Origin of the sequence: Collibacillus ludicampi, from assembly GCF_023705585.1 — a bacterium.
Taxonomy (GTDB): Bacteria; Bacillota; Bacilli; order Tumebacillales; family BOQE01; genus Collibacillus; species Collibacillus ludicampi.
In genome coordinates, this window is record NZ_BOQE01000001.1 from 3,685,296 (window position 1) to 3,800,638 (window position 115,343).

Below are 115,343 nucleotides of genomic sequence, written 5' to 3' on the forward strand. Positions count from 1 at the left end.
CCGCGGAGATATGTCTATACCAATAGGATCCTGGTTTTAAAGGAAGATAAGAGCATTTTCCTGTTCCGCCACCCATTTGAATCATTTGACCATTCCCCATATAAATGCCGACATGTCCTCCATTGTTGAAGCAAACCAAATCGCCTTCTTGCATTTGACTTACTGGGACCGGCACCCCAACCCGTTGATACTGCATCCGACTGGACGTTGTAAACAGATACCCAAGAGCATGGTGATACACATATTCCACATAGTTTGAACAGTCGAACCCTACTTGTCCTCTATCCTCGTTATGTCCCCATACATATCTTTCTCCTAGCTTCGATTCTCCGACTTGACGCAATGCGGCTACTTTGTCTGCGTGACTGGCGTTTATAGGTGCTAGAGGTGTAATGTTTGGATCGATTCGAACGCCCCTTGGCGGTATCTGAATACCAGATGTTTGCATTGTGTTAGGACTAGGTACAGTGTTCTCCGTAATAGGACTCGGTGTGCCTTCATTTCGATCCGTTTGAGCTGGGACGGACAGCAAGGTGTTGTCTCCGCTCTTTACCGTAATTTTTTCGGCTCTTGTATTGGGATGAATATACTGCAGAAAATCGCGAAGTGCGTCAGTGTCTCTCATGTTGATTACATACTCGTTGCCAGCTCTTTTCACATCAGACTCTGAGATCGGCTTTGTACGCAAAATAATCTCGTTTCCATTTACCACATACTCTGTGCTCTCCACTTTGACGAGGTTTGTTCCCTTTTGCATTTCCTGACTCTGTGTTTTCGGTGGCGTCTGCTGTTTCGGTTCTCCCAACCGAACCCCTTGACAACCCGTGACTGTAAATAAACATAAGAAAATAATGGGCCATTTACGCATACATATCCTCCTTCTACGGCTTCTAGGTATACATTGGCCCATTACTCCAATTTTATACACCACAGTTTAAACCAACATCATATGAAGAATATGAATGAGATTGTATGATAGTCAGATTCTATAGTAGATACATTCAATTGATACATATGAGATGAGTATCCCTCTACGTTTGTTCTACTAATTTGTGAAATTTTTGTGTAATACAAATTATATCATTTTTCAACAAATTTCTTGAGTATAATTGTATATAGGAGTCTCAATTTGTCATATGGAAGGTGATCGTGATGATGTATAAAGTCGGACAGTGGAGACGCCTCACGATGCAAGAGCGATACCTCATTTTGTGCGGTATTGTTGCCCTTCAACAAAAGAAGAAACAAATGGCGCTGAAATATTAATCATCTTGCTTTCAGTTGATCCCTTTGATGGTGTCATATATAGATGTGTGAGTCCATAACAAAAGGGGTTCCTTGTTACAAGGAGCCCCTTTTTGATTGATTTAACATAAGCAGGTATCTTTAGTAAAATAAAAGATAACGATCATTTCATTCCGAGCTCCAATGAGCTCTCCATGATCACCTCATCACTTTGAAGGAAGGATGTTTTCGCTTGTTTTACTTCACCACTGCTTTATACAGTGAAGCGAAACCATTGATCGACTACTTTCAACTAAAGAAACTCCATTCATCGACACGCTTTCAAATCTTTGCTAACGAGAAGATCACACTTATCATCACAGGTGTAGGGATATTTTCTGCTTCGATTGCAACCGCGCATCTACTTACTTTAAACCGTGTGAAAGATGAGGATATTTTCATCAATATAGGGATTTGCGGAACGGCACACGACCATTTCCAAATCGGTCAACCCCTTCTTTGTCATACGATCATTCATCACGATACGAATCAAACTTTTTATCCTGACATTCTCATCAAACATAATCTGAAGGAATGCGCGCTGGAAACATTTTCACAACCTGTTCACCTCGATATGAAAACATGTATCACAGGTGATGTTGTTGATATGGAAGGAGCCGCATGCTTCGCTGCAGCCTCGACCTTCCTTGCTCCCCATCAAATCTATGTTTTAAAAATCGTTTCCGATTTTTTAGATGAAGCGCAGATAACACCACAATCGGTTTCTTCTTTAATAAAAGACAACATACCGGCACTCGAACGACTGATGCGAGCAAGTCACGGGATCGTAGCGGGAAACAAGGAAATCTTGATGGAAGAGGATTATCTCCTGTTGCAACAGATTCGCGATCAATTACACTTGTCTGTAACGTTATACCACCAACTGATGCAACTGGCTATACAGTATAAAATCCGCACGAGGCAGGATCTCTCCTGTCTACGGGCTTTTTTGTCCGTTCATGCAGAATCCAAGCACGAGGGGAAGATGGCTTTTGCAAAAATCAAAAGACAGCTTCTTTACGAATGATTTTTCACACATCTACATCGAAAAAGAAGCCTGGAAGTATCCATTGACACAAACGATCCTCCAACGATTCCCGCATGCGAACCGGATTGAAATCGATCGATACCAAGATGTTTTTAACCGTTCCAAGCAGAATTTCTTCTTACAAAAGCACGCTCCGAAATTGATTTTGGCAGTCAAAAAAGCTCCCTTTCTGTATCGCGGGGCGGAAGTCTGTCATGATTTTGGCAACACCTATTTCTATTACACTTCATCCGCGTTAAATTGTCTGTACAACTGCGAATACTGCTTCTTACAGGGCATGTTTCCTTCGGCAAACATCGTCCTGTTCGTGAATATCGACGATTACTTTACGGAAGTTTCCCATACGTTGCAGAAACATCCGGTTTATTTGGCGATCTCTTACGAAACAGACCTCCTGGCCTTCGAAAGAATCGCTCCGTATGTATCCAAGTGGATCGATTATGCGAGAGAACAAGAAGATCTGCTGCTTGAAGTCCGCAGTAAAAGCGCCAATTACACAGCCATCCAACATCTCGAACCGGCTTCGCAAGTGATCTTGGCATGGACTCTTTCGCCGGATGCAGTCATCCAACAATTCGAAGCGGGAACGCCAAACCTTACAGCGAGATTGAAAAGTTTACGCCAAGCAATCGATGATGGTTGGAAGGTTCGCATCTGTTTCGATCCTGTCCTGCATATTGAAAATTGGCAAGAACATTACCGCGAATGTATCGAACGTACGTTCTCGGTCGTGCCAGCAGAAAAAATCCAGGACATCAGCATCGGGGTTTTTCGCATTCCCCGCGATTATCTCAAAAAAATACGGAAGCATCGCACTGATTCTGCTCTGCTTCACTACCCTTTCGAAAGTCATGACGGCGTTTTCAGTTATCCGCATGAGATCGCTAAACAGCTCATCGATCACGTGTACCAACATGTGAACACGTACGTTCCAAAAGAGAAGATCTACATTTGATAAAGAATGGAGAGGTTAAAACATGCGAGCAGCTGTGGTTACTGGGGCTTCTTCAGGAATCGGACTGCAGATCGCCAAAAAACTGATCGCGTTACACTTTAAAGTATACGGGATTGCGCGGGATTTCTCGAAAACTTCTTTTACCCATGAACAGTTTGTTCGGATCACCTGTGATATCACGAACACAAAACAATTATGTAAAACGATCGAAGAGATCAAACAAAATAACGATGAGATCTATCTTTTAATCAATAACGCTGGGGTCGGTTATTTTGGCCCACATGAACAATTGAAACCGTCACAAATCGAAGCGATGGTGGCGACCAATTTGCAGGCACCCCTCATCGCAACCCAACTCTTATTACGGAATATCAAGCAGTCACAAGGGTATATCATCAACATCTCTTCCATTACCGCCAAAAAGTCCAGCACGCACGGTTGCGCATATGCGGCAACCAAAGCTGGTTTAACCCATTTCGCTACCAGTCTGTTTGACGAAATTCGAAAAACCGGGGCTAAAGTGATAACGATTCATCCGGATATGACGCGTACTCCGTTTTATGATCATCTTGATTTTCGGGAAGGAGATCTTCCTGAGAGCTACATCACCGCCGAATGTATTGCGGAAGCAGTGGAAACGATTTTAAATCAGAGGGAAGGAACTGTCATCACCGAAATGACGATACGTCCGCAAAAACATATGATCACGCGAAAGGAAAAGAAAAAATTGAAAGCACATGACGATTTACTTTTGTAAGGGGAATTCCCCTTTACAAAAGTAAATCAGACAAATATTTTTTGACCTCACGTAATGTATCCCCAATCGGACGATGAATCACCAGATCGAACAGCTCATCCATCTCGGTTTTTTCTTTATTAATGAGAACACTTTTTGTACGATGATTCATTTGTGCGATTCGCGGCAAATAATTGACCGGTGAAACTTGTAAGGATGAGCCTGCGACAACAAACAAATCGGCACAGGCGACTTCTTCCGCCGCGAGTTCCATATGTCTCACCATATCGCCGAACAACACCACGGAAGGTTTTAATATCGTGTGGCAAATCGTTTCGTTATCAATTCTCTTTTGGCAACGAGGGACATCTTGCTGATTGATATCCTGTAACTGATATTGGCTTTGACACTTCGGGCAATAAGATGTCCGCAAGGTTCCATGCAACTCATATACGCGAGTGCTCCCTGCCGATTGATGCAGACCATCCACATTTTGTGTCAAAATGGTTACATCTTTCCCGCCTTTTTCAAGTTCCGCAAAAAACAAATGACCGAAATTGGGAGAAAAGTTTCCCATTAACTTGAGTTGAAAGATCTCTTTAAATGCCGACCAGAAACGTTCGGGATCGCGTTTAAAAAAGTCTCTGGAAATCACCTGTTCCATCGACTGGTATTTTGTCCATCTTCCATCTTGCGAACGAAAATCAGGAATCCCCGATTCCGTGCTGATGCCCGCTCCTGTCAGAACGACGATTTTTTTCGCATGTTCGATCCATTCCGCAAGTTGTTGAAAAGAAACGTCGATGCTCATGATCTCCCCCGCTTATCCCTTGATGACCTTGATGTAGACCGTCCGATGTCTCGGCCCGTCAAATTCACAGAAATAGATCCCCTGCCACCTTCCAAGAATCAAACGACCCTTTTCGATCAGAACCGTTTGCGAAGCTCCCATCGTGCTTGCTTTTAGGTGAGAAGCAGAGTTCCCTTCCGAATGGCGGTATTTTTCGTGTTCCCAGGGATAGACTTCATCCAATCTCATCAACATGTCGCGTACTACATCAGGATCCGCATTTTCATTGATCGTAATGCCAGCGGTCGTGTGCGGGCAGTAAACGATAGCAATCCCTTCATCGATGTTCTCTTTTCTTACCACTTCCGCAACATTCGCCGTAATCTCGATGAACTCATCCCTTTTTGATGATTGGAGGGTCATTTTATGCACCATACGAACGTTCCTTTCCGATAATTATTCTGACGCTGGAGAGGTGAGATCAATCCTTAAACAGAGGGATTACATCCGCATCTCCCGTAATAATTGATTGATATACGAAGGCACCTTCATCATGCGCACGCCGTACCAGCTAAAGATTTCTCCATCGACTAAAATCACTTTCATCTCAGGGAATAACTGTTGCAACTCATCCTTATGCGAATCCGTAAAAGGGAAAGGTTCGGATGGTAAAAACAGAAAATCAGGAGCTGCTTGTTTCAAATCATCCTCTGTGACAGATGGGTACCTTCCTTCATAGTCCCTAAACACATTCGTGAAACCGCATGTTTCAAGAATGGAATGGATGTATGTGTGATTGCCCGCAACCATAAACGGTTTTTTCCATATGAGATAAGCGACTTTGCAATCTCGAACTTTCGGCATGTTTTTAAACTGTTCTTCAATCTCTTCGACGTAATGGCGCGCCTTCTCTTCCCTGTTCGTCAAAAAGCCTAGATCCCGAATCAAGCGGAGCGCACCCGCGTAATTTTCTACATCTGCGACAAAAACGGGAAAATCGCGTGAAAGAGATTCGACCATTTCTTTTGTATTTTCTTCTTTTTCCGCAATGATGAGATCGGGATTCAGCGTTCTGATGAGATCTTCTTGTATTTTTTTCGTCCCGCCTACATTCGTCACCTGCTTTACTTTGTCTTCAGGATGAATACAATACCGCGTTTTCCCTACAATTTGTTCCTCAAGATCCAAAGCAAATAACGTTTCAGTAATCGACGGGCACAAGGATACAATCCTTCGAGGCGGAAATTCAAACTCAATGGTTCTTTGCAAATGATCTTTGAATATTTTTTTCATGGATGCACCCCACTGATCGTATTCAATAACCTGCCTCCATCAAATCGTTTTCACTAAGAGTTTACGCAACACGGGTGTCAAATGATGGGGCAACTCTTCCACCTGTGGCACCAAGAGACTATAAGGGCCGTATATGTTATGCATCGTTTGCCGTTCACTCTCACTGATCTCCCCGTTCGCCAAAAAAATACCGATCACATCCATACCGAGGCGACGTGCCTGCAAAACCGCCTGATACGTATCGAGAATTCCGTCATCGCTGTAATTTGTGGCAGCGGGTTCACCATCTGTGAAAACCAACAGGATCTTGTGCTTTTCGCTCCGTTGCTGCAACAAGCGAGTCATGACGCGGATCGCGTAACCGTCCCGATTATCTTGTTCCGGAGATAATTGCAGCAAATTCGGTCCACTCTTCCGCGATAAAGAAGATGGAAAATCGATAACGACCTGAAACATATTCGGATAGTCTGCATCGGACGCATGATCGGAATCTTCCCAGTAACCCACAATCGCATGAGGAATTCGTAAAGAGCGCAACACTTCATGAAAGAGTGTGATTCCCAATTTCGTTTCATACATTTTATTCGCCATGGAAGCGGAACAATCGACTAACATCAGAAAAGCAGCATCGATTTGATGGATCGGGTTCCTTTTTTTATAAAAGAGACGCAATTGTTGATCTGTGAACATGTGTGTGAGTTTTTTGCTCAACCGCCCAAATGGCAATTTTTCTTCACTCGCCGTTTTTTTCTGCTCGAGTGTCATTTGAATGCTGCGCATCAGCTTTCGTTGAAAAGGGGTGATCTGTTCCACCATTTGAGCATATGCATACATATCTTCCGAAGAAGGAAGATCGGGATCTAGAAACACAGACCTCGCTAAACGATTGATTTCTCCGTAATCCTCTGATTCTCCTGCCATTCGATCGGCTAACTGTTGCATGAGTGGCTCATTATCCGAATAATCATTTTGTTGCGAGAAACGTGTGGAACCTTGTACCAGTGCCATCGCTTGATCCCCTGGATCGGATTCGCGAACCGTCTCGCTCATACGATCGCTTGGTACTCCTTGCTCCAGTTCAAATTGCAGAAATCCCTGCGTTTGTTCCTTCGTTTCCCGATGCCAAGTCGGAAGTTTTTCCTTCGCTTTAAAGCTATCTTCCTGGTGGGATACGTTTGTCTTGTCGTCGTTTTTCAGTCTCTTACGACGTCTGATTTCTTCCATAAATTCACTTGGTTGTATCGCTTGATGGAACGGCTTTTCCGTTCCGTTATATGCATGTGTGGAAAAATAGGAAGTAACCATATCCTTCGAGATGGCCGAGCAAACGATATCGACGATCTCGTGACACACGCTGGCAACCTCTTGGGTTGATTTTGTTTCGTTGACGCGTTCCAACCAGGGGTGCGTCTGTTGTAAAACGTTTAAAAGAGAGTCAGGCAATTCAGGGTCGATCCTTGCGGTTGCATGCCACAAATAAATCGACGCAAATAGAGCATCCGCTTCTTCCCTTCTCATGAGATGCACGCGGGTCTGTTTCTTAAAATAGTCCGAATAGAGTCTTCTACGTTTCGAAAACACGCGAACAGTTCCCGGACGAACACGTTTACAGATTTTTTCGAGACGAAGATCCTCACAGAGTGCGAATAAGTTTTTCGCAAAGCGCGGTAAAGGACATGCAGACACTCGCTCCAGGAAAATGCGAATATCAAGCGTATTGGAAAACCAGGCGCTTCCAATGCAGCGCAAATACACATCGCTTTTCATCCCCGAACATTGGTCGTCCGCCGGATAATCGCTCCAAAATTGACTGATATACAATGTGTCCCACTCCGCATGAAGCGAAGAATGATAAGATACGTCCAAATGTAAATCGTCACTTTGCATGAGCGTTCGTGCCAAATCCAATAGTTGCATGCGCAAGAATGAATCCACCGAAGTCACTCCCAGAATAATGTTTCGGCAAGATTGCGTACGGCGGCTTGTTCCCGTTCGTCCTCGAGCTTATCGATAATCGCCCGTTGAATGGCACGAAGGGGAGGCAGGAATACAGACAGATCACATGCATCGATCAAAGCTCGAACGGAAGCAACATCATCCGAAAGCTGTCCCATCTTTGTGAGTACAAGCAGATCTGCGGAAAAACGGACAAAAAGTTCGAGCAAATTCTCATCTTTCAATAGAGAACGATTGCGCAATAATTGTTTTAACGAGTCCCCTTGCAGATACGGAACATCGATAACAACAAAACGATTTTTCAACGCTTCATTCAACGGAACCGTTCCGATGTAACCGACATTAATCGCGGCGATCACGCCGAAACCTTCTTTTGCGCGTACAACTTCTCCTGTGAACGGGTTTGTGATCATTCGCCGATGATCGAGAACCCCGTTAAGGATCGGCAATGCTTCCGGCTTTGCCATATTGATTTCGTCGATATAAAGGAAATGCCCTTGTTTCATCGCCTTGATGATTGGACCAGGAACAAATTCTACCAGAGGCTGGTTATTTCGATGAACGATGGTTTTAAAGCCTAGCAAAGCTTCCACATCCAAATCGATCGAGCAATTGACCGAATGTAACGGTTGACAGAAAAGGTATGATAGAAATTCTGCCAGCTTTGTTTTCCCCGACCCTGTCGGCCCTTTCAGCAAGACATTTTTGCCAAGATAAAGCGCGAGAACGGCATCCAATAACACCGTTTCGTGCGGAGTCCGATAACCAGGTGTACCCACAAGCAGACGCTCTTCTTCAGATAAAAGACTTTTTCGCTCCGTGTGCCAGTGCTCGATTTTAGCGCGTACATGATCAGGAATCTTCAATTCGTATAATTCTTCTGGAAATAATTCTGCAGGCATGAATCCGTTCCTTTCCATTTCAATCTCGTTGCGTTCAAATGACCGTATAAAAGAAAAGCCCGTCAAATCAAGGGCTTTTTCATGCTTCAATCATATCATAAATGAAATTCGAGTCACTCATATTCTTTGGTGTGCGAAATTTCATTCAAATTATATCTGATATTTTGTTTTTGATGTAAAATAAAAGGGAGTCGAAATACATAAGATTCGTTCAGTGTGATTCCATCCCATCAAGTGCAAGGAGGTATCCGTTATGGAACATCGTCTGTATATCAACGGCCAGTGGCGCGAGGCTGCCGACAAAAAGCGTTTCCCCGTAACAAACCCGGCTACCGGCGAAATCATCGGTGAAGTGGCTGACGCTTCCGCAGATGATGCCAAGCTGGCGGTGGAAGCGGCCTATCAGGCATTCAAATCCTGGTCGCAAGAAACCGCCCGCACACGCTCCATTTTGTTGTATAAATGGTATCAGCTCATCGTACAACACGCGAACGAATTGGCTAATCTTATGACAACAGAACAAGGAAAACCGTTGAAAGAAGCCGAAGGGGAAGTTCTCTACGCGGCGGATTTCGTCCTCTGGTATGCGGAGGAGGCGAAACGAATCTACGGGGATCTCATTCCGGCTTCCTCCTCGAGCAAACGCTTACAAGTCATTCATCAGCCAGTAGGTCCTGTTTTTGCCATCACGCCTTGGAATTTTCCTGCCGCAATGATCACGCGTAAAATCGCGCCCGCACTTGCCGCCGGTTGTACTGTCATTGTTAAACCGTCGGAAGAAACTCCACTCACTGCTATTCGTTTGGTTCAATTGGCGGAAGAAGCGGGGTTCCCTGCAGGAGTCATCAATCTGGTGACGGTAAGCGATCCCCGGGAAGTGAGCGACCTGCTCCTTTCTCATCCGCTTGTACGCAAGGTTACGTTTACAGGTTCTACAGAGGTAGGAAAATTGCTGATGCGCAAATCGGCGGACACGGTGAAGCGCGTCTCGCTCGAATTGGGAGGACATGCACCTTTCATCGTTTTCTCTGATGCCGACCTCGATCAAGCGGTTGACGGTGTGATCGCTTCCAAATTCCGCAATGCCGGGCAAACGTGTGTCTGTGCAAACCGAATTTTCGTAGAAGAGTCCATCCTTGAATCGTTCCTGCAAAAGTTTCGAACCAAAGTAGAACAATTACAAGTAGGTCAAGGTCAGCAACAAGGTGTGGAGATCGGACCATTGATCAATCGGGACGCGGTCGAGAAGGTTGAACGTCATGTGCAAGACGCTTTAGAAAAAGGTGCGCGGCTTGTATGTGGAGGACAGAGATTACTGGATGACAAATATAAACATGGTCATTTCTATCAGCCGACGATTTTGGCTGACGTGACTCGCGATATGTTGATTTCGAAAGAAGAAACGTTCGGCCCGGTCGCACCTGTTTATTCCTTCCGTACGGAAGAAGAGGTTTTGGAACTGGCAAACCATCCGGAATATGGGCTTGCCGCTTACGTATATACTTCAGACCTTGGAAGATCGGTACGCATGTCGGAAAAGCTGGAATATGGGATTGTCGGAATCAATGACCCGATTCCTTCCGTTGCACAAGCACCGTTCGGCGGCTTCAAGCAAAGCGGTTTAGGACGTGAAGGCGGCAAATACGGCTTGGAAGAGTTTCTTGAAATAAAATATGTATCGGTTCAGATTTAGAAACGAATCGTTTGCGGTTTCGGCTCGATTTCGAAACATCCTCATGACTCACTGGGGAGCTGAAACGACAAGGCGAGATCCAAAGCGTGATTGGTTTCATCATACGAAACGAGATCCCATTTCCCGTTTCCGTCAAAATCGGCAGTGAAAGCAGTTCGTCTTCCGCGTGCCCATGGTCCAAACACCACAGGATGCGATGAAAAGCGGAATCTGGTGTCGATTTGGTGGATTGCCCATGATCCTTCTTCCGGATGATACAAAATCATCTCGGCTTTCCCGTCGCCATTCGTATCGCCGATCATCACTTGCCTCTCCCTCTCTGCGCGGGAGAACCATAGGCATGACGGGAGCAATCGTATTTGTCCACCGTCGTTTGGATATACGAAGATCGTCTTCTCCATCGGGGAACATGCGATCACTTCATCAAATCGGTCCCCGTTGAGGTCACCCACGAACATGATAGATGCGGAGGGAATGCGCAGATGGGTAGCGATCGTCCTGAAACGCATTCCTTCCTTTTTTGCGATGATCACTTCTTCCCCATTGTTCACCCCGATGAGATCGGTTCTACCGTTTTGTTTGAAAGGTTGCAGAAAGTCAAGACCAGACGGTAATTTTCCGAACGAAACAGGCGCATGAAAATTCATCCCGTTCGAGTAAAACACACGCACTTCACCCATTTTACGGTTATAAGTCACCAAGTCTTGTTTCTTGTCATTGTTGATATCCATGAGGAACATCTTTTCGTCCGGCAAAAACGAATGTTTCAGCCATACTTGTGCAGCCTCTTGCGGGCGGTTCCTTGGCCATTGATAGACTCCAGGAATAACCAAGACACCGTTTTTTGCACAAACGACGACATCAGCATGTCCCACACCGCGCACATCGCCAAAAAGAAGAGCAGACGCTTTTGTACCAACAGGAAGATCAATACGGTGTGCCGGAGAGAAAGGAACGACTCGATCGAGTGATACCCATTGAAACCCACGCGTACGAAACCCACTGACCAGCCGATGTAAAGGGGAGTCCTCCCCTTTATACATGTAGACAGGGATCCCCTCCCGTTTCTCCGGATTCCCTTGCGTATCCTTTACTTCGTGCAAATACGGGAATTCGAGGAATGGATGAAAAAACATCGAAGCCAGGCCTTCAAGCGTTGGTAGTTTATCGATCACCTTTTCTACCGTGTTCTCCTCGTTTATGTAGTCGAGAGGTGTGGGAATAAAAACGGAACCGAGCGTTTTTCGCCCATAATGATTTTCCCCCTCGTCAAAGAAGACTCCTTTTTGAGCGCGCGCTTCCACATCCGCTTGATAGATCACACCGATTAACGATTGAAAAACCTTCTCCTGTTCCCGCAGGTGGTGATAGTGAGGGGATTCCCAGAAACCTGGGCGTAAACCCGCTCTTTTAAAGGCAGCCAGGCTCTTGGTGAAACGTTCCCAAGCAAATGCAGGAGTGTCTGTTTCCGGGGCGTTCTTCACATTGAATTCGAAGCCGATTCCGCTGTCTTGGTTATTGTCTTCACTTCGAGTCTCGCCGTATTGGTGTGTATACCCGTGCATCCCGAGTACAGCTCCACAGCGTTCCGCATCTTTTAATAGATGAATATATTTCACCATGTAATCATCCGGCTGGGAATCATCAATTCCTTTATTGTACCAAGTCCCGTCAGGCTGTATGTTTTTCCATCTCGGGATCACCGCGACTTGAAAAGGAACATTCTCTTCCTTGAGATAGGTGAAAATCGCACGCAACTTCCCTAGATCCTCGAGCGTACGGTATGACCCGCCCGGTCCCACATCTTCCAAGCGAATGAGAGCATAACGCTTTTCGTTCACCGGTTGGGATTTCATAACGTCTATTTGCTGACATGGCAATTCATGTCGCGAAGGTTGAAAACCGACACGAATGTGGTTGGTGATATGAAGAGTGGGAATCTGGAAAGCGTAGAGCAGGAAAGGGGTTGGATAGCAACATTCCCTAATAGGTATCCATTGAGTGGCATATGGAGGAAAAACAGGCGGAACGCAGGTATACAAACCCCATGGCAACAAGAAACATGTTCTGTCATACAAGGCAAGTTCCCTCCCTGTTCACATGTGCACTATAGATTATGCCGCGAACGAAAAAGAGACACTCGCCCCCTGAGAAAAACAAACCACGGCATGGAGCCGTGGTTTTGTCCGTTTGATCATTTGATTAGGATACAACCGTTTCTTCTTGTGCCAATTGACGAAGGACTTTTTGCAAGATGCCTCCGTTGCGGTAGTAGTCGATATCAACGACGCTGTCGAGACGGACGATGACATCGAATTCGAACGTGGACCCGTCTTCGCGGGTTGCACGTACTTTAACGGTTTGACCCGGTTGTAAATCATCAGAAAGACCAAGGATATCAAATGTTTCGTGACCCGTGATACCAAGGGATTTCCAGCTTTGGCCTTCGACGAATTGAAGTGGCAATACACCCCTACCTACGAGGTTGCTGCGGTGGATGCGCTCAAAGCTTTCCGCGATGACCGCCTTAACCCCTAAAAGATATGTTCCTTTTGCCGCCCAGTCACGCGAGCTTCCCGTACCGTATTCTTTACCTGCGATGACAACCAGCGGGATATTTTGTTCTTGATACTTCATCGAAGCATCATAGATCGTCATCACTTTACCGGTCGGGAAGTATGTGGTGAATCCACCCTCCGTGCCCGGTGCCACCTGGTTACGAATGCGGATGTTCGCAAATGTCCCGCGCATCATCACCTCATGGTTACCGCGACGAGATCCGTAGGAGTTGAAATCTTTCGGTTCGACTCCGCGGCTTTGGAGGTAGAGTCCGGCAGGCGTATCTGGCTTGAAGGAACCTGCAGGAGAGATATGGTCTGTCGTTACCGAATCCCCAAGAAGAGCCAGTGTTTTTGCACCCTTGATTTCCGAAAGGGAGCCTACTTCTTCAGACAGGTTGGTAAAGAACGGCGGCTCTTGAATATAAGTCGAATTCTCATCCCACTGATAGAGCGTTCCCGTCGGCACGTCGATTTGGTTCCACATTTCGTTGCCTGTGAATACGTTCGCGTAACGTTTGCGGAACAATTCCGGATCCAATGCCGCATTCATCGCTTCCTTCACTTCTTGTGCAGTCGGGAAGATATCTTTCAGGTACACAGGCTCATTGTTATGTCCATAACCGATCGGTTCGTTGGCCATGTCGATATCGACTGTACCCGCCAGCGCATAAGCGACGACAAGCGGCGGTGAAGCCAGGTAGTTCGCTTTCACTTGCGGATGAACGCGTCCTTCGAAGTTCCGGTTACCGGAAAGTACAGCCGCAACAGTGAGATCATTCTCCGCGATCGCTTTGCTTACCTCTTCAGGCAGCGGGCCGGAGTTCCCGATACATGTGGTACAACCGTAACCGGTCACATGGAAACCGAGAGCTTCAAGCGCATCCATCAGCCCTGCTTTGATGAGGTAATCGGTGACGACGCGGGATCCGGGTGCCAGGCTGCTCTTCACATAAGCGGGTTTTTTCAAACCTTTTTCGACAGCCTTTTTCGCGAGCAATCCGGCACTGATGAGAACACTCGGGTTTGATGTGTTCGTACAGCTTGTGATCGCCGCAATGACAACAGAACCATTGCGCAGTTTCGTTGTTTCACCATTCGGATGGTTGACGACAACTTCTTTCTTCATGTCGTCTTCCGTGAGTCCAAATCCGCCTTTTTCAACCGGTGTCCGAACAATCTCATTGAAGCTTTGCTTCATGTTCGTCAATTCGATGCGGTCTTGCGGACGTTTCGGACCTGCGAGAGAAGGAACGACGGTGGAGAGATCCAGTTCAACAATATCGGAGTATACCGGTTGTTCCATGTCATCCGTACGGAACAAGCCTTGCGCTTTATAATAGGCTTCCACCAACGCGATTTGCTCATCGCTGCGGCCGGTTAAACGCAGATAATTAAGCGTTTCCTCGTCAACCGGGAAGAAGCCCATGGTCGCACCGTATTCAGGAGCCATATTGGCAACAGTAGCGCGATCGGCCAAGCTCATAGCGCTTACCCCAGGCCCGAAGAATTCGACGAACTTGCCGACAACGCCTTTTTTGCGCAGAATATTCGTTACCGTCAATGCCAAATCGGTCGCTGTAGCACCTTCGGGGAGAGTACCGATCAATTTGAAGCCGACAACCTCTGGAGTTACGAAGTAAAGGGGTTGACCCAACATTCCCGCTTCCGCTTCGATACCGCCGACACCCCAGCCGAGGATACCGAGACCGTTGATCATTGTCGTATGAGAGTCCGTACCTACGAGAGAATCAGGGAACACTTGCAATTCGCCGTCTACATCTTTGGTTGCAGCGACAGATGCCAGGTATTCGAGGTTCACCTGATGGACGATCCCGGTAGCCGGAGGAACCGCACGGAAATTATCGAACGCCGTTTGCGCCCAACGCAAGAAACGATAACGTTCCGCATTGCGTTCGAATTCAATTTTCATATTTTCTTCAAGCGCTTCTTTCGTGCCGAAAACATCAACCATGACGGAATGGTCGATGACGAGATCCACCGGAATGAGCGGATTGATTTTTTTCGGATCTTTGCCCATCCGTTGCATCGCTGCACGCATCGCTGCCAAGTCTGCAACAGCGGGCACGCCTGTAAAGTCCTGCAGCACGATACGCGCAGGTTTGAATGGAATTTCCTGATTCAGGTCGCGCTCTTCACTCCAGTTTGCCAGCTTTTTGATATGCTCTTCCGTAATGGCAACACCGTCAAATTGGCGAACAGCCGCTTCCAAAAGGACTTTAATGGAAAATGGAAGCTTCGAAATGGCTGCAAATTTTTCTGCAAGCGCCGGTAATGAATAATACACGTAAGTTTTGTCGCCAACGCGAAGTTCACGACGTACAGAATAGATATCCTTGGTCGACACGTCATTAACCTCCCTTTTTTACGAAACAGAGAAACGACCCGTCAATCGTTTCATCTGTCGGAACATTGTTTTATCGAATGATACCGTGCACACATATTATAATTCATTTCTCTACCAAATTCGATAGTCTTCGAGAAAAAAATCGAAAACCGGTACAAGCATGCTAGATTTTTGCTACACTGCCCTAAAAACTAGTGCTACCATGAAAATGTGTAGTTTGGTGGGCGTATGCTTTGCGTTCGCGCTCCGTGGAGGTCGTTTCAGCGGGTATATGCATTGCGCTTATGCTCCGTGAAGGTCGTCTCGCATGGAATCATAATCAAGTGTTGCGAGACGACCTCCAAAGTCGCTGTTTCAAACAAAGCATTACGCCCACCTAAAGACACTTTTCATTATCTGATGACGCCGCTTACGGCATGGAAGGCTATCATGATAATTAGTGCTTGGGTGGATGTATCGCTTTGCGCTTGGGTTCGATGAAGGTCGTCATTGAGGCATATGCTTTGCGCTCATGCTCCGTGGAGGTCGTCTTGCATGGAATCATAAACAAATGTTGCAAGACGACCTCCAAGGTCGCTATTACGCGCAAAGCATATGCCTCTCACCGGTATAAAGGAAGCGGAACGACCTTCAACTCACCTCTGCGCTGCAAAGCGATATCATCCACCCAAAAGTCACTCCGTTGCATTTGGCAGCTATAATTCTCTCTTCTCTCACAAGACACTTTCATCCTCTGATGGCGCAGCCCATTCAGAATGGATTACTAACTATAAAATTACAAGTGGAAAAGGGGGAGCATCATGATCGATACGCACATTCATCTTGCACAATATGCACGTGAGAACATAGACCGCTTGATCGATCACTGGTGGCAACGGGGGATTCAACGTGTCGTAGCGGTTTCCACCGACCTCTCTTCTTCCTACCATACATTGGAATTGAAACTAAGGTACCCGGACTTTATTGATGCCGCGGTTGGCTTTCATCCGGAATATCCCACGCCGGCCCAAAATGAATTGGAGGAACTGATTAGACTTATCAAACAGGAACGGCAGCTGATTGCAGCCATTGGAGAGGTCGGACTTCCGCATTATTCATTGCCAACAGCGGAAGAAAACAAGCTTTCGCCTTATCTGGAGTATCTTGAGATATTTGCGAAAATTGCCTGTGAAGAAGACCTACCTATCGTCTTGCACGCGGTTCACGACAAAGCGGCCAAAGCGCTCCAAATGATGCTAGAACAAAAAGTAAGTCGAGTACACTTCCATTGGTTGAAAGCTCCCCATAAAGTGGTAAAGCAAATGATTCAAGCGGGATATTTCATCTCGGTGACTCCCGAAGTCTGTTACCGGGAACGTGATCAACAACTTGTTTGTCAAGTGCCTTTACAAAACCTCATGCTGGAAACGGATGGCCCGTGGCCATACAGCCATCTCTTTGAGGACCAATTGACTACACCCCTGTTTTTATATGATGTTGCAAGGAAGGTAGCCGATCTGAAGGGGATGTCATTTGAAACCGTATCAGAAACCTGCAATGCAAATGCTAAGAGGTTTTACGGGAATCAATAAAAACCATCCTCTTTGAAGAGCAGCTTCAAAAAGGATGGTTCCAAGCGGTTATTCCTTATCCGGGGCAGTCTCGAAGACTTGCAAAAAGAAACGAACCGCCCCGGGATTCAGCAAATCATAATACTTGCGGAAGAGCTCGTCCGCTTCTCTCCCCATCCAGAAATCCGGCAAGAGTTCTTCCGGAAGGCTTGGATCAATAAACAGAAACTTACGATATTCATGCACCAATTGGGTCTTCGCTACGAAACAATCGCTATCCGAGATTGCTTCTTTGTTTTCAATCTTCTGTTTCAGATTCTCATAGTGAGTTTGAAATTGTTTGATAAACTCCTGATATGCGGCATTGATCTCATCAAGATTCCAACACTTCTCAACCAACTGTTTCGGGCTGCTCCATCCGAGATGTTCGGACGTGAAAATTTCAACGTAATCATTGACTTCATACGATTCGGTGATCTCTTTCACCCGATCCGCCAAGTCATTCGGACTGATCCAAGTACTGTTTGCCAGCATGCCAAATCCCATCCAGGCCAACTCTTTTCGCAACTGATCCCTCAATGCTCTTTTTGTTTCCGGGATATTATAGCTGATGATGCACCACTTCCCGTTCCATGCATTCGGGTGCTGTTTATAAATCCGTTGTGCCGCTTCATTCAAACGCTTTTTTCCTCGCTCCGTCAAGGAATAATACGAGCGGTTGCCAATTTTACGCGAAACCAGCCATCCTTGACGTACCATCCTGGATATCGCAACACGCACGGCTTGTTCCGACAATCCGAACTCTCCGATCAGGCGTGTTAGACTTCCCACCCAAATTTCTCCACCATAATGGCGTACATATTCCCCATAAATTGTGAAAAGCATCGATTGAGGTTTCATGCAGTTTCTCCCCGTATGTCAATGTCAAAAGACATATAACGTTTTTTTTACGCATTAATAGTTTAAGTTTATATTTTTAGCATCATTCGGTCAATACAACTACAATTACAATACGTTTTGCGCGAACTTGACAAACAGCAAAATTCTACATGTATAGAGTGAAAAGAGGAATTTGCCTTTGTACTCCGAAATAATTAAAAAGATAAAAAAATCTATCAAAAATCAGATTGACGCACGGAAACGGTACCATAATCGTTTCTTGCGTAGTGTTGAGTTAAGGAGAGGATTCGATGAGCATCGTACGTGTGACCGACAAAGGTGTATTTGGCGAAGGGGAGCTAACATTTGGAGGCAGTTTTGTGCCGGAGCCTCTGCAAAAGGCTTTAGACCGCGTGGAGGAAGCATTTCTGCGTTACAAAGACGACCCAGAATTTGAAAAGGAGTTTACGTATTATTTGCGGGAATACGTGGGTCGGCCGAATCCCCTTTATTTTGCAGAACGCTTAACAAACCATCTGGGTGGAGCAAAGATTTATCTCAAACGGGAAGATCTGAACCATACAGGTGCCCATAAAATCAACAATACGATTGGGCAAGTACTTCTCGCCAAACGCATGGGAGCAAAGCGCATCATCGCAGAAACGGGTGCCGGTCAACATGGTGTGGCTACGGCTACCGTATGCGCTTTATTTGGTATTCCCTGCACAATCTATATGGGCGAAGTCGACACTAAGCGCCAGGCACTGAATGTCTTCCGTATGGAAATGCTTGGAGCTACCGTTGTGGCTGCCAAATCCGGAAACCGTACGTTAAAGGAAGCGGTCGATGAAGCATTGCAAGATTTCGCGGAAAATCATGAAGATACTTTTTATTTACTCGGTTCTGCTGTCGGCCCACATCCGTATCCGTTAATGGTACGCCACTTCCAGTCAGTGATCGGACGTGAAGCTCGCGAACAAATCCTCGAAAAGGAAGGACGACTGCCGGATGTGATCGTCGCCTGTGTGGGCGGAGGTTCGAATGCAATCGGTTTGTTCTATCCTTTTGTTGACGATCCGAATGTTCGAATCATTGGCGTCGAACCTGCCGGCAAAGGACTTGAAACGGGCATTCATGCAGCTCCTCTGAATGTCGGCAAACCGGACATCATTCACGGATTTAAATGTTACGTCATGGATGATGCAGACCAATGCCATTCAATCGCCGCCGGACTGGATTACCCTGGCGTAGGTCCCGAGCATAGCTACTATAAAGCGATCGGTCGCGCCGAGTATATTGCGGTAACCGATGATGAAGCATTGCAAGCGTTTTTGCAACTGTCCAAAACGGAGGGGATCATCCCCGCGCTGGAAAGCGCCCATGCAGTCGCTTATGCCACGAAATTAGCTCCGGTTTTAGGAGAAGGCAAGGTCATCATCGTCAACCTGTCAGGCCGCGGAGACAAGGATGTCGCCCAAGTGTACGAAATGTTGAGAAGTGAACCGTAAAGGAAGAAGGATTGATTCTGGATGCAAGTCATCGAACTCAAAAATGTCACATGGAAACGGGAAAACAAAACCATTCTCAATCAGATCAATTGGCTCGTGAAATCAAATGAACATTGGGCGATCGTCGGATTGAACGGCTCCGGAAAAACATCCCTGCTTAAAATCATCACCGGATATCAATGGCCGACCACGGGGACCGTTCGCGTCCTCGGACAGACATACGGATCTTGTGAAATCCAAGAAATCAGAAAATCAATTGGTTGGGTCAGTTCCGCACTCCGTGAAGAGATTCATCCCGGAGAACGGGTCGTGGATGTGGTCATCAGCGGAAAGTACGCTTCCATCGGGTTATGGTATCGCGTGGATCCGTCGGAACATCTTCGTGCCCTAGAAATCTTGGATCGGGTAGATTGCCTACACCTCGCGGAGGAGAGATACGGTACTCTATCACAGGGGGAAAAGCAAAAAGTGCTGCTCGCTCGTGCATTAATAACTTCCCCCAAGCTCCTCATTCTCGATGAACCTTGTTTCGGAATGGATGTCCGCACACGCGAACAGGTTTTGCACTCGCTACAAGAGATGGGGAACCATGAAGATGCGCCCACATTGATACTCGTTACACACCATATCGAGGAAATCCTTCCTATTTTTACACATGTGCTCTTATTATCGGATGGAAAGGTCGCACAAAGCGGTTCCAAACAGGAAGTACTCACGAGCGAAAACCTTGGAGCCATTTTCGATTTGGATGTAACGATCGAGTGGTTAGATGGACGTCCGTGGTTACGAACGCACGCTCATCGTTTTAAAAAAACACTCATTTAAAAAAGCGGGGGCTAAAGCCCCGCTTTTTACATAGAATTCCATTCCTATAATGAAACTCGTGCTGGGTGATTGAAGATGAGTACTTAGGTGGATGTATCGCTTTGCGCTTGGGTTCGATGAAGGTCGTTCCGCCAAGATTCAGAACAGAAGTTGCGGAACGACCTCCAACTCACCTCTGCGCTGCAAAGCGATACCATCCACCCAAAAATCACTTCGTGTCTGGTGACTGCCTTGAACTTCTCTTACAGGCAAGACACTTTTCATCTCTGATGGCGCCGCCGCTTACGGTATGAGGCAGCTTTGGAAGCGTTTCATGAAAGTACATCCTCACTCGCAAGAGGAAGTTTTTTGTACATATGTATGGACTGTACGTCACAAGCCGTAGTAAATCAGTAGTTGTGCACGCGTGACCGATTCCGTCCCATTATAGTAAGTGTGGGGTTTATCCGCCAAAAAACGGATCGCGCTTTCCTGACGAATCGTATAAGTTTTTTGCTCGTAGATGATATCTAATGCACCTTGTGATACGTGCACATACTCTTCAACCCCGGCACCGTGTGCTTCCGATTCGTGACGACACCCTGGCTCAAGTTCGAGAGTATACATTTCAAACCGTTTCTTCTGATCAAAGGGAAACATCGGATACACGCGAAATTTTCCATCCTCTTCAAGAAGTGGACGAATATTTGCAAGGGATATGACAGAAACAGCAGGACTCTCTTCTTCGATCAAGGAAGAAAAGGATATATTCAGTCCACTGGCTATCTTCCACAATGTCGTGACCGTTGGACTCGTTGCCCCTCGCTCGATCTGTCCCAACATTCCTTTGCTAACCCCAGTGAGTTCAGCTACTTTGTCAAGAGTATATCCCCGGTTTTTGCGTATACGATGCAGGTTTTTCCCGATCTTGATATGAATGTGCTCCAAAGCGCCCCCATCCTCCCCCTCTTGTTTAATATAACGTACCTAAAGTATAATATATTATACTTTATGCGGGAGGGTACGTCTATGCAAGCGGAAACAAAAGAAACGATCGATCTACAAGGGAGAAACATACGATTTTACCATCGGCAACAGTTTTTCCAAGGCGTGAAAACAGGGATGCCGATCGCCGTCGGTTATATACCTATCGCAATTACATTCGGTCTCGTTGCGAAATCTGCAGGAGTCCCCACGTATGCGACCATGATGATGTCATTTCTCATCTATGCCGGGGCAAGCCAATTTGTTGGCGTACAATTACTCTCACTTGGCGCCACACCTTGGGAAATCCTTTTGACTACTTTTATTCTGAATTTACGACATTTTCTCATGACTGCATCGATTTCTCAAAGGATATATAAAGGGACTTCAAAAAACTGGATGGCACTTTTAGCATTTGGGATCACCGATGAAACATTCACCGTCGCCTCTTTGCAGAAGGAACAACGTTTACATCCTGTATTTCTATTGGGTCTCAACCTGACAGCTTTTAGCGCATGGAATCTTGGTACTTGGACGGGATTGTTCGTTGCTGCTGGCCTACCCGAGTCGATTCAATCCAGTATGGGAATCGCTTTGTATGCCATGTTTATTGGCTTATTAATCCCTTCATTGCGAAAATCACTGCCCATCTTCGTGGTCACTCTCTGTGCCATGACAATGCAAACGATCCTTCATTGGGTACCACTCTTCTCCGGTATCTCTGGCGGATGGGAGATCATCATTTCAACGATTATCTCCGCTATCATCGGTTCCCTACTATTTCCAAAAGGGGTAGATGAGTCATGAAACATCTTTGGTTACTCGTGATTGGAATGGGACTCGTAACATATTTGCCTCGCATGCTTCCTATGGTTTTATTACAGCATGTACGATTCCCTCCTTTTCTAAACCGATTTTTTCAATTGATTCCTTTCGCAGCATTGGGTGCACTCATTTTTCCCGGAATACTCAGTTCGACAGGAAGCATAGCATCGTCGATTGCTGGCGGTGTCCTTTCGGTCGTATTGGCGTTTTTCCGGGCAAATGTTATGGCAGTTGTACTTGTGGGCATCATGGGGGCATTCTTCTGGAAAATGGTCATCGGGTAAGTTGCGCAACCTAAGTAACAGAAAAGCGGCCACCTGCCAGGTGAGCCGCCTGCTTCGTAGGAGTCCATGGATGAAAACGTGACTACTCCTACCCCCACGTCATTGAATCATTGAAAACCAATCCGCACACGCAACTGTGAATTTCATGAAATCACATCACTCGCTTCGCCCCAATATAACGAGGTCCCCAGTATTGGTTGCTAAAACTATCGATTTTCACACCGCTGGAACTCGTTGCAGAGATAAATTGGTTATCACCTATGTAAATCCCTACGTGTGAAGGACCCGGTTCATATGTAGAGAAGAATACCAGATCGCCAGGCTTTAAATCGGAAACCGTTGTTCCCGTGTTATACATCTCTTGGGAAGTACGCGGCAAATCGACACCTCGTTGTGCATATACATATTTTACGAAACCGGAACAGTCAAATCCGGATGGGCTCATACCCGCATATTGATAGGGGGTACCCAGGTATTTTTTAGCGATTTCAACAACATTCGCTTTCTGGATAGAATTTGTATCCAGGCCTCTTGCTTTCAGTTCCTTTTCGATATATGTCCCGGTTGTTTTCCCGACCATCCCGTTGACTTGAATACCATGATCCCTTTGAAACGCTTTGACCGCCTCTTCTGTAACTTCGCCATAGTATCCTGTATTTGTTGGATATGTAAAATAGTTTAACAAGCGTAAGTCTTGTTGTAATTCGATGACCTTCTCTCCCTGGGAACCTTTCTTCAGCAGGACGTTCCAGTCAGTTTCCGCAGCCATGGCTGTCGATGCGGTGAGAAAAGATACTCCAATCGTACCTGCGAATAGTAGAGCTCTGACACCTTTCTTCACTTCCATTCCTCCTGTGCCTCCGAGGTTAGTTGTCGGGTTCGGGTAGAGGTCCCCTACGCATGCAAGCGATTCACCCCAATAAATCGTCCCCCGTACTGACCGTCTGTCAGATTCGGCAAATTTTCTATCTGGTTTGAAATCACATTTCTCTGCTCTACTAAAATTCGCGAAAAAATGCCAAATTCCTTCTTTTCTCGCCACTTTTTTTCAAATGAAACAAAAAAAGCTCCCTTTTGCCAGGAGCCTTATGTCTATCGCTGTTGAACACTGTCGTTTACCGCTTTTCTCATTTTATTCTTGAGACGGTTATGCCGATGAAACAGTTCTTTCAATTCGTGATCGATGTACAGAGAACGAACGAGCGAGCGTTTTTCTTGCAGCAATGCGATCGTTTCTTCTGTGAATCGCAAGGCGCGCTGATAGTCGCGCATCTTGTGCTCATAATACTTGGCCAGTTCTATCCGCGGTGCGGTTTGCCACATTCCATGTCCATCCAACAACTCATGCCAGAGCAAGACCGCTTTTTCATATTGACCGAGCCGTTTATAAAAAAGGGAAAGCTTCCACATGGCTTCCCTCGCATATTCATTCGTCTCATCCATCTCGGCGATTTTCACCAGACAAGCCTCACTCGTCTTACCTTGCAGCCATTCATCGTACCAGCGTGCTAAACCGAACAATTCCTCAGGATGTGTCGCCATATGTAACGGATGTTCCACCATCATTCCGATATGTGCAGATAACGTTACAAGTGTCAGAATGTCATGGACATTATGTGTAAATACCCCTACAAGAGGACGGGCATCTCCGTCCGACAAGTACGCGAAAAATATCTCGGGTGCCTTCTTACCCGGAATGTCATCGTTGCGTGAAAATCCTAGGACTTCCTGTTCTATAGTCGTCAATTTACAGTTACCAAGAATCTTTTTCCACAACCGCCTGGAAGGAGGAAGGAGATCCAGATGAATCACAGACGGTACTTGCAGACGTGCCATCGAAAATCTAGTTTCTAGTAATTTCCAATCAAATCCCTTTCCGTTAAAGGAAACGATGACCCGAAACCTTTTCAGCAGTTCGGCTAGTGACCAGAGAAGCGCTCGCTCTTCCGTATAGGAACGCAAAAAATACTGACGAATGACGAATTCATCTTCTTCATAAAAGCCGATTCCGAACAGAAAAATGAAAGTTCCTGCACCCGATCCAAGTCCTGTTGTCTCTGTATCAAAAAAGCAAACCTCATCCCACTCATGCGGCCCGTCCTTCACCTTGCACACTTTATAGAAAACATCTAAGGGCAGGTGGAGCGTGCGGGCTAACGGGTAATGTCCATGAGCTGTCAGTACGTCGAAGCGAACATCGCGGTAATAACAAGGGCCATACGGCGTCATCTCCTCGCATCCCGGAAGCACAGACTCGAGCGCGGATTCGGGAAAAACGGATGTTTGCTCTTCGAATTCCTCTGCCAATGATTCGATGGCGGGCGCAGCCTCGTGATGGATCATATCCTTCTTATAACTTTTTAACCGTTCACGTAAGCTTCTCATTCCGCTTCATCCTTACTTAAAAGGAGTTGCCCTCCCTTTTGTACAGGTTTTTCAAAAGTCAATCACATGGAGTTTGAGAAAATCCAGACCATATTGCGCATAGGTTCCCTCTTCAATAAAATCATCTTGCGGCAATTTGCGCAATTGCTCCGTAAAATCATGACGAAGTTTCACCATGTCAATCCCCTGATACACCGGAGGCAGTTCACGTAAAACATCAGAACAATAGCTGTACAATTTACGAAAACCGTTCAAATATCCCTGCCTTATTTTAAACTGTGCGGTCGCCACTTGTACCATCGCTTTGTAAAAAGACTTCAAGGGTTCTTCCGTTTCCGCCTTCCATGCGAGCTCAAACAGTTCATGACACTCGTAAAAATCCTGTTCTTCATTGAATAAGCGCACGAATTCGCGCACCTGGTCATTCATACCATCACCCCCTCATGCGCAACGATTTGCAATAATTCCCGGGTGATCTCCTTTCCGCTTTCCCCTACCAACTCCTTCGGGCCCACGCAGGAAGGGCATCCCGATTCACACGGGCAGTCTTTCACCATCTCCAGCGCGGTCTGAAAGATCTGCTGCCGTAATCTATAGAACGTATCTGCAAGCCCGATTCCGCCTGGATAGGAATCATAAAGAAACACCGTTGGTGCTTTCGTATGCGGCGCTTTGACTTGCGGATGCACGTATATGTCGCCAGGCGCGCACATCAAGTATAAGGGAGCCACGCCTTTTAACAAGTTTGCCAAACCAATCAATCCGCTTTCGACCTCTTCTTTGCTCCATTCACGCTTGGGCAATTCCGTGAAGGCGATCCAGTAGGAAAGCGTATGGATCTCTGTTTCCGGCAGATGAATCTGCCCCCAGCCGAGATTCTCATGAGTATCAAACTTGATTTTTTTATAGATTGTGGGCAACGCGTTGACCATCACTTCACCGAACCCATGCCGAATGCAACCTTCCTGCTCTCCGCGAAACTCATCGAGCACCCGTAGATTGACAGCCAGTTCAGCATCCGTGTAATAGTCACAATCCACTTTGCGAACGAAAGCTTTGCCATTTTCCAAATCCAATCTTTCTACCTGATACTGTACACCTTCATGGATATAGATCGCTTTTTCATGCAGCGTGGTCAGAGCGCTAAACCGGTCTGTTTCGCCAATCACCCGGTTTTTTTCCGTCATATCGATAACTAAAACATTCTCCTGTGCGGCTGAACGCAAGGAAATTTCGTGGCTTGGCAAACTGTCGCTCATCCAATAATAACGCCCATCTTTCGCTTTGTTTAAGATGCGTTCTTCTGCCAAAAAATCCAGGATTTCTTCCGTCGTGGCCACTCCGAAAGTCTCACCCGCTTCAAAAGGCAACTCATATGCCGCGCATTTCAAATGATCCACGAGAATGATGAGATTTTCCGGATGAACCCATGCGTGCTCGGGTGTACCTTTAAAAAAATATTCCGGGTGCTGAATGATATATTGATCTAAAGGCGACGATGAAGCAACGAGAACGGTCACAGACTTGCCTTGACGACGTCCCGCCCGGCCCGCTTGCTGCCATACGCTGGCGATCGCCCCCGGGTAGCCCGTGATCACACAAGCTTCCAAACTGCCGATATCGATGCCTAACTCCAACGCATTTGTACTTACGACCCCTTTGACCTCACCATTGCGAAGCCCTCGTTCGATCTCCCGGCGTTCGTTCGGCAAATATCCTCCCCGATAGCCGCGCACCGCTTGACGAGGGATGACACCCTTCGTCGTTTCCTGCAAATAAGTGAGCAAGACCTCCACTTGCGTCCTTGATTTCGTGAATACGATCGTCTGGATATCATTTGTCAGCAATTGTGTCGCGATCTTACGTGACTCTAACAAAGAACTGCGCCTGATCCCCAACTGCCGGTTCACGACGGGAGGATTATAAAAAATAAAATGCCGTTCTCCCCGTGGAGCTCCCGAACGATCCAACAAGACAAATTCTTCATCGAAAAGCTCCTGAGCCAATTCACGCGGATTCGCGATCGTTGCCGAACAACAGATAAATTGCGGTCGTGAACCGTAAAATTTGCAGATTCGTTTCAGACGGCGTATCACGTTGGCAACATGCGAGCCGAATACTCCCCTATACATATGAATCTCATCGATCACGACAAATGCTAAGTTCTCAAACAGCTTCACCCATTTCGTATGATGCGGTAAGATTCCGGAATGCAACATATCCGGGTTTGTCACCACGATATGACCGGCTTGTCTGATCGTTTGTCTTGCCGTGACGGGGGTGTCACCATCGTACGTAAATGTTTTGATGTTTTGCTCGAGATGTTCGACCGTCTCATGCAATTCCTTCATCTGATCCTGCGAGAGCGCTTTAGTCGGAAACAAATAAAGCGAACGTGCCGACGGGTCTTGCAAGATCCGGTCAAGCACCGGCAAATTGTAACACAGTGTTTTCCCCGATGCGGTCGGGGTTACAACGACCACGTTTTCTCCCCGTTTGACCCTTGTGAACGCCTCCGCCTGATGCGAATACAACTTGCGAATCCCCTTTTTCATGAGGGAATCGATAAGGCGCCGATCCATATGTGCAGGAAAATCGGCATAAACCGCTTGCTGGCCCGGAAATACCTCCCAATGGGTAACATTCTGCATAAACGATTCGCTGCGTTTCCACTCGTCCAGTAACAAATCGATATTCAAGCTTTTTCATCCCTTCACGAGAACAGATGTTCCATGAATACTTATATTCGCTGCTTGTAATACAAAATCCTTTATAAGAAAAACGCATGGCTCCTGTGAAGGCATGCGTTCAATCGATGTGTAGTTTGGTGGGCGTATGCTTTGCGTTCACGCTCCGTGGAGGCGTCTCATAGGGTATATGCTTTGCGCTCATGCTCCGTGAAGGTCGTCTCGCATGGAACCATAATCAAATGTCGCGAGACGACCTTCAAAGTCGCTATTACGCGCAAAGCATATACCCCTTACCAGCCAGAATGGAAACGAGACGACCTCCAAAGTCGCTGTCTCACGCAAAGCATTACGCCCACCTAAAGACACTTTTCATTATCTAATGGCGCCGCTTGCGGTATGGAGGGCTACTGTGAAAATGAGTGATTGGGTGGGTGTATCGCTTTGCGCTTGGGTTCGATGAAAGTTTTCATATTCTCAATGGTCACGCTTGCGGCATGTGCGGCATGGGGGACTACCTTGCTATTCATCGAAGAAGCTCATGCTTAAATATCGTTCGCCTGTATCAGGGGCCATGCAGAGCACTTTCTTGCCGGCTCCCAGACGTTTGGCCACGGCGATGGCAGCAAAGACGGAAGCGCCTGATGAAGGGCCGACAAAGATCCCTTCTTTCCGTGCCAGATGTTTGACTGTCGACAGAGCATCCTCGTCGGAAATTTGTATGATCTCATCAAACACGTTCCGGTTCAGAATAGGTGGAATAAAACCCGGACTGGTTCCCACCAATTTATGAGGACCCGGTTGCCCCCCGGATAAAACAGGAGATCCTTTCGGTTCCACGACGGCGATATGCAAATGCGGCAACTTTTCTTTCAGGGTTTCCCCTGTTCCCGTTATCGTGCCGCCCGTACCAGCCGTCGCGACGAAAGCATCCAACCGTCCATCCATCTGTTCTAAGATTTCCAGTGCGGTCGTCCTGCGATGGATATCCGGATTCGACTTGTTTTCAAATTGCATGGGTATAAAACTTCCCGGGATTCGTTTTTGCAGATCCCTCGCTTTAGCGATGGCACCCGGCATCCGCTGACCGCTTGGCGTGAGTACGACTTCCGCGCCATATGCTTTCAGAAGATTGATCCGCTCTTGTGTTGCATTATCCGGCATCACGAGAATCACGCGGTATCCTCTCGCCGCGGCGTTCATCGCCAAACCGATTCCCGTATTGCCACTGGTCGGTTCGATGATGGTATCCCCTTTGCGTATCAGGCCCATCTTTTCAGCCATCAGGATCATATTGAATGCGGCACGGTCTTTTACGCTGCGCGAAGGATTGAACATCTCCAATTTGACATACACGTCTGCCGAACGCTGCGGTACCATGCGCTGCAAACGAACCACCGGTGTTTTCCCGATCAGATCCGTAATATTTTCGTGGATCATGTATTCTCTCCTTTCATCCGTCCGTTTCAATCTGCCGCTTGCGACATGAGGGGCTATTAACAAATGAGCGGAACTACTTTCTCCACACGTCTCAACCAGACCCCTTCCTTTAATTGTGAAGCGACATATTCGATATCGCCCGTAATCGAGCGGTCCTGTATGAGAGGCTGTACATTCTCGCGTACTGCATCATACAAAACGCGGGTTGCGGGCGCGAGGCGATCACTCCCTCGATGTTCCGCTGCCTCACATGCACCGATCAGTTCGATGGCGAGTACTCGCGCCACGTTTTCGACCACGTTCGCCGCGTGGCGGGCAGCATTGGTACCCATACTGACATGGTCTTCTTGGTTCGCGGACGAAGGGATCGAATCCACGCTCGACGGGTGGCACAAAACTTTGTTTTCAGAGACGATCGATGCCGCCACGTATTGCGCGATCATCATGCCCGACTCGACACCGGGACGCCGCGATAGAAACGGCGGAAGACCTCCCGATAATTGCGCGTTCACAATCCTCTCCAAACGCCTTTCGGAGATATTCGCCAATTCGCTCATACCGATCTTTAAAAAGTCCATTGCAAACGCAATCGGTTGTCCGTGGAAATTGCCGCCGGAGATCACCTTGTTTGAATCAGCGAAAATGAGTGGATTATCGGTGGCTGCGTTCATTTCAATCGCCAATTTTTCGCCTACATACGTGAGTACCTGCCGGATGGCACCGTGAACTTGCGGAATGCAACGAAGCGAGTAAGCGTCCTGCACACGCACTTCCCCTTGTCGCGTCGTGAGTTTCGATCCATACAGGAGATCGCGCAGATTTGCTGCCACCGCAGCTTGCTCAGGGTACGGCCGGACATCTTGAACGGCTTCGTCAAACGCTTCCGGAATGCCTCGTAATACCTCGAGGGTCATCGCGGCAATCACATCTGCCATCTTGACCAATCTTTCGGCACGCGCAAACGTCAAAACCCCGATCGCGGTCATCGCTTGCGTGCCGTTGATGAGTGCCAACCCTTCTTTCGCCTGCAAGCGAATCGGTTTCAACCCTGCCTGTCTGAGCGCTTCTGCGGCAGGCATTTTCTTCCCTTTCCACACAGCCTTTCCCTCCCCCATCAGCAATAACGCCAAATGAGAAAGGAGCGCCAAGTCTCCGCTCGCACCTAATGATCCTTGTGCCGGAATTACTGGTAGGATATCCTGATTCAGACATTCGATAAGCATACTTAATGTTTCAACAGTAATCCCCGAATAACCTTTCGCCAATGCATTGGCCCGAAGAACCATCATGGCACGGACAACATCGGGCGGCAATTCTTCTCCGACCGCACAAGCGTGGCTGCGGATCAGATTCGCTTGAAGAGTCTCGACTTCATTTGCAGGAATGAGAACATCCGCAAATTTTCCGAAACCGGTCGTGACACCATAGATCGTTTCATGATTCTGAATGATCTGCTCAACACGTGCGCGGCATTGGGTTACACGTTTCAAAGCCTCATGAGATATGCCTACCCTTTTGCCTTCACAAGCTACTTGGGTTACATCTTCTACCGTCAGCGTGGAACCATCCAAAATGATCATGTTCGTTTAACTCCTTTCTTACTTTAGCAAAATAAAAGGGCTGTACGGAAGATTCACTTCCATACAGCCCTTGTTTTTTATAGACATATGTTCGGTCGTGCCGTTTCAATCGGTACATATGCCTCTCCAACCTTTACATTCCTTGTTATTAGTTATTGTATTCTAAAAAATGGATCTCCGCAACGGTCATTTGCTTCACTCGTTTTATCGCGTTTTAATTATAATTCATTGCGCAAAATTATCGAATGTTCATCATACGAATTTAGTCTCTCTTGAGGTTGAACCAATGCTATCTTGAAAATGTGTAGTTTGGCGGGCGTATGCTTTGCGTTCGAGTTCCGTGTAGGTCGTTTCAACGGGTATATGCATTGCGCTTATGCTCCGTGAAGGTCGTCTCGCATGGAATCATAATCATATGTTGCGAGACGACCTTCAAAGTCGCTATTACGCGCAATGCATATACCCTTTTACATCCGAAAGGAAGCGAGACGACCTCCAAAGTCGCTGTCTCACGCAAAGCATTACGCCAACCTAAAGGCACTTTTCATCCTCTGATGGCGCCGCTTGCGGCATGGAGAGCTATCTTGAAAACTAGTGCTTGGGTGGGTGTATCGCTTTGCGCTTGGGTTCGATGAAGCTTGTCCATGAACGGTTTCAGTGGCTAGATGTTCCGCAGAAACGACAGACGGACGAATCGAGGGTTGATTCGTACCGGAGACGCCAGGAAGTTTAATCGCCGAACCGGGATATACATTTTTGGCCCCTCAATGGAAACACGTAATCGAATTCCCAAAAAGGATATATATGTGCCATGAGAACCGATTTATGGTTTCCAGAATGTGAAGCCAATGAAATGGAAGTCTATGGATCTCAAAGTGTTTGTTCATACTCCTTTAGGACCTGCAAGAATTGGCGACGTGGTGACAATACCGGCCTTATTTGTTTCACAGTGCGTAAAGCTTTCTCGCATGAAAGATGATACATTCGCATAAAAAGTGCCGTGAGGAAAAAGCCCAAACGATTTTTTCCCGCCACATCATGAACATAGATAATATATCCATCGTTCAGCCATCGGATCGTTTCCTCAACCGCTTGTCGTAAACGGTTTACTGACGGCTTTTCTTTATTTCCGAGCGGGAAACGAAGCACTCGCAACGGAGAGATCCAGTCAGGGGGAACGTCTTCTTTCTTGCTCAGATTGACAATTCCATTCACATGAAGCTGCGCGAGGGTCATCCACCCTTTTTCGTCCACACGCTCTCCCGCATATAAGATTCCGGGAATGATTTCGCTAATGTCCATAGACTCTTCCCCTCACCATTCAATATCGCACAATACTATATGGTGTATGTAAAAAGTGCATGTCTTGTTCCTTTTCAAAAGAAAGACTCCCCGCATAATCTTGTCCTCCAAATACCAAGCTAACGTAAGAAGATCTTGATAGAAAGGAATGTGAGGGCTTGATCCGCGTTTCGATACCCCTGGAAAAATTCGATTCGTTCCCTGATGATACATCCGTGAAATGGGGATTTTCCATGCAGGGAGGTCACAAATTGGAATCATTCATGTCTGATAAAGAGTTTTCAAATTTTCTAAAAGAAAACAACCTCATCGTTTATAAACACCATATCAAAGACTATGAACACGGAACGACCTTCGGTGACTTCACCATCGAAGGGGTGAAGTAACGCTGATCAATAGTACAACAAGAGGTCTGCTTTTGCAGGCCTTTTTTCATGGTATCGCCACATATTCAAGGTTCAGATTGTGAAATGAAAGCCTGACTGTGACTCAAGAAAAAAGATTCATCCGCAGAGAATTACAAGAATTTTTCGTGATCAATATGGAAAAAGGTTGAATTCTAGTCTCTGACAACTTAATATTGATATAATATTTACTAGGAGGTGCCATGTTATGGAATATCGTCGTTTAGGGAAAAGCGGACTCAAAGTTTCTGAAATCGCGTTGGGCAGTTGGTTGACATACGGTACAGTCACCGAGCGCGAACAAGCGATCTCTTGTGTACATAAGGCATATGAGCTCGGTATAAACCACTTCGACTGTGCAAATATGTATGGTGCCACACCACATGCGGCTGAAGAAGTGTTGGGAGAAGCCCTGCGGGATTTTCCGCGGGAAAGTTATGTGCTAACAACGAAAGCTTTCTGGCCGGTGGGAGACGGACCAAATGACCGTGGGTTAAGCCGGAAACATATTATCAGTGAAGTCGAAAAAAGTCTGCGTGCTTTTAAGACGGATTATGTAGATATTTTCTACTGCCATCGCTATGACCCCGAGACCGATTTGGAAGAAACGTTGCGGGCGATCGATGATCTGATTCGCCAAGGTAAAGTGCTCTATGCCGGGATTAGTGAATGGCAACCCCATCAGATAGCCGATGCCGTTCGCCTGACGCGTGAATTGGGGTTACATAAGATCGTTGCCAGCCAGCCGATCTATAATATGTTTAATCGTTATATTGAGCATGCCGTGATTCCTCTTTGTGAAGATGCCGGGATCGGGCAAGTCGTTTTCTCTCCACTCGGCCAAGGGGTGTTGACTGGCAAATACAAACTTGGACAACCTGCTCCTGCCGGCTCTCGCGCCGCTACACCGGAAGTTCAAGACAAGATCCAGCGCTACATGAATGAAGAGGTACTGTCCAAAGTCGAACGACTGCGCAGCGTCGCACAAAAAGCGGAATTGTCTCTCGCTCAGCTCGCCCTCGCTTGGGTTCTACGCCAACCCAATGTAGCGAGTGCGTTGGTGGGCGCAACGCGTCCAGAGCAAGTTGAAGAAAACGTGAAAGCTTCAGGCATTACACTCTCGGAAGAAATTCTGGGCGAAATTGAAGAAATTCTGGCTTAAATAAGATCAACCGCTTCGCTCGAACGAGCGAAGCGGTTTATTCGTTGACAAAGCACGCAAACCGTTGATCATATTTTGTTGGAGTAAATTCTATAATCTCATATTCCGCTAACTGATTTTTAACAAACGGATCTTCACTGATCATCTGTTTCACTTCTGATTCTGTAACACCATGAGCAAGGAGAACGCCACCCACCCTCGGATTCCTGCGCCCGGAAACAATAAACTTTGATTGCTGATAGTATGTATCCAGCCACTTCTTATGAGCTTCCAAAACTGCTTCTACCTCTTCCAAAGGTTTCACATATTTGACGAGTAACAAAAACATAAACGTCCCCCATTGTCCAAGATTTTTCACTTTCCGCATAAATAGCTTATAGTATTATAGAGTTATTATTTATTGTAACTGGTTTCTAATAAATAGAAAACTCTTTTCCATAATTGTTCCGTATTTGAACGGTATATTCAAAGTACTTCAATACACTCAATAATGGTCGGTGATCCGATGCAACGCAAACGGGTACATGAATTGGACTATATGCGCGGATGGGCAATCATCTGCGTTGTGACACTTCATGTTTTAGGTTTCTTTTATACTGATGTTCCAGCGCAAAGTCCTTTGCATGTGATCGACGGCTTCACGATCTACATCTTTCGCTTTTCCAGGCAAATATTTATGTTTTTAACCGGTTTTGTGCTGGTCTACAATTATTTAAACCGGACGTTTCAGTATCGAACGTTTTTGTGGAAAAGAACTCGTGCCATCGTTATCCCGTATATACTTTGGTCATTTTTCTATGTGGCTTTTTCTATGTATTTTGGGGCGATCCCGAAGGCTGACAATTTTAAAGCGTATCTGTTAACTTCCGTGCAAGCAGTACTAACGGGTGATGCATTTTATCATCTGTACTACGTGGTTGTAACCGTTCAGTTTTATTTGATCTTCCCTCTCCTGCTTTACTTTGTGAAACGAATGAATCATCCGAAACGTTGGTTGATCTTTAGTGGAATCAGCTACACAGCACTTATGGGATGGTTCTATTGGGGGATCAATCATGGTCTCGATCCACGAACGTGGAACATTTGTCCTGACGCGTTAAAACCGATCTTAACGGACTTGATCGTGCATCGGGATCGCCTGTGGTTTTCCTATTACGGATACTATATCCTCGGAGCCTTTGCTGCTGTCTATTTACCGACGTGGAGAACGATCATCTCACGTTATCATAAATGGTTTATTGCAGGAGCATTACTTTTTATTACCTTGTTTTTTAGCGACTATGAGGTTCATGTGGTGCATGGTGTATTTGCTTTTGCAACCAAAATAGATGTTTTAAAACCAACAATGTTTATATATACACTGTTTGTCATCGCAGGATTGTACTATTGGGCGCTTCATATTCATTCATTCCACCCAACCGTCCAATTGACATTGCAAAAAATGGCTCATGAATCTTTCGGGATTTTTTTGATCCACCCCATTATGATCTTTGCCTTTGAATCGTATGGGGTTCCATTTTTGAAACTTGCGCATGTACCCCATATCACACAGGTCGTACTGACCATCATCATGGGATTAGCGGGATCGTATTTCTTATCACATTTTTTACGAACCATACCTGTTCTCTCCTGGATGGTGGGAACAGCTCGGATCAAAAGACAGTTGCCGCAATTACCATTTCATTCTTTACACACAACGAAAAATATGATGGAACAGAAATAGGAACATTAGGATATGTCTTCCTACCTTGAAAATGTGTAGTTTGGCGGGCGTATGCTTTGCGTTCGCGCTCCGTGGAGGTCGTCTCGCATGGAACAATGATCAGATGTGGCGAGACAACCTCCAAAGTCGCTGTCTCACGCAAAGCATTACGCCCATTCGAAGACACTTTTCATCATCTGATGGCGCCGCTTGCGGCATGGGGGACTACTTTGAAAACTAGTGCTTGGGTGGGTGTATCGCTTTATGCTTGGGTTCGATGAAGGTCGTCCCGCCGGGATTCTTTACAGAGGTTGCGGAACGACCTTCAACTCACCTCTGCGCTGCAAAGTGATATCATCCACCCAAAAGTACTCCATTGTTTGTGGCAGTTTTAAACTTATTTGCCGCATAAGAAACTTTCCATCCTCTGATGGCGCCCCTAGCAAATGAGTGGCTACATAGATAATCTGTACTGTTATTTCAGCAAATCACGATAGGCCGGCAAACCTCCCGCTCCTTCCGCTTCCATAACGGCCCGTACGACCGCTTCCGCCAGCACTTCCGCTGAAAGTGCCCCTACCAGATCAACCGGTGCTTCGATTCCACCGGTAGAGAGAGCAAAAACGGTATCCCCGTCATACATCGTGTGCACTGGATAAATAGAGCGAGCAAGTCCATCATGCGCCATTTGCGCTACTTTGTTCACTTGCGTTTTCGTAAGCGTTGCATTGCTAGCCACGACTGCGATTGTCGTATTCGTTCCTGGAATCAGAGTGAAAGACTGCTCCAACATCCAGCTTGTACTTTCTCTGATGTTTCCCTCATCATCCAATGCGCCCGCAAGAATCTTTCCTGTCGATGGATCACGAACTTCTCCAACTGCATTCACCGCTACGATCGCCCCCACGATTAACCCGTTGGGGTACTTACGTGCTGATGAACCCAGGCCGCTCTTCATCGCTCTGTGAAAACCGCCCGCTTTTCCGACTGTCGCTCCACAGCCAGCCCCAACATTCCCCAACTTAACCGCTCTCGTTGTCGCAGCCGCGGCAGCCTGATATCCCATCCGGGCATCCGGACGAACATTGGGATCACCTATCGCAAGATCGAATAAAACGGCCGCAGGAACGATGGGAACAACTTCAAATCCTACATCCAGACCATAACCCCGCTCCTCAAGATATTTCATCACACCGCTTGCTGCATCCAGTCCATAAGCACTCCCACCGCTTAAACAAATCGCATGGACGCGATCGACGAGATTTGTGGGACACAAAAGATCCGTTTCACGCGTCCCCGGAGCCGATCCCCGGACATCCACACCGCAAACCGCACCGTGTTCAGTCAGAACGACCGTACATCCTGTCAACGCCGCTTCATTTTGTGCATGTCCCACTTTAATACCGGGGACATCCACGATCGTATAGGTCATCTCCATTATAAAAATCACCCGATACTTTCAATTTTTTGCTTCCGACAGATCCTAGTCGCTTCCATGCAGAAACAACAGTGAGTGTAACGAAAATGGATACGATCACTAGCGGCAAACCGTTTGAAGACGACAACCTCACCCACCGTGAGATGTTCCAAAGTCATGAAGACTGCTCGTTTAAACAAACCACTCTCTGCTCATATAATCAAGAATACGTAAACCGTGGACTTCTTTTTTCTAAAAATGCTTGTACTCCTTCTTGATGATCCGATGTTTCAAACGACCGGAGGACGAGTTGAGTAATCTCTTCCGTATTTTCAGTCGTACCTTCCAAGACCTTGCCTACGATATACTTAGCTGCCCGAACGGAGTACTGGGCATTCTTGCAGATCATGCTCGCATAGGAATACGTTTTTTCAACGATTTCTTGGGAATTGTAGATCCGGTCGATCAAGCCAATCCGTAAAGCTTCTTCCGCGTCCAGCAAACGACCCGAGTAAAGAATATCCTTCGTTTTTGAAGGGCCGACCAAGTCTATTAAATTTTTGGTTGCCGGTAAGTTATAAACGAGACCGAGCTTCGCCGGCGTGACGGCAAATTTTCCATTTTCATCGGAAAAACGAAGATCACACGCAACCGCGAGTTCACAACCTCCGCCGACACAATATCCCTGGATAAGTGCGATAGTCGGCTTGGACAAACTCATGATCGCCTTTTCCGCGTCAAGTGTCGCTTGATTAAAATGTCTGATTTTATCTCTATCCGCGCTTAATGCTTGCAACTCGCTGATATCAGCGCCAGCAGCAAAAGCCGTTTCATTCACACCGCGAAAGATCACCGCTTTTACATTCTCGTCTTCCTCACATTGTTGCATGAGTTCAGGAATGGAAAGCCACATGTCAAGATTCAACGCATTTCGCTTCTCGGGACGATTAAAAAAAATCGTAGCGATTTCCCCGTGCTTTTGCAAATAGACGAAATCTCCAGCCATTTCTCAATTTCCCTTTCCTCTTCTCTCATGTATCACACCTCCATTATATCTTTATTTGGAATTTATTTCAGAAAAAAAATCAATCCCCCGATTTTGAATCAAGGGATTGATTTTATTCACGTATTTGTACACCGTTCATCTTCAAGCAGTGCCGCTTGATAGATCGTCTGAAAAGCAATTCCGTTTTCACGTGCTACCTTTGCAACGTCTTCATATTCCGGAGCCCGGTGAACAAGACGGCCTTCCATTAACGCTTGCTTAACCCTGACGGGCCCGTATGGAGTCTCAATTGTATGAAATGCCCGTTCTAATATACGGCGAGTCCATCGGCTTCTACGAATCCCAAGAGTTGTCGTTTCCAAAAGTAAGACATCTTCACATCGTTCAGCCGCTTCTGGGGAAACGAGCACCGTTATCAGAGTCCCCGGGCGGTTTTTCTTCATATATACCGGCGTGTAGAAGACGTCGAGCGCCCCCGCCTCAAAAAGCCTTTCCATCGTATACCCGAGCGATTCTCCCGTCATATCGTCAAGCTGAGTTTCGAGAACGAAAATCTGTTCACTGTGTTCGCCCGTTCCGATCTGATCCGTTCCTTCAGTCATGTCTTTCGCCTTTTTTACCAAAAATGCTCGCAGTACGTTCGGATGATTGAAGTCCTTCTCACCGGCTCCGTATCCAATGCGTTCGATTGTCATCGAGGCGAGAGGACCAAACGCTTTGACCAACGCTTTTAAAAATCCGGCACCCGTCGGGGTCGTTAACTCTCCTTGAACATGTAGGTCGGTCAACGGGATCCCTACTAAGAGTTCCGCCGTTGCTGGTGCAGGAATCGGATACAAACCGTGTGCCATAGGGGCAAACCCATATCCGGCAGACACCGGTGACGAGTAGATCTCATCGATGTTAAGACTCTCCAACGCAAGACATACACCGACAATATCGATGATGGAGTCCATGGCTCCCACTTCATGGAAATGTACGTCTCGCACATCGATCCCGTGGATCTTCGCTTCCGCTTCAGCAATTGCCTGAAAAACTGCAATGCTTCGCTGTTTCACTCGCGGAGGAAGATCACTTTCCCTGATCATCGCGAGAATGTCGGCCGCCCTTCGATGCTCATGATGATGCTCATGATGATGCTCATGATGATGCTCATGATGATGCTCATGATGATGCTCATGATGATGCTCATGATGATGCTCATGTTGGTGTTCATGTTGGTGTTCATGTTGGTGTTCATGTTGGTGCTCATACGCCCCGAATTGCAGTTGCAATTTTTTTGCAGTGATTCCCTGTTTGACGACAGTATGTACTCGCATAGAAAACGGATCGATAGGCAGGCACTTTAAATGATTCTCGATGTAATCGAGATCCGCCCCAAGGTCGATGAGGGCTGCCAGCGTCATGTCCCCGGAGATTCCGAAGTGACAATCCAAGTACAATGTATTCATTCTATCCTCGCCTCCATTACCAGTTGCTGAATCATCGCGGTCCAGCACAGAAGGGGGTCAAATCCCCTTCCCCATCCGGTTCGTCAACCGTCCCAATCGATCGATCTCAACCGTGACTTCATCGCCATCCTTCAGCCATACTTGTCGTTCTTCTGGGAAGCCCAAAATGACACCTTCGGGCGTTCCCGTTAAGATGATGTCTCCCGGAAGCAGTGTCACATACCGCGAAATATAGCTGATGATTTCATCACAATGAAAAATCATATCGGACGTGTTCGAATTTTGTCGTAGCTCACCGTTAACATAACATCGGATCCCAAGTGCATTCGGATTCCCAACTTCATCGGAGGTTACCAGATAAGGTCCGATCGGGCAGAAATTATCAATGCTTTTTCCAAGAAGCCATTGGCTTGTACGAAATTGCAAATCGCGCGCAGAGAGGTCATTCGCATTGCAGTAACCAAACACATAATCGAGTGCGTCATCTTTGGCGACCCGTTTCGCTTTTTTCCCGATGACTATTGCCAGTTCGGCTTCATAATCAAATTGTTCCGCATCAGAAGGAAGATCGATCATGTCTCCGTGTGCGGCAATCGCATTGGCGAACTTGTTAAACAGCACAGGGTGCTCTGGGATGGGCATATTGGTTTCTTCCGCATGTTTGCGGTAATTCAAACCTATACAAATGATCTTACCGGGATTCGGCACACATGGTCCAAGTTTCAATTCATTCTCATCAACAAAGATGTCATCATTTCCATCTATTTGCGCTTGTTGAACAAAAGCGGCAAATGCTTCGCGCGCTCCATCCTCACCTTCAAGCACCTGTTCAAGCGTTTGCGGAAGATTCTCATTCGCGTGAAGGGAACGTATCGCATTTGCTACATGCAAAATGCCACGATCCGTCTTGACGCCCAGTTGCAGACCGCTTTCTGAATGAAATGTCAATAATTTCACTTTATTCTCCCCTTTATGTACTCAGGTCGTTTTGCTCATATGAGAGACGCAGATAATCCCAATCCCTCTTTCTTCATCGATTTCGTGAAGTCTGCCTATTTCCGAAATGCATGCATCTAACCACTCATCGATGTTTCCGTAATGATCAAGAACTTTCTTTTTTCTTAATCTTTCACACTTCATACTATTGTTACGTTCGTAGTGAGAGAAGCAACAAATGTTCTAAATTATAAAATTCAGTTTTCATTTCTTTAATATAACATAGTTGATTTTGACGAACAACGATAGTTTGGAATTTTCAAATATATAACCAGAATCTAAGAAATGTTATACTAACATATGAACATAGATTACGTTCAATCGATGATTTGCAACATTGACACTGATGGAGGAATTTTCATGAAAAATCGCGTCTGTGAACTGTTGGGCATCAAATACCCGATCATTCAAGGGGGATTGGCCTATGTAGGGAACGGGGCACTGGCAGCCGCCGTATCTAACGGCGGAGGATTGGGACAAATCGGAACTGCCGGACGGTCGATCGATAACTTAAAAAAGCAGATACGAATCGCTTGTGAAAGTACGGATAAACCACTCGGGATCAATTTGCCGATCAGCGAACACTCGGATATGAATCCTGTCGTGGAGACGATTTTGCAAAACAAAGAGCGTTTCAAAGCGATCAGTATCTCCGCCGGCAACCCGAAACCGTACATTCCGATTTTTAAAGAAGCAGGATTGAAAGTCATGGTGCTGACAGGGTCTGTCAAGCACGCGTTAAAAGCCCAAGAATCAGGAGCCGACATCATCATCTGTGAAGGATTCGAGGCTGGGGGACATAATAGCCCGCTTGAACTTACATTGTTCAGTATGATCCCGCAAATCTCCCGCGCCGTGCAAATCCCTGTCGTTGCCGCAGGCGGCATCGTGAACGGTCAAGGCATCGTTGCAGCTTTCGCGCTGGGAGCGGAAGGCGTGCAATTAGGTACACGCTTTGTTGCCACAAAAGAATGTGAGGCCCATGAGAATTACAAGAATTTGCTGGTTCATGCTGGCGATGATGCCACAGTCGTGATGGAGCGGAGTATCGGCAGAGCCACCCGTGTATTGAAATCACCTTTTGCAGAACAAATCCTCGAATTTGAAAAAACACAACCGACCGTGGAGGAACTCCTCCCGTATATCCGGGGCGTTAATAACAGAATCGCTGCAATTGAAGGACGAGTGGATGAAGGATGGATGAACTGCGGACAAGCAGTCGGGCTTATTGAATCCATCGAGAGCGCAAGCGATGTTGTCAGAAAACTCGCACACGAAGCAAGAGAAGTCTCAGTATCCCTCGGGTTCATGCAAACGGTTTTCGCCGATAACGTCGCAGAAAATGTTTGAGTGCGTGTGAATCACACCCTTATGTGTATTCAAAAAGACAGCTCCTGCCATATACGTTGGCAGGAGCCTGGCAAAAGCCGTATGCTTTTGTATCGAGTATATTCGTGATGCCGCTCAAAATTATGCCATCGGCACCTTTAACTGACTGGAGCTCAAGCCGTGAGCTTCCGCAACAGCCGGATACACAATTTCACCATTATAAACGTTCACGCCTTTTTGCAAAGCTTTGTTTTTCTCTATCGCTTTCTCCAGTCCGTTCTCTGCGATTAATTCGATATAAGGCAGGGTTACGTTCGTTAAAGCTAATGTCGATGTACGCGCGACCGCTCCTGGAATATTGGCGACCGCATAATGAACAACTCCGTGCTTTTCGTATGTCGGCTTCTCGTGTGTGGTCACACGATCAATCGTTTCCACAGATCCCCCCTGATCAATAGCAACATCAACAATCACGGAACCTTTTTTCATACTTTTTACCATTTCCTCGGTTACCAGTTTCGGTGCCTTTGCCCCGTGAATCAAAACGGCACCGATCACCAAATCCGCTTTTGCAACGGCCTCAGCAATGGAAAACGGTGTTGACATGACCGTTTCTAGATTCGCGCCACGAAATGACGAAGTAAACCAGCGGAGTCTTTCTGCATTGATATCGAGAATGGTGACATGCGCACCGAGGCCCAAAGCGATTTGAACCGCGTTTGCTCCAACCGTCCCGCCACCGATGACCACAACTTTACCCGGTGAAACTCCTGGTACCCCTCCGAGTAAAACTCCCCGACCGCCATGGGCGTTTTCCAAAAAGTGCGCGCCGATTTGCGGAGCCATGCGACCGGCAACTTCGCTCATCGGTTCCAGTAACGGCAGAGAACCGTTGGGAAGTTCTACTGTTTCATAGCCGACTGCTTTTACACCGGATTTCATCAATGCTTCGGTTAGCGGCTGATCAGCTGCAAGATGAAGGTAAGTGAACAGAATTTGATCTTTTTTAAACATCATATATTCCGACTGTAAAGGTTCCTTAACTTTCACTATCATGTCCGCAAATTCATACACCGTTTTCGCATCCATTGCGATTTCCGCGCCAACCGCCACATATTGCTCATCTTCGAACCCGCTTCCAACGCCTGCTCCTTGTTCTACCATGACTTGGTGACCTTTTTTGATCAGATGTTCTACCCCTCTAGGGGTCATTGCCACACGATTTTCATACGCTTTGATTTCCTTTGGAATCCCGATTTTCATAAAAAAGTTTCAGCCCCCATCCCTTTTGATTTCTTACCTATTTTTCGCTTTTTCGAGACCTGGTATTCCGGACTTTTGATTCGCTTGAAATCCTAACATGAGACGGTTATGTTATCGCAAGGGAGGGAGGTCGAGCTTTCTCTCCTCAAACAATTCTTTCAGCATGTGCTTGAGAAAGCCGGCCGCTTGACCAAACGTAATTTTGGCCGGCATTGGTGCCTCATTGGCATCTACTTCCACATCAATGATGCAGGGTTTCTTTTGTGAGACGGCGTCTTCAAATGCTGGCTGCAGTTCCTCCGGTCGTTCCACTCGATATCCGATGCCACCACAGGCTTCCGCGTATTTTGCAAAGTTTGGATTCGTCAAGTCTGTACCAAATTCGACGTTCCCCATGACCTCTTGTTCGAATTTGATCATCGCAATTTTATGGTTATTGAGAACGACAACCACGATCGGCAATCGATATTTGACGGCCGTAACAAAATCGTTCATCGTCATCCCGAATCCGCCATCGCCGCAGACTGCAAACACCTGTTTATCGGGAAACGCGATTTTACCGGCAATTGCACCTGGCAATCCGCAACCGAGTGTCGCCAACCAACTGGATATAACAAATTGTTGGTTTCTCATTCGAAAATGGCGAGCCATCCAAACGGTGACATTTCCCACATCGACTGACAGAATCGCATCGTCCTTCGCAACCTTCTGCAACGCATGAATCACCCGCTGCGGTTTGATGGGAACTGAAAGATCTTTCTCCTGTCGATCAAGTGTCTCCCACCATTCCTTCATTAATTTTTGATGGTGTTCCAAGAATGTACGATCATGACGTTTGTCTAGTTGCTGCGTTAACCATTTCAGGGTTCTGTTCGCATCGCCGGCAAGACCTACATCAACTGGGTATCGTTTACCAATCTGTACTGGATCCGTATCGATTTGAATCGTTTTCGCACGTTCGGGCAAAAAAGCGGTAAACGGATAAGAGGTACCGACCATGATCAATGTGTCTGCATTTCTCATCGCTTCATATGCCGGCTTCGTGCCGATGAGACCTAACCCTCCGATACAATACGGATGCTCATCCGGAATGACGCCTTTCGCTGGAAGTGTCAAGACGATCGGAGCCGCGATATGATCGGCAAATTCGATCAAAGAATCTCTCGCCCCCTTAGCCCCCTTTCCGGTGAGAATGACCGGTCTTTCGGCTTGACGTAAGACAATTTTCGCTTTTTCCAAATCAAATTCCCTAGGAAACAATTCAGGCATCGTAAAAAAAGAGCTGGTAAAACGGGCTTCCGCTCCCACCTCAAATCGAGGAATCTCGTCCGGAAACGGTAATACCGCCACCCCCCGTTTCGTATAAGCCATCCGGATCGCCTGATTGACGACAGCCGGCAGTTGTTCTGCAGACATGATCCGTTGATTGTAAACGGCTACGTCATCAAACATCCTCTCCAAATTGACTTCCTGAAAAAAATCTGTCCCTAATAAGTCAGATTCAACCTGCCCTGTAATCGCTAAAACAGGAACCCGATCCAGTTTTGCATCATACAAACCATTGAGCAAATGAACCGCACCAGGCCCGGCGATCGCCATGCAAACACCGATTTTCCCGGTCAATTTGGCATACGAAGCAGCTGCTAAAGCACCCGCTTCCTCATGACGAACCTGGATGAATTTGATTTTGTCCTGCGCCTTCCTGAGCGGTTCGATGATGGAATTGATCGAATCCCCGGGCATTCCATAAATGTGATCAACGCCCCATTCAATTAACAAATCGATGAGTACTTCCCCCGCAGTTTTCCGAAACACCCCATTCTCCTCCTTTTTCATCAGCTAACAATATTTTGTACAAGCGAGGGAAAAGGATACAAAGTAAGACCCGTTCATTGGTTAAACTAAGCTGTATGAATCTTATCCGCCTGAGGTGAACAATGAAACCGATCATACCCATGGAGCCTGTGAGCAGCGAAATCATCCCCAATGGGGAAAACTGGATAGCACAAATAAAATGGGATGGTGTCCGCGTGTTAACCTATTTCGATGGTCGTGAAGTCCGCCTGTATAACCGGAAATTGAATGAGCGAACCATGCATTTTCCGGAAATCTTAGATGTTCGATCATACTGTCAAGCTGATTCCGTCATCTTGGATGGCGAAATCATCGCACTTGGATCGGACGGTAAGCCCTCCTTCCATGAAGTGATGCGAAGGGACGGCATTCGCCAGCTGGAAAAAGTGAAACGCATGCAAAAAGTCGTGCCTGTGACTTACATGATCTTCGATATCATTTATAAGGACGGTGATTGGTTAAACCGTCTGCCTTTGCATGAAAGGAGCGAAATCCTGTCGAAGATCATTCGCTCTCATCCTCATGTGCAATTGGTTTCGTCTCATGATCATGGGAAAGAACTGTTCGACGTGATGCGGCAACACGGAATGGAAGGAATCGTAGCTAAGAGAGCGGATTCTCCCTATGTAATCGGAGAGAAGAAAGATCTTTGGCTGAAGATCAAAAATTATCGGGATCTCCATGCGGTTATCGGCGGCTTCACGTTAAGCGGCGGAGTTGTCAATTCCGTTTTGTTAGGACTCTACGACGATGAAGAAAACCTCTGGTACATCGGCCACACGGGAACCGGGAAGATATCTCGCGAGGAATGGAGAGCTCTGACTGAAATCTTAAAACCGCTCGTCGTCAAAGAACGCCCTTTTGTCAACAAACCGGAAAGATATTCGGATGCATTCTGGGTTCAACCGGTTATTACAGTGAAAATAAAATATTCGGAATGGAAGGAAGGTCGTTCCCTACGTCAACCTTCCATCCAAGGGTTTATCGAAGTACCTGTGCGGGAATGTAAAATAAGGGGACAATTAAAATAAGATGTATTTATGTATTCGCTCGCCTTCTCCTGCGGCGCGGTTGCTTCCCTTCTTGTTCATCGCCGACCGCTTTTTGCCATTGGGATTGATCTTCAGGCTTACGTCCGCGCGTTTGTTGCAAACTTTCTTGCAACACTTTCATCAGATCGACCACGCGCCCCTGTGCGGGTTCCGGAGTCACTTCGATTTCTTGTCCTTGCACCTTCGCTTCGAGAAGGCGATTACGATAATCATCCGTATACTTTGTCGGATCGAAAGGAACGGATAATTGTTCGATCAATTGAGTCGCCATTTGCATCTCTTTTTCTTCAATCGAAACTTCAGGTAGTTGCGGAAGCAAAGCGGTAGACCGCACTTCATCCGGATAGAAAATCGATTCCAGAACCAATACGTTTTCATAACAGCGAATCACACAGAGATTCTGCTTGGTTCTCAGTGTCATGCGGGCGACCGCTATTTTGCCCGTTTCCCGCATCGCATTCCGCAGAAGCGAGTAAGCTTTATTGCCCGTTTCATCGGATACCAGATAATAACTTTTGTCAAAAAAAATAGGATCGATTTCTTTCAGATCAACAAATTCAACGATATTGATCGTTTTCTCCTTTCCGGGCGCCAATTCCTTCAGCTCTTCTTCTTCAAAAAGTATATACTGCCCAGGCTGATATTCATAACCTTTCACGATCTCATCCCATTCGACTTCTCGGTTACAATTTGGACACATGCGGACATATTTGATCGGTGTATGGCATTCTTTATGAAGATAACGGAAAGTCACATCTTTGTTCTCGGTAGCCGCATACATCTTAATCGGTACATTCACTAACCCAAAAGAGATCGATCCTTTCCACATCGTATGCATGAAAGATCCCCCGTTCTCATCAAGTAGTTTTGTACGTTTATCTTGCGCGAGAACGAGAAAAATAATAACAGGCCACTCCCAACCGATGGTGGGTGGCCTGTCTGTTAATCCACATAATACGCGAGTGATTGTAATTCAGTTGTCAAATCCGCGTTCCGTAGATGGACGTGTGAAGGTACCTTTAACGTTGCGGGAGCAAAGTTTAAGATCGCAGTAACTCCTGCAGCGATCAATTGATCGACGACTTTCTGCGCTTCGGTAGCAGGTACCGTAATAATTCCCATTTTTATATCTTTCTCTTTGACAGTCTCCTGTAACTCGGAGACCGGTTGTACTTTCAGATGACCAACCGACATCCCCCATTTGTTTGGATCCGCGTCGAAGATGGCGGCAATCGACAGCTTTTCACGGGTGAATCGGTTATAGTTTGACAATGCAATCCCAAGATGGCCCGCCCCGACGAGGCCGACATTTATATGCCGGTTAATCTTTAAAATCTCTTTGATTTTCGATATTAAATAGGATACTTCATAACCAATCCCTTTCCTCCCAAACTCGCCGAAATAAGCCAAGTCTTTGCGAATTTGGGCCGGGTTCATATCTAACTTTTGCCCTAGTTCATGAGAGGAAACTTTTTTAATATTCATATCTTGCAAATGTTGTAAGTAACGTAAATAAATAGGTAATCTACCAACGACAGCTTCAGAGATCTTGATTTTTTTTTGTTGCAGATGATTCCCCCCCTTTTTTATTATTTTATATATTTCTTTATAACAAAGGTAATTCCTGTTGATCTGTAATTAATGTTCGTGAGACTCGACCTCTTTTTTCTTCAACCAATTGTAAATCACTTTCCAGATTTCGCGCTCTGTCCCTTGATAAAACCAAGGCCCCGGAAGCGAACGGATAAAATGCCTGCCATATCTAGCATCAATGATGCGCCGATCATAGACGACGATCGCCCCGACATCTCGTTTGGAGCGAATGAGTCGGCCAAACCCTTGTTTGAATCGAACGATCGCCTGAGGAACCGAATAGCTCATAAATGCGTTCTTTCCCGCCGCTTCCAGCGCTTCCGTACGTGCGGCGACTACAGGGTGGTTCGGGGGCCAGAAAGGCAAACGCACGATGACCAAACAAGACAAATCTTCACCTGGAATATCCACCCCTTCCCAAAAGGAGTTTGCACCAAAGAGAACTGCGCGAGGATGCCTTTGGAATTCGGCCACTAAGCGATGTCTGGAAGAACTGTCGATTCCGTGCGCGTATAACTGAATCCCGTGTTCCGCAAGCTTCGGCTTGACCAACAAATACGTATCGCGTAACATGCGGTGCGATGTAAACAATACCAGCATCCTTCCCTGCGAGATCCTGGCGAGCGCAGTGATCGACTCGCTCAAAGAGGCGACAAACGATTCTTCCGGAACGTCGCGTACTGGCATCACATCGGACGGAACACACAACAATGCCTGTTTTTTATAATCAAACGGCGATTCCAGAGCAAGTGTCAAGAGCCTGCCATTCTCCTCACTCGCCGTTAAACCCAAACGATCCGCCACATACTTGAAAGTCTGATTCACTGTCAGCGTGGCGGATGTCAGAACCACCGACTCTTTTTTATTATAAAGAAACTCGTGTAACAGAGGCCCTACATGAATCGGCGCCGTATAGAGATAAGCGACGGGCCTTGTGCTTTTCTCTTCCGCCTCAATCCATAGAACCGCATTTTGTTCCTCTCCTGCACCTTTAAAAAATTTGGCCATCGTTGACCACTGGCGATCCACTTCTCTCACTTGGCCCGTAATATCGGTAACCATTCCTATAATTAAATCGTCGGTAGGCAAGTCGTCCAACTGATCTTCCAACTTTTTCATCGTGTTTCGCAAGGTGGTGACTTCGGTTTGAAAGTTCGAGAAAGCGGAAAGAATTCCTTCCCATTCCTCTTTCTCTACAAATTCTCCACGGATGCGGAGAACGAAACGACCCGCGTCTTGATTTGAGGCATGCTGTAACGTAAAGGTATGAATGAGACGAAACAATTCCTCCACATGTGTGCGCACGACCGAAACCTGCTCGCGCATCCGTTCGATCGGGCCGAGCAGGGAAGAAAACATACTTCCTTCTCCTTCAGACAAAATATATTTTTGCAGTTGTACGAGAAGTCCGTTTTTATGATCGCGCGCCAAACGATTCAACGCGCCTGTCAATTGAAAATAATTCGCCTCGTCCCCTAAATGGCGTGTGGCTTCATCTTCCAAATGATGGGCTTCATCGATGACAAGATGCGTAAAACCCGGCAAGACGTTATGTTCCGCTTTGATATCCGTAAAAATAAGCGAATGGTTCGTGATCACCACATCTGACTGTTGCGCTCGTGCCTTCGCTTTATGATAATAACAGTTTTTGAACCAGGGACACTGTTTGTTGATACAGGAATTGGCATCACTCATCACGCGATGCCAATGTTCCGCCTGCTGGCCGTATAACGTGAGTTCCTCCCGATCCCCCGCTTCCGTTTCAATCAACCACGTTAACATGCGAAGGAAGAATTTGCGCTCCTCCCTGTCGTCCATCAAGCCCAAGCTATTGATGCCCGTCGCGACTTTACGCATGCAGACATAATTATTGCGCCCTTTAAAAACGGATATTTCAAAAGGAAAATCAAGAATTTTCTTCAATAAGGGGATATCCCGCTCTTTTAATTGTTCCTGTAGATTGATTGTATGCGTTGCGACGATGACACGCTGGCCACTTGTCTTCGCATAATAGATGGCTGGAACCAGATAGGCGAGCGATTTGCCCGTCCCCGTCCCCGCTTCAATCATCCCGTGTTTTCGTTCCTGAAAGGCACGTGCGACCATGCGAATCATGGATAACTGGGCAGGACGCTCTTCATAATGATCATAAAGACGGGACAGAGGGCCTCCATTCGCAAGTATCTGTACGACTTGATCCTGATTGAATGAATCGGATGTTTCCCCTTCTTTCCTGTCATTCTCCGGGACTTCGACGACTCGATGCATCAATTGTTCAATCACACTGCAATCTTCGGGAACATCCGCGCGCTGAAGCTTTAGCGGATCTTCCATCCACTTAGCAAATAAAGGGTATAACTCCCATCCTGCCGCCTCCATCAGTGCACAGATCTGCTGCAGGACTAAGAGGGGTAACTCCTTCCCCCGATTCATCAACCTCAAAAATATCTCAGCCGTAACTTTTGCATCGGATAATGCTCGGTGAGGCCGCTCATGATGAAGTCCGTGATTTCGGCTCAAAGCCTCTAAGGCGTATGACGTCTCCCGCGGCCATAAAATCTGGGCCAACTCTGCCGTATCTATATACCATCCCGAATAGGGAAGATACCCGTTTTCTTCAAGTGTATGGTTCAAAAAACCCAAGTCAAAAGAAGCGTTGTGAGCGACCACGACAGCTCCGTCAAGAAAACGAAGCAAATCGGGTAACACGTCTTCGATTCCGGGTGCTTCGCTCAGGTCTTCGTCGCGAATGCCGGTCAAGTCGCTTATCACTTGCGGAATCTTGCATCCCGGTTGAATCAAGGTATGAAATGTATCCGTTATGATACCGTTCTCAATGCGAATAGCGCCTATCTCAATGATCTGATCACGCTTGGGAGAAAAACCCGTCGTCTCGAAATCAAGTACCACGTATGTCTCCGACATGGTCAATCACCTCGGAGTTGAAGAAATGAACGAAAATAATATTTTCGTCATATCATTTACATATTCCTGCAAGAAAAAACGGGAAATCATTTTCCCGTTTGCATCCACTGTTACTTTTTCACTTGTTGCAACAACAACCTCTTTCCTTTCATCCGGCAATTTTCAAAACATCGCTCGGCTTCCATCCGTTCGCCGATCGCCAGATGTGCAAGTCCCTTATAAAAATGTGTTTCCACACAGGAACGATCGTACAGAAGGGCTGCATTAAAATAATGGATCGCCTGTTGGTAACGTTCTTCTTCCATCGCTAAACGCCCCAGGTGTAAATTCCCGAGTTTTCTCGCTTCATGTGTTGCTCCTTGGCTCAATTCGAGAAATCTCGTTTTTGCCTCCTTATGATCGCCGAGCAACCATAACCTATGAGCCATTCCCGCGAGCGCGTAAGGATGATCGGGATTCTTACGCAAGATGTCGCGAAAACAGCGATCTGCATAAGCTAATTCTCCTGTTTTGAGACATGCCCATCCCAAATTAAACAGAGCCTGTTGGTGATTCGGACTCAGAGAGATTTGCTTCTTGAACAAAGCGATAGCGGTAGCAAAATGCCCTTCCCTCATCGCCAGCCAACCAAGCCCCCCCACCACTTCTGCGTTATGAGGAAAAAATTCATGAGCTTTTCTCAATAAGGATTGAGCCGCTTGAATATACCCAAGACTCTGATACAGATCGGCCAACTCAAGAAGAATATGTTCATTCAAAGAATTCAGGCGGTATGCTTTTTCAAAATGGGGCAATGCTTTATCCGGGTAGCCTAAGCGGATCCATGCGTAACCGATAAATCGTTCCGCCTCCCAGTCATCTTCCAGATCAGCCGCTTGTTCAAAAGCATACAACGCATTACGAAAATCTCCTACGTTATAATAGCACACGGCCAAATTAAAGTATGCGTCGCGGAAACCGGGAACATGCTCAACCACTTGCGCGAACTCTCTAGCCGCGTCAACGTACTGCCCCTGTGCCGCGTAAATGTGACCGAACGTATTATGTATGGTCGCATCGATAAAGGGATTGCTCTCACCGATGGCCGCAAGGCGTAAATGTCGTGTCGCATTTTCATAATCTTGTTTTCCCAAATAACCAAGTGCCAAATATAGGCGTGCAATCACGAAATCGGAATCCAAGCGCACGACTTGTTCAAATTCATCGATCGCTTCCCTGAACATAAGCAGATCGAAGAAGCCCATCCCGCGCCGGAATGCGCGAATTAACTGTTCTTCGTTCAGTTTGGGGAAAGAGATCTCCGGGACAATAAGAAACTTGCTCTGCACCTTCTTTGCAGCCGATTCGTCGTCTGCAACCTTGTCGATCAATTCCAATATCTCCTGTGCGAATGTTTCGGGATGAGCGGATGGATGTTCGGACAGAAATGAATGTTCTCCCTGCGTCATTGTCATTTCTGACCAAGATTTATGTAAACCTTCGATTTCTTGAGCTGACAATCCTCCGTCCAACTGCAAGCCAAATTTTTCACCAAGGAAAGCCACGCGTTCTTCAAATGCCAACCACTTTTCCACAAACGCATCGCATGCATTGCGTAACGCGATTAATTCTTCCGCAAGGATCTGCTTCTGTTCTGCGTCCGTCGCCTTTTCCAATTGTTTTTCAATCCGATGAACCGCACGAAACAATTGTTCAAACGGCTTGTCGAACATGGGTATGTCCCTCCCATACACGGGTCTTCTACCCAGTGTGCGTATTTTGGGAGGGAATATACTTCTATGGGTTTATTTATGGATCGTTCCATGAACTTCGTGGATCAATTCAGCGATCGTATTATCTTCATTCATCAGCGCGACAATCGGTTTATGATTGCGAGCCTCCTCTTCATCCATCAAGGCATAAGAGATGATGATCACCGTATCTCCAGGTTGTACGAGGCGTGCGGCGGCACCGTTCAAGCAAATCACACCCGATCCGGGAGGCCCCGGAATCACGTACGTCTCAAGTCTGGCGCCGTTATTGTTATTAACGACTTGCACCCTCTCATTTTCCAGTATATTTACAGCTTTAAGAATTTCTTCATCGATCGTGATCGAACCGACATAGTTTAAGTTTGCCTCGGTTACGATGGCTCTGTGGATCTTTGATTTCATCATCGTGCGTAACATGAAGGAATCCCCTTTTACGGTTGTAGTAATGTATTATCGATCAATCTCGTCTTTCCGAAGCGTACCGCCAGAGCGAAAAGCGCAGGCTCGTGAATCGTCTCCACATCAGTTAATGTGCGTCGATTGACGATTCGAACATAATCGATTTCCGCCAACGGTTCCGCCTTGATGCGATCGACAGACATCTGAATCAAGCGTGCCGCGTTACGCTCCCCTTCGGCAAACGCTTTTTCCACTTCCCGAATCGAAGCGTACAAAGACAAAGCCTGTTTTCTCTCCTCCGGAGAGAGATAGACGTTGCGCGAACTGAGAGCCAGCCCGTCCGGTTCGCGAACAATCGGACAAGCAACGATCTCTACCGGCATGTTGAGGTCCTCAACCATCTGTTCAATCACGCGTACCTGTTGAGCATCCTTTTGTCCAAAATACGCTTTCTGAGGTTGGACGATATGAAACAGTTTTGTCACCACGGTGGCCACACCGCGAAAATGTCCGGGGCGTGATTCCCCACATAAGCTTTGGGTCAATCCTTCGACTTCGACATACGTGTAGGATGGGCGTGGGTACATCTCCTCGACGGGTGGAGCAAAAAGCACATCGACACCCGCTTCGCGAGCAAGCCTTGCATCCCGATCCAAATCGCGCGGATAGCGTTCATAATCTTCATTCGGGCCGAATTGTAAAGGATTGACGAAGATGCTCATGACGACCAAATCGCACTCTTGCTTCGCGCGTGCAACTAAGGAAAGATGTCCTTTATGCAGAAAGCCCATCGTGGGGACGAAGCCGACTGTGCGGCCTTCCCTTTTTTGTTCACCGATATGATCGCGAACTTCCCGAATCGTATGGAAAATCTTCACTTCCAGTCCATCTCCTTCTTCACTTCCGCCAAAATTTCATCGGACATCTTAAACGAGTAATCTTCAGTGGGAAAACGTCCGCTGCGCACTTCATCGGCGTACGATTGAATGCCTTCGACCATCTGTGTGAAAAGATTCGCATAGTTTTTTGCAAACTTTGGTAAGTAACGATTATTGATTCCCAACAAGTCGTGATAGACGAGAACCTGACCATCACAGGATTCCCCTGCCCCAATTCCAATCGTAGGAATCGAGAGTTTTTCGGAAATCAATTCGGCCAATTTACTGGGAACACATTCGAGCACGACGGCGAAACAGCCTGCATCTTCAAGGAGAAAAGCATCTTCGAGAATGCGCTTAGCTCCCACGATATCTTTTCCTTGTACTTTGAAGCCTCCAAGTTGATGGACAGACTGCGGTGTCAAGCCAATATGCCCCATGACTGGAATCTGCGCCTTGACGATCCGTTTGACTTGCTCAATGACATCCCGGCCACCTTCCAGTTTCACAGCATCCGCCAATCCTTCCTGGAGCAAACGACCTGCGTTTCGCACTGCATCTTCCGGCGATGTATGATACGAAAGAAACGGCAAATCTGAAACGATCATCGTATTCGCCGCGCCGCGACGAACTGCCTTGGTGTGATGAATCATATCTTCCATCGTCACAGGTACGGTCGTTTCATAACCGAGCACGACCATGCCTAACGAATCCCCCACGAGAATCACGTCGACTCCCGCAGTTTGTGCAACCAAGGCGCTCGGGTAATCGTAAGCGGTTACCATTACAATTTTCTGTTTTTCTTTCTTCATTTCGCGCATGCGTACTGTAGTCAACTTGTCGCGCACACTTGAAGCCCCCTTCCCTGCCCCTCACCATGAGAACCTTTCTGTTTATCTTTTCCCACTGTACAAAAAAACCTTTCGAGGCCGTTAAGGTCACGAAAGGTCTGACATTCTCGTACGTTGTCCTCTGTCTCGGTCCACTTACGGCTCAGAGCAGAAATATGGATGTTGTTCATATCACGTATTGCATGAGTACAGTTCATTTCGATACCGCCTCAACCGCAAGTATACACGAGCATACATCTACTGTACAGTATTTAATTGAAAAGAATTTCTGCCGAATGGATACGTACGATCTCCCCGCTCTCCGTCATGACACATAGGGCTCCTGCTTCATCAATATCGACGGCGGTCCCTTCGATCTCGCCACGAGGTGTCACTGCGCGGACGTTTCTTCCGATCGTGATGCTCTCCAGTTTCCATTCTTCACGCAGAGAAGAGAACCCTCCTTCCCTGACATACTGCTGATATAAGGGCTCCAAGTAAGTCAATACACTTTGTATGACTTTCGAGCGTACGAGCGATTCACCCTTCACAATGCGCAGCGATACAGCGATATCACGTAACTCCTCGGGAAACTCGCTGGATTCCATATTCACATTAATCCCGATACCGAGCACGATATGGTGAATCCGATCATGATCTGCATGCATTTCCGTTAGAATGCCGCAACATTTTTTACTGCCAAAGAAGATGTCGTTCGGCCATTTGATTCCCGCTTGTTGCCCTGTTAACGAAGAAAAAGCCCGGCTCAATGCAATGGCGGCCACGAGCGTCAATTGAGACGCGTATGCGGGAGAAAGCTTAGGACGCAGGATCAGACTCATCCAGACTCCTTTGCCCGGAGGCGAAAACCATGCTCGGCCGCGCCTGCCTCTTCCTCCCGTTTGTTGATCGGCAACTACGAGAGTTCCTTCAGAAGCTCCCTGATAGGCCAGTTCAGTCGCTAACTCGTTCGTAGAAGCTACTTGATCGCGGTACACGATCTCTCGGCCCAGCACATCCGTTTTCAAACCTAAAATAATTTCCTCCGGCGTGACCACATCTGGTGAATAGAGAAGACGATAACCGCGATTGCGCACCGCATCGATCTGATATCCTCTCTCTTCCAATTCCCGTATATGTTTCCAAACAGCTGTACGGGAAACCCCGCACGCTTGACAGATCATCTCCCCTGATACATATTCATCTTGATGTTCTCTCAATATCTTTAAAATCTTGTCCCTCATTCTTGCGAACCTCGATTCTTTTCCAAGAAATCTCTTGCTTCACAAAGAAGTGCATATGGATCATTCTTGTGAGGATGGCGTAAAACCTCGCCGACGAGATGCTTTAAAATCTCGCCGATCAACCATCCTTTCCTTTCTAAGTCGGGAAATTCATTCAGCAGTCTATGTCCGTCAATCTTTAGATCACACATCGTCCAAATCGGTTGTTGACTGATTTTGGCCCTGTAAAGATTGTAAACCATGGTTGCCTGATCGTTGGGCTCATATACAGAAAGAATTTGTGCGGCATGTTCAGCCGCCTCCTTTCCAACATGATAGAGATGGTTTCTCCACGTTGTATCTTCCCAATTCAACAGGTCACATATCGATTGATCTCCAGTTGGAAGTGCGCGCAATACCGAGAGTATGTCTCTCACAAACTTTTTGCCATGTCGAAGCTTGCGAAGCCAACGATCCGCCTCCTGTTCCCTGATTCCCATCCGATCACACAAAGCGGCATAACGGATAGTCAATTTCTTTGGCAACTTTTCAATCAGCGATAGAGACGAAAGGATCTGTGGGGAGGGAACCTCTATATCAAAAAAGACATACGGGAATAATCCCGTTTTCAGCAAAAGCTGAATTCCGTAAGCCGCATTCGACAACAATATCTTGTCCCACTCCGTACGAATTCGTTCCACAGCGATACGTGACAGAAGACCAGCATGTGTGCAGATCGCCTCATAGGTTTCTTTCTCGATCCGCATACCCAACTGGGCAGCAAATCGCACGGCACGCAAGAGGCGCAGCGCGTCTTCTTGAAAGCGCTCAAAAGGTTCGCCCACTGTACGCAGCATATTCGACGCCAAATCATCCATCCCGTGAAATGGGTCATAATACCGACCGTTCAAATCCTGTGCGATCGCATTGATCGTAAAATCCCTTCTCGCCAGATCAAGGTACAAGGAATCGACAAAGTGCACATGTTCCGGGCGGCGAGAGTCCTTATACCGGCTTTCGACGCGAAACGTGGTCACTTCCACGCTCGTCTCCTCAAGCCATACGGTCACCGTTCCATGCTGGATACCCGTTGGAATCGTATGGGAAAACAGTGCCTGGACTTCTTCCGGACGGGCATTCGTGGCTACATCATAATCGGAAACCGGCCGTTTCATGAGTTGATCGCGTACGCAGCCACCCACGAAATACGCTTGAAACCCGGCTTCCTCTAATCGTTGTAATACTTTTCTGGCCGCCCGTTCAGCCCTTTTCATCCTTTTACCGTCTCGCGCCATGCGAGATCCCCGCGTTCGAACCCTTTCATGAGAAGTTCGGCCGTGGCGATGTTTGTGGCTACGGGAATATTATGCACATCACATAACCGCAAAAGGGCGATGATATCCGGTTCATGCGGTTGTGCCATCAAAGGATCACGGAAGAATAAAACGAGATCCATCTCGTTTTGCGCAATCATCGCACCGATCTGTTGATCGCCGCCCAATGGTCCGGATAAAAATCGGTGAACTGGCAAACCGGTGGCCTCCCGTACACGTGTGCCCGTGGTTCCTGTTGCAAACAGTCTGGCTTTCGCAAAAATATGTTTATACGCCAAAGCAAAGTTCACCAATTCGTCTTTCTTCCTGTCATGTGCGATCAAGGCAATATTCATTCGACTTCTCTCCCGCTTCTAATCGATCAAGTTTTCCAAGCCGTAGACAAGTCCCTCATAAGTCATCACTCTTTTCGTAGCCATTGCGACACCCGGCATGAAAGATTCACGCGTGATTGAATCATGTCGAATCGTTAAGGTTTGCCCGACCCCGCCGAAGATGACCTCCTGATGTGCCACAAAACCGGGCAAACGTACAGAATGGATGCGCATGCCTTCAAATTCTGCACCGCGTGCCCCCGCCCACTTCTCTTCCTCATTCGGGTGTCCCTGTCTCAAAGATTTGCGCTCTTTGGCAATCAATTCCGCCGTTTTGACTGCGGTTCCCGAAGGGGCGTCAAGTTTCTGATCGTGATGCAACTCGATGATCTCCACATGAGGCATGTACCGTGCGGCAATCGCTGCAAACTTCATCATCAAGATAGCCCCGATCGCAAAGTTGGGCGCGACGAGACCACCGATCTCTTGTTTGCGCAACGCTTCATCCCACTTGCGCAGATCATCTTGTGTAATACCCGTCGTCCCGACCACAGGACGGACTCCATATTCGATCGCAGCTTCAACATGGGCTCTAACCGAATTCGGATTGGTAAAATCGATCATCACATCCGGTTTGGCTTCGACAAGCGTTTCATTTAGATTGGTAGACAAGATCACCCCTGTTTCCGGCAGTCCAAGAGCTTGTCCCACTTCAACACCAGATAGAGTACGATCTACGGCACCCACGAGTTCCAGCTCAGGGTCAGAAAGAACTGTGCGTACAACTTCCCTGCCCATTTTTCCTCTCGGTCCGACAACCACGACGCGAATTTGTTCTTTCGTTTCCATTAACTCACACCCACTTCCTTTCTAGAACAATGAATCGCTTCCCTTGTGTTCTTTTGCTCCTATCTTACCAAAAATCTGCAGGGTCGGACATGATTATGTGTCGATTTTCGTCCACCGGTTGGCATCCCGTGTCGCAAACTTATGCATAACTTGTTGATGTACTTCCGCCAAATTGATCTGAAGGAAGTTGGCCAAACAAGTGAGAACAAACATCATATCACCGATCTCCTCGGCGATCGAACTTTCTGCTTCTGTACTCTTTTTTTTCTTCTCACCGAATTGATGATTGACTTCTCGCGCGAGCTCACCCAATTCTTCCGCCAAGCGCACGATCAGTGACATCGGGGGAAAATAACCTTCCTTGAACTGCGAGATATAATCATCGACTTCCTTTTGCATCTGTGCAAGCGTCATCTCCGTCATTTCTATTCCTCCTATCGAATCTTCTTTTCTGCAGCTCTCGCAAAGAATAAACAACCCTTTCCCTCATATGAATGGATAAGGGGGGTAGTCCTCGCAAGAATTGAAAAAGGAGCTGAGACACCTATGTCCGCACCGCCAAAACGTTCCACGACAACGCTCTTGGCGTTCGTCATTGTATTCCTGACATTGTCTCTCGTCTTGTATCCGGAACAAGGGTTTCAAGCGGCCATGTCAGGTTTAAAACTATTCTGGGACGCCGTTTTTCCCGCTTTGCTGCCGTTCTTTATTTTGTCGGAACTTATGCTCGGCATCGGTGTCGTTCACGCACTGGGAGTCCTTCTTGAACCGCTTATGCGGCCCTTATTCTCCGTTCCCGGTGTAGGAGCGTTTGCCCTTTCGATGGGACTGGCCGCAGGGTATCCCATGGATGCGGTGATAACGGCAAAATTCCGAAAAAATAAGATGTGCAGCAGGATTGAGGGAGAACGATTACTCGCATTCACAAACACAGCGGATCCTTTGTTTATGTTTGGCTCCGTTGCTGTCGGCATGTTTAAAAACCCGGCTCTCGGAATGCTTCTCGCTGTAGCTCATTACATTGCCGCTTTCCTGGTTGGTGTCTCTTTTAAACTATACGGACGGGGCGCGAAACATACATATGATTCGGTCCCACAGCCAAGAAGACAGGGCAATCTCTTTGTTCGATCGTATCAAGAAATGATCCGCGCTAGAGAAGAAGATGGACGACCTTTCGGCAAACTTCTCGGAGACGCTGTCAATGACTCGATAAAGACCATTTTGATGATTTGCGGGTTTATCATTTTCTTTTCTGTTTTGATTAAAGTTTTGACGCTTTCAGGTGTCATCCCTTTATTCACATGGCCAATCTCTGGATTATTTACTCTGCTAGGAATTGATCAAGACCTGGTCACCCCTTTTCTTTCCGGTTTATTCGAAATCGATATCGGTTCTGCACAGGCGGCAGCGGCATCCGCATCTCTAAATCAACAGTTGCTTATCGTTTCCGCGATCATCGCATGGTCAGGTCTATCTGTGTTTGCGCAGGTCGCTTCCGTTTTAACCGGTACAGACATCCGCTTCACCCCTTATGTAATCGCTAGAATCCTGCATGCCGTGCTCGCAGCGATCATTACGGTTATCTTATACAACATGGGTATGGGGCAAGCGGAAGCAACAGTTCTCGCTCCCTTTTCAAATGGTGCGCAGTCGACAACAGGTATTTTATCACATGTACAAATCGCTTTCGGAGCCCTTTATCATTGGATCATCATCATTGGGATCACGTTGGTGTTATCGCTTGCGATCTACATGATTCGTCGTATACGCGTGATCTTCTGGATGTCAAGAGTGAGGGATCGGTAAGAAAATGATACACATAAATGATGCCCGGCATTGGATGCCGGGCTTTACGTTTCATCCTTTGTAACTCGGTCCCCCTAAAAAAGCGGCGGAAAAAACTTATGTGTAAACACTTGATCGAACAGGATCAATCCCCCAACCATCCAGACATACAAAGAAAACAGTTTAAGCGAACGCTCCACGATCTGCTTGACCATAAAGCGAATCGCAATGTAACCCGAAATCGCGGCAACCAAAGTACCTGCGATTTCCGGAAGGCCGATGGCAAAACCCCCCGCGTTCCCCTCCCACAATTTCTTGCTTTCCATGAATGTCGCCCCTAGGATCGCGGGTACTGACAAAAGAAAGGAAAAGCGCGCAGCAAATTCACGATCAAGCCCACGAAACAATGCACCGACGATCGTGAGTCCGGATCTCGAGATCGCGGGCAAAATTGCCGCTCCTTGCAACGTACCGATGACTGCCGCGTCGATATACCCGGTCTCCTGTAACCTTTTCCGACCAATCGCGTCAGCCTCCGCCAACCAGAGAACGAAACCGGTAATCATGAACTCGATACCGATCGTAACACCTGACGCAAACAATCGTTCAAAATAATCTTCCAATGTTATCCCGATGATAGCGGTAGGTATCGTGCCGGCGATCAATAAACGGGACAACCTTCCGAATGGCTGTGATAATACAGAAAAGAGATCTTTCCAAAAAACCATCACAACCGCCAACAAAGTCCCGAAATGTAAAAAGACATTGAGTGTTAACGATGTATCTTCTTTCATACCGAATAACTTCTGAAACAAAACGAGATGCCCCGAAGAACTGACGGGTAGAAATTCGGTGAATCCCTGAACGAAACCTAACACAATTGAATGCCAGAGTGTCATTTTGTACATCCCTCCCGTACAAGTATATAAATCACCTTTCAATAAAAGAATGCTTTTCCCACTCGAAACATAGCTTGTTATAGGAGGGACAATGCCTATGAAGAAAAGGGAAATGCGTTTGGCCGCACAGATCGCCTTCACGTATATAGGTACGGTCGTTGGCGCCGGATTCGCCTCCGGACAAGAGATTTTGCAGTTTTTTACACGTTTTGGCCATAAAGGTTATTTTGGCATAGCCGTCTCAACATTTTTATTCGCTTGGGTCGGTCTCCGTATGTTGATGCTCGGGTATCAACTGCGGGCTACCTCCTACCGTCAATTAACCGCCTACCTGTTCGGACAAAAACTGGCCGGTTTGATCGATACACTCATGATGGTGATGTTATTCGGGGTCACTGTGGCTATGCTTGCGGGTGTTGGCGCATTATTCGAAGAAAATTCACGGATCCCTTTTCATATCGGTGTGTTACTAACCATGGCACTCACCTTTTTCACCATCTTGCGTGGAATGAAAGGCATCCTTGCTGCGAATTCGTTCATCGTACCAACGATGCTGCTTGTGATCAGCTTTCTATTTATTCATGCTTTTATCCATGGCGGATCCCCGCACGAATTTACGGGCAGTGAAACTACAACGACTCTGCAGTGGTTGTCATCTGCCATCTCGTACGCCGCTTTTAACATGGGACTTGCCGTTTCCGTACTCGTTCCGCTCGGAGAGGAAGTTCCCAATCCCAAGGTTCTAAAATGGGGAGCCGTTCTCGGGGCATTGGGATTAGGCATGATGTTAGTCGGCGCACAGTATACGATGAGCACGAGGCTTCCTGAAATCCTTTCATTCGAAATCCCCATGGCTTATGTCACTTCCTTATACGGTCGAACGTTTCAGCTGTTGTTTTTGTTCGTATTATGGGCTGAAATCTATTCCACGTTGATTGCGAACGTCTTCGGTCTGGGTACACAACTGGCATCTCCCCGCAGACCGGTTCATGGGGCATTGGTGACGATTCTCATCCTGACATCCGCATTTTTCGTCGCACAAGTAGGATTTTCGAATATCGTGAATTACCTTTATCCCATCTTCGGGTATGTAAGCTTCTTATTACTGCTTCTTCTTTTATGGCCGCGCAAATACCCGCAACGGCCGACCGGGGACTGATGGGCGTTGTTTGCCTTAGGAAGATATGTTAATCTAAGATCATATGCATCGCGCACTGGAAAGCCAGTGCGTATTTTTCACGCATGGGGAGTGGAGGGGTCCGAAATCAAAGAGCTTGTCCTGCAAATCGTCTCATCCTATGGTTATCTCGGGTTATTTTTTAGTTTGGTACTGGGGATCGTAGGTCTTCCAATACCCGATGAGATCCTTATGACGTATTGCGGCTTTCTCGTTTCTCGGGGAATCCTGTCTTTCAGCACGACATTGCTCGTCGCCTTTAGCGGGTCTGTCGCCGGCATGTCGATCTCATACATACTCGGAAGTAAATTCGGTTGGTCACTGGTAGAAAAGTACGGCAAGAAAATGGGACTGTCTGAACAGATTCAAAAAGTGCAACATTGGTATCTCCGCTACGGAAAATTCGTTTTGACAATCGGTTATTTCATTCCCGGTATACGCCATGTAACCGCATTTACGGCAGGAATCAGTAAAATGCCGTTTATCATATTTGCTCAATTTTCATATATCGGCGGTTTCATCTGGGCAATCACTTTTATAACGTTTGGATGGCTTCTCGGGGATCATTGGACAAAGATCATCCGCACCCTCCATCAATTTTCATTAGGAATCACCATAATACTCGCCTCGTGCATCTTTCTCTACCTTTATTTGAAATGGTATAAGAAAAAATAAAAGTAAGAACAATTTGAATCAAACTGACTGAAACAACCTCTATAAGGTGGTGTCACATGCGTTCTGTGATCAAGATCTTGGGAATTGCTGCAGGTTCCTTCATTTATTCGATCGGTATCAATTATTTTATCGTTGCAAACGGGTTAGCTGAAGGCGGATTTGTAGGAATATCCATTTTAGGTCTTTATTATTATAAAATTCCATTAGGTGTCTCATTCTTTATTTTAAACATCCCTTTGTTTTTGATCGGTTGGAAACTTTTTGGGAAACGATTTATCTTCAAAACGATTCTCGGAGTTGTCTTTGTATCCATATTTTCTGAGGTAACCAAAGGATGGCAAGCGCCGATGAGCGACAAGCTGCTGGCGGCTCTGTACGGCGGCGTGATCAATGGTATCGGACTCGGCATCATCTTCCGTTCCGGCGCGACGACGGGAGGCGCCGATATCATCGGCAGGATTGTAAATCATTATTTCGGCTATTCCATGGGGCGTACGCTCTTCGCTATCGATGTGATTGTGATCGGCGTGGTCGCTTTGATCATCGGCAAACAGACCGCGATGTACTCCCTGATCGCGCTTTTCGTAGCCTCCCGCGTCATCGATATGGTACTTGAGGGACATGCGTCAAGCAGAGCCTGTCTTATCATTTCTGACCGTTCACAAGAGATTGCGGACGCGATCAGCCAAACCCTTGAAAGAGGGACAACCCTTATGGAAGGACGCGGAGGGTACACGGGGAAAAATAAGGAAATCTTGTACTGTGTGGTTTCGCGTGAAGAGATCGGACGCATACGTCAGATCGTACGGGATATTGATCCCGCGGCTTTCTTAGTCATCTATGATGTCCATGATGTATTGGGTGAAGGATTTGCTCCTTTAAAAGCAACAAGTTAGGAGGCACACTCCTAACTTGTTCCCATCTTTATTTTTGTTTTTGTTTCGCTAACCATTCGGCCACTTTCTCCACTTGTTTCGGATCTTGTAACCCTCCGGAAGATGGCATGTTGGGCGGGAACCCTTTCTGGATGGTTTCAAGCAGCTTTTCTTTGTCATACTTATTGCCTATACCGAGCAGTTGCGGCCCCACCTTCCCCTTCAAATCTTGACCGTGACAGGCAGCACAAGTGTTCATGAAAATCTGTGCACCTTCATCTTTCGGATCGATGATAGCCGTATCTTTGATTGTCGGGAGCGAATCCTGTTTTGGCAATTTTCCAAGTGCGGCTTCGTGTTGCATATGTGCTTCATATGTAAGCCACGACATGACCACCAAAGCCAACATCATCGCACCCGTAGCGATGGGACGCTTGAACGGATGTCTCGTCTTGCGACGGTCGAGCCACGGAACCAACAACAGTGCCAAGGAAGCAAGACCGGGTATCACGAGCGTTCCGATCGTCACATACTCGCCAGGAAAATATTTAAGTAACTGGTATAAAAAGAGAAAGTACCAATCGGGTACCGGAATGAACGACGTGTCTGCCGGATTCGCCCGCTCGGTCAGTTCGGTCGGATTGAAGATCACCCATAATATGAATGCGACGAGGAATACGGAGCCTACGATCCATTCTTTCAACAAGAAATTAGGAAAGAACGGTTCAGTACCATGACGGGTTTCTTTGTCGATACGATGGCGCGGCGTACCAGGGATCCGTTCTTTGCCGTATTCACTAGCCATCCCCTCGTTACCTCCTTTCACTTCGCCTGGAATCGATTTATAGCGGACCTGCGATTCCCTGTTTGCGAATCATGATAAAATGTAAGGCCAACAAGACGAGAAGAGCTGCCGGCAAGAAGAAAACATGGATGGCAAAGAAACGGGTCAACGTAACAGCACCGACATCCTGTCCTCCCACCAGTAAGATCTGAATATATTTGCCGATAAAAGGAACCGTTGAAGCGATCTGAGTCCCCACTGATGTCGCCCAATATGCTTTCTGATCCCATGGCAAGAGATAGCCGGTAAAACCGAAGCCCAGAACTACGAAGAAGATGAGGACACCAACCACCCAGTTGAGCTCCCTTGGCGCTTTGTAAGCCCCGGTGAAAAACACGCGCAACATGTGCAGGAACATCATGATGATGACCAAAGAAGCTCCCCAGAAATGCATTCCGCGCACGATATTTCCTAGTAACACTTCATCCGAAATATATTTGACAGAGTTATAAGCATTCACGATGTCAGGTACATAATACATGGCCAAAAACATGCCGGAGAGAATCTGTGTGGAGATGATGAGGAAAGTCAAACCGCCAAAGCAGTAGACAAACGCTGACATTTTGTTGGCGGGATTCACATGCGCTGGGACGTCATGATCCGCGACGTCACGCCATATCGGAGTGATGTTGAGACGTTCATCAATCCAATCATACGTCTTTTTCAGCATGTGTCACACCTTCCTTTGTTGTATCGAAGTACCGAGCTTGACGATTCCGTTTTCTACCTTCACATCGTACACGTCCAACGGCCTGCGTGCGGGTGACTCCGGTGAATTCACACCGAATTTGTCGAACTTGGAACCGTGACAAGGGCAGAGGAAAAACCACTTCCCGTCTTTCGGAGATTCCGACTTGCCGTTAGCGTCCACCGTACCGTTGATCCCACATCCCAAATGAGTGCAAATGTTCGACATCGCAAGGATCTTTCCTTGTTGATCTTTAATGATCCATGCTGTTAACTGAACATCCGACTCCACCCAACCGTCTTTCTTTTTCACTTTGAACTCTACTTTCTTCGGAAGCTTATCGTCAAAATCTGATTCTTTTCCCACTTCGACGTAATCGGTTCCTCCTGCTCTCGTCAGCGGATCGATCGCAAACGGAATCATCGGAGAAACTATCGCCGCAGCCATGAAAGCGCCCGTTCCGCCTAACGCATACGTAAGAAATTGGCGTCGCGAGAGACTTTCCTTTTCCGCATTCTTTTTCTCGTCGCTCATATCTGTAACCCCCTTGCCGAAACGAATTTCGTCATCTGGATAATGAGTGCCTGAGCGGGTACACCCATCTTAAGAAAATTTCAACCTCTGTTGGCCACGCACTCGCGGCATGGGTGTCTATCCTGATGATTCATGGCTATTTCATAAATATGATTCATAAGATGCGATTATTTCCACAAGCTTATCACATCTTCAATCAATCTTGTGCCCAGTTCGCGCAAGTATGCTTCCCCTTTTTCTGCTGCATTTTTTGAAGACGCTCCCGAAATCCACTGTTGGAATTCAGAAAAACCCTCGGACTCATGCTCGATACGCCAATTGGACAAAAGAACCTTCCATCCTTCAGTCCTTAAACGCTCACCGGCGAGTTGCAAGGATGTAAAATTTCCTTCATGTCCATTCAAAAGAACCGCGTATTTCATCCCCCTCTGTTGAAACCCTCGTAAGAGATGATAAATAAAATCAGCGAGTACCGAGACGGGCGATTCGATGGTTTCTGTATGATCGGCGATATCAAAAAGCCCGTACGCCAATTCCGGTAGCAAACAGACACGTCCGGTTAGACTTTCTTCGATGATTTCCCCCAGCCGTCTGACGGTTAGCAAATCCACTCCCATTGGGGCATCGTCCGCTTGTACAGCGAGCGCACAGACCGGCAAGATAACCGTGTCAACATAAGGCAATCGTTCGTTCAACTGATCTCGATGTGTATGTACCAGTTTCATAGGGCTCGCACCTCCTTGATCGCGGATATAATTCTTAATAGATACGTTTGTTCTTGTTAACAAAAAGGAGCTAAGCAATTAGCTTAACTCCAACTCTTCTCTTAATTCGTTTGTGAGTTCTAGGAAGCGTCTTTTATCCCTTTTATCCAGAGCTTCGTCAATCTGCTCATACTTCTTCGACAGTTTCCACTGACGTACCACATAATCCAGAAACAATTCCGCTTGAAGCGAAATCAGAGCATCTGCCGATTCCTTGGAATCATCCATCGGGTTCGTTTCCAAAACCGCCGCATACTCCGGTGATATGCTTCTATCTTTAAAGAATAAGCCTATATAAACATCTTCCGTCGGATTATTATGAATATCGAGAAAAGCTTTCTCTACATCGGACGTTACCCTTTTATTTTTGTAAAATTTGAACGGCGTCATTTGAACACACTTTGTGGACATGAGAATCGTCTTCGGTAAATTGCGGAAGTTGTCGATAAAATGCACGTGTTCAAGGATCTGATCATTGGAACACAAATATTGGAGCAACCATTCTGCTTCCCGGTTTTGGAGCTCGTATTTTTCAAGGAACCATTTGATAAATTGTTTCTTTTCAGCAATTTTGATGACTTCTCCCACCGCCGTTCCCTCCTTTACACTTTCCGCAATTATAAAGAAAATTTAGCAAATTTTCTTGGCTATAACCTATAAGCAATGTTGTGAATATTCTTTGTATAATATATTCGGCGGAGCGTTGATGATTTCCTGTTTTTTTTGCTGAAAAATATTTGGAAACGGATGAATATTTTTAATATCTCAAGTTGTGGTGCTCTCAATATAAGGAGGATAAACAAGCTGAGAAGAGAGAGGAACTGGATCATGAGCAAATGGGGATACCACCGACGGCATCCCCCCATAATAACATTCTTAGGACGTAAAAGGGTAATGCATTGCGCGTAATAGCGACTTTGAAGGTCGTCTCGCAACATTTGATTATGATTCCATGCGAGACGACCTTCACGGAGCACGAACGCAAAGCATACGACCGCCAAACTACACATTTTTCAAGATAGCCCTCCATGCCGCAAGCGGCGTCATCAGAGGATAAAAGCTTCTTGTGCGGGAAGAAGTATAAGGCTATCTCAAGAAACGGAGTGGCTTTTGGGTGGGTTGTATCGCTTTGCGGCGCAGAGGTGAGTTGAAGGTCGTTCCGCTTCTTTCGAATCGTAAAGAGTGCATATGCATTGCGCGTAATAGCGACTTTGAAGGTCGTCTCGTAACAATTGTTTATGATTCTATGCGAGACGACCTTCACGGAGCATGAGCGCAATGCATATGCCTCAATGACCTTCATCGAACCCAAGCGCAAAGCGATACATCTACCCAAGCACTAGTTTTCAAGATAGATAGCCTATAATTGCAAATCTGGCATGTATCCCAATTGTTGCAAATGTTTCGCGATACATGCTAACTGTTCTTCTGGAACAAGGATATAACGACCTTCTAATACGCCGCGAACATGTTCCTTTATCTGCGGAATCGTCTGCATTTCAACAGCTACCTGTTGATCCCTGCACTCAAGAATCGCAGAACGATACAACACGATCTTGCCATATTCCTTCTCCCATACTTGAATTTGTTTCACAACGTTCAACGGAACTTGATCCCCTGCATGTTTTCCCAGAAATTCGAGGATGGTTTTCGCTGTCCACCCTTCCTGAAAGGCACGATAGACACTTTGTTTCGTGATGCGATGGATACGCATGACCCCTGTTTTGCTCACATCCGAAAATTGACTGAGATCCCATCCCAATCGGCCGATCTCTTCCCCAGGAAGAAGGATTTCAAAGTTCGGCTGAATAATGAGCGGCATATGCACTTGCGCAGGGGACTCTTCCACAATCGTCTCTTCCAATAGAATTTCCCGACCAAGGTCGGTAAGTCTGATCACTGCACGGCCGTCCGCTAACTGACCCTGGCACAATAATCCGAGATGTACGAGCATCGTGTAAATTCTTTTTTCCAACACCTGTTGTTTATTATCATAATAATAATCGTTCACATGCGGCAGAAGCAGTTCGTTGAGCGACTCAACCAACACCCAATCGCTGCCAACCGCTTGTGACAACCTTTGCAAGACTGTCGTCAACGTAGGGATCGGGCGCCTGTAGGTAAGACGCCAATATTTGAATAGATCCCTGATTTTATCCCGATCATCATCTTCCATCCATTCTTGTGTTTGCGGAGTACAAGTCAGCTTACATGAATCTTCATGCTCGATGATTAGATTTCTTGCATAACAATAATCATAAATCAAGGAGAAACGGTCAGGATAATCACGGAATCTTCTTCCATAACCAAATCGCCATCCTACCTGACCAAGCGGCTGCTCCATGATCTCCATCAGACTGAGTATCGCAACCTGATTTCTTTTAAAAAGCACTCCGTCTTGTGTCAATCGGCAATCATGTCTGGCAACATATGAAAGAAATGTCATGGTATCACGGACGATCGCCATGTTTTCATCCCGGTATGCGATCGGTGGACAAACCGGTCTTTGCACCTGTTGTTGCATCCTTTGGGTCAGCCAATGTCTCATTCTCTTGCGCACATCTTCCGGTACATAGAAGATATGTCTTGCCGTCGATCCCAAGCGGAACAGCCATCCCTCCCTCAACAAACGTTGCATGCAAGCCGATTCTTGTTCCTTTCCTTCACCGATCATTCTCCTGATCAAACCGACGATTTCTTCGCGGGAAAAATATGAACGCTTGTCCATCATGATTTGCGTAATCATCTCGCGAAATGTCAGATCTTCCTCTGCAACAAGTACACGTTCCGCGAAAGAACGATTGTGAAAATGCGCGAGAATCGATTGTATCAAAGCGTTTTTTGAACTCTTCGAACAATCAAGTTGATAATGTTCAGCAATGGCCCGTAATGTTTGGATATCGGAAGAATTTAAACAATCAGCCAGACGCATCTCTTTTTCACCTCACACCTTCAAAACATCTTCTGCGTCGAGATGCACATATTGATACCCTTGTTCCGTAAGAAATAGTTGTCTGTGTAGTGACTTCTCTTGATCCCGTGAATCTTTGGTAACGATTGAATAAAAATAGGACTCCCTTCTTCCAGTTTTGGGGCGAAGGATCCTGCCGAGCCTTTGCGCCTCTTCCTGACGTGAACCGAATGCACCGGATATTTGAATCGCCACATTCGCTTCCGGAAGATCGATGGCGACATTCGCCACTTTCGAGACCACAAGTGTACGAATCTTCCCTTTACGAAAAGCGGAAAAAAGCTTTTCGCGCTCACGCTCCGGCGTTTTCCCAGTGAGCAAAGGCACATGCAATACATTCGCGACTTGTTTCAATTGATCGATATACTGTCCAATTATAAGTACACGGTCTTCGTCATGTTTACGCAGCAGGGCACGAATCACTTCAATCTTTACCGGATTCTCTGCAGCGATGCGATATTTTTGTCGCTCGGGTGAACTTATGTATTCCAACCGCTTGTCAGGTGCCATATCCACAGCGATTTCATAACAGCTGGTCGAAGCCACAAATCCCTGTCTCTCCATTTCTTTCCAAGGAACATCATATCTTTTGGGGCCAATTAATGAGAACACATCTTCTTCCGCTCCGTCTTCCCTGACAAGCGTAGCAGTCAATCCCAGCCTTTTCGTCGCCTGCATCATGGCTGTCAAACGAAAGACGGGAGCCGGTAAGAGATGTACCTCGTCATAAATCATGAATCCCCAAGGTTGGCGATTGAGTGTTTCAAAATGAGGATACCGTCCATTCTTTTCATAGGTGATCATTTGATAGGTTGTTACGGTAATCGGGCATATGTGTTTTCTTTCTGCCGAATATTCGCCAACTGAACGAGTGTCTACATCCGTTTTATCGATGATCTCATGGATCCATTGCCGCACTGACGTAATGTTGGGCGCCAAAATCAACGTATATGCAGAAAGTTCACTCATGGCGGCGAGACCAACGAGCGTTTTGCCGGCGCCACACGGTAACACCACTACGCCTGACCTTCCTTCCAATCCGCCTGAAAGAAATGACTGTACCGCTTCTCGCTGATAAGGGCGCAGTTCGAACCGTTTGCCCGATTTCGTGATTTTACGCAGACGAATCGCAAAAGGTGCCCCATCGACAAAACCGACCAAGTCCTTCGCCGGGTATCCAAGTTTTGCAAGAAGCCGCTTGACTTCGCCGCGCAGAGAAGGCTCGATGAACAAACGATTTCGTTCCCGATTTCGGATGAATGGTTGTAAAGCAGTGATGTTACCCAATACGTCAATAAGTCCCTCATCCCCAGTGAGTATCAGATCCTCCCCTTCGGCGGCAAGCTCAAGCTTTCCGTATTTGCTCATCTCTTCACGGATAAACGTTTGAACGCTTGCAGGTATCGGGTAACGCGAATGTCCGGCTAATAGAGCAATTACCTGATCTGCTGACCAGCCAATCGATGCAGCGTTCCAAAGCGATAAACGGGAAAGGCGGTACGTATGAAACAAGTCGGGACTTTTGATCAACTCAGCGAAGACAAGTAGGCGATCCCGAACCCATCCATAACCTGGATGACCCGCTTCCGCCAAGATCGTCCGATCATTTTGCACGATGAGAGACCGGGAGTTCTCCATCGAAACCATCTCCACAAATTTGCATATTTGTGAAGATAGTATGTGAAATTCCCATATTTAACATGCAAGTCGCGAGCTTACTTGTATGGAAATAACCTTTTGTCGAGCATAGGATGCTCATCAAGGAAAACCCAAACGCCTAACAGATAAAAACTTCCCAGAACGAGTAAGCCCACCCAATCGACCCACGAGCCGTAAAATCCGACGAGAATCATCGGATGCGTGATGACTGATAGCCAGCCTGACAGCCAGAGAAGCAACGCGTTATTCCACGCGGCTCCATAGAGAAACTTATAGAACAAAAAAAGAATTAAAGGCGCATGAAGAAGAATCATATGAACAAAAGCAAACCACATGGTTCGAGTTTTTTGTCGGTAATATTTCGCCTGCGCATAACCGAGCGCCCCCATCCCCAATGCGCAGCCAACTCCCATGATCAGAGCCGTAATATCCAGAACAATGGCTGCACCGGCGGAGGTGCCAAACATTTTCCATACGAGATAGGGCAAGAGCCACAGTTTAAGCAAGATCATGAATACGATAAATAATTGCGTATAGAACGTATAGATAAAAAGTGTTTTTCGCTCCACATCATGTTCCTCCCTCAACTCTCTCGTTATAGTCTATGAGAAAGGGAAGCAGACAAGAAGTACCTTTTGAGAACCGGGAGACCTTGAAAATTAGTGCTTGGGTGGGTGTATCGCTTTGCGCTTGGGTTCGACGAAGGTCGTCTTTGGGTTATATGCTTTGCGCTCATGCTCCGTGGAGGTCGCTATTACGCGCAAAGCATATAACCCCATATACAGCCAATGGATGCGGAACGACCTTCCACTCACCTCTGCGCCGCAAAGCGATACGCCCCACCCAAAATCCACACCGTTTCTTGTGGCAGCTTTATACATCTGTTTCAACACAGGAAACTTTTCATCCTATGATGGCGCCTCCGCTAGCAGTATGGATTACTAGTTTGGGGTTCGTGTTCATGTTGACAATAAAAAAACTGCCCAACGTCGTGGGCAGAAAAATAAAATGATAGGAGTGGAGAGAAACCAGAACTAACCTTCCGTTTTCATTGTACCAAACGATAGGTAGTAATTCAACGAAATTTTTTGTCAATTGATAAAAGCTTGCCAGACTTATTCTGACAAGCTTTTCATTTTGCATCCGAGTGCATTCATCGTGTTGCAAAAACCGGGAAACGATACGTCGACCGATTCACAGTCACGGATGACAGTCGTTCCCTCAGCTACACTACCTGCTACAGCGAGAGCCATACCGATACGATGGTCATGATAACTTTCACAGGTAGCTCCTACCAGTGGTGTAGGACCGTCGATGATGAGGCCATCCTCCAACTCTTCGATTCGCGCGCCCATTTTCCGTAACTCAGTGGTGATCGTATGTAAACGATCCGACTCTTTCACCCGAAGTTCGGCCGCGTCGCGAATCACAGTTCTTCCTTCCGCTTGTGTGGCCGCGACTGCGAGAATAGGGATTTCGTCGATCATGCGCGGAATCAAGTCACCTCCGAACTCAGCCGCACGCAACTGCGTTCCTTTGACCCATAGATCCGCAACGACTTCTCCCGAAAGCATACGTGTATTTTCAAGTCGAATCTCCGCACCCATCTTAATGAGCGCATCGATCAAACCTGTGCGCGTAGAGTTGATACCCACATTCTCAATGAGAATTTCGCTTCCTTCGAGTAAACAGGCCGCTACCAGCGGGAAGGCCGCCGAAGAAATGTCTCCGGGTACATGCACGTCGGTGGCTCTTAACCGGGAGCCCCCCCGCACGCATATATACCCATCCTCCTGAAAGACATCTACAGAAAATGAACGCAACATTCGCTCTGTATAATCCCGCGTCAACGTTGGTTCCTTAACACCTGTAACGCCTTCCGCATACAAACCTGCCAGTAATATACATGATTTGACCTGGGCGCTCGCCATCGGTGTCTCATATCGAATGGCGGAAAGATTTCCTCCACGTATCGACAAGGGAGCATATTTCCCTTCTCCCCGTCCGTCGATAACAGCTCCCATTTGCCGTAAAGGTATCGTAACACGCCCCATGGGACGGCGGCGGATTGAGGCATCCCCTGTCAATGTGGTATGAAAGGGTTGTCCCGCCAGGATCCCAAGAAGCAAACGAATCGTTGTTCCCGAATTTCCGACGTCAAGTACATCTTCCGCTTCCTTCAGGCCATCCACCCCGACCCCGTGTATGCGCAGGCGAGTGGAGCTAATCTCATCGATTTTTACACCGAGTTGCCGGAATGCGCGAACGGTCGACCGACAATCGGCACCCGGCAGAAACCCGGATACTTCTGTAATTCCATCGGCCAAAGCGCCTAACATGACTGCGCGGTGAGAAATCGATTTGTCTCCAGGTACGACCGTTTGTCCATTGAGTTCGGGCGCTTTTTCGACTGCAATCTTCATAAACTACCTCCGTTACAAAACTCTGTTAGAGTAATCTAAAGTATCGCTACCATTCTATTATTTTATCATCGCAAGGAGGCCTTCAATGATTGGGCGAAGTGCACGATCTCTGCAAATGCTTTCTCTGCTTTCTCCTGATCACCGATTTCACGAGCTTTTGCCAGGAGAGATACGCGATTGACGAGCGCAGAACCGACGATCACGCCGTCTGCATATTTTCCAATCTCTTCTGCCTGCTCGGGCGAACCTACGCCAAACCCGACCGCTATCGGCAAAGAAGTCTTCTTTCGCACTTCTTGCACGAATGCAGGCAATCCTTCCGCGAATGCGGCGCGTACCCCTGTAACACCTAATGAGGACACGCAGTAAATAAAACCGCTCGCTTGTTTACAGATCGTCTCGATACGGCCTACGCTCGTAGGTGCTACCAGAGGGATCAAATCCACTCCATACGTCTTGGCTGCATTCCGTGCTTCTTCCGCCTCTTCTGCGGGCAAATCAGGAATGATTACCCCGTCCGCCCCAATCTCAGCAGCCGTTTGAAAAAATCGTTCTGTTCCCCATTGGATGACCGGATTCACGTAAGTAAACAAAACGAGCGGAACGGAAACCCCTTCCGCACGCATTTGACGAACCAACGCGAACACATTGGGCAAGCGCGTTCCCTGTATGAGGCTTCGCAAGGCGGAGGCTTGTATAGTCGGTCCGTCGGCAAGCGGGTCTGAATAAGGAATGCCTAATTCAATGATATCCGCCCCTACGCTTTCGAGTAAACGAACAATTCGTTTCGTATCCTCAAGCGATGGGTCTCCGGCTGTTACGAAGGGAATGAATGCGCGTTCCCCTTTCTCCGCCAATTGTTTGAAACGTTCCGTAATTCGGCTCATTGAACGCGCCCCCCTTGATATTTCAAAATGCTTTGCACATCCTTATCACCACGTCCCGAAAGATTGATGACCATCAAATGGTCTTTTGGCAAGCTCGGAGCCATTTTCATCGCTTGTGCGACCGCATGTGCGCTCTCCAATGCAGGAATGATGCCTTCAAGTTTTGTTAAGAGAGCGAACGCTTCCAGCGCCTCTTCATCACTGATCGGTACGTACGTTGCACGTCCGCTCGATGCAAGAAATGCATGTTCCGGACCGATACCGGGATAGTCAAGCCCTGCCGATATCGAATGTGCGGGAAGTACTTGTCCATATTCGTCTTGCAATAACATCGTCAATGAACCGTGGATGACACCAGGCCGCCCTTTGGTAATGGTGGCCGCATGACGGTCCGTATCGACTCCTTCCCCGGATGCCTCGACACCGATCAAACGAACGCTCTCGTCTTCTAAGAAAGGATAAAAAATACCGATCGCGTTGGAACCCCCTCCTACACAAGCGATAATTGTGTCAGGAAGCCGTCCCTCTTTTTCTATCATTTGTTTGCGCACTTCATCCCCAATGATCCGTTGAAAATCACGGACGATCATAGGATATGGATGCGGACCAACGACCGAACCGATGATATAAAACGTATCCTCAACATGTTCAACCCAATGGCGAATCGCTTCATTCGTGGCATCTTTCAATGTTCGTGTTCCTGATGTCGCGGGAATCACTTCCGCGCCTAACATCCTCATGCGAAACACATTTAACTCCTGACGAGCTATATCTTCTTCCCCCATGAAGACCTTGCATTCCAATCCCAATAAAGCGGATACGGTCGCTGTTGCTACACCGTGCTGGCCAGCACCGGTTTCGGCGATCACCCTTTTTTTCCCCGTGTATTTTGCCAACAAACCCTGGCCTAACGTATTATTGATCTTATGGGCACCCGTATGATTTAAATCTTCCCGTTTCAGATAAATTTTGGCGCCCCCAAGATAAGAGGTTAATCGTTCCGCAAAGTACAAAGGAGTTTCACGACCGCTATATTCTTTTAATAGATATTGTAATTCGGCTTGAAATTGCGGATCGACACGGTATTTACGGTAATCACTCTCCAATTGATTCAAGGCAGCCATCAAGGTCTCGGGAACGAACTTGCCGCCAAAAGCTCCGAAGCGTCCGCGTTCGTCCGGATATTTGCTATACATTCCATTCATGCGCTTTCTCTCACTTTCTTGACAAAACGTTCGATTAAATGGGGACATTTTTGTCCATTGAGTTCTACTCCGGAAGAAACGTCAACACCATCGGGACGATAATGACTGATCAAAGCGGAAACGTTTGCGACAGTCAATCCTCCAGCGACAAAAAGAGGCACAGTTCCCAACCTCCGGCGAAATTCCGGGATACACCCCCAGTGGAATACCTGACCCGTTCCCCCTAGTTGTCCGGCGCGATAACTGTCCAGCAGTATGGCATCTACCGCACTACCATACCGTTCGATCATATGATCATCCGCATTGTTTCGCACGCGCCATGCTTTCCAAACTTCCTTGCCTGTCATTTCTTTCAAAATACGGCACAATTCCGGACTTTCGTCACCATGCAACTGATAAACGGATAAATTCGCTTCCTGCCCGATCCGAACCAATTCATTCAGAGGGGCATTCACAAATACGCCTACCCTCTTGATATATTCCGGAATCCCTTCGCCAATGGCCCTCGCGGTTGCCGCATTCACTTGTCGCTTACTACTCGCAAAAACAAAACCGAGGTGGGTGACCGATTGATGAACCGCAGCTCGTGCCGCAGCGTGATCCATAATGCCGCAGATTTTGATCTTCACTGACATGGCGAACCTCCGAGCAATGTTTTGATCGCATGCTGTATCGATTGTGCACGCATTAGCGATTCACCGACCAAGATCGCTTTGGCTCCTGCGTTACGGACAAACTCAACATCCGCGTATGAACTGATCCCGCTCTCCGATACGAGGAATGTGCCTGGCGGGATACAATCGGCAAGTCTCGCCGTCGTGTGAAGGTCAACCGTAAAATCGTGCAGATCCCGGTTATTCACACCGATGAGAGTCGCTCCAGATGAGAGAGCGCGATCCAATTCCCTTTCATCATGCACTTCCACGAGCGCATCGAGCCCAAGGCTCTCAGCAAGCCTGCGAAAATTGCGCAACTCTCTCTCTGATAACACCGCTGCGATGAGAAGAATCGCATCGGCCCCTATGAGACGCGCTTCATAAATTTGACGCTCATCGATGATAAAATCCTTACGCAAAATTGGAAGTTTAACCGTTTGACTCACATTTGTAAGATATTTCGGGCTTCCTTGGAAGAAACGGACATCAGTCAACACGGAAATGCAAGCCGCACCGAACGCTTCATACTGCGACGCGATGTGGACCGGGTCAAAATGTGCGGCAATCACACCTTTAGAAGGAGAGGCTTTTTTCACTTCTGCGATCAATGCTACCGGTCCCCCCGCTTCTTCTAACGTTCGACGAAAACCGCGGGTGGAAGGAAGCGATGCGATCTTTTTCTCAACATTCCCCAGTTGGAACGTCTCGGCGAGACGTTCCAACTCTTGCCGTTTCACTGCGATAATTTGATCCAAAATCATCATGCCAACTCCTTCTGCGCCACGTATTGCTGCGATACTTCACAAAGATGTGAAAGGAGAGCGTACGCACTGCCGCTATCGATCGCCTGCTCCGCCATTCGCACGCCGTGCTCTAATGTTTCTGCTTTTCCCGCTACGTAGATGCTTGCGGCCGCATTCAGAACAACGATATCCCTTGCTCCGCCGGGCTCTCCTTTCAATACGCGGCGAATGATCTCCGCATTTTCCTTCGGTAATCCGCCTCGTACAGATCGTAACGGATGACGTGATAAGCCCAATTCTTCGGGGGTGACCGTATATGTCACTATTTCTCCGTTTTTCAACTCTGCGACAAATGTTTCTCCCGTGATCGTGAATTCGTCCAAGCCGTCACAGCCATGGACGATCAGCGCATGTTCCGAACCCAGTAAACGTAATACGTGAGCAACTTTTACAGGCAAATCAGCGGAAAATGTACCGATCACCTGCCTTTTCGCACCGGCCGGATTCGTCAGCGGTCCTAAAATATTGAATACCGTGCGAAATCCCAGTTCTTGGCGCGGTACCGCAGCGTATTTCATCGCTTGGTGATACAAAGGTGCAAACAAAAAGCAAATGCCCGTTTTCTTCAGACATGCCACTGCTTGCTCCGGTGTTAACTCTATGGCAACTCCCAATTCAGAGAGTACGTCCGCACTCCCGCTTTGGCTGGAGACCGCTCGATTCCCGTGCTTTGCAATCGGTACGCCCGCCGCTGCAGCTACAAACGAGGCGGCTGTCGAAATATTAAACGTCCTTGCACCATCTCCACCTGTACCGCAAGTATCGACCAATCCCTCAATTCCCGTTTCAAATGAAAAGGAAAGGCTTCTCATCGTTTTCGCAAAGCCTGCGATTTCATCGGGAGTTTCCCCTTTGACACGCAGGGCCGTGATGAATCCCGCGATTTGTGCGGGTGTGGCAAGACCGGTCATGATATGTTCCATGATCGCTTGTGCTTCCTCGAAGGACAGGTGTTTCCCGTCAATGAGCTTGTTCAGCGCTTGTTTCATCATCTTTCTCTCGCTCCTCTCATCTTCACTCGACTCGTCTCTACTCACGTGAACGGACGCTGGAACCTCATGGAGTCGTAGCCAGTACATTCTGCCAATGAATGTATAGAAAAAGTCAGAGCGATCGCCCTGACTGAAACATTCAAAGAGTATGACAAAATATAAGAACCAGATGTTCTTATGCTCTCATCTCACTCAACTCTGCTCGTCTCAGCCTGGCCTTACTCACTGATCTACTGAACCATCATAGAATCCACATATTTGGACTCTCCATTTCTTACAAAAGAGTGTAACCCGTATGCTCGAGATCGTCAAGAGCTCTCTGATTGAATATGCAAACGTATAAGTATTTTTAGTCAGATGACACTCATATCTTGTTGACGAGATCCGGGCGTAACACAGTTGCCCCTCGCAAATACACATGGTGAATTTCACTTTGCGATTTCACCGTGTTCACATGCATGAGAACGCGGATACAACGAGGAAGAGAACCTGGAACGGGCATCTCAAGCGCACACATGACGGGAACAAGCTCCCATCCTGCTCTTCCCCTGATCACACGTGCGGGGAAATCCGCGTTCAAGTCTGAAGTTACCGTTACCATGACGGATGCAACGTCATCAGGTACAAGATGATTGGCTTCGATCATTCGCGAAACCAGCTCCTCGGTAGCGGAGATGATCGCTTCGGATGTATTCGCTTCGACAGTAGTCGCCCCGCGCACTCCTCGTACCATCATGAAGCTCTCTCCCTTCGTACGTCGATCGAATCAATAACTGATTGAAGAGGCACGTCTTTCACAATAGAAACACGCCCTATGTCTTCGGCAATAACAAACGTCAGTGTCTTACCGATTGCTTTCTTATCTTGACGCATAAAAGAGACTAATTCATTCGTGGACAACGAAGCCGGAATATGAACGGGCAATCCCGCCTTTAGAAGGCAACGCTCCGTTCGAACCAAGTCTTGACTCGATAAGTAACCGAGCCGCGAAGATAACTCGGCGGCAAAGGCAATTCCTATGGAAACCGCCTCTCCGTGTGTGAAGACTCCGTATCCCGCAAGACCTTCTATTGCGTGCGCGAGCGTATGTCCGTAATTTAAGATCGCTCTCAATCCCTGCTCTTTTTCGTCCTTCGCGACGACGGCCGCCTTGATCGCGCAGGATCTTGCCAACATATCCACGAGAATGGCCGAATCCAACGACAACATCTCCTCCATGTTCCGCTCGATCCAGAAGAAAAATTCACGATCCCAAATTAATCCGTGCTTGATCACTTCAGCAATCCCTGAACGGATTTCCCGTGGAGGCAATGTACGCAGGGTATTTACGTCATATAATACGAATTCCGGTTGGTGAAATGCGCCAATAATATTTTTCCCTCGCGGATGGTTGACAGCCACCTTGCCGCCTACAGCACTATCATGTGCTAGGACGGTCGTCGGGACTTGAACGAATGAGATCCCGCGCATGTATGTAGCCGCGACAAAGCCAGCCAAGTCTCCTACCACCCCGCCTCCTAATGCGATAATAGTCGATCGGCGGTCGAGCCCGGCGTTAAACGCGGCATCATATAACCGTTCAGCCTGGTCGAGGTTTTTTGATTCCTCACCAGGTGGCACTTCAACAACGGTGACTGAATATCCACTTTGCTCGAGCGACTCTTTCGCCACTTCGAGGTGGCCCGCCTTGCTCACATGTTCGTCCGTCACCAGTAGAATGTGAGACGTCTCAGACAAATCCGCCCGTCTCATCTCCTCCCCCAAAGAGCGCAAAACTCCATCCCCTATGATGATCTCATATCCGCGCTCCCCCAAATCGACTCGCAACCTTTTCACATCGTCCGTCATCGTGCTCTCACCGCCGACAAATAACTTTCGTAATTGCGTTTCATTTCTTCCAGCGAATCTCCGCCAAACTTTTCACAGAATGCCTGGGCGATCGTCCAGGCAGTTACCGCTTCGCCTACTACCGCTGCTGCAGGCGCGGCACAAACATCTGAACGTTCGACCGTCGCTTCATACTTCTCTTTTGTTTTCAAATCGACACTGCGCAGCGGTTTGTAGAGTGTTGGAATAGGTTTCATCGCCGCGCGCACGATGATTGGCTCACCGTTCGAAATTCCTCCTTCGATACCTCCCGCACCATTCGTTTCGCGATAAAATCCACGTTTTTCGTCATAGAAGATCTCATCATGTACTTCCGATCCCACTCTCCTTGCTGCATCAAATCCCAGACCGATTTCCACTCCTTTGATCGCCTGGATACCCATCAATGCGCATGCCAAACGGGCATCGAGCCGCCGATCGGGCATCGAGTAGGAACCAAGTCCAACAGGTACACCTGTCACTACAACTTCGAATATCCCTCCGAGTGAATTGCCCTCCTTACGCGTTCTCTTAATCAATTCAATGATTTCCTGTTCCTTGACAGGATCCGCGACGCGAACTTCCGACTTCTCTGCTCTTGCTGCGATCTCTTCGATACTTCCTTCAAGAGGTCCCACTTGAATCGGGCCAATTTCGACCAAATGGCTGTAAATACGAATATTAAAAATTTCCAACAATTGTCTCGCTACTGCCCCGACGGCAACCAGTGTCGCCGTGTTCCGTGCGCTTGCTCGTTCGAGCACATTTCTCACATCATCGTGTGCGTATTTCAAAGCGCCTGAGAGATCCGCATGACCTGGCCGGGGCTTGGTGACAACAGCCAGATCAGCCGGAGGTTCCCCTTCAACAGCCATCCGCTCTTGCCAGTTCTTCCAATCTTTATTGATGACATGCAGGGTTAGTGGAGAACCCAACGTTTTCCCAAACCGCAGACCGCTTGTAATTTCCACGCGATCCGTTTCGATTTTCATTCGGCCCCCCCTGCCGTATCCTTGCTGGCGACGCCATAACTGATGGTTGATCTGGTCGGTGGAAAGCGGCACATGGCTCGGCAACCCTTCTATGATCGCCGTTAATTCCGGTCCATGAGATTCACCGGCAGTCAAATAGCGTAGCATCAATCGAATCCCCTTTCCATCTATGCAGTTCGGTTATGATTTGTCTATAAAACCGAACGACGATTCTTTCTCAATACTGTTATACTGTACAGCACGAAAATTCAAGATATTGTTGTACATTATATATCAATCTTCTAATTAAAAAAAGAGCTAATTCTCCATATAGAAAAAGCACTTCCTTAAGGAAGCGCTCGCTTTAAAACTTCTATCCCCAATTCAATCGTTCGTTCCATATCCGCAAGTGACACCATTTGTGATGGGGAATACGGATAGCGTAAAGGTACTGACAAGGCGGCTGTCGGAATACCGCCCTGTGTCAAGTGAACCGCTCCCGCATCACTTTTTCCCTGCGGTGAAACTTCCATTTGGTAAGGAATGCCGCACGCCTCCGCACAGGCCTTCATCTTGCGACGAATCTCCGGTGGAACGACGATCGTGTCATCGAGAACTTTGATCGCCGGACCCTTTCCCAGTTTCACCTCGCTGCGTTCCGCTCCGGGAGTATCTCCCGTTACAGCAGTGCCGATGACGAGAGCAAAATCCGGTTCAATCCGATATGTTGCAGTTTTGATACCGCGGGAACCGACTTCTTTTTGTACGGAAAAGACGATGTATAGGTCATGATCCAGCACACCGATACGCTTGACTATTTCCGTCAATATGACACAACCCACGCGGTTATCGAGAGATTTACCTATGATTCGCTCGCCGATGATCTCCGGCGGCGTGTGTTCGATCACAGCTGAATCTCCGATCGCGACGGTTCGCAAGGCTTCTTCAGCGTTCGATGCACCTATATCGATAAACAGTTCCGTACATGTCACATCTTTTCCTGACGTCTGCTCCGCACCGATGATTCCTTTCACACCATTGGTAAAACGGACACGTTCCCCGATCAAACGCACAGGTTCGATAGTACCAATCGGCACAAAACGCCAAAAGCCGCTTTCTTCCACGTGAGTGACCATAATCCCACGCTCGTCCATGTTAGCGGTAAGCATCAGTCTGCCGCTTTGCGGGTTGGTTCCTTTCTTCCATGCGATGAGGTTTCCCAATACGTCCGTATGTATTTCATCCACAAAAGGCTCGATTTCTTTTTTTAGTTGTTGAAGGAGTGTGCCTTCCGCACCTGAAGGGGCCACCGTCTGGCTAAGTTGCAGAAGCAGCTCGTTATTCATAAGCGAACCTCCCCTTTCTCAATCGCGCGCAGAAACGCTTCCACTAATCGAACGGTATGTTCATAATCATCAAGATTGATCACTTGAGCAGGAGAATGGATATAACGTGTCGGTACGGAAATCGCACCCACCGCTACTCCTTCCCTGATATTATGAATACGTCCCGCATCATTTCCTCCTCCGGAAACCCGTCGGAACTGATAGGGAATGTTATGATTCTCCGCCGTACGAATGATCGCTTGCAGAACCGCACGATTTGCGATGGTTGAAGCATCGATGACCGAGAGCGCAGGACCTTGACCCAAGACGGTACCCTGGCCATGAGCCACCGCATCCACGGCGTCAAAACAGACGGTTGATTCGAGTACGAGGGCAATGTCCGGCTTGACGGCATATGTGGCAGGTCCGACACCCCGGAGTCCGATCTCCTCTTGCACGGTAAATACGAATGAGAGTGGCAACGCAAACGATTTTTTCAACGTTTCTATCATGATCGCACATCCCACTCGATCATCGAACGACTTTGCTTTCGCGATGCGCGGGGCGATTTCTTCATACTCGGTCGTAAAGACGGCTACATCTCCCAGTTTCACGTATTTCTCCGCATCCTGACGGCTCGTTGCACCGATGTCGATAAACATATCATCGATTGCGAGAGGCTTATCCCTTTCCGCACCGGACTGGAGATGATAGGGTTTCGCACCGATCACACCATAGATTTTCTTTTCACCGATCCGTAGCGGTTTACTCACCAGAACACGCGGATCCACGCCTCCGATCGGCCGAAAACGCAACATCCCCGTCTCTTCAATATGTACGATCATAAAGCTGACTTCATCCATATGGGCGCAGACCATGACCTTCGGGCCTTCGAGCGAACCGTCTTTCTCCGCGATCAAGTTTCCCATGGAATCGGTATAAACCCGATCCACGTGATCCTTAATTTCCTCATATATGATTTGCCGGACTTCATCTTCGAAACCGGACGGTCCCATCGCTTCCGTTAATTTTTTAAGTAACAACGTAACCCCTCCACGAACGAACGGTCTATGGATGCAACGAAATGGGCAAGAAGCTTTCCGGTCATTTCAATATCGGCGAAGTTAACCGTTTCCACTGATGTATGCATATAACGCAAAGGAATGGATACGAGGCCTGAAGGTATGCCCCCTTGAGTCACTTGAATTGCCCAGGCGTCCGTTCCGGTTGACGCCTGTGTAAGCTCGATCTGATGCGGAATGCGAAGATCCTCGGCGACATCGAGAAAACGCCGATGGATATTTCTATGGATATTGGGACCGAAACAAATGGCCGGGCCTTCTCCGAGGATCATCGATTGATCGGGAGCTTGCCCGGGGAGCTTGCCGAAAGTCACATCCACCGCGATCGCGAGATCCGGGTGGATGCCAAACGCAGCCGTCCCCGCCCCCCGCAATCCCAGTTCCTCCTGTACCGTAGTAACCATATAGACATCCGCTTGTACACGAAGGCGTTTCATCTCTTGCAAACAGACAAACAACGCCGCTACACTCGCGCGATTATCGAGCGATTTTCCCGCGATATAACCGTTTTGAAGTTCCATGGGACGACGATAAACAGTCACGCAATCACCAAGTTCGACATATTCACGAACTTGATGTTCGGGCATGGCGAGATCGACATACAGGCTTTCCAGCGGAATCGCTTTTTTGCGCTCTTCAGCACTGGTCAAATGAGGTGGTTTCGAACCGACAATTCCGCGTAGATCCCCTTTTTTCGTATGGACGGTCACTTCTTGAGCCACAATCGTACGCGCGTCGACTCCCCCCAGATTCGCCACTCGCAAATAACCGCCCTCCTCAATCTTTGTGACGATGAGACCGATCTCATCCATATGCGCGGCGATCATGATTCGAGGTCGATCGTTCGCCCCTTCCCCCTGTACACAGGCGATCAATGATCCTAATGGATCCACACGAATATCGTCGGTAAAACAGGAAAGTACGTCCCTAATCTTGCGGGCGACTCGTTGTTCATGACCGGATGGGCCCGCAAGCTCAAGGAGTTCAAGCAGTATCCCCTTGGCATCCATTGTTTCATTCATCTTTCCTGCCTCCATCACTGTCCATCATTTTCCTCCGATTCCCCACGGTTTAACATGCGCATGGCCAATCGCGCATTGCGTGCATAAAGAATCTCGCCGATTGCGATTGCAAGTAAAGTGGGAATGACGCTTTTTTCCCATACGGAACCATTCGGTTGTAAGGGCAAAATCGCGGTAATACTGACAGAAAGAGAAATTGTCAAACCTACGATCATAAAAAAAGCGTAAGCAAACCAATCGTAAATCTCCCGCTTGAACAATTTCGCTTTAAACATATTGCGAACGCCCCAAGTATAAAAGAGATAACTGCTTCCTAATATAAGGAAGAAATCCAACATCCTCACTTCGCCCCCATTTCTGGTAACGTATACAATCACGCCAATCGCGTGGAGATACACACACTAACTTAATCTCCCAATTAAATTCACCATATCGGCAGGTAACGGGGCATTCCAGACCATCTTTTCCTTCGTACGCGGATGAATGATCCCCAGAGTTCCCGCATGTAACGCCTGACGTTCTATAAAGGCCGGCTCTTCACGTCCGTAGAGGAAATCGCCGAACAGCGGGTGTCCTATATGGGACATATGGACGCGTATTTGATGAGTTCTTCCCGTCTCCAAACGTAACTTCACCCATGTCGCATCGGCAAAACGGTTGACCACGCGATAATGGGTAACGGCAGGGCGGCCTTCTTGCATCACTTTCCGTTTCTGCGGATGTTCCGGATCGAGTCCGATCGGGGCAGAAACCGTTCCTTCGTCATGTGTCATTCTCCCGTGCACGATCGCATGATATTCGCGTTCTAGATTATGGGAAACAAATTCCTTCGCGACCTGTTGATGGGCAAAATGGGTCTTTGCGATCAATACCAGACCTGAAGTATACTGGTCGATCCTGTGAACGGGTCGAAAGCGTACTTTTTCTCCGCGCATCATCCAATGATAGACCGCACCGTTCGCCAATGTACCCGTATAGTGTCCGCGCGTCGGATGTACGATCATCCCCGCCGGTTTATTCACGACCAACAAATGATCATCTTCGTACACGATATTGAGTTCGATCGGTTCGGGTAAAATGGCGTCAGATGCTTCCTCTTGCGCATACAACTGCAACAGATCGTCACACTTCACGCGTGAGCTGAGAAAAGCGGGGAGACCGTTAACCCGCACCCCTTGAACGCTCACAAGTCGACGGATCAGACGCCTGGAAAGACCCAAACGGTTCTGTAAAATCTGGCGAACCATCTTTCCTTCATCCCGGACTTCACAGCGATAACGGATAATTTCTTTCAGGTTCTCCATGTCATCTGAAGCTCACCATACTTTACGGGGAACCGTTTTTTTTCGAACGATGTTCGGAGCGTCTTCATGTTGATGTTCAAAAATATCTCTTGTCTGATCCCGACGGTCATGCTCAAGCAGACGTCCGCAACGGCAACAACGATCAGCATTCATTTCATTTAATTCGTAACAATCACTGCAACGGATCTTCATGTATGGTTTCCCCTTCTATGACATCGTATGTTCTGCACCATTGAGTACGAACGATGTTGTAATGTTGGCATTTAAGGAAGCGGATGCGGAACAGTATTTTTCTTTTGATAAACGAATCGCCCGCTCCACCTTGTCCGGTGTCAAATCATGACCATTGATGATATAACGGAGATGGATGTCCGTATACCGCTGGGGATACTCTTCCGCTCGTTCCCCGTCGATCTCGATCGTAAGAGATTCGACGTGTAACCGCATCTTTTCTAATGTACTGACGATATCGATCCCTGTGCAACCGCCAAGACCTGCCAACAAAAGCTCCATAGGCCGTGCCCCTTGATTCTCACCGCCGAAATCGGGACTCGCATCCATGACGATTGTATGGCCTGACGCCTCCCCTTTTGCGGAAAACTTCCGCTTTCCTTGCCAATCTACATGCATTTTCATCTCGATCAACCTTTCCTTTATGCGATGCCTTCACGGCGTGCAATTTTTGCTATTACTTTACATTCTATCTTATAAATTATATTTTTCAATCGTGTGTCACGTATTATTCCCATCCTCTCATTCTGAGAAACAATGTGTATCCGAAATGAGACAGTCATGGTGAATTGACTGATGTAAGAACTGCATCCGCCAACCCCCCTTGTTAAAGTTCTATATATTTTTGGCTTGTGGAGTGGTGTAGTATTAGACGCGACTTATTGGAATCCTCCAATGAATAATACAAGTGAATTTCCGCAAAAATAATGATCAAACATGATTGTACTGTAAGGTGAGATAAAAATGAGATTACTAACTTTGTTAGACATTCAAGGTCATATCATAGAACTTTGTGGTTCATATTTTATTTCTAGCTCTCGTCTCCACGAAAAAACGAAAGATATTTATAACGTATTTAAATCGTCCCATAATCATTCAATCGACAATAGCGACATTAATCAAAATGCATTTTTAGAATCATTCATAAAGCAATCGATTGCTACTAAAAATGGTTTTATTTTGGTAGCCATCGGCATTCTTTTCCTAACAATCAGAGATTTTATGTCTTATTATTCAGTCGGGACGAAAATAGAATTCAAAGGATCATTACCGATATTAGTTGTATTGTTTATCTCAATTACATTAACGATTATTACCTGTGTTTCAATTCGAAGACAAAGAAACAAAGCTAGAAAAGAATTGCTCTCTAAGTAATTCACATCCTCCATTTTCAGACTTCTTCTCATTGACACTGTGACGAATCTACCCATCTGTGCGTTATAAATCGGCTTACCTGACAACCAAGCAGAAATCGAACGCAGGTAAAGCCGGGCCGAGTGCCCGGTTTTTTCATGCCATTTTTACGTCTTTTGATACATGAAAGTATCATATGATTTCAACCCGTATTCACCAGGGTTAAAGATTTGTTCCGTTGAACCTACGAAAAGGATCCCCCCTTGCCTGAGCGCACCAGCAAACTTGCGATAGAGATCCGCTTTCGCTTCCTCCGTAAAATAGATAATAACGTTACGACAAACAATCAGATCAAAATCTTCCCCAAACGGATCTTCCAACAAATTGTGCTTTCGGAAAATGACCGCACGTTTTAGCTCTGGGGAAATTTCATATGTTTGCGTATCGATTTCACGAAAAAACTCATGAAACATAGGGGAAGGAATAGACTGTAATGAACGCCTATGATAGATCCCTTTTTTAGCCGTCTCCAATGCGTTCACATCAAGATCGGTAGCAAGGATTTGGATTTCTTTGAGCGGCAAGAACTGTTTCATGATCATGGCGATCGTGTAAGGTTCTTCTCCTGTTGAACAAGCAGCTGACCAAATCTTTAATTTCCGTCGACTCCGAAGAAGCTCTGGCAATACTTTCTTGCTAATGACTTCCCAACGTCCCGGGTTACGAAAAAACTCTGAAACATTAATTGTGATTCTGTCTAAAAATTCGGCAAACAGTTGTTCATCGTTTTCGATCGCTTGAAAGTATGCACGAAAGTTCGCAAATCCACGCTTGCTATAGAGGGCGGTCAACCGCCTTTCCATTTGTGGGCGTTTATACTTTCGCAGGTCTATACCTGTTTTCCGATACACCCATTCGGTAAATTGGTCGTAATCACATGAACTCAATGTTTCTTCTCCCCTAATTCTTTCTCATGATTCCTGATTACACAGGAAGGTGAAACGAAATGAAGATCGGTCTCGCTCTATCAGGAGGTACGCTACGAGGATTTGCCCATATCGGCGTATTGGAAGTCTTGCTCGATGCGGGGATCGAAGCGGATGTCGTTGCTGGTACAAGCGTGGGATCCATCGTCGGGGCCATGTACGCACTGGGATACTCACCCAACCTCATGAGCCAGTTGGTGTGTTCCTTTCCCGGTCCGAAGTTGATCGATTGGTCACTCCCTGCATGGAGCCTTGCAAAGATCGTTCTTCTCTTCCCATTTTACTATCTAGGAGTTGTCAAAGATATCTCACGTTTATTGCCCATGGGACTCATCGCAGGAGACAAACTTGAAAGTTATCTGCGGAAACTGTTCAAACTGACTCCCGTTCGCAAGCCAGTTCCTCTCTATGTGATTACAACCGATTTGTACACGGCAGATACGGTCATTTTTACAAACGATAAAAATCATGAAATGCAAAGAACGCAATCACAGCAAGTGTACTCCCAGCCCCGAACGGTCATATTGCCTATTGATGATTTGCCATCGGTTGTAAGGGCAAGCGCTTCGATTCCCGGCGTTTTCAAGCCCAAACAGATGGGGCGCCATGTACTCATCGATGGCGGTCAACGAAACAATGTACCCGTAGACATTCTGTATAATATCGGATGTCAGAAAATCATCGCAGTCGATCTGCATCGTGGTTCGATCCACTCGAATTCGATTGAGACGTTTGTTGATGTATTCAACCGGTCAATGGATATCATGATGGAAGATCTGTCAGCCCTTCGGCTTTCCAAATATCAATTTTTTCCTATAATCCCCAAGATTGAAGGGGTTACTTGGACGTCGTTCAATAAGATCGAGTACTGTCTCGAAATAGGTCGGCAAACGGCAAGAGACGCCCTGCCTGCTCTGCGCAAGTACCTACAATCCACATGATTGTGCGGAAATACCCCCTGCCTTTTCAGCAGAGGGTATTTCACTAGATCCATGCAGATACTGTCTTTTCGTAAGAGATGATCGCATCCTCGCCGAACCAGAGTCCAATTTCTCTCTGAGCGGACTCAGGGGAATCCGATCCATGAATGATATTCATCCCGACGGAGAGCGCATAGTCACCGCGGATCGTGCCAGGGGCCGCATCGAGCGGATTGGTTTTTCCCATCATCGAACGGGAAATCGCGATCGCTTGATTACCTTCCCATACCATCGCGAATACAGGGCCAGAAGTAATGAAATCAACGAGTTCACCAAAGAAAGGCTTCTCCTTGTGTTCCGCATAGTGCGCTTCAGCCAATTCGCGGGAAACGTTCATCAACTTCGCCCCGACCAATTTCAATCCTTTCTTTTCAAAACGGCTGACGATCTCACCGATTAAACCGCGTTGTACACCGTCCGGTTTCACCATGATAAACGTACGTTCCATTCTCGAAACACTCCTCATATGTAATTCCTATGTACCATAGTTCATTGTAACGTACCCATCAACGGCACTTCAAGCCAAAAACGATAAAAATGTCCTCTTACATGATCCTGTTCAATGATCGCGTGCGGCAATGAAGCGAGCGATTTGTTCAAGTGACTGGGACGCTTGATTTTGCGGCAATTCACGCAATGCCGAAAAACATTTTTCCAAATACTGTTCTGCCATACGATGCGAATATTCAATTCCGCCGGATGAGGTGACGAGGGAGATCGCTTCATTCGCTTCCTCTTCTGTCATATTCCGGTGAATTCGCTTGCGTAACAAATCGCGTTCCGGTGAATGTTCAAGCGCATACAAGACGGGCAATGTAAGGTTCCCCTGACGCAGATCATTGCCTACTGGTTTTCCTAATTTTTCCTGAGTGGATGTAAAATCAAGAATATCGTCAACAATTTGGAAAGCCATCCCCGCAAAATACCCGTATCGTCTGATGTTTTTCAGATCCTTGTCGTTTACGTTGGCTACGAGCGCTCCGAGCGTACAAGCCAATTCAATGAGCAAAGCTGTTTTTCTCTTAATGCGCCTCAAATATGTCCGCAATCCTTGATCCAAATTGTAGAAATCGCGTATCTGTTCGATTTCTCCTTCACACATCGCGACGATCGCCTCGGATAACAGTTGATGGATTCTGACTTGAGGAAATTCGGACAACAACAATAATGCTCTCGCAAAAATGAAATCGCCCGTATACATCGCCATACGGCTCCCCCATTCCGCTTTCACCGTAGGAAGGCCTCGGCGCGTCTTTGCATTATCGATCACATCATCATGAACCAATGTAGCCATATGAATCAGCTCGAGAACAACGGCGATTTTACCTAACTTCTCGATGTCATAATCGCCAAATTGACCGGCCAAGAGCACAAACACAGGGCGGATCCGCTTCCCACCCGCTTTTAACAAGTGGGAAGCAGCTTTTTGCAGATTGCGTTCTTGCGCGTTGATTTCCTCATTCAGCCACCGTTCCACATATTCCAGATCAGGCTTTAAATGAAAATAAATATCCATCAACTTCATCAAACAAATCCACCTTAGAACGTTCGAAGTATTTGATATTGGGTCGTTCGTTGGGCAGCGATCTTTCCGGCGTCTTGGATCAAGCGAACCAGCTCATCCCGGTTCATCCGATTATGTGCCCCTGCAGCGGCAACCACGTTTTCTTCGATCATCGTGCTTCCCATGTCATTACAACCGAATTCCAGGGAAATCTGCCCGATCTTGCTACCCATTGTAACCCAGGACGCTTGTATGTTCTTTATATTATCAAGCACCAGACGCGAAATCGCAACCGTTTTGAGATACTCCACAGCTGTCGCCCGTGTCCCCCGCAACGCGGTATTATCCGGTTGATAGGTCCATGGAATAAAAGCGGTAAAGCGACCTGTCTTGTCTTGTTGTTCCCGTACGCGTAACATGTGCAAGACACGCTCCTCGTACGATTCGCCGAACCCGATGACCATTGTCGCCGTCGTGTTCATCCCTAACCGGTGTGCAGTATCGTGAACCTCCATCCACTTGGTCCATGATCCTTTTAATCGGGAAATACGCATGCGCGTACGGTCGTCAAGAATTTCTGCACCTCCGCCAGGAAGGGAATCAAGACCCGCCTCTTTCAACTGACGGATCACTTCCTCCAGCGATAACCCGGAAACTTCAACCATCTTCCAAATTTCCGCCGCCGAGAAGGAGTGCATCGTTATATCGAATCGGGCTTTTATTTTACGCAAAAGGTCGAGGTAATACTCGAAAGGAAGATCAGGGTGTGTTCCTCCTTGCATCAAAATTTCCGTTCCGCCCAGATCGATCGTCTCTTGAATTTTATCAAAAATAATCTCATCCTTCAGGACATAAGCTTCTTTATGCCCAACTTTTCTATAGAATGCACAAAATGTACAGTACGTATCACATACGTTTGTATAATTGATATTGCGGTTGATCACAAATGTGACAATGTTGTCCGGATGAAGCCGCATCATGACTTTTTTCGCTGCGGATCCGATCTTAAGCAGATCGTCCGATTCGTAAAGGGCGATTCCATCTTCTAACGTCAAGCGCTCCCCCGATAAAGCTTTATCCAATACTTCATCCACGGGCGTTGATTTTGTATTTACCATAGTCATTTACATCACCCCACAGACTCACCTTCGCAGGTGAAGAAAGTAATCCCAAACGATGTGCGGTAGCAAAATACGCCTCGAGTCCCGAAACCAGATGTTCATCAAAATCATAAATTAAGCGGGAGAAATACGATCGCCAAAATTTCTCCGAAAAACCGCACTGTGTCATCGCTGCAAAAATCACCTGATCGAGATGCTGTTCCCCCAACCGTTTACTTTCTAAAAAGAGACGATGAATGTTTTCCACCTTGTGGGGATCTTCCAGCAACAAACGTTTTGAAACAGCAAAGACGGCAAACGTCATGGGAAGGCCTGTATTCCGGTACCATTCGGCTCCAAGATCATACACATGATATGGATGCTTCTGCTGTGACCAGAAGAGTGCCTCATCTCCAATGAGAAGGGCAGCTTCCGCCACTTGCATCATCTCGGGGAGATGAGGATTCATCGTGACATACGACGGATGAACACCGTAATATTCTTCTAAAATGATCTTTAATAGGTTGACTGAAGTAGCGGATGTCCACGTCAATGCCACCGTGCAATCCGCGAGCAAATCGATAGGACGTTTCGAAAACAGGAATATAGATCCAACCGGACCGAGCGACGAGACCGATAAACCACGCAAAGCCACATATTCATCCGCATGTTCTCCGTAAGAAAATGAGGAAATAGGCCCGCAGTCGATCTCCCCTTCCGCCAACCAGGCATTCAGTTGGGAAGGAACTGCCGGCACAAATTCGAATTGCGGGTTGGATGTATCAACGAAATGATAGATCGGCAAGATATTGGTATAACTGATTCTTCCGATACGAATCTTGCTCATTTGACTGGTAGCCCCAAATCCAAAAAGTTGTAATGAGCGTCTCTCGCAACGGGTATTTGTCCAGCCTTCTCGATCAGCCGGTGTAATTCTTTTGGTTCAATGGTTCTCTTATCTTTTTCAAGCGACTGACGGTTCTCCACCGTCACGAGCAAATCATCCACACCGAAGAGAAGCGCGGTTTGTACCAGCTTTTCGTCGGCAAAAGAGAATGAGGTTTGTATATGTTCGATGTTATCCAGCAATAAACGGGAAACGGCGATCACCCGCAAATCGTCATACCCCGTGGAATCGTGACCATACGGATCACGAGTGATCTGAAATGCTTGATAAACAGCTCGTTGATCCTGAAGTTCTCTCGCTTGAAGAAGGCGATCCACGCGTTCTTCCATTGTTAAAGAAAAAAAGTCGGGATCCATTTCTAATGTATTTGTTTCATCTCCATGTTCGTCCACAGAATAGTACACGCGCTTGGCGTGTCTCCCTTCTTTCACGTAGTTGGCCATATAGCCCAATGCGATGATATCGGTCGAACGCATTAATCGATACCCATCCTCTTGGGTCAAGCGTTCACCGGTTTTCACTTTTTCCCACAGATCCGCAAGAGGATGAGAAGCTTCAATCACATCCATTTGTTGTCCTCCCCTCTAGGAAGCAAAAAATTACACGTTGATCCCGTAACGGTGCCACTTCTCATCAACCAGGCGTTTGATTTCTTCCGACATGACGATATCGTTCGGCCATTCGCGGTGATGTCCTTCAGACGGCCATTTTTTTGTCGCGTCGATACCCATTTTCGTGCCGATCAGCGGCATGGGCGATGCATGATCGAGCGCATCGACCGGCCCCTCTACGATCGTGATATCACGTTTCGCGTCGATATTATTAAACACGCGCCATGCAACTTCCGAGAGGTTGTGCACATCGACATCTTCGTCAACCACAATGATGAGTTTCGTAAACATCATTTGTCCTGTGCCCCAAACGGCGTGCATTACTTTTTTAGCCTGCCAGGGGTAGCGTTTCTTGATCGAGAGGATAACACAGTTGTGAAACACGCCTTCAAGCGGCATGTTCATATCGACAACCTCTGGAACAATCGTCCGCAGGAGCGGCAGAAAGATTCTCTCCGTTGCTTTACCCAAAAACGCATCTTCCTGAGGGGGAATCCCTACGATCGTTGTCATATAAATCGGGTTCTTTCGATGTGTAATCGCCGTTAAATGAAAAACTGGGTACAGATCGGCGAGAGAATAGTAACCGGTGTGATCCCCGAAAGGACCCTCCATGCGTAATTCGTCAAGATCAACATATCCTTCTAATACAATTTCCGCATGTGCCGGAACTTCTATATCCACCGTCTTGCACTTTACCATTTCTACGGGAGCCTTTCGCAAAAAACCGGCGAACATCATTTCGTCGATAACAGGAGGAAGGGGAGCTGTAGCCGAATATACGACCGCCGGATCGGCGCCAATCGCAACAGCGACCTCCATGCGCCCTTTTTTTCCCGATTTTTTGAGTTTATCAAAATGATGGGCCCCATCCTTGTGTTTATGCCAATGCATCCCTGTGGTCTTCCCATCAAACACGTGCATGCGGTACATTCCGCAATTGCGTTTACCGGTTTCCGGATCTTTGGAAAAGACCAGAGGCATCGTGATAAATTTGCCTCCGTCATCCGGCCAGCATTTTAAGATCGGCAGCATATCCAGCGACGGTTCGTCAGTGATGACAACTTCCTGACACGGTGCGTGTTTTACCATCTTCGGCAAAAACGAAGAGAGTTCCGCTAATTTCGGCAATGCTTTAAGCTTGTCGAGAAAGGAAGCGGGTGTCGGCGGTTGGATGAGTTCCTTCACTTGTTCGCCGATCTCGTCGAGTGAATGGACTTCCAACGCGAGATTCATTCGCTCGTATGAACCAAACGTATTAATTAAAACAGGTATGTCGAATCCTTTAACATTTTCAAAGAGGAGCGCAGGACCGAATTTTTTTGTTACACGATCGGTGATCTCCGTGATCTCATAAACGGGATCAACCTCCTCACGTACCCGCACCAACAACCCTTTTTTTTCGAGAACTTCTATAAAATGACGTAAGTCTTTATAAGCCATACGAATCTCCTTTTACACTTTCGACTTATAACCGATATGTACCGCTGCGATGCCTCCAGTGAGCAGCCAATATTTCACATGATCAAGTCCTGCCTGTTCAAACATACCCGCCAAAGTGGGAGCATCCGGAAAATCCTTTAAAGACTCCGGTAACCACTGATATGAAACATGGTCTTTAGAAGCCAACGAGCCGATCGCAGGCAAGATTTTCTCGAAATACAGGTAATACAACTTGGAAAACGGAGGCCATGTCGGCTTCGATAACTCGAGGGAAACGACCATTCCACCCGGTTTCACTACGCGGGTCATCTCCTGTAAAACATGCTTGACATCAGGCACGTTGCGCAAAGCAAACCCGATCGTGGCATAATCGAATGTATTATCTGCGAAAGGTAAATCCATGGCATTCCCCTGTATCAGCTGTACCTGTTTGGATACCCCTGCCTCCGCCACTTTCGGTATGGCACAGTCAAGCATTTCTTGACAAAAATCGAGTCCCACAATGCGCCCTTGAGGACCTACGGCCTGCGCCAACGAAATCGTCCAATCCCCTGTTCCCGCAGCGACATCGATCGCGCTTTGGCCAGGCTTGACATTCATTCGAGACATCGCAAATTTTCGCCAGGCTTTATGTCTGCGAAAGCTTAACACGGTATTCATTAAATCGTAATGTTTCGCAATACGCGAGAAAACATAATGAACTTTCTCTTCTTTCGAGAGGAAATCAGCCATATCGCTCCTCCTATCCTTGCTCCACAAACTTCCATTTATTTTGCATCGCTTGCGATATGAATTGGCAAACTGATTGTAGGTGAGAGCGCATGGTTTCTGTCGTCAGAACTGTTGACAGGCGTTCCACTGTAAGCACACATGAGTTCATCAATCGGAACAAGTAAGAAGAAGTGCGGTACTTGACATGATAGGACAACAAACGATTGTCCAACATCTGTCCTAAAGGAACCGATTTCATATATCGTCTCTCTTCAGTAGAAGCTTGATCATACATGTAGATGTTCGCCAAATTCAGAACCCAGTTTCCTTGTTTCAATCCCATATATTCTTCCTTAAGCACATATGCCCTTACCGCAAATGAAACGATATCCTCCCACAAGGAGTCGTTAGGCAAATAGATTTCACGCAATGTGTGCAGAAGTTCACCGTGAATCCTCTCGCTGATACGCATATATCTTTCTTCCGTGCAACTGAAATCGCGCATGTATTTTTCGCGTTCCGCTTTGGCTTCGTTAATTCGGCTAATCGCCCGGGCAAACCGTCCGATTGCGTAGACGTGCCCGTCCTGGGCGAGAAGATGAAAATATTTGCTGGAAAAATAATCCCCCGCCAACACATTCAATTGACGATACCTCTCATCAGGTTGAGCGCTGGCTAACAGAATATCATCATGCACGCGAAGGCCATGATGGATCAGCAGAACGACTGTCATTAAAAGTTCTACGTCTTCAGATGGCAATTCAGCGGCTTGCAACAGGATAAGAGATATGTGCATATGAAACATGTCGAGTTTGGGATTCGGCTGAAAACGCGCCAGATAGGGATGATTCATCTCTCGCAGCACGCGTTCTCGAACTCTTTGAAAGATGTAATTCTCTGTTTTTTCAATCGACACCGTCCCCATCCTCCACACAAGAACAAAATGACAAACCTATAACAAAAACAGTATATCATAAGACAGATAAGAACATAAAAGAAAAAATGTCCGATGCTAATCGGACAATGCACATCATGGATTTGCGTCTGTCAATCTTCTGAAGTCGTATCGATTTGTCCTACTTTCGTATAAACGACCGCTTTCCCTCGGACTTTGATGGCTGACGTGTGTTCCGTGAATTGAGCGATCATGATTTCGCCTTTATCCAACTTCTCTGCATGATGAAAGCGGGTATCCTGGCCTCGCGTCAAGCCGAAGACTTGAACACCGTTCTCTTTAGCCCGAATGACTATATAATCTCCCAGTGATGGTTCTGACATGCGATTTCTCCCTCTCAATGATTACACTTAAGGATTCTCAATAAAAAAGTTTCCTTGTTAAGTATTGATTGAATGTTAATTATACCACAAGACAATCCTATTTGCCATCCTGTCCACGAATACGTGAAGCGCGAGCGGTTATTCTATAAGTGGGAGGTGATGAAGATGCCAAACGGCGTCAGATGCGGTGTTGAAGAATGCATCTATAACTCCGATTATGCTTGTACGGCAGAAAGTATCGAAGTGATGAGCAACGGAAACGATATTGTCGGGACAACCAAAGGTACGCGATGCGCTACGTTTGAGTTCGAAAAACACACAAACAGACACGGGGAAATCGTGCGTTAATAGACTGAATCAGAGAGTTCCCATTCAGGTATGGGAACTCTTTTTCTCTTGGAGGGACATGCACAAGGAAATCTAGCCCATTTTCCTCTCTTTTTCGCGCATGCGCAGTTCGACACGCCGAATCTTGCCAGAAGTCGTTTTCGGTAATGAATCGACAAATTCGATTTCACGCGGATACTTATATGGAGCCGTCAATTTCTTTACATGTTCCTGTAATTCTGAAACCAGCGTTTCTGACGCGAATTCGGGTTGCCGTAAGACGACAAATGCCTTAACGATATGTCCGCGTTCGGGATCCGGACTGGCAACAGCGGCACATTCCGCAACGGCAGGATGTTTAACCAAGGCGTCTTCTACCTCGAAAGGACCGATCGTATATCCCGATGAGATGATAATATCATCCGCACGGCCTTCAAACCAGATATAGCCTTCTTCGTCCCATCTTCCTTGGTCGCCTGTTACATACCATTCGCCGCGGAAAGCTTTTCCTGTACGTTCCGGGTCGTGCAGATAACCACGGAATAATACAGCCGTATCCTTGTGAACGGCTATATCGCCGACTTCCCCTACAGGCAGTTCTTTTCCTTCTTCATCAATGATCGCTATGCGGATACCGGGTGCCGGTCGTCCCATTGAACCCGGCTTCATTTTCATACCTGAAAAAGTTCCCACCAGAAGCGAATTTTCAGTTTGTCCGTAACCATCCCGCACGCGGACATTAAATACACGTTGAAAGGTTTCAATCACTTCGCGGTTCAGAGGTTCACCTGCTGAACAAGCGGAACGCAGAGCACGAAGCTTATATTGTTCAAGATCCTTCACCTTTGCCATCATACGATATTCCGTCGGCGTTGCACAGAGTAAAGAAATCGGATATTTTTCTAAAAATTCGAGATATTTGTTCGCCGAAAAACGTCCATGGTAAACGAATGCGGTTCCTCCTTTCCCCAATATGGAAACGAAAGGACTCCAGACCCATTTCGCCCAACCTGGACTGGCTGTAGCCCATGCGATATCGTCTTCCCGAACATCGAACCAGTACGTGGCTGAAATAGCTAAATGAGCATAAGGCCAAGCATGTACATGTTGTACGCCTTTCGGTCCCCCTGTCGTCCCGGACGTGTATGACAGAAAAGCAAGTTCGTTTGCGTCTGTATCGACAACCTGCCAAACCGTATCTGCATCCCGGATCAGTTCTTCCATGGAAATCCAGCCTTCAGCGGCACCATCAAGCAGGACAAAGAATTGCAATGATTTACATTTATGTCGTATAGAATCCACTTCCGACCGGACGTTACCAAGAGCGATCACCGCTTTTGCTTGTGCATGGTCGGCTCGATATTCGATATCTTTCGCGCGCAGCATTTCTGAACCCGGCATGATCACGGCGCCCATTTTGTTTAATGCCAAGTAAATCGCATAGGCTTCAATCACACGAGGCACCAACACGATCACCTTATCCCCTCTGCAGATGCCCAAACGATGTAACCCGTTCGCTATACGGTTTGATAGCGCTTTCAAATCTCCATACGTAATGCGTCTTGTCTCGCCCGCTTCGTTCTCCCATATGATCGCAGTTTTGTCCGGATTAGCGTCTGAATAGCGATCAATTTCTCCTCCGAAATTATATTTCTCCGGGATCTCCAAGCGGAACTCTTGTACCGCTTTCTCATAATCAAAATCAAATACATGCGTGCTCACGTCAAATTCCTCCTGCATGTTTATCTTTTCAGCCTTGTTACTATTATACGAATAAAACAACAATTCCTACAAGAAGAAAAAAGAGGCTCTAGAAGAGCCCCTTATGTATTGACTATGTCCTTGAATGCTTTTCCTGGCTTAAATGACGGTACTTTGCTTGCTGCAATCTCAATTTCCTCGCCTGTTTGCGGATTTCTCCCCTTTCGTGCGGAGCGTTCGCGTATCTCGAAATTACCGAAGCCAACGATCTGTACTTTATCGCCAGCAGCCAACGCTTCCATAATCGTTTCGAACAATGCGTCGATCGCCTTCCCCGCATCTTTTTTCGTGAGGTTCGCTTTCTCGGATACCTGATTAATTAGGTCGGTCTTATTCATTATCTTCCACCTCCAGTCCGGTGAACGGAAAACTTGTATTATCTTTCTATCCATGATAACAATATTTATACATTAATAGGCAAAAAAACTTTATTCTATTTTGTATTATATCACACGGTCACAGAAAGCTTTTATCGCAACATCACGTAAACAATAAAAAAGAGAGTCAAGTAGCAAGCCCCTCTGCCCTGACTCTCCCGGTTTGATGACTATAAAATGATCGCGATCAGACCGCCACTGCCTTCGTTGATGATCCTCTCAAGTGTTTCCTTCAACTTATATTGGGCATTCTCGGGCATCATCGCCAATTTCGCGGAGATGCCTTCTCGAACAATAGCAGCGAGCGATTTGCCGAAAATATCTGAATCCCAGATTTTCAGCGGATCTTCTTCAAAATCTTGCATCAAATAGCGAACAAGCTCTTCACTTTGTTTTTCAGTACCCACGATCGGTGCAAACTCTGATTCAACATCCACGCGGATCATATGGATCGAGGGAGCCGTCGCTCGAAGCCGCACGCCGAAACGTGAACCTTGGCGAATCAGTTCCGGCTCATCCAATGTCATCTCTTCAAGAACCGGAGGAGCGATACCGTAACCGGTCAACTTCACCATGCGCAATGCTTCAGCAACCTTATCATATTCTCGTTTTGCATACGTGAAGTCTTTCATGAGCTGCAAGAGATGATCTTTCCCGCGGATTTCCACGCCGACGATCTCCGTCAATACTTGGTCATATAGATCATCAGGAGCTGATAAGTCGATATCGGCGATTCCTTGACCCATGTTCATATGTGACAGGGCTGCCCGCGAAACAAAATCGTAATCGTTAAACTGTCCCACCACGCGATCAATGTCGCGCAGTCGCTTGATATCTTTGACTGTGTTGCGCACACATTCTTCAAAATTGGAGCGCAACCAATGATCATTATCGAGAACCATGACCCATGACGGTAAGTTGACATTGACTTCATGTACAGGAAATTCGTACAACGCTTCACGAAGTACCGCTATAATATCTTCCTGAGACATGCTGTTCACCGACAACGGAATCACGGGGATATCATACTTGTCAATTAAATCTTGTCGCAATTGCTCCGTTTCCGGATGATGCGGATGCACTGAATTGATGATCATGACAAACGGTTTCCCCAGTTCCTTTAATTCATTAACCACACGTTCTTCCGCTTCCACATAAGAGTCTCTGCCGATTTCGGAGATTGTTCCGTCTGTCGTTACAACGAGACCAAGAGTCGAGTGATCAGCAATTACTTTACGCGTTCCGACTTCCGCAGCTTCTTGAAAAGGGATCGGTTCATCAAACCAAGGTGTTGTTACCATACGAGGACCATTTTCATCTTCGTACCCCCGCGCCCCCGTACCGCATATCCTACACAATCCACGAGTCGAACATTGATCTCCAAACCTTCGGAGACATTGATTTCTACCGCTTGGTTCGGGATGAACTTCGGCTCGGTCGTCATGATGGTACGGCCGGCTGCACTCTGCGGCAGTTCATCGGTAGCGCGTACCCGATCGGCCTCATCCTTGATATTTGGCAGGACGATCAGTTCCATGAACTTTTTGATGAAGGTCGATTTACCCGTACGAACCGGGCCGACTACGCCGAGGTAGATGTCTCCACCCGTTCGCTCAGCGATATCTTTAAAAATATCGAACTTCTCCACTCTTTTCCCTCCCTCAAATTGTTCGGCGTAGATAATACGCTACCCCTCTGCTCATCCCCTCCCCTTGAACAACTCTTAACGGCGTATGAAAGGCTCAGATGACTCGCACTCAAAAACATAGGACAATACCATATATATGAGCCCCGCAAAGATTTATTCCGAGATGGCTTCGGGGTGTTTTTCTCAGAACAATTTTTCTATTTCTACTTATATGTTTGAAAGAGTGCAAGTAGAACAAGCCTCTCTTCCATAACAAAAAAGACTTTCGAAGCACTTACTTTCCGGTGAAATGAAAAAAGCATTCGAGAAAAGCTCCCGAATGCTATGTTTATGTCCGTTTATCGTCTAAAATTCCACGCATCAGTCGTATATTTTTCACGTCGCAATTGTTCGGTCAGTTTCTTTTCAAATTCCGTCAGATCTTCCTGAACAAGACGGATACCAAGCCCTTTTTCAAACCCCGTGCGAAAAGCCTCAACCGCTTCCTCGTAGCTGACATCTTTTCCACTAGAACCCTTTATTGAAACGGCTTTTTCAAGAAAAGACCGCTTCATTTGCTCCCGTTCTTCTTCCGTCGGGAAGAGCAACACACGAAACAGCAAATCTACGTCCATATCCAACAAGATCGAGCCATGCTGTAAAATCGTACCTCGTTGCCGTGTCTGTGCACTCCCCGCGACTTTGCGTCCTTCAACCACCAATTCATACCAGGACGGTGAATCAAAACATGCGGCCGATCCTAAGCTGGCATAACGATTTTTTTCATCTTCGTCTGCGAGGGATACCATTTCTGCCGATAACCCCAAGGCACGAAACCCTTCCATTAAGCCTTTTGACAAAATTCGGTACGATTCGTTGACCGAACGGGGCATCAATGGATGCGATTCCGCCAACACGACCGAGTAAGTGAGTTCCTTGTCATGGAGGACAGCTCTGCCTCCTGTTGGACGGCGTACAAATCCCAATCGGTGTTCATGCAATTGATCGAAATCGATCTCACGCTTCGCCCGTTGAAAATAACCAATGCTCAAAGTAGGCGGATTCCAAGCGTAAAAGCGCACGGTCGGGGGAACGAGCCCCTGGCTGTGCGCTGTCAATATCGCTTCATCAATTGCCATGTTCGTGGCCGGGTCACTTACGCCAGTATCGAGTAAACGCCACGTCTCCATAGCTCTATCAGTCCTTATTCGTTGATCGATGCCTCATACTGATCCGCTGTGAGGAGGGCGTCCAGTTCAGCCGCATCCTTAATTTCCACAACGATCATCCAGCCTTTTCCATATGGATCTTCATTTACCAATTCAGGGGAATCATCCAGTTCCGTATTGACTTCGACCACTTTTCCGGAAACAGGAACGTATAAATCGGAAACCGTTTTTACCGACTCCACGGTACCAAACGTTGAATTTTGTTCAATCTCAGTCCCTACTTCCGGCAGTTCAACAAAAACGACATCCCCTAACTCGGATTGTGCAAAATCGGTAATGCCGATGTATGCACGGTTTCCTTCCACGCGTACCCATTCATGTTCTTTCGTGTACTTCAATTCTTTTGGCGTATGGCTCATGGCACAATACCTCCTGGCAATTATTCAAGTATGTACTGCTAAAATACGTAATTATTGTAGCAAAATTATGATTCCCAGGAAAGTGATACCGCACGCGCGACTTCTTCCATCTCATGGGTTCTGCCGCGCTCCATGAGATCTTCAACCGCTTCCATAGGTTCTTTTCCTTCGAACAGCACTTGATAAATCGCTCTCGTAATCGGCATTTCCACATCGTATTGGGCAGAAAGGCGGTATGCGATCTCAGTTGTACGAACCCCTTCGACTACCATGTTCATTTTCCGTAAAACTGCGTCTAATTTTTCTCCTTTTCCCAGCAAAAAACCTGCACGCCAATTTCTGCTGTGCTGTGAGGTGCATGTGACGACGAGATCCCCCACACCTGCCAATCCGGTAAAAGTCAGCTGGGCCGCTCCCATCTTCACGCCGAGCCGACTGATTTCCGCCAAACCACGTGTCATCAAAGCGGCTTTTGCATTATCTCCGAAACCGAGACCATCTGATAAGCCGCATCCGAGCGCAATGATATTCTTTAATGCGCCGCCAAGTTCCGTTCCGATAACGTCTGGATTTGTGTAGACACGAAAAGAATTATTCATTAACAGATTTTGGATTCTCTCCGCTGTAGCCCGCGCCGCCGAAGCCACCACGACCGTCGTCGGCAAACGGCGGCTCACTTCTTCCGCATGACTCGGCCCGGAAACGACTGCAATCTGCCTCTTTGTGAGTTGCGTCAACTCCGCTTGTAAAACTTCGCTCATGCGTTGATAACCTTGGATATCAAATCCTTTGGTCGCATGGGCAACGAAAGCATCCTCACGTACATATGGAACCATCATGCGGACAGTTTCCCGGAAAGAGCCGGACGGAACGACGACAAAAATGTGTTCTTGCCCCTCAATGACAGATTGTAAATCCGACGTAGCGCGAATCCCCTCAGGCAATCTCACGTGAGGAAGATACTTCTCATTGGTACGTCTATACGTAATCTCATCCGCCACTTCCTGCCGCCGCGCCCATAACCGTACATCATATCCGTTATCGGCCAATACCATAGCCAATGCTGTGCCCCAACTGCCGGCACCAACAACAGCAACCGAACCGTTCATAAGCTCCCCCTTCCCGGCTATTTCAGTTCCCGCTTCTTCCCTAACCGTTTTTCCTCACCTTTCAATAATCTGTCAATGTTCGAGCGATGGCGCCACAAAGCCATCACTGCGAGAATCAATGTGAACCAAAAATCATTCATCGGCAGGTGATAAATGAATACAAAAATGGGCATGAGTGTGGTGAATGTTAGGGAAGCGAGAGAGACGATCCGCAAGAGCAAGAGCAACAAGATCGCCACAAGACCGGCTGAGAGTGCCGCCAGGGGCACGAGAGTAAAAGTAACTCCGATCGTTGTAGCGATACCTTTCCCACCGCGAAAGCCATAATAGATCGGCCAATTATGGCCTGCGATCGCAGCAATTCCTGCGAATACTCCCGCGGTCTCCTGTCCTCCTGTCAGCCTTTCAGCGATAAGTACGGCGACGACCCCTTTTAAAAGATCGGCCAGCAACACAACCGCGGCCACTTTCGGCCCCAAAACCCGTAACGTGTTCGTTGCACCCGCGTTACCGGAGCCATGCTCACGGATATCAATTCCGGCAATCATGCGTCCTGCCAAATAGCTGGATGAAATCGAACCAAGCAAATAAGCGATTGCAACTGCGAATATGAGCACCCCGGTTTCTCCTCCAATACCTTATTAATGAATAGAAAGGGAATCGTTCTCTCTTCGTACTCGCACTTTTATGTCTTTTGACGGATGTACAGACGAATCGGTGTCCCTTCAAAACCGAACGCGTCACGCAGTTTGTTCTCTAAATAACGTTCATACGAAAAATGACTAAGTTCCGGGTCGTTGACAAAAACGGCAAACGTCGGTGGCTTGACGGACACTTGAGTCGCATAGTAGATCCGTAACTTGCGACCTTTATCGGTAGGAGGAGGTGTCATGACCACCGCGTCTTCAATGACGGAATTGACTGTAGACGTCGGAATACGCATCGCGTGTTGCTCGGCAACCGCAACAACCAAATCTAATATTTTGTGAACGCGCTGTCTCGTTTTTGCCGACACAAATAAAATGGGAGCCCACGGCATAAATGGAAATTCTTTTCGGATTAATTTTTCAAAATTTCTCGCCGTCTTGTCATCCTTCTCGACGAGATCCCACTTGTTTACCACGATAATGATCGCTTTTCCTTCTTCCAAGGCATAGCCCACGATGCGTTTATCCTGTTCGATAATCCCTTCTTCGCCATTGATAACGAGAACGGCGACATCACACCGTTCGATCGCACGCATCGCACGCATGACTGAATATCGTTCGGTCGTCTCATATACCTTTCCGCGCTTTCTCATACCCGCCGTATCGATCAACACGAAATCCTGACCATCTTTGTAGAAAAGTGTATCGACTGCATCTCGTGTGGTACCGGCGATCGGTGATACCATGACGCGATTTTCACCGAGGATCGCATTCACGAGAGATGATTTTCCCACATTGGGGCGCCCGATCAGAGCCACCCGGATCACATCTTCATCGTATTCTTCCTCATCATCTTCCGGAAAGTGCTTAATGACCTCATCGAGCAGATCCCCCAGCCCGGTCCCATGTCCCGCAGAAATGGGAATCGGTTCACCGAATCCAAGCTCATAAAAATCGAAACGATTATGTAGCTTACTGGGGTCGTCCAACTTATTCACAGCGAGTATTACCGGCTTTTTGGAGCGGCGCAAGATTTCTGCCACTTCTTGATCGGCCGGTGTGAGCCCTGTGAGTCCGTCCACCAGAAAGATAATCACATGCGCTTCATCGATCGCCAATTCAGCTTGCTCACGAATACGCATTAGGATTTCATCTTCGTCCCCGACTTCGATTCCACCCGTATCAATGATATGGAAATTCCGATCCAACCACTGCGCTTTCGAATAAATACGATCCCGGGTGATTCCGGGTTTATCTTCGACGATTGCAATTCGTTCCCCTGCGAGTCGATTAAATAATGTGGACTTTCCCACATTCGGTCTGCCAACGATGGCTACCACAGGTTTGGGCATTGTAAAAGATCCCTGCCTTTCTTTTATTCAATTAGATATTATCCTATGTGCTTTGGAGTCAGTCAACCTCGGTCTTCTTGCATCCACTTGTGCTATAACTTACATGGCCCGTCAGTGTCTCACGAGTATGATTGTACCAGGTTTGACTTCATGCGCCATCGCATCCATTATTTTTTCAAGATTGAAAGCTGTTTTTTGTAGCTCTTCTTCATCTTTCGCAAAAAAAATAGGACCGCTGCCGCCTACACTTTCCCGGTCTGTCGTAATCACTGCGAGGATAAAATTTTCAAGCGTATTCGCCATAACATTACCTCCCGGCAGGATCCATGTGGCGATCCGGTTTTACATCCGCCTGCAAAGGCTTACGCAGAGAGCTCTCGAGCATCGGGGATTTTTTGATAATTTCAATGGCCTTCTTTGGATCTTTGTCCAATGGAAGGAGAAAGAAACCGACATTCCCCGTTTCCAAGTCTCGTTTTGCCAAGGGAACCAGGGAGGGTTCACCGCTGTCCCGGTAGACTCCGAGAATCGTGGAGACATCGTGCAATATCGATTGCCTTTGCCCGAGATGTGCGAACGATGTGCGCCCATTCGGGTTATTGGGTTCGACCACAATCCCTATTCCATGTTTAAGAATCCTTTCACGGGTATCCTTCAATCCGATGTTCATGATGACGATATCATCCACCATCAAATAAGGACCCTTGAAATACAACTTTCCTTCTCGGACTTTCGCAAAATCTTGTACCGTTTTTCCGCTCATATAACGGCTTAAAACAAAAATGGTGATCACACCGGCAAGAATTCCTCCCCACCAATGCAAGAGATAAGTAAAGAGAGAAGAAAGAAAGGAAGTGAAGATAACGAGATAATTGCGCCCTTCAAAGACCATCGCAATCCCTTCGATGTAGGTGACTCCCCTCGGAACTAATTCCATCTGATCGACATTGGATAACATCTGCCGTTCCATGTTACGTACTTCACGAAATTGTGAAGCGGCTAATGTCAGGAATGTGATGGCCGTATAATCTTTTTTCAGCAAAGAAGGGACAGCCACTGCCCCCAACCCGGATGCGATTACACCTAAAGCGATATGAATGACACGTCCATGAGGATATGTAGGATAATAACGATAGTCTGTCCGAAGCATGTATAACCGCGAGAAAACCCCCAAGATCGTACCAACGATGATCATGCGTGTATATTGATCGATTTGCATCATGATGTTCCCCTCTCGTATGACTCTTTGCTGTTCATGATGCGTGTGCGAACGAATTGAAAAGCGGTGCGTAAGAAATAGTGCAACAAAACACTCCCCAATGCTGCAGATGCCATAAGATCGCGTGTATCCCCGTCCGCCCACACGATTTGCATCGCTGACATTTGAAAATGAATGACCGGATAAAGGAGAGAAGCGGTAAAAATACCAGCAACCCCTCCTGTGACAGCAGCCAATTGTGATCGCATAAAGATGACTGAAATCAAACACGCAACAAATGGATAAAGGATTTTCCCATCCACTAAAAACATGGCCGGGTCATAAGGGACCAGCGTCATGAGAATCAGTTCCACCGATGCGACCGTACATACACAAGAAAGAATATAAATGGAATGTGTCAACCGTTTTGACTTATACATTGAAACTGTTGTTACAAACAAGAGAAAAAGCATACCGCCCAGATTGAACGATCCAAACCTAGTATCCACATCCTTCGTTGTTGCAAATAGAAAAGCGAGCAATAGGATCCCAAACGCTTTTGGCGAGATGCCGATCTCACCGCACAGGCTCTTCCCCCAATCGGTTAGGAGCAAAATCACACCGACGATAGCGAGTACGGTGGCTATTACACCCGGATTCATGGAATCCCTCCTTATCTATCAATCAACAGTTTTACCGAGTGTAATAGCGGTTATACATTTCCAAGAAAGTAAAAAAGACCGCTGAACTCATCATCAGCGGTCTTTGCGACACCGTGTCGCATACCTCTGTATATCAATTGTACGCGCATGACACCAATCAGCCGTAAAACCTGTGATTACGAGAGGGACGTCACGCAGTTCCGAAATCGTATTGCATCCCAATATCGTCATGATCACACGCAATTCTTCATGTAAATGAGTGATCTCATCGATGAGGGCTTCTAGTCCTTCCTCCTGCAAGATACGCAAAAAGGAACCGGCGATCCCGACGACTGATGCCCCCAAAGATAGTGATTTGGCGACATCCAATGCATTGCGTATGCCCCCGGAAGCAATCACGTCAACACGATCGAGAAAAGGCCCAGCCTCCAGTAATGAGATCGCGGCGGACTGTCCCCATGTTTCAATAGAGACAAACCGCCTGTGCTTACGGCGCTCATTTTCAATACGGATAAAATTCGTTCCGCCGCGTCCCCCCACGTCAATGATGCGAACACCGATATCGATGAGTTCTTTGTAGGTCTCATACGACATTCCGAAACCGACTTCTTTTACAATCACGGGAACGGGGGAGTACTTGACAATTTCCGCGATCCGTTTCCGTATACCGCGAAATGATCGATCTCCTTCCGGCATAATGAGTTCTTGCGGCACATTTACATGCAACTGTAACAGATCCGCTTGAATCATCTCAACCGCTCGAATCGCATCTTCGACACTTGCGTCCGCACCGAGATTTGCCGCAATAATCCCCTGTGGATTCACTTCGCGAACGACCGAATAGGTATGTATGAGCGCAGGATCAACTATGGCAGCACGTTGGGAACCGACAGCCATCGCTACACCAGTTTCGGCAGCAGCGATCGCCAACTTCCTGTTGATCTCTTTCGTTTTGTCTGCGCCGCCCGTCATCGCATTGATAAGAATCGGCGAACTGAAAGTCAGTTCGCCGATTCGAGTTTCCAAAGCCGTTTCGGAAAGATCACTCTCAGGCAGGGATTGATGTACAAAGCGGATATCTTCAAATCCTCCGCATTCATGAGTCCTTTGAGCCAGCGCGAGCCGAATATGTTCGAGTTTACGAGTCTCGCGTGACAAATCTATCCCTCGCTTTACTGATTTCTTTTAAACAGATCACCGAAGACATCACCAATGGTTACACCCGTTCCGTGTGCGTGTGTTTTTTCCACATACTCTTTCACGTCACGACGATTTTTCTCATGTTCCGCTTGGCGGATCGACAAGGAAATGCGTTGCTTTTCCTCGCTTACATCGAGAATTTTCACTTTCACTTGTTGACCAACTTCTAATACATCGTGCGGTGTGGCAATATGACGGTTCGCGATCTGCGAAATATGAACGAGTCCTTCAATTCCAGGCAGGAGCTCGACAAAAGCTCCGAAAGAAACCAGACGTTTGACCGTTCCGGTGACAACATCCCCCGGTTTGAATTTCTCTTCGACGCCCGCCCAAGGACCGGGTTGCGCTTCTTTGATGGACAATGAAATTCGTCCCTTTTCAGGATCAACTTTCAAGACTTTTACATTTACACGATCTCCTACTTGGACAACTTCAGTAGGATCCTCTACACGATGCCATGCCAGTTCCGAGATATGAACCAATCCGTCAACACCGCCGATATCGACGAATACCCCGAAATTCGTGAGTCGTTGAACGGTTCCTTCGATGATTTGCCCGGGCTGGAGAGAGTGTAGCAATTCCTGTTTCTTGCGCTCCATCTCTTCATCAAGAACCGCTTTCGCCGAAAGAATGACCTTATTGTTTTCCCGGTCGAATTCAACGATCTTAACACGCAATGTGCGTCCCTTATAATCGGAAAAGTCTTCAACAAAATGCTGTTCTACCAAGGACGCAGGAATGAATGCGCGCACACCCAAATCGGCTACAAGCCCGCCTTTGACGATATCCGCCACTTTAACTTCCAGAACTTCTCCTTCTTCATACGAACGTTGCAAACGCTCCCACGCTTTCTCAGCATCGACAGCCTTTTTGGAAAGAATCAGTTTCCCTTCCTCATCGTTGATGCGCAAAACCTTGACTTCCACTTCATCTCCTTCTGCCAGCACATCGGATACATGTTCTATACGGAGCGGTGAAAGTTCACCGATTGGAATGACACCGTCAAACTTATAACCGACATTGACGATCGCTTGACCATCTTCAACTTTTGTTACACGACCTTTTACAACATCACCTTTTCTTAATGTCAGAACATCTGTTATTTGATTCATTTCCTCCGACATGAACGGGAACCTCCTTTTTCTTTCATCCATCCTTGAAAGAATATATTTGCAGTCCGACGATCAGTGCGAAGCATTGCCACTTTGTCGAACGACATGATCCTTGTTAAAGAAATGCACTTATAGTATGCTTACTAACCTCGACATGATATGCAAAACGTTCCTGAATGATCAATCTCTTGTTTCCATCAATGCGCGGATTTCATCCATGATTTTTAAACTCACTTCATCAAGGAAAGCGGAAGTCAATTTCTGATCCCGGTATTGGCTCAAGTCGATCGGTTTCCCAAAGACGATTCGAATCGGTCGGAACATCCGAAAGGGACCGATGATGGCAGCAGGTACAACCACCGCATTCCCTTTTATCGCCAATAATGAGACACCGGATTGCGGTTTGCCCAACCGTCCCGTCTTGCTTCTCGTTCCCTCGGGAAAGATGCCAAGCACATCGCCGCGCTGCAAAATGGAGAGAGCCGTGCGCAAGGCGGCGCGATCACCTGCCCCTCTTTTTACCGGAAAAGCGCCAAAACGACGAATCAAAAATGAGATGACGGGAATACGAAACAATTCTTCTTTCGCCATAAAGAAGACTTGACGCTCCAAGGACGCTCCCAGCAAAGGGGGATCAAGCAACGATATATGATTGGAACAAACAACCACCGCTCCGCTCGTCGGGACATTTTCTCGACCTTCGATACGCCAACGGTACACAACTTTGAACAGCAAGCGGAAAAGGCTGCGGAAAGCGACATACAACATCCTACTCAGCCCCTTTTCGATCTGTGCCTAGATAGTTGAGGCAAATACCCAAGATTCGCTCAACCACTTGTCCGATCGAGAGTCCAGTGGAATCGATCAACACGGCATCGCTAGCCTGCTCAAGCGGTGCGATATCACGCTTACTATCCAATTCATCACGCTTGCGTATCTCTTCTTCTATTTCTTCTAATGTGACCAAATATCCTTTCTCTAACATATCCTGAAAACGTCGTTCTGCTCGCGTGCGTAGGGACGCGGTTAAAAAAATCTTCACATCGGCGTCGGGCAAAACATATGTACCAATATCCCTTCCGTCCATCACGACACCCTGTCGGCTGGCCAGAGCCCTTTGTTTCACGACCATATGTTTGCGAACACCCGGAATTGCAGAAATGACCGATACAGCTCTTGTAACTGAAGGCGTACGAATCTCTTCGGTTACATCTTCCCCATCAAGAATCACGAGTTGCCCCGAAGGACTGTTTTGCAAAAGAATCTGCGTACGTTCAGCCAAATCAGTCACCATATCTCGATCAGAAAAATCAATATGATTTCGAATGACTTTCAGAGTTAAAGCGCGGTACATCGCCCCTGTATCCACGTAAAGAATACCGAGTCTCTGGGCGACTCGTTTGGCCACAGTACTCTTTCCAGCCCCAGCCGGCCCATCTATGGCCACACGCAATCGTTTCATGAAAATACAATGCCCCCCGAGATCTTCTTTTTGAACACGTTTAAAACAAAAAGCAGGCAACGCCCGCTTTTGAATGACAACTATTTACTTAACACGACATCCGTATGTCAGGACGAGATTAAGCAAACGGTGTGCAGTTGTCACTCCGACGAAGCCCAAATATTGGAGCAGTAAGGTTTAATCCCATACTACCACAAGGAAAATGAGGGTGCAAGCATACTTCACGGAATCAATTCTACAGGCCAAAGTTTTGTCACTTGATCGCCGGGAACCTCCACTTCATAACCGGACGGAGGAAAAGCGATCGAAGGATCGTCGTTTTCTATGATGAAACGATAGATTCCCGGACCGTTCACGCGCAATGAGATCTGGCTTTGATCCTTCACATGAACCGAAACCGCTCGATCCGAAAATTGCGCGACCTCTTTTCCGTCAACGAAAACCCATGCATTCTGCGGCAGATCGGATGAAAGAACGCGTATGGTCAGGTCCCCTCCGTCGGCTTGCACACGACCCTCCTTTGAAACACTATCGACCGCCGGCACTTTGCTCATGAGATGGGAACGTGTGGAAGGAATGGCCAAAAAAAACTGAATCATAAGGATCGAACCCATGCCCAGAAGAATCAGACGTAGCATCAGCCTGTCAAAACGATTCGTTCCCATCAGATGAGACATGGATTCTTTTCTCACGTTTTTCCGCATCACGTACACCCCCATCTGGTACATGTCTATGTTCGTACAATTCGGTTGATGCGAATCGATAACAGATATGCATGCGAATGAACGGACAGCCCATGACATAGATATATAGCAAAACATGAGACGAGGAGTATCATCATGGCACGGATCCTGATTAAAAGCGTTCGTATTTCGTTTTCACGTTTTATCATTCCAGGCATATTACTCATCGTCTTTATCTGTACGATTTCCTTTTTTTCTGGCTCAGGAATTCTTCGAACAACTACCCATACTGCAGAAACGATCGTATTAGTGGATGCAGGTCACGGTGGATATGACCCCGGAGTGAAAGCGGGAAAAGTCTTGGAAAAAGATCTGACTCTGACAGTTGCCAAGAAACTGAAAACCGCCCTTGAACAGCGAGGGATGCAGTGTGCGTTGACACGCGATACGGATACCGATTTTGCGGAGAAAGGCCAACAAGGAAAAATAGCGAAAAGGGGAGATCTTAATAAACGAATCGAGATAGCCACGCAAACCCGCGCACAAATCTTTGTCTCCATTCATGTCAACAATTCCACGCTCGCCACACGCGGGGGAGCCGAAGTATTTTACAACCAGGTTGACGGAGCACAACAACTTGGGGAAGCAATACAAGACTCTCTTCACCGAATACCTGGGATGTCAAAACGCTCAGCAAAACCGGAAACGTACTACTTATTGCGAAATTTGAATATGCCAGCTGTCATCGTTGAGATCGGTTATCTCAATATTGCGGTTGAGCGTCAAAAATTGACAAATCCCGAATACCAAGAACAACTCGCACAAGCGATCGCCTCTGGTATCGAAGAATTTGTAAAAGGAAAATAAAACATTCACAAAGATGAAACACGTGGTTTCCTTGGTGGCCGTGACGGTTTCGTGATTCCATCCGGCCACCAGTCACCACAGGCTACCTCTTCTTACGAAACAGTCTTCAACTTCTCTACCCCTTGTTCCTCACCCGTGTTCGCATCGATGAAGACTTTGTACGTGTTGTTATCTAGAGTACCTAAAAATTCCCATACCAACTTTTCTTTGCCCAAATCATTCTGTACAATTGCCAAGCGCCGTTCTGCCACTCGCATAGTTGGAGAGACGAATTTTCTCGCCTGCTCGGCTGTCAACTTCGGTGTTACATCCATCCTTTGTCTATGATGAAATAACCAATCCTGATCATTGAAGCCTACCACATCTCCATTATCCAAAGCCACTTTTACAGTGATCGTGTCCGGGTACACGGTCACATTGCCTTGCTGATATGCGAACGTGTAGATCCCTACATTATCAAATTGATTCGTTTTTGTTAGTGTCAAATTTTTGAATCCGTGATTGGCGAGCCAAGCTTCTGCTTTTTCCTGTGCTTGCACGAGATCCAACCTCGCTTCTCCTACCTCCCGTTGATCCACCATCCACACGACATGGCCGCCTTTGACCGTTTGACCCAAGAAGATTTTTCCACCCTTCGACTTATCAACAGTCACAGAATATGAAGGATACGACGTGCCTTGCCCATTTGGCATCACTTGAATCGGTTTGGTATCACTCATTCCGAAGAAGTTGGCCACCTGTTTTGCCGCCTGCTCCGGTGTGACGTTATTCCCAGATACGTTTTGGATATTCGGTCGGTTACGCGATTTCAGATCCGTGACAGTCGGAGACTGCAGTTCCGGATATTGCGAAACTCTTTTATCAATCATGCGAAATCCATCGACGATTTGATTATCTGTTTTCTTATTCTGCTCGGAGAGAGCGATTTCCGCATCCATCCAACGAAGATTCTTCTCGATCACAGCCGTCTGCAGTTTTCTCAAATTCTGTTCCACATCGTTCGACTCTTTATACAATTGATGTAATGTTTTCCTTTCCTGTTCATTGAGCGGTTGTTTTTGTGTATCCCGTATGGCAATGTGATATGTAAAATTCCCGAGATCTTGCAGAAATTCCTGTGTACGGTTGAAGGGCATCAATGTTAACGGGAGTTGACCCACATCCGCCTGTGCCGAGTACGCCAATCTCCACACGTTCGATAAACAAGGGGATAATTGTCTCGCCGAATTGATCGCTAATGATTTACCCAATTCATCTTGTAAAAGATCCATATGTGAGGACAGATCATGAAAAGCCCGCTGGTACTGGTTTTCCGCTTTCAATAAGAGCGCTTGTTTCTGTTGGTGCTCACGGTAACCCCAAAAACCAGTGATCACAAGCGCAATAAACAAGACGCCTGACAACACTTTACTCACCATTTGATCCTACCTCCTTTATAAACGACTAACGACAGAAAATGTGTTTGCCAATCTGCTTGATTTGCGGGCGTGACCATATCCATTTGGAAGACGCTGTCGCCGGATTGAAATAGTAAACGGCACCGTCTGACGGATCCCAACCGTTTAACGCATCCAGAACGGCTTTGTAAGCTGTACTATTGGGAGACAACCAAATTTGCCCATCTGAGACTGCCGTAAATGCACCTGGTTGATAAATAATTCCCGGAATCGTTTTGGGAAAACGGGGATCCTCAAGGCGGTTCAAGATGGTTGCAGCCACGGCAACTTGCCCGATGAACGGCTCTCCTCTGGCTTCTCCATTGACGGCTCTCGCTAGTAACATGATATCGTTGTTAGTGATTCTGCCGCGTGGTGAATAGTGCATGATCGATCCCTTGTGAGATCTGGTTGCGCGATAATTGCGCGTCGCCCGATACAGTTTTTCTTTTGTTTGCTGCCCAACGATCCCATCCGCGCGAATTCCGAAGCGGTATTGAAAGTTCCGCACCGCCCAGTACGTTCTCCAGCCAAAGATTCCGTCGATCGGACCATGATAATACCCTAAATGCTTTAGACGGCCTTGCAATTCGTAAACATCACCACCGGTGCTTCCTCTCACCAGGTTACGATTCGTAAACGCGGGCGAGGAAGGGTCTTTTAATTCAGCGACTGGAGCCCTTACGGTGATAAATGATACGAGGATACTCATAGACGCGATGAACAAACCCCATTTCAGTTTCATTTTTCCCCCTCCAAATGAGAATGGCTTGACTTCCTTTCTTTAGATTTGCAAATCACGAAAGGAATTATGCCGAAACGGAGGAATAGAAAAAGCGGAAGACAAAGTCTCCCGCCAAAATCATTAGTTTAGTGTCTCGATTTCAAAATCCCGTTCATTGTCGCATAAGCAGCGTTTGAATCCTGTATCGATATGTCCTTTAACGTTTCGCGTGCCTCGCAATATGTAGCTTTCACCACACAGTCTGCATCGGATATGCACTTTGATACGGTCTTTCGGCATGAATGATCACACTCCTTCCTCCATTGAAAATGTGTAGTTTGGCGGGCGTAATGCTTTGCGTTCGCGCTCCGTGGAGGTCGTTTCAGCGGGTATATGCATTGCGCTTATGCTCCGTGAAGGTCGTCTCGCATGGAATCATAATCAAATGTTACGAGACGGCCTTCAAAGTCGCTATTACGCGCAATGCATATACCCTTTACGTCCGAAAGAAAGCGAGACGACCTCCAAAGTCGCGGTCTCACGCAAAGCATTACGCCCATCCAAAGACACTATTCACTCTTCTGCTGGTGCCGTTTACGGTATGAATGTGACTTTGTAAAAACTTGTAGCTCGGTGGTTGATCCCTCTTTTTCGTCCGAAAGCATTCCATCTGATCATCAACAGTATCGTCTCGCGTCCTGTTCGACTATACATACAATCTTGTACTGATCTCAATACAAAAAAGACCTGACAGTGAATGTCAGGCCTCGAATTTTTTGCTTATATCCAACCGCGCAGTTGGCACGCTTCAGCTGTACGGCGGATCCCCACCATATAAGCAGCCAAACGCATATCAACTTTTCTTGCTTTCGCCGTTTCATATACCGTATGGAAAGCGCGGACGAGAATATCCTGAAGTCGGCGGTCAACCTCTTCCTCCGTCCAGTACAGTCCTTGGTTATTTTGTACCCATTCAAAATAAGATACGATCACACCGCCGGCGTTACCCAGCACGTCAGGAACAAGCAAAATGCCGCGTTCCGTAAGGATTTTGGTCGCTTCGATCGTGGTCGGGCCGTTTGCTGCTTCGACGACGATTTTTGCGCGGATGTTATGAGCATTTCGGCTGGTGATTTGGTTTTCGATGGCAGCAGGTACGAGAATATCGCAATCCAACTCCAACAATTCTTCGTTTGTGATCGTGTTTTTAAACAGTTTGGTCACAGTACCGAAAGAGTCACGGCGATCCAACAAATAATCAATATCGAGCCCATTCGGATCATACAATGCACCATATGCATCGGAGATACCGATCACCTTGGCACCGGCGTCATGCATGAATTTCGCCAAGTAACCACCCGCATTGCCGAATCCCT

Annotated in this window: 111 protein-coding genes, 1 pseudogene and 1 riboswitch (2 of these 113 cut by a window edge); of the genes and pseudogenes, 22 read left to right on the forward strand and 90 right to left on the reverse strand. The window is 47.1% G+C overall.

The genetic code is table 11. The annotated features are described in order from the left end of the window. Nucleotides 1-868, reverse strand: partial view of a C40 family peptidase gene (locus tag DNHGIG_RS18650; RefSeq protein WP_282201014.1) — the 5' portion only. The gene continues 17 nt to the left of window position 1, outside the view; 868 of the gene's 885 nt are visible here — the first part of the coding sequence; its start codon is at nucleotides 866-868; its stop codon lies off the left edge, out of view. 609 nt (nucleotides 869-1,477) lie between these two features. Here DNHGIG_RS18650 and DNHGIG_RS18655 point away from each other — a divergent pair. Genes DNHGIG_RS18655 through DNHGIG_RS18665 form a run of 3 tightly spaced genes read left to right on the forward strand, consistent with a single transcriptional unit; the run spans nucleotide 1,478 to nucleotide 4,044 of the window. Next, nucleotides 1,478-2,311 (forward strand): 5'-methylthioadenosine/S-adenosylhomocysteine nucleosidase family protein, encoded by an 834-nt coding sequence (locus DNHGIG_RS18655; RefSeq protein WP_282201015.1) that lies wholly within the window; start codon nucleotides 1,478-1,480, stop codon nucleotides 2,309-2,311. After that, nucleotides 2,277-3,287 carry an SPL family radical SAM protein gene (locus DNHGIG_RS18660; protein WP_282201016.1) on the forward strand — a complete coding sequence of 337 codons (1,011 nt, stop codon included), beginning with the start codon at nucleotides 2,277-2,279 and terminating at the stop codon, nucleotides 3,285-3,287. The genes DNHGIG_RS18655 and DNHGIG_RS18660 overlap by 35 nt, the downstream gene beginning before the upstream one ends. A gap of 22 nt (nucleotides 3,288-3,309) precedes the next feature. After that, the gene (locus DNHGIG_RS18665) at nucleotides 3,310-4,044 is read left to right on the forward strand and encodes an SDR family oxidoreductase (protein WP_282201017.1); all 735 of its coding nucleotides are present in this window, start codon (nucleotides 3,310-3,312) and stop codon (nucleotides 4,042-4,044) included. A gap of 13 nt (nucleotides 4,045-4,057) precedes the next feature. Here the strand turns inward: DNHGIG_RS18665 and DNHGIG_RS18670 are convergent, their stop codons facing one another. The 5 genes from DNHGIG_RS18670 to DNHGIG_RS18690 form a co-directional block, all read right to left on the reverse strand. Continuing rightward, nucleotides 4,058-4,834 (reverse strand): NAD-dependent protein deacylase, encoded by a 777-nt coding sequence (locus DNHGIG_RS18670; RefSeq protein ID WP_282201018.1) that lies wholly within the window; start codon nucleotides 4,832-4,834, stop codon nucleotides 4,058-4,060. 12 nt (nucleotides 4,835-4,846) lie between these two features. Further along, nucleotides 4,847-5,248 carry a secondary thiamine-phosphate synthase enzyme YjbQ gene (locus tag DNHGIG_RS18675; protein ID WP_282201019.1) on the reverse strand — a complete coding sequence of 134 codons (402 nt, stop codon included), beginning with the start codon at nucleotides 5,246-5,248 and terminating at the stop codon, nucleotides 4,847-4,849. 66 nt (nucleotides 5,249-5,314) lie between these two features. Further along, on the reverse strand, nucleotides 5,315-6,106 hold the full coding sequence (locus DNHGIG_RS18680) for an ABC transporter substrate-binding protein (RefSeq protein ID WP_282201020.1): 792 nt from the start codon (nucleotides 6,104-6,106) through the stop codon (nucleotides 5,315-5,317). A 39-nt stretch (nucleotides 6,107-6,145) separates the two neighbouring features. Then, nucleotides 6,146-8,041 carry a vWA domain-containing protein gene (locus DNHGIG_RS18685; RefSeq protein WP_282201021.1) on the reverse strand — a complete coding sequence of 632 codons (1,896 nt, stop codon included), beginning with the start codon at nucleotides 8,039-8,041 and terminating at the stop codon, nucleotides 6,146-6,148. 5 nt (nucleotides 8,042-8,046) lie between these two features. After that, entirely contained in the window at nucleotides 8,047-8,964 is a 918-nt protein-coding gene (locus tag DNHGIG_RS18690; RefSeq protein WP_282201022.1) for an ATP-binding protein, read from the reverse strand. A 253-nt stretch (nucleotides 8,965-9,217) separates the two neighbouring features. On the opposite strand from DNHGIG_RS18690, the gene DNHGIG_RS18695 reads away from it, so the two are divergent. Beyond that, the gene (locus DNHGIG_RS18695; RefSeq protein ID WP_282201023.1) at nucleotides 9,218-10,657 is read left to right on the forward strand and encodes an NAD-dependent succinate-semialdehyde dehydrogenase; all 1,440 of its coding nucleotides are present in this window, start codon (nucleotides 9,218-9,220) and stop codon (nucleotides 10,655-10,657) included. 41 nt (nucleotides 10,658-10,698) lie between these two features. Here the strand turns inward: DNHGIG_RS18695 and DNHGIG_RS18700 are convergent, their stop codons facing one another. Continuing rightward, nucleotides 10,699-12,513 (reverse strand): DUF2334 domain-containing protein, encoded by a 1,815-nt coding sequence (locus tag DNHGIG_RS18700; protein WP_282201024.1) that lies wholly within the window; start codon nucleotides 12,511-12,513, stop codon nucleotides 10,699-10,701. 346 nt (nucleotides 12,514-12,859) lie between these two features. Beyond that, nucleotides 12,860-15,583, reverse strand: coding sequence for an aconitate hydratase AcnA (gene acnA / locus DNHGIG_RS18705; protein ID WP_282201025.1), 2,724 nt, complete (start codon nucleotides 15,581-15,583; stop codon nucleotides 12,860-12,862). A gap of 800 nt (nucleotides 15,584-16,383) precedes the next feature. On the opposite strand from acnA, the gene DNHGIG_RS18710 reads away from it, so the two are divergent. After that, the gene (locus tag DNHGIG_RS18710) at nucleotides 16,384-17,154 is read left to right on the forward strand and encodes a TatD family hydrolase (RefSeq protein WP_282201026.1); all 771 of its coding nucleotides are present in this window, start codon (nucleotides 16,384-16,386) and stop codon (nucleotides 17,152-17,154) included. Nucleotides 17,155-17,202: 48 nt separating this feature from the next. Here DNHGIG_RS18710 and paaX read toward each other — a convergent pair whose 3' ends face one another. Then, nucleotides 17,203-18,033, reverse strand: coding sequence for a phenylacetic acid degradation operon negative regulatory protein PaaX (paaX, locus tag DNHGIG_RS18715; protein WP_282201027.1), 831 nt, complete (start codon nucleotides 18,031-18,033; stop codon nucleotides 17,203-17,205). 290 nt (nucleotides 18,034-18,323) lie between these two features. Here paaX and trpB (DNHGIG_RS18720) point away from each other — a divergent pair, with 290 nt between their 5' ends. Together trpB (DNHGIG_RS18720) and DNHGIG_RS18725 are read left to right on the forward strand one after the other, a co-directional pair. Continuing rightward, the gene (trpB, locus tag DNHGIG_RS18720; protein WP_282201028.1) at nucleotides 18,324-19,520 is read left to right on the forward strand and encodes a tryptophan synthase subunit beta; all 1,197 of its coding nucleotides are present in this window, start codon (nucleotides 18,324-18,326) and stop codon (nucleotides 19,518-19,520) included. Nucleotides 19,521-19,541: 21 nt separating this feature from the next. After that, nucleotides 19,542-20,345, forward strand: a complete 804-nt coding sequence (locus DNHGIG_RS18725; protein WP_282201029.1) for an ABC transporter ATP-binding protein — start codon at nucleotides 19,542-19,544, stop codon at nucleotides 20,343-20,345. Between the two features lie 372 nt (nucleotides 20,346-20,717). On the opposite strand, the gene DNHGIG_RS18730 is transcribed toward DNHGIG_RS18725, so the two are convergent. Continuing rightward, nucleotides 20,718-21,272, reverse strand: coding sequence for a helix-turn-helix domain-containing protein (locus DNHGIG_RS18730; RefSeq protein ID WP_282201030.1), 555 nt, complete (start codon nucleotides 21,270-21,272; stop codon nucleotides 20,718-20,720). A gap of 81 nt (nucleotides 21,273-21,353) precedes the next feature. Between DNHGIG_RS18730 and DNHGIG_RS18735 the strand changes: the two genes are divergently transcribed. Further along, nucleotides 21,354-22,115, forward strand: coding sequence for an AzlC family ABC transporter permease (locus DNHGIG_RS18735; protein WP_282201031.1), 762 nt, complete (start codon nucleotides 21,354-21,356; stop codon nucleotides 22,113-22,115). Continuing rightward, a complete protein-coding gene (locus DNHGIG_RS18740; protein WP_282201032.1) occupies nucleotides 22,112-22,417 on the forward strand; it encodes an AzlD domain-containing protein in 306 nt (101 codons plus the stop codon). Before DNHGIG_RS18735 ends, DNHGIG_RS18740 begins: the two co-directional genes overlap by 4 nt. 151 nt (nucleotides 22,418-22,568) lie before the next feature. On the opposite strand, the gene DNHGIG_RS18745 is transcribed toward DNHGIG_RS18740, so the two are convergent. From DNHGIG_RS18745 to DNHGIG_RS18775, 7 genes are all read right to left on the reverse strand, one after another. Then, on the reverse strand, nucleotides 22,569-23,258 hold the full coding sequence (locus DNHGIG_RS18745) for a C40 family peptidase (protein ID WP_282201033.1): 690 nt from the start codon (nucleotides 23,256-23,258) through the stop codon (nucleotides 22,569-22,571). Beyond that, nucleotides 23,257-23,386: riboswitch (cyclic di-AMP (ydaO/yuaA leader) on the reverse strand. It overlaps the preceding gene by 2 nt. Nucleotides 23,387-23,509: 123 nt before the next feature. After that, nucleotides 23,510-24,802 carry a ribonuclease H-like domain-containing protein gene (locus DNHGIG_RS18750; RefSeq protein WP_282201034.1) on the reverse strand — a complete coding sequence of 431 codons (1,293 nt, stop codon included), beginning with the start codon at nucleotides 24,800-24,802 and terminating at the stop codon, nucleotides 23,510-23,512. 51 nt (nucleotides 24,803-24,853) lie between these two features. Continuing rightward, complete coding sequence (locus DNHGIG_RS18755) at nucleotides 24,854-25,231, reverse strand: DUF309 domain-containing protein (protein WP_282201035.1); 378 nt, start codon at nucleotides 25,229-25,231, stop codon at nucleotides 24,854-24,856. Beyond that, the gene (locus DNHGIG_RS18760; protein ID WP_282201478.1) at nucleotides 25,228-27,453 is read right to left on the reverse strand and encodes a DEAD/DEAH box helicase; all 2,226 of its coding nucleotides are present in this window, start codon (nucleotides 27,451-27,453) and stop codon (nucleotides 25,228-25,230) included. The genes DNHGIG_RS18755 and DNHGIG_RS18760 overlap by 4 nt, the downstream gene beginning before the upstream one ends. Before the next feature lie 558 nt (nucleotides 27,454-28,011). Beyond that, entirely contained in the window at nucleotides 28,012-28,929 is a 918-nt protein-coding gene (cysK, locus tag DNHGIG_RS18765; RefSeq protein WP_282201036.1) for a cysteine synthase A, read from the reverse strand. A gap of 56 nt (nucleotides 28,930-28,985) precedes the next feature. Next, nucleotides 28,986-30,509 carry a histidine ammonia-lyase gene (gene hutH / locus DNHGIG_RS18770; RefSeq protein ID WP_282201037.1) on the reverse strand — a complete coding sequence of 508 codons (1,524 nt, stop codon included), beginning with the start codon at nucleotides 30,507-30,509 and terminating at the stop codon, nucleotides 28,986-28,988. Between the two features lie 870 nt (nucleotides 30,510-31,379). Further along, nucleotides 31,380-31,811: a dual specificity protein phosphatase family protein gene (locus tag DNHGIG_RS18775; protein WP_282201038.1), complete on the reverse strand. Its 432-nt coding sequence runs from the start codon at nucleotides 31,809-31,811 to the stop codon at nucleotides 31,380-31,382. Nucleotides 31,812-32,062: 251 nt separating this feature from the next. Between DNHGIG_RS18775 and DNHGIG_RS18780 the strand changes: the two genes are divergently transcribed. Next, on the forward strand, nucleotides 32,063-32,197 hold the full coding sequence (locus DNHGIG_RS18780) for a hypothetical protein (RefSeq protein WP_282201039.1): 135 nt from the start codon (nucleotides 32,063-32,065) through the stop codon (nucleotides 32,195-32,197). 226 nt (nucleotides 32,198-32,423) lie between these two features. Next, nucleotides 32,424-33,377, forward strand: coding sequence for an aldo/keto reductase family protein (locus DNHGIG_RS18785; RefSeq protein WP_282201040.1), 954 nt, complete (start codon nucleotides 32,424-32,426; stop codon nucleotides 33,375-33,377). Nucleotides 33,378-33,414: 37 nt separating this feature from the next. On the opposite strand, the gene DNHGIG_RS18790 is transcribed toward DNHGIG_RS18785, so the two are convergent. Beyond that, nucleotides 33,415-33,705, reverse strand: a complete 291-nt coding sequence (locus DNHGIG_RS18790) for a YciI family protein (protein WP_282201041.1) — start codon at nucleotides 33,703-33,705, stop codon at nucleotides 33,415-33,417. Nucleotides 33,706-33,882: 177 nt separating this feature from the next. Between DNHGIG_RS18790 and DNHGIG_RS18795 the strand changes: the two genes are divergently transcribed. Beyond that, nucleotides 33,883-35,100: an acyltransferase gene (locus DNHGIG_RS18795; RefSeq protein WP_282201042.1), complete on the forward strand. Its 1,218-nt coding sequence runs from the start codon at nucleotides 33,883-33,885 to the stop codon at nucleotides 35,098-35,100. Between the two features lie 454 nt (nucleotides 35,101-35,554). Here the strand turns inward: DNHGIG_RS18795 and DNHGIG_RS18800 are convergent, their stop codons facing one another. The 4 genes from DNHGIG_RS18800 to DNHGIG_RS18815 form a co-directional block, all read right to left on the reverse strand. Next, entirely contained in the window at nucleotides 35,555-36,511 is a 957-nt protein-coding gene (locus tag DNHGIG_RS18800) for a P1 family peptidase (protein ID WP_282201479.1), read from the reverse strand. A gap of 205 nt (nucleotides 36,512-36,716) precedes the next feature. Beyond that, complete coding sequence (locus tag DNHGIG_RS18805) at nucleotides 36,717-37,502, reverse strand: enoyl-CoA hydratase-related protein (protein ID WP_282201043.1); 786 nt, start codon at nucleotides 37,500-37,502, stop codon at nucleotides 36,717-36,719. A gap of 116 nt (nucleotides 37,503-37,618) precedes the next feature. Further along, nucleotides 37,619-38,953 carry a nickel pincer cofactor biosynthesis protein LarC gene (gene larC / locus DNHGIG_RS18810; RefSeq protein WP_282201044.1) on the reverse strand — a complete coding sequence of 445 codons (1,335 nt, stop codon included), beginning with the start codon at nucleotides 38,951-38,953 and terminating at the stop codon, nucleotides 37,619-37,621. 57 nt (nucleotides 38,954-39,010) lie between these two features. Beyond that, nucleotides 39,011-39,910 (reverse strand): fumarylacetoacetate hydrolase family protein, encoded by a 900-nt coding sequence (locus tag DNHGIG_RS18815; protein ID WP_282201045.1) that lies wholly within the window; start codon nucleotides 39,908-39,910, stop codon nucleotides 39,011-39,013. 399 nt (nucleotides 39,911-40,309) lie between these two features. Here DNHGIG_RS18815 and DNHGIG_RS18820 point away from each other — a divergent pair, with 399 nt between their 5' ends. Next, on the forward strand, nucleotides 40,310-41,299 hold the full coding sequence (locus DNHGIG_RS18820; protein WP_282201046.1) for an NAD(P)H-dependent flavin oxidoreductase: 990 nt from the start codon (nucleotides 40,310-40,312) through the stop codon (nucleotides 41,297-41,299). A gap of 120 nt (nucleotides 41,300-41,419) precedes the next feature. Here the strand turns inward: DNHGIG_RS18820 and ald are convergent, their stop codons facing one another. Continuing rightward, on the reverse strand, nucleotides 41,420-42,541 hold the full coding sequence (gene ald / locus DNHGIG_RS18825; RefSeq protein ID WP_282201047.1) for an alanine dehydrogenase: 1,122 nt from the start codon (nucleotides 42,539-42,541) through the stop codon (nucleotides 41,420-41,422). A gap of 111 nt (nucleotides 42,542-42,652) precedes the next feature. After that, on the reverse strand, nucleotides 42,653-44,356 hold the full coding sequence (locus tag DNHGIG_RS18830; protein WP_282201048.1) for a pyruvate oxidase: 1,704 nt from the start codon (nucleotides 44,354-44,356) through the stop codon (nucleotides 42,653-42,655). 122 nt (nucleotides 44,357-44,478) lie between these two features. Here DNHGIG_RS18830 and ligD point away from each other — a divergent pair, with 122 nt between their 5' ends. Next, the gene (gene ligD, locus DNHGIG_RS18835) at nucleotides 44,479-45,426 is read left to right on the forward strand and encodes a non-homologous end-joining DNA ligase (RefSeq protein WP_282201049.1); all 948 of its coding nucleotides are present in this window, start codon (nucleotides 44,479-44,481) and stop codon (nucleotides 45,424-45,426) included. A 7-nt stretch (nucleotides 45,427-45,433) separates the two neighbouring features. Here the strand turns inward: ligD and ku are convergent, their stop codons facing one another. From ku to DNHGIG_RS18895, 12 genes are all read right to left on the reverse strand, one after another. Then, nucleotides 45,434-46,285, reverse strand: a complete 852-nt coding sequence (gene ku / locus DNHGIG_RS18840; protein WP_282201050.1) for a non-homologous end joining protein Ku — start codon at nucleotides 46,283-46,285, stop codon at nucleotides 45,434-45,436. Nucleotides 46,286-46,389: 104 nt separating this feature from the next. Beyond that, nucleotides 46,390-47,016, reverse strand: coding sequence for a redox-sensing transcriptional repressor Rex (locus DNHGIG_RS18845; RefSeq protein WP_282201480.1), 627 nt, complete (start codon nucleotides 47,014-47,016; stop codon nucleotides 46,390-46,392). Nucleotides 47,017-47,085: 69 nt separating this feature from the next. Continuing rightward, nucleotides 47,086-49,965 (reverse strand): ATP-dependent DNA helicase DinG, encoded by a 2,880-nt coding sequence (gene dinG, locus DNHGIG_RS18850; RefSeq protein WP_282201051.1) that lies wholly within the window; start codon nucleotides 49,963-49,965, stop codon nucleotides 47,086-47,088. Nucleotides 49,966-50,075: 110 nt separating this feature from the next. Then, nucleotides 50,076-51,677 (reverse strand): tetratricopeptide repeat protein, encoded by a 1,602-nt coding sequence (locus tag DNHGIG_RS18855; protein ID WP_282201052.1) that lies wholly within the window; start codon nucleotides 51,675-51,677, stop codon nucleotides 50,076-50,078. Nucleotides 51,678-51,749: 72 nt separating this feature from the next. Then, the gene (gene panD / locus DNHGIG_RS18860) at nucleotides 51,750-52,133 is read right to left on the reverse strand and encodes an aspartate 1-decarboxylase (RefSeq protein ID WP_282201053.1); all 384 of its coding nucleotides are present in this window, start codon (nucleotides 52,131-52,133) and stop codon (nucleotides 51,750-51,752) included. A gap of 14 nt (nucleotides 52,134-52,147) precedes the next feature. Further along, complete coding sequence (gene panC, locus DNHGIG_RS18865) at nucleotides 52,148-52,993, reverse strand: pantoate--beta-alanine ligase (protein ID WP_282201054.1); 846 nt, start codon at nucleotides 52,991-52,993, stop codon at nucleotides 52,148-52,150. After that, entirely contained in the window at nucleotides 52,990-53,841 is an 852-nt protein-coding gene (gene panB / locus DNHGIG_RS18870) for a 3-methyl-2-oxobutanoate hydroxymethyltransferase (protein ID WP_369414737.1), read from the reverse strand. Before panB ends, panC begins: the two co-directional genes overlap by 4 nt. Before the next feature lie 254 nt (nucleotides 53,842-54,095). After that, the gene (locus DNHGIG_RS18875) at nucleotides 54,096-55,067 is read right to left on the reverse strand and encodes a biotin--[acetyl-CoA-carboxylase] ligase (RefSeq protein ID WP_282201055.1); all 972 of its coding nucleotides are present in this window, start codon (nucleotides 55,065-55,067) and stop codon (nucleotides 54,096-54,098) included. After that, nucleotides 55,064-56,341 (reverse strand): CCA tRNA nucleotidyltransferase, encoded by a 1,278-nt coding sequence (locus DNHGIG_RS18880; protein ID WP_282201056.1) that lies wholly within the window; start codon nucleotides 56,339-56,341, stop codon nucleotides 55,064-55,066. The genes DNHGIG_RS18875 and DNHGIG_RS18880 overlap by 4 nt, the downstream gene beginning before the upstream one ends. Further along, on the reverse strand, nucleotides 56,317-56,715 hold the full coding sequence (locus tag DNHGIG_RS18885) for a methylglyoxal synthase (RefSeq protein WP_282201057.1): 399 nt from the start codon (nucleotides 56,713-56,715) through the stop codon (nucleotides 56,317-56,319). The genes DNHGIG_RS18880 and DNHGIG_RS18885 overlap by 25 nt, the downstream gene beginning before the upstream one ends. A gap of 18 nt (nucleotides 56,716-56,733) precedes the next feature. Then, complete coding sequence (dapB, locus tag DNHGIG_RS18890; protein ID WP_282201058.1) at nucleotides 56,734-57,543, reverse strand: 4-hydroxy-tetrahydrodipicolinate reductase; 810 nt, start codon at nucleotides 57,541-57,543, stop codon at nucleotides 56,734-56,736. Between the two features lie 93 nt (nucleotides 57,544-57,636). Then, nucleotides 57,637-57,966, reverse strand: coding sequence for a nucleotide pyrophosphohydrolase (locus DNHGIG_RS18895; protein ID WP_282201059.1), 330 nt, complete (start codon nucleotides 57,964-57,966; stop codon nucleotides 57,637-57,639). A gap of 123 nt (nucleotides 57,967-58,089) precedes the next feature. Here DNHGIG_RS18895 and spoVV point away from each other — a divergent pair, with 123 nt between their 5' ends. Beyond that, on the forward strand, nucleotides 58,090-59,349 hold the full coding sequence (gene spoVV / locus DNHGIG_RS18900; protein ID WP_282201060.1) for a dipicolinic acid transporter SpoVV: 1,260 nt from the start codon (nucleotides 58,090-58,092) through the stop codon (nucleotides 59,347-59,349). Nucleotides 59,350-59,423: 74 nt separating this feature from the next. Here spoVV and DNHGIG_RS18905 read toward each other — a convergent pair whose 3' ends face one another. Beyond that, nucleotides 59,424-60,236 carry an undecaprenyl-diphosphate phosphatase gene (locus DNHGIG_RS18905; protein WP_282201061.1) on the reverse strand — a complete coding sequence of 271 codons (813 nt, stop codon included), beginning with the start codon at nucleotides 60,234-60,236 and terminating at the stop codon, nucleotides 59,424-59,426. Between the two features lie 88 nt (nucleotides 60,237-60,324). Here DNHGIG_RS18905 and DNHGIG_RS18910 point away from each other — a divergent pair, with 88 nt between their 5' ends. From DNHGIG_RS18910 to DNHGIG_RS18920, 3 genes are all read left to right on the forward strand, one after another. Continuing rightward, nucleotides 60,325-61,386 carry a YkvI family membrane protein gene (locus DNHGIG_RS18910; protein WP_282201062.1) on the forward strand — a complete coding sequence of 354 codons (1,062 nt, stop codon included), beginning with the start codon at nucleotides 60,325-60,327 and terminating at the stop codon, nucleotides 61,384-61,386. 90 nt (nucleotides 61,387-61,476) lie between these two features. Beyond that, a complete protein-coding gene (locus tag DNHGIG_RS18915) occupies nucleotides 61,477-62,079 on the forward strand; it encodes a DedA family protein (RefSeq protein ID WP_282201063.1) in 603 nt (200 codons plus the stop codon). Nucleotides 62,080-62,135: 56 nt separating this feature from the next. Beyond that, nucleotides 62,136-62,975, forward strand: coding sequence for a YitT family protein (locus tag DNHGIG_RS18920; protein ID WP_282201064.1), 840 nt, complete (start codon nucleotides 62,136-62,138; stop codon nucleotides 62,973-62,975). 28 nt (nucleotides 62,976-63,003) lie between these two features. On the opposite strand, the gene DNHGIG_RS18925 is transcribed toward DNHGIG_RS18920, so the two are convergent. The 24 genes from DNHGIG_RS18925 to DNHGIG_RS19040 all read right to left on the reverse strand — a co-directional run bounded on the left by DNHGIG_RS18925 (nucleotide 63,004) and on the right by DNHGIG_RS19040 (nucleotide 85,586). Then, nucleotides 63,004-63,759 carry a menaquinol-cytochrome c reductase cytochrome b/c subunit gene (locus tag DNHGIG_RS18925; RefSeq protein ID WP_282201065.1) on the reverse strand — a complete coding sequence of 252 codons (756 nt, stop codon included), beginning with the start codon at nucleotides 63,757-63,759 and terminating at the stop codon, nucleotides 63,004-63,006. A gap of 37 nt (nucleotides 63,760-63,796) precedes the next feature. Further along, nucleotides 63,797-64,468 carry a menaquinol-cytochrome c reductase cytochrome b subunit gene (qcrB, locus tag DNHGIG_RS18930; RefSeq protein ID WP_282201066.1) on the reverse strand — a complete coding sequence of 224 codons (672 nt, stop codon included), beginning with the start codon at nucleotides 64,466-64,468 and terminating at the stop codon, nucleotides 63,797-63,799. A 3-nt stretch (nucleotides 64,469-64,471) separates the two neighbouring features. Beyond that, nucleotides 64,472-65,020 (reverse strand): ubiquinol-cytochrome c reductase iron-sulfur subunit, encoded by a 549-nt coding sequence (locus DNHGIG_RS18935; protein ID WP_282201067.1) that lies wholly within the window; start codon nucleotides 65,018-65,020, stop codon nucleotides 64,472-64,474. A gap of 167 nt (nucleotides 65,021-65,187) precedes the next feature. Next, nucleotides 65,188-65,745 carry a creatininase family protein gene (locus DNHGIG_RS18940; RefSeq protein WP_282201068.1) on the reverse strand — a complete coding sequence of 186 codons (558 nt, stop codon included), beginning with the start codon at nucleotides 65,743-65,745 and terminating at the stop codon, nucleotides 65,188-65,190. A 78-nt stretch (nucleotides 65,746-65,823) separates the two neighbouring features. Then, entirely contained in the window at nucleotides 65,824-66,372 is a 549-nt protein-coding gene (locus DNHGIG_RS18945; protein WP_282201069.1) for a ReoY family proteolytic degradation factor, read from the reverse strand. A 772-nt stretch (nucleotides 66,373-67,144) separates the two neighbouring features. Next, a complete protein-coding gene (locus DNHGIG_RS18950) occupies nucleotides 67,145-68,716 on the reverse strand; it encodes a helicase-associated domain-containing protein (protein ID WP_282201070.1) in 1,572 nt (523 codons plus the stop codon). 12 nt (nucleotides 68,717-68,728) lie between these two features. Continuing rightward, nucleotides 68,729-70,393: a DNA repair helicase XPB gene (locus DNHGIG_RS18955; RefSeq protein WP_282201071.1), complete on the reverse strand. Its 1,665-nt coding sequence runs from the start codon at nucleotides 70,391-70,393 to the stop codon at nucleotides 68,729-68,731. Nucleotides 70,394-70,470: 77 nt separating this feature from the next. Beyond that, nucleotides 70,471-70,983, reverse strand: coding sequence for a hypothetical protein (locus DNHGIG_RS18960; RefSeq protein ID WP_282201072.1), 513 nt, complete (start codon nucleotides 70,981-70,983; stop codon nucleotides 70,471-70,473). Between the two features lie 546 nt (nucleotides 70,984-71,529). Then, nucleotides 71,530-72,837: a 3-phosphoshikimate 1-carboxyvinyltransferase gene (gene aroA, locus DNHGIG_RS18965; protein ID WP_282201073.1), complete on the reverse strand. Its 1,308-nt coding sequence runs from the start codon at nucleotides 72,835-72,837 to the stop codon at nucleotides 71,530-71,532. A 65-nt stretch (nucleotides 72,838-72,902) separates the two neighbouring features. After that, nucleotides 72,903-73,724 (reverse strand): tryptophan synthase subunit alpha, encoded by an 822-nt coding sequence (trpA, locus tag DNHGIG_RS18970; protein WP_282201074.1) that lies wholly within the window; start codon nucleotides 73,722-73,724, stop codon nucleotides 72,903-72,905. After that, nucleotides 73,721-74,920, reverse strand: a complete 1,200-nt coding sequence (gene trpB, locus DNHGIG_RS18975) for a tryptophan synthase subunit beta (protein WP_282201482.1) — start codon at nucleotides 74,918-74,920, stop codon at nucleotides 73,721-73,723. Before trpB (DNHGIG_RS18975) ends, trpA begins: the two co-directional genes overlap by 4 nt. Before the next feature lie 5 nt (nucleotides 74,921-74,925). Then, entirely contained in the window at nucleotides 74,926-75,564 is a 639-nt protein-coding gene (locus DNHGIG_RS18980; RefSeq protein ID WP_282201075.1) for a phosphoribosylanthranilate isomerase, read from the reverse strand. After that, entirely contained in the window at nucleotides 75,555-76,346 is a 792-nt protein-coding gene (trpC, locus tag DNHGIG_RS18985; protein WP_282201076.1) for an indole-3-glycerol phosphate synthase TrpC, read from the reverse strand. The genes DNHGIG_RS18980 and trpC overlap by 10 nt, the downstream gene beginning before the upstream one ends. Next, nucleotides 76,346-77,380, reverse strand: coding sequence for an anthranilate phosphoribosyltransferase (trpD, locus tag DNHGIG_RS18990; RefSeq protein WP_369414738.1), 1,035 nt, complete (start codon nucleotides 77,378-77,380; stop codon nucleotides 76,346-76,348). The genes trpC and trpD overlap by 1 nt, the downstream gene beginning before the upstream one ends. A 364-nt stretch (nucleotides 77,381-77,744) precedes the next feature. Next, a complete protein-coding gene (aroH, locus tag DNHGIG_RS18995; RefSeq protein WP_282201077.1) occupies nucleotides 77,745-78,116 on the reverse strand; it encodes a chorismate mutase in 372 nt (123 codons plus the stop codon). Then, nucleotides 78,113-79,228 carry a 3-dehydroquinate synthase gene (aroB, locus tag DNHGIG_RS19000; RefSeq protein WP_282201078.1) on the reverse strand — a complete coding sequence of 372 codons (1,116 nt, stop codon included), beginning with the start codon at nucleotides 79,226-79,228 and terminating at the stop codon, nucleotides 78,113-78,115. Before aroB ends, aroH begins: the two co-directional genes overlap by 4 nt. Beyond that, complete coding sequence (gene aroC / locus DNHGIG_RS19005) at nucleotides 79,225-80,385, reverse strand: chorismate synthase (protein ID WP_282201079.1); 1,161 nt, start codon at nucleotides 80,383-80,385, stop codon at nucleotides 79,225-79,227. Before aroC ends, aroB begins: the two co-directional genes overlap by 4 nt. Nucleotides 80,386-80,564: 179 nt before the next feature. Continuing rightward, a complete protein-coding gene (locus DNHGIG_RS19010) occupies nucleotides 80,565-81,563 on the reverse strand; it encodes a zinc-binding metallopeptidase family protein (RefSeq protein WP_282201080.1) in 999 nt (332 codons plus the stop codon). Beyond that, nucleotides 81,560-82,585, reverse strand: a complete 1,026-nt coding sequence (locus tag DNHGIG_RS19015; RefSeq protein WP_282201081.1) for a M42 family metallopeptidase — start codon at nucleotides 82,583-82,585, stop codon at nucleotides 81,560-81,562. The genes DNHGIG_RS19010 and DNHGIG_RS19015 overlap by 4 nt, the downstream gene beginning before the upstream one ends. Then, nucleotides 82,567-83,646 (reverse strand): M42 family metallopeptidase, encoded by a 1,080-nt coding sequence (locus DNHGIG_RS19020; RefSeq protein ID WP_282201082.1) that lies wholly within the window; start codon nucleotides 83,644-83,646, stop codon nucleotides 82,567-82,569. The genes DNHGIG_RS19015 and DNHGIG_RS19020 overlap by 19 nt, the downstream gene beginning before the upstream one ends. A gap of 14 nt (nucleotides 83,647-83,660) precedes the next feature. Further along, nucleotides 83,661-83,984, reverse strand: coding sequence for a hypothetical protein (locus tag DNHGIG_RS19025; RefSeq protein WP_282201083.1), 324 nt, complete (start codon nucleotides 83,982-83,984; stop codon nucleotides 83,661-83,663). A 63-nt stretch (nucleotides 83,985-84,047) separates the two neighbouring features. Further along, complete coding sequence (locus tag DNHGIG_RS19030; RefSeq protein ID WP_282201084.1) at nucleotides 84,048-84,950, reverse strand: RluA family pseudouridine synthase; 903 nt, start codon at nucleotides 84,948-84,950, stop codon at nucleotides 84,048-84,050. Between the two features lie 12 nt (nucleotides 84,951-84,962). Next, nucleotides 84,963-85,142: a hypothetical protein gene (locus DNHGIG_RS19035; protein ID WP_282201085.1), complete on the reverse strand. Its 180-nt coding sequence runs from the start codon at nucleotides 85,140-85,142 to the stop codon at nucleotides 84,963-84,965. Between the two features lie 15 nt (nucleotides 85,143-85,157). Then, on the reverse strand, nucleotides 85,158-85,586 hold the full coding sequence (locus DNHGIG_RS19040; protein ID WP_282201086.1) for an OsmC family protein: 429 nt from the start codon (nucleotides 85,584-85,586) through the stop codon (nucleotides 85,158-85,160). 339 nt (nucleotides 85,587-85,925) lie between these two features. On the opposite strand from DNHGIG_RS19040, the gene DNHGIG_RS19045 reads away from it, so the two are divergent. Continuing rightward, nucleotides 85,926-86,336, forward strand: a complete 411-nt coding sequence (locus tag DNHGIG_RS19045) for a hypothetical protein (RefSeq protein WP_282201087.1) — start codon at nucleotides 85,926-85,928, stop codon at nucleotides 86,334-86,336. Between the two features lie 146 nt (nucleotides 86,337-86,482). Here DNHGIG_RS19045 and DNHGIG_RS19050 read toward each other — a convergent pair whose 3' ends face one another. Further along, the gene (locus DNHGIG_RS19050) at nucleotides 86,483-87,262 is read right to left on the reverse strand and encodes a CheR family methyltransferase (protein WP_282201088.1); all 780 of its coding nucleotides are present in this window, start codon (nucleotides 87,260-87,262) and stop codon (nucleotides 86,483-86,485) included. 59 nt (nucleotides 87,263-87,321) lie between these two features. Between DNHGIG_RS19050 and DNHGIG_RS19055 the strand changes: the two genes are divergently transcribed. After that, complete coding sequence (locus DNHGIG_RS19055; protein WP_282201089.1) at nucleotides 87,322-88,242, forward strand: patatin-like phospholipase family protein; 921 nt, start codon at nucleotides 87,322-87,324, stop codon at nucleotides 88,240-88,242. 43 nt (nucleotides 88,243-88,285) lie between these two features. On the opposite strand, the gene ndk is transcribed toward DNHGIG_RS19055, so the two are convergent. The 9 genes from ndk to mtrB all read right to left on the reverse strand — a co-directional run bounded on the left by ndk (nucleotide 88,286) and on the right by mtrB (nucleotide 95,835). Then, nucleotides 88,286-88,729 carry a nucleoside-diphosphate kinase gene (gene ndk / locus DNHGIG_RS19060; RefSeq protein WP_282201090.1) on the reverse strand — a complete coding sequence of 148 codons (444 nt, stop codon included), beginning with the start codon at nucleotides 88,727-88,729 and terminating at the stop codon, nucleotides 88,286-88,288. A 111-nt stretch (nucleotides 88,730-88,840) separates the two neighbouring features. Next, nucleotides 88,841-89,806 carry a polyprenyl synthetase family protein gene (locus DNHGIG_RS19065; RefSeq protein ID WP_282201091.1) on the reverse strand — a complete coding sequence of 322 codons (966 nt, stop codon included), beginning with the start codon at nucleotides 89,804-89,806 and terminating at the stop codon, nucleotides 88,841-88,843. Nucleotides 89,807-89,820: 14 nt separating this feature from the next. After that, entirely contained in the window at nucleotides 89,821-90,909 is a 1,089-nt protein-coding gene (mqnC, locus tag DNHGIG_RS19070; RefSeq protein ID WP_282201092.1) for a cyclic dehypoxanthinyl futalosine synthase, read from the reverse strand. Then, nucleotides 90,872-91,732: a menaquinone biosynthetic enzyme MqnA/MqnD family protein gene (locus DNHGIG_RS19075; protein WP_282201093.1), complete on the reverse strand. Its 861-nt coding sequence runs from the start codon at nucleotides 91,730-91,732 to the stop codon at nucleotides 90,872-90,874. The genes mqnC and DNHGIG_RS19075 overlap by 38 nt, the downstream gene beginning before the upstream one ends. Beyond that, the gene (locus DNHGIG_RS19080) at nucleotides 91,729-92,361 is read right to left on the reverse strand and encodes a hypothetical protein (RefSeq protein WP_282201094.1); all 633 of its coding nucleotides are present in this window, start codon (nucleotides 92,359-92,361) and stop codon (nucleotides 91,729-91,731) included. Before DNHGIG_RS19080 ends, DNHGIG_RS19075 begins: the two co-directional genes overlap by 4 nt. 30 nt (nucleotides 92,362-92,391) lie before the next feature. After that, nucleotides 92,392-93,846, reverse strand: a complete 1,455-nt coding sequence (locus DNHGIG_RS19085) for a menaquinone biosynthesis decarboxylase (protein WP_282201095.1) — start codon at nucleotides 93,844-93,846, stop codon at nucleotides 92,392-92,394. A gap of 12 nt (nucleotides 93,847-93,858) precedes the next feature. Beyond that, the gene (locus DNHGIG_RS19090; RefSeq protein ID WP_282201096.1) at nucleotides 93,859-94,578 is read right to left on the reverse strand and encodes a demethylmenaquinone methyltransferase; all 720 of its coding nucleotides are present in this window, start codon (nucleotides 94,576-94,578) and stop codon (nucleotides 93,859-93,861) included. A 10-nt stretch (nucleotides 94,579-94,588) separates the two neighbouring features. Next, nucleotides 94,589-95,473 (reverse strand): heptaprenyl diphosphate synthase component 1, encoded by an 885-nt coding sequence (locus DNHGIG_RS19095; protein ID WP_282201097.1) that lies wholly within the window; start codon nucleotides 95,471-95,473, stop codon nucleotides 94,589-94,591. Between the two features lie 131 nt (nucleotides 95,474-95,604). Further along, nucleotides 95,605-95,835, reverse strand: coding sequence for a trp RNA-binding attenuation protein MtrB (mtrB, locus tag DNHGIG_RS19100; protein ID WP_282201098.1), 231 nt, complete (start codon nucleotides 95,833-95,835; stop codon nucleotides 95,605-95,607). Nucleotides 95,836-96,000: 165 nt separating this feature from the next. Here mtrB and DNHGIG_RS19105 point away from each other — a divergent pair, with 165 nt between their 5' ends. Further along, nucleotides 96,001-96,183, forward strand: a complete 183-nt coding sequence (locus DNHGIG_RS19105) for a DUF1540 domain-containing protein (protein WP_282201099.1) — start codon at nucleotides 96,001-96,003, stop codon at nucleotides 96,181-96,183. Between the two features lie 72 nt (nucleotides 96,184-96,255). On the opposite strand, the gene DNHGIG_RS19110 is transcribed toward DNHGIG_RS19105, so the two are convergent. The 16 genes and pseudogenes from DNHGIG_RS19110 to DNHGIG_RS19185 form a co-directional block, all read right to left on the reverse strand. Then, nucleotides 96,256-97,884 (reverse strand): acetate--CoA ligase, encoded by a 1,629-nt coding sequence (locus DNHGIG_RS19110; RefSeq protein WP_282201100.1) that lies wholly within the window; start codon nucleotides 97,882-97,884, stop codon nucleotides 96,256-96,258. Nucleotides 97,885-97,985: 101 nt separating this feature from the next. Beyond that, a complete protein-coding gene (hbs, locus tag DNHGIG_RS19115; RefSeq protein ID WP_282201101.1) occupies nucleotides 97,986-98,261 on the reverse strand; it encodes a non-specific DNA-binding protein Hbs in 276 nt (91 codons plus the stop codon). A 209-nt stretch (nucleotides 98,262-98,470) separates the two neighbouring features. Further along, nucleotides 98,471-99,948, reverse strand: a pseudogene (spoIVA, locus tag DNHGIG_RS19120) (stage IV sporulation protein A). A 338-nt stretch (nucleotides 99,949-100,286) separates the two neighbouring features. Then, on the reverse strand, nucleotides 100,287-101,117 hold the full coding sequence (locus tag DNHGIG_RS19125) for a lipoate--protein ligase family protein (RefSeq protein WP_282201102.1): 831 nt from the start codon (nucleotides 101,115-101,117) through the stop codon (nucleotides 100,287-100,289). A 14-nt stretch (nucleotides 101,118-101,131) separates the two neighbouring features. Next, nucleotides 101,132-101,515 carry a glycine cleavage system protein GcvH gene (gcvH, locus tag DNHGIG_RS19130; RefSeq protein ID WP_282201103.1) on the reverse strand — a complete coding sequence of 128 codons (384 nt, stop codon included), beginning with the start codon at nucleotides 101,513-101,515 and terminating at the stop codon, nucleotides 101,132-101,134. A 65-nt stretch (nucleotides 101,516-101,580) separates the two neighbouring features. Continuing rightward, nucleotides 101,581-102,624 carry an NAD(P)H-dependent glycerol-3-phosphate dehydrogenase gene (locus DNHGIG_RS19135; RefSeq protein ID WP_282201104.1) on the reverse strand — a complete coding sequence of 348 codons (1,044 nt, stop codon included), beginning with the start codon at nucleotides 102,622-102,624 and terminating at the stop codon, nucleotides 101,581-101,583. Between the two features lie 17 nt (nucleotides 102,625-102,641). After that, nucleotides 102,642-103,241 carry a glycerol-3-phosphate 1-O-acyltransferase PlsY gene (gene plsY / locus DNHGIG_RS19140; protein WP_282201105.1) on the reverse strand — a complete coding sequence of 200 codons (600 nt, stop codon included), beginning with the start codon at nucleotides 103,239-103,241 and terminating at the stop codon, nucleotides 102,642-102,644. 68 nt (nucleotides 103,242-103,309) lie between these two features. Continuing rightward, nucleotides 103,310-104,623, reverse strand: a complete 1,314-nt coding sequence (der, locus tag DNHGIG_RS19145) for a ribosome biogenesis GTPase Der (RefSeq protein ID WP_282201106.1) — start codon at nucleotides 104,621-104,623, stop codon at nucleotides 103,310-103,312. 111 nt (nucleotides 104,624-104,734) lie between these two features. Further along, the gene (locus DNHGIG_RS19150; RefSeq protein WP_282201107.1) at nucleotides 104,735-104,926 is read right to left on the reverse strand and encodes a capping complex subunit for YIEGIA; all 192 of its coding nucleotides are present in this window, start codon (nucleotides 104,924-104,926) and stop codon (nucleotides 104,735-104,737) included. Between the two features lie 4 nt (nucleotides 104,927-104,930). Then, nucleotides 104,931-105,842 (reverse strand): YIEGIA family protein, encoded by a 912-nt coding sequence (locus DNHGIG_RS19155; RefSeq protein WP_282201108.1) that lies wholly within the window; start codon nucleotides 105,840-105,842, stop codon nucleotides 104,931-104,933. Further along, a complete protein-coding gene (locus DNHGIG_RS19160) occupies nucleotides 105,842-106,483 on the reverse strand; it encodes a YphA family membrane protein (protein ID WP_282201109.1) in 642 nt (213 codons plus the stop codon). The genes DNHGIG_RS19155 and DNHGIG_RS19160 overlap by 1 nt, the downstream gene beginning before the upstream one ends. Nucleotides 106,484-106,576: 93 nt before the next feature. After that, a complete protein-coding gene (gene fni / locus DNHGIG_RS19165; RefSeq protein WP_282201110.1) occupies nucleotides 106,577-107,641 on the reverse strand; it encodes a type 2 isopentenyl-diphosphate Delta-isomerase in 1,065 nt (354 codons plus the stop codon). A 14-nt stretch (nucleotides 107,642-107,655) separates the two neighbouring features. After that, nucleotides 107,656-108,807 (reverse strand): 30S ribosomal protein S1, encoded by a 1,152-nt coding sequence (rpsA, locus tag DNHGIG_RS19170; protein WP_282201111.1) that lies wholly within the window; start codon nucleotides 108,805-108,807, stop codon nucleotides 107,656-107,658. A gap of 168 nt (nucleotides 108,808-108,975) precedes the next feature. Beyond that, a complete protein-coding gene (locus DNHGIG_RS19175) occupies nucleotides 108,976-109,563 on the reverse strand; it encodes a lysophospholipid acyltransferase family protein (RefSeq protein ID WP_282201112.1) in 588 nt (195 codons plus the stop codon). A 1-nt stretch (nucleotide 109,564) separates the two neighbouring features. Continuing rightward, the gene (cmk, locus tag DNHGIG_RS19180) at nucleotides 109,565-110,257 is read right to left on the reverse strand and encodes a (d)CMP kinase (RefSeq protein WP_282201113.1); all 693 of its coding nucleotides are present in this window, start codon (nucleotides 110,255-110,257) and stop codon (nucleotides 109,565-109,567) included. 221 nt (nucleotides 110,258-110,478) lie between these two features. Further along, nucleotides 110,479-110,961, reverse strand: coding sequence for a hypothetical protein (locus tag DNHGIG_RS19185; RefSeq protein ID WP_282201114.1), 483 nt, complete (start codon nucleotides 110,959-110,961; stop codon nucleotides 110,479-110,481). 135 nt (nucleotides 110,962-111,096) lie between these two features. On the opposite strand from DNHGIG_RS19185, the gene DNHGIG_RS19190 reads away from it, so the two are divergent. Further along, nucleotides 111,097-111,807, forward strand: coding sequence for an N-acetylmuramoyl-L-alanine amidase family protein (locus DNHGIG_RS19190; RefSeq protein ID WP_282201115.1), 711 nt, complete (start codon nucleotides 111,097-111,099; stop codon nucleotides 111,805-111,807). Between the two features lie 92 nt (nucleotides 111,808-111,899). Here the strand turns inward: DNHGIG_RS19190 and ypeB are convergent, their stop codons facing one another. The 3 genes from ypeB to DNHGIG_RS19205 all read right to left on the reverse strand — a co-directional run. Next, entirely contained in the window at nucleotides 111,900-113,225 is a 1,326-nt protein-coding gene (ypeB, locus tag DNHGIG_RS19195; RefSeq protein WP_282201116.1) for a germination protein YpeB, read from the reverse strand. Between the two features lie 25 nt (nucleotides 113,226-113,250). Then, nucleotides 113,251-113,988 carry a spore cortex-lytic enzyme gene (gene sleB / locus DNHGIG_RS19200; RefSeq protein WP_282201117.1) on the reverse strand — a complete coding sequence of 246 codons (738 nt, stop codon included), beginning with the start codon at nucleotides 113,986-113,988 and terminating at the stop codon, nucleotides 113,251-113,253. 759 nt (nucleotides 113,989-114,747) lie between these two features. Then, nucleotides 114,748-115,343, reverse strand: the 3' portion of a protein-coding gene (locus DNHGIG_RS19205) for a Glu/Leu/Phe/Val family dehydrogenase (RefSeq protein ID WP_282201118.1). It continues 682 nt past the right edge of the window; 596 of the gene's 1,278 nt are visible here — the last part of the coding sequence; the start codon falls outside the window, past its right edge; it ends in the stop codon at nucleotides 114,748-114,750.

Coding starts and splice junctions, on each gene's coding strand:
- DNHGIG_RS18800 (WP_282201479.1), bottom strand. CDS start 36,511: ATGACCTATACGATCGTGGATGTCCCCGGTATTAAAGTGGGACATGCA.
- DNHGIG_RS19090 (WP_282201096.1), bottom strand. CDS start 94,578: ATGGCTGATTTCCTCTCGAAAGAAGAGAAAGTTCATTATGTTTTCTCG.
- DNHGIG_RS18755 (WP_282201035.1), bottom strand. CDS start 25,231: ATGAATGACCAGGTGCGCGAATTCGTGCGCTTATTCAATGAAGAACAG.
- spoVV (WP_282201060.1), top strand. CDS start 58,090: ATGTCCGCACCGCCAAAACGTTCCACGACAACGCTCTTGGCGTTCGTC.
- DNHGIG_RS19035 (WP_282201085.1), bottom strand. CDS start 85,142: ATGAAGATCCGTTGCAGTGATTGTTACGAATTAAATGAAATGAATGCT.
- ku (WP_282201050.1), bottom strand. CDS start 46,285: ATGCATACGATGTGGAAAGGATCGATCTCTTTTGGGTTAGTGAATGTA.
- DNHGIG_RS18880 (WP_282201056.1), bottom strand. CDS start 56,341: ATGGCGCGAGACGGTAAAAGGATGAAAAGGGCTGAACGGGCGGCCAGA.
- DNHGIG_RS18950 (WP_282201070.1), bottom strand. CDS start 68,716: ATGCGTCTGGCTGATTGTTTAAATTCTTCCGATATCCAAACATTACGG.
- DNHGIG_RS19040 (WP_282201086.1), bottom strand. CDS start 85,586: ATGAAAATGCATGTAGATTGGCAAGGAAAGCGGAAGTTTTCCGCAAAA.
- dapB (WP_282201058.1), bottom strand. CDS start 57,543: ATGGAAACGAAAGAACAAATTCGCGTCGTGGTTGTCGGACCGAGAGGA.
- DNHGIG_RS18680 (WP_282201020.1), bottom strand. CDS start 6,106: ATGAAAAAAATATTCAAAGATCATTTGCAAAGAACCATTGAGTTTGAA.
- DNHGIG_RS18750 (WP_282201034.1), bottom strand. CDS start 24,802: ATGAGAAGCTTACGTGAACGGTTAAAAAGTTATAAGAAGGATATGATC.
- DNHGIG_RS18735 (WP_282201031.1), top strand. CDS start 21,354: ATGCAAGCGGAAACAAAAGAAACGATCGATCTACAAGGGAGAAACATA.
- DNHGIG_RS18740 (WP_282201032.1), top strand. CDS start 22,112: ATGAAACATCTTTGGTTACTCGTGATTGGAATGGGACTCGTAACATAT.
- DNHGIG_RS18805 (WP_282201043.1), bottom strand. CDS start 37,502: ATGGCTGGAGATTTCGTCTATTTGCAAAAGCACGGGGAAATCGCTACG.
- larC (WP_282201044.1), bottom strand. CDS start 38,953: ATGAATACATTGTACTTGGATTGTCACTTCGGAATCTCCGGGGACATG.
- trpC (WP_282201076.1), bottom strand. CDS start 76,346: ATGATTTTGGATCAAATTATCGCAGTGAAACGGCAAGAGTTGGAACGT.
- ald (WP_282201047.1), bottom strand. CDS start 42,541: ATGAAAATCGGGATTCCAAAGGAAATCAAAGCGTATGAAAATCGTGTG.
- DNHGIG_RS19010 (WP_282201080.1), bottom strand. CDS start 81,563: ATGAATAACGAGCTGCTTCTGCAACTTAGCCAGACGGTGGCCCCTTCA.
- trpA (WP_282201074.1), bottom strand. CDS start 73,724: ATGAGCCGAATTACGGAACGTTTCAAACAATTGGCGGAGAAAGGGGAA.
- DNHGIG_RS19135 (WP_282201104.1), bottom strand. CDS start 102,624: ATGAACGGTTCGGTTGCTGTTGTTGGTGCCGGCAGTTGGGGCACAGCA.
- DNHGIG_RS18775 (WP_282201038.1), bottom strand. CDS start 31,811: ATGGACATTAGCGAAATCATTCCCGGAATCTTATATGCGGGAGAGCGT.
- DNHGIG_RS19055 (WP_282201089.1), top strand. CDS start 87,322: ATGAAGATCGGTCTCGCTCTATCAGGAGGTACGCTACGAGGATTTGCC.
- aroA (WP_282201073.1), bottom strand. CDS start 72,837: ATGAAGATTGCAGTCGAAAAAGCGCCCGAACTCAATGGACAAACGGTC.
- DNHGIG_RS18920 (WP_282201064.1), top strand. CDS start 62,136: ATGCGTTCTGTGATCAAGATCTTGGGAATTGCTGCAGGTTCCTTCATT.
- ypeB (WP_282201116.1), bottom strand. CDS start 113,225: ATGGTGAGTAAAGTGTTGTCAGGCGTCTTGTTTATTGCGCTTGTGATC.
- DNHGIG_RS18670 (WP_282201018.1), bottom strand. CDS start 4,834: ATGAGCATCGACGTTTCTTTTCAACAACTTGCGGAATGGATCGAACAT.
- DNHGIG_RS19150 (WP_282201107.1), bottom strand. CDS start 104,926: ATGGCGAATACGCTTGAAAATTTTATCCTCGCAGTGATTACGACAGAC.
- DNHGIG_RS18910 (WP_282201062.1), top strand. CDS start 60,325: ATGAAGAAAAGGGAAATGCGTTTGGCCGCACAGATCGCCTTCACGTAT.
- DNHGIG_RS19105 (WP_282201099.1), top strand. CDS start 96,001: ATGCCAAACGGCGTCAGATGCGGTGTTGAAGAATGCATCTATAACTCC.
- paaX (WP_282201027.1), bottom strand. CDS start 18,033: ATGAAACCTCAATCGATGCTTTTCACAATTTATGGGGAATATGTACGC.
- DNHGIG_RS18955 (WP_282201071.1), bottom strand. CDS start 70,393: ATGGAGAACTCCCGGTCTCTCATCGTGCAAAATGATCGGACGATCTTG.
- ndk (WP_282201090.1), bottom strand. CDS start 88,729: ATGGAACGTACGTTTATCATGGTGAAACCGGACGGTGTACAACGCGGT.
- DNHGIG_RS19085 (WP_282201095.1), bottom strand. CDS start 93,846: ATGGCTTATAAAGACTTACGTCATTTTATAGAAGTTCTCGAAAAAAAA.
- DNHGIG_RS18935 (WP_282201067.1), bottom strand. CDS start 65,020: ATGAGCGACGAGAAAAAGAATGCGGAAAAGGAAAGTCTCTCGCGACGC.
- aroC (WP_282201079.1), bottom strand. CDS start 80,385: ATGCTACGCTATTTGACTGCCGGTGAATCTCATGGACCGGAATTAACG.
- mqnC (WP_282201092.1), bottom strand. CDS start 90,909: ATGACTATGGTAAATACAAAATCAACGCCCGTGGATGAAGTATTGGAT.
- DNHGIG_RS18690 (WP_282201022.1), bottom strand. CDS start 8,964: ATGCCTGCAGAATTATTTCCAGAAGAATTATACGAATTGAAGATTCCT.
- DNHGIG_RS18710 (WP_282201026.1), top strand. CDS start 16,384: ATGATCGATACGCACATTCATCTTGCACAATATGCACGTGAGAACATA.
- DNHGIG_RS19065 (WP_282201091.1), bottom strand. CDS start 89,806: ATGAAGTTGATGGATATTTATTTTCATTTAAAGCCTGATCTGGAATAT.
- DNHGIG_RS19030 (WP_282201084.1), bottom strand. CDS start 84,950: ATGGAGAACCTGAAAGAAATTATCCGTTATCGCTGTGAAGTCCGGGAT.
- hbs (WP_282201101.1), bottom strand. CDS start 98,261: ATGAATAAGACCGACCTAATTAATCAGGTATCCGAGAAAGCGAACCTC.
- qcrB (WP_282201066.1), bottom strand. CDS start 64,468: ATGCTGAAAAAGACGTATGATTGGATTGATGAACGTCTCAACATCACT.
- rpsA (WP_282201111.1), bottom strand. CDS start 108,807: ATGTCGGAGGAAATGAATCAAATAACAGATGTTCTGACATTAAGAAAA.
- DNHGIG_RS18905 (WP_282201061.1), bottom strand. CDS start 60,236: ATGTACAAAATGACACTCTGGCATTCAATTGTGTTAGGTTTCGTTCAG.
- DNHGIG_RS18790 (WP_282201041.1), bottom strand. CDS start 33,705: ATGTTTTTGTTACTCGTCAAATATGTGAAACCTTTGGAAGAGGTAGAA.
- trpB (WP_282201482.1), bottom strand. CDS start 74,920: ATGTATAGCAAATATCCGGACGAACGCGGACGCTTCGGAGCTTTTGGC.
- sleB (WP_282201117.1), bottom strand. CDS start 113,988: ATGAAACTGAAATGGGGTTTGTTCATCGCGTCTATGAGTATCCTCGTA.
- DNHGIG_RS18695 (WP_282201023.1), top strand. CDS start 9,218: ATGGAACATCGTCTGTATATCAACGGCCAGTGGCGCGAGGCTGCCGAC.
- DNHGIG_RS18885 (WP_282201057.1), bottom strand. CDS start 56,715: ATGAATATTGCCTTGATCGCACATGACAGGAAGAAAGACGAATTGGTG.
- DNHGIG_RS18665 (WP_282201017.1), top strand. CDS start 3,310: ATGCGAGCAGCTGTGGTTACTGGGGCTTCTTCAGGAATCGGACTGCAG.
- DNHGIG_RS19125 (WP_282201102.1), bottom strand. CDS start 101,117: ATGGAGACGTGGCGTTTACTCGATACTGGCGTAAGTGACCCGGCCACG.
- trpB (WP_282201028.1), top strand. CDS start 18,324: ATGAGCATCGTACGTGTGACCGACAAAGGTGTATTTGGCGAAGGGGAG.
- ligD (WP_282201049.1), top strand. CDS start 44,479: ATGAAACCGATCATACCCATGGAGCCTGTGAGCAGCGAAATCATCCCC.
- DNHGIG_RS18980 (WP_282201075.1), bottom strand. CDS start 75,564: ATGTCAGTGAAGATCAAAATCTGCGGCATTATGGATCACGCTGCGGCA.
- aroH (WP_282201077.1), bottom strand. CDS start 78,116: ATGATGGTACGAGGAGTGCGCGGGGCGACTACTGTCGAAGCGAATACA.
- DNHGIG_RS19160 (WP_282201109.1), bottom strand. CDS start 106,483: ATGAATCCGGGTGTAATAGCCACCGTACTCGCTATCGTCGGTGTGATT.
- trpD (WP_369414738.1), bottom strand. CDS start 77,380: ATGATGAAACAAGCGCTGAACAAGCTCATTGACGGGAAACACCTGTCC.
- DNHGIG_RS18875 (WP_282201055.1), bottom strand. CDS start 55,067: ATGAGGGACAAGATTTTAAAGATATTGAGAGAACATCAAGATGAATAT.
- DNHGIG_RS19185 (WP_282201114.1), bottom strand. CDS start 110,961: ATGCGGAAAAACGTGAGAAAAGAATCCATGTCTCATCTGATGGGAACG.
- DNHGIG_RS18895 (WP_282201059.1), bottom strand. CDS start 57,966: ATGACGGAGATGACGCTTGCACAGATGCAAAAGGAAGTCGATGATTAT.
- cmk (WP_282201113.1), bottom strand. CDS start 110,257: ATGAAACGATTGCGTGTGGCCATAGATGGGCCGGCTGGGGCTGGAAAG.
- DNHGIG_RS18940 (WP_282201068.1), bottom strand. CDS start 65,745: ATGAAACTGGTACATACACATCGAGATCAGTTGAACGAACGATTGCCT.
- der (WP_282201106.1), bottom strand. CDS start 104,623: ATGCCCAAACCTGTGGTAGCCATCGTTGGCAGACCGAATGTGGGAAAG.
- panD (WP_282201053.1), bottom strand. CDS start 52,133: ATGTTACGCACGATGATGAAATCAAAGATCCACAGAGCCATCGTAACC.
- mtrB (WP_282201098.1), bottom strand. CDS start 95,835: ATGTCAGAACCATCACTGGGAGATTATATAGTCATTCGGGCTAAAGAG.
- DNHGIG_RS18700 (WP_282201024.1), bottom strand. CDS start 12,513: ATGAAATCCCAACCGGTGAACGAAAAGCGTTATGCTCTCATTCGCTTG.
- cysK (WP_282201036.1), bottom strand. CDS start 28,929: ATGATCCACGAAAATATTACGGATCTGATCGGGAAAACACCGGTGGTT.
- DNHGIG_RS18795 (WP_282201042.1), top strand. CDS start 33,883: ATGCAACGCAAACGGGTACATGAATTGGACTATATGCGCGGATGGGCA.
- DNHGIG_RS19080 (WP_282201094.1), bottom strand. CDS start 92,361: ATGGATGTGATTGAAGCTTCTCATCCTCTTGCGGATCTGTGGGAAAAA.
- DNHGIG_RS19025 (WP_282201083.1), bottom strand. CDS start 83,984: ATGTTGGATTTCTTCCTTATATTAGGAAGCAGTTATCTCTTTTATACT.
- hutH (WP_282201037.1), bottom strand. CDS start 30,509: ATGATCATTTTGGATGGTTCCACGCTGACGGTAGAAGATGTAACCCAA.
- DNHGIG_RS19190 (WP_282201115.1), top strand. CDS start 111,097: ATGGCACGGATCCTGATTAAAAGCGTTCGTATTTCGTTTTCACGTTTT.
- DNHGIG_RS18725 (WP_282201029.1), top strand. CDS start 19,542: ATGCAAGTCATCGAACTCAAAAATGTCACATGGAAACGGGAAAACAAA.
- DNHGIG_RS19175 (WP_282201112.1), bottom strand. CDS start 109,563: ATGTTGTATGTCGCTTTCCGCAGCCTTTTCCGCTTGCTGTTCAAAGTT.
- DNHGIG_RS18760 (WP_282201478.1), bottom strand. CDS start 27,453: ATGCAGAATGTTACCCATTGGGAGGTATTTCCGGGCCAGCAAGCGGTT.
- DNHGIG_RS18785 (WP_282201040.1), top strand. CDS start 32,424: ATGGAATATCGTCGTTTAGGGAAAAGCGGACTCAAAGTTTCTGAAATC.
- DNHGIG_RS18855 (WP_282201052.1), bottom strand. CDS start 51,677: ATGTTCGACAAGCCGTTTGAACAATTGTTTCGTGCGGTTCATCGGATT.
- aroB (WP_282201078.1), bottom strand. CDS start 79,228: ATGACGGACGATGTGAAAAGGTTGCGAGTCGATTTGGGGGAGCGCGGA.
- gcvH (WP_282201103.1), bottom strand. CDS start 101,515: ATGAGCCATACGCCAAAAGAATTGAAGTACACGAAAGAACATGAATGG.
- dinG (WP_282201051.1), bottom strand. CDS start 49,965: ATGTCGGAGACATACGTGGTACTTGATTTCGAGACGACGGGTTTTTCT.
- DNHGIG_RS19075 (WP_282201093.1), bottom strand. CDS start 91,732: ATGAGCAAGATTCGTATCGGAAGAATCAGTTATACCAATATCTTGCCG.
- DNHGIG_RS19155 (WP_282201108.1), bottom strand. CDS start 105,842: ATGCAAATCGATCAATATACACGCATGATCATCGTTGGTACGATCTTG.
- DNHGIG_RS19045 (WP_282201087.1), top strand. CDS start 85,926: ATGAGATTACTAACTTTGTTAGACATTCAAGGTCATATCATAGAACTT.
- DNHGIG_RS18925 (WP_282201065.1), bottom strand. CDS start 63,759: ATGGCTAGTGAATACGGCAAAGAACGGATCCCTGGTACGCCGCGCCAT.
- DNHGIG_RS19020 (WP_282201082.1), bottom strand. CDS start 83,646: ATGAATGAAACAATGGATGCCAAGGGGATACTGCTTGAACTCCTTGAG.
- DNHGIG_RS18820 (WP_282201046.1), top strand. CDS start 40,310: ATGAAAAATCGCGTCTGTGAACTGTTGGGCATCAAATACCCGATCATT.
- DNHGIG_RS18675 (WP_282201019.1), bottom strand. CDS start 5,248: ATGGTGCATAAAATGACCCTCCAATCATCAAAAAGGGATGAGTTCATC.